General features: G+C 59.1%; 113 protein-coding genes and 2 tRNA genes (2 of these 115 running past the window's edge). 86 read left to right on the forward strand and 29 right to left on the reverse strand.

Going from position 1 to position 114,316, the window contains the following annotated elements:
- Both FHX15_RS06810 and FHX15_RS06815 read left to right on the forward strand, forming a co-directional pair.
- Positions 1-2,028 carry the 3' portion of an FAD-dependent oxidoreductase gene (locus FHX15_RS06810; RefSeq protein WP_184394851.1) on the forward strand. It extends 186 nt beyond the left edge of the window, so the window shows 2,028 of its 2,214 coding nt (coding positions 187-2,214); the start codon falls outside the window, past its left edge; its stop codon occupies positions 2,026-2,028.
- A gap of 195 nt (positions 2,029-2,223) precedes the next feature.
- The gene (locus FHX15_RS06815) at positions 2,224-3,246 is read left to right on the forward strand and encodes an LLM class flavin-dependent oxidoreductase (RefSeq protein ID WP_184394853.1); all 1,023 of its coding nucleotides are present in this window, start codon (positions 2,224-2,226) and stop codon (positions 3,244-3,246) included.
- An 18-nt stretch (positions 3,247-3,264) separates the two neighbouring features.
- On the opposite strand, the gene FHX15_RS06820 is transcribed toward FHX15_RS06815, so the two are convergent.
- Complete coding sequence (locus FHX15_RS06820; protein ID WP_184394855.1) at positions 3,265-4,452, reverse strand: MFS transporter; 1,188 nt, start codon at positions 4,450-4,452, stop codon at positions 3,265-3,267.
- Positions 4,453-4,686: 234 nt separating this feature from the next.
- Here FHX15_RS06820 and FHX15_RS06825 point away from each other — a divergent pair, with 234 nt between their 5' ends.
- Positions 4,687-5,250 carry a TetR/AcrR family transcriptional regulator gene (locus FHX15_RS06825; protein WP_184394857.1) on the forward strand — a complete coding sequence of 188 codons (564 nt, stop codon included), beginning with the start codon at positions 4,687-4,689 and terminating at the stop codon, positions 5,248-5,250.
- A gap of 3 nt (positions 5,251-5,253) precedes the next feature.
- Here the strand turns inward: FHX15_RS06825 and FHX15_RS06830 are convergent, their stop codons facing one another.
- Positions 5,254-8,754 carry a PAS domain-containing hybrid sensor histidine kinase/response regulator gene (locus tag FHX15_RS06830; RefSeq protein WP_184394859.1) on the reverse strand — a complete coding sequence of 1,167 codons (3,501 nt, stop codon included), beginning with the start codon at positions 8,752-8,754 and terminating at the stop codon, positions 5,254-5,256.
- Positions 8,755-8,974: 220 nt separating this feature from the next.
- Here FHX15_RS06830 and mscL point away from each other — a divergent pair, with 220 nt between their 5' ends.
- Positions 8,975-9,415 carry a large conductance mechanosensitive channel protein MscL gene (mscL, locus tag FHX15_RS06835; protein WP_184394862.1) on the forward strand — a complete coding sequence of 147 codons (441 nt, stop codon included), beginning with the start codon at positions 8,975-8,977 and terminating at the stop codon, positions 9,413-9,415.
- A 122-nt stretch (positions 9,416-9,537) separates the two neighbouring features.
- A complete protein-coding gene (locus tag FHX15_RS06840) occupies positions 9,538-10,704 on the forward strand; it encodes a pyridoxal phosphate-dependent aminotransferase (RefSeq protein WP_184394864.1) in 1,167 nt (388 codons plus the stop codon).
- Here FHX15_RS06840 and FHX15_RS06845 read toward each other — a convergent pair.
- A complete protein-coding gene (locus FHX15_RS06845) occupies positions 10,701-11,381 on the reverse strand; it encodes a Type 1 glutamine amidotransferase-like domain-containing protein (RefSeq protein ID WP_184394866.1) in 681 nt (226 codons plus the stop codon). The genes FHX15_RS06840 and FHX15_RS06845 overlap by 4 nt on opposite strands.
- 471 nt (positions 11,382-11,852) lie before the next feature.
- Here FHX15_RS06845 and galE point away from each other — a divergent pair, with 471 nt between their 5' ends.
- The 3 genes from galE to FHX15_RS06860 all read left to right on the forward strand — a co-directional run bounded on the left by galE (position 11,853) and on the right by FHX15_RS06860 (position 16,081).
- Positions 11,853-12,887 (forward strand): UDP-glucose 4-epimerase GalE, encoded by a 1,035-nt coding sequence (gene galE / locus FHX15_RS06850; RefSeq protein ID WP_184394869.1) that lies wholly within the window; start codon positions 11,853-11,855, stop codon positions 12,885-12,887.
- Positions 12,888-12,994: 107 nt separating this feature from the next.
- Entirely contained in the window at positions 12,995-14,950 is a 1,956-nt protein-coding gene (locus FHX15_RS06855; protein WP_184394871.1) for a putative bifunctional diguanylate cyclase/phosphodiesterase, read from the forward strand.
- A gap of 69 nt (positions 14,951-15,019) precedes the next feature.
- On the forward strand, positions 15,020-16,081 hold the full coding sequence (locus FHX15_RS06860) for an enoyl-CoA hydratase/isomerase family protein (RefSeq protein ID WP_184394873.1): 1,062 nt from the start codon (positions 15,020-15,022) through the stop codon (positions 16,079-16,081).
- A 21-nt stretch (positions 16,082-16,102) separates the two neighbouring features.
- Here FHX15_RS06860 and FHX15_RS06865 read toward each other — a convergent pair whose 3' ends face one another.
- Both FHX15_RS06865 and FHX15_RS06870 read right to left on the reverse strand, forming a co-directional pair.
- Positions 16,103-18,163 (reverse strand): ATP-dependent helicase, encoded by a 2,061-nt coding sequence (locus tag FHX15_RS06865; protein WP_184394875.1) that lies wholly within the window; start codon positions 18,161-18,163, stop codon positions 16,103-16,105.
- A 215-nt stretch (positions 18,164-18,378) separates the two neighbouring features.
- Complete coding sequence (locus tag FHX15_RS06870) at positions 18,379-18,657, reverse strand: hypothetical protein (protein ID WP_184395359.1); 279 nt, start codon at positions 18,655-18,657, stop codon at positions 18,379-18,381.
- 238 nt (positions 18,658-18,895) lie between these two features.
- On the opposite strand from FHX15_RS06870, the gene FHX15_RS06875 reads away from it, so the two are divergent.
- Positions 18,896-19,159, forward strand: coding sequence for a hypothetical protein (locus tag FHX15_RS06875; RefSeq protein WP_184395361.1), 264 nt, complete (start codon positions 18,896-18,898; stop codon positions 19,157-19,159).
- Positions 19,160-19,359: 200 nt separating this feature from the next.
- On the opposite strand, the gene FHX15_RS06880 is transcribed toward FHX15_RS06875, so the two are convergent.
- Both FHX15_RS06880 and FHX15_RS06885 read right to left on the reverse strand, forming a co-directional pair.
- Positions 19,360-19,602, reverse strand: a complete 243-nt coding sequence (locus tag FHX15_RS06880) for a DUF982 domain-containing protein (protein ID WP_184394877.1) — start codon at positions 19,600-19,602, stop codon at positions 19,360-19,362.
- A 151-nt stretch (positions 19,603-19,753) separates the two neighbouring features.
- Positions 19,754-19,828 (reverse strand) — tRNA-Thr (locus tag FHX15_RS06885).
- Between the two features lie 154 nt (positions 19,829-19,982).
- Between FHX15_RS06885 and FHX15_RS06890 the strand changes: the two genes are divergently transcribed.
- From FHX15_RS06890 to FHX15_RS06945, 12 genes are all read left to right on the forward strand, one after another.
- Positions 19,983-20,192, forward strand: a complete 210-nt coding sequence (locus FHX15_RS06890; RefSeq protein ID WP_184394880.1) for a hypothetical protein — start codon at positions 19,983-19,985, stop codon at positions 20,190-20,192.
- 115 nt (positions 20,193-20,307) lie between these two features.
- Positions 20,308-21,600, forward strand: a complete 1,293-nt coding sequence (gene murA / locus FHX15_RS06895) for a UDP-N-acetylglucosamine 1-carboxyvinyltransferase (protein ID WP_184394882.1) — start codon at positions 20,308-20,310, stop codon at positions 21,598-21,600.
- 113 nt (positions 21,601-21,713) lie between these two features.
- Positions 21,714-22,151: a DUF2948 family protein gene (locus FHX15_RS06900; RefSeq protein ID WP_184394884.1), complete on the forward strand. Its 438-nt coding sequence runs from the start codon at positions 21,714-21,716 to the stop codon at positions 22,149-22,151.
- Positions 22,152-22,184: 33 nt separating this feature from the next.
- Positions 22,185-23,483, forward strand: coding sequence for a histidinol dehydrogenase (gene hisD, locus FHX15_RS06905; protein WP_184394886.1), 1,299 nt, complete (start codon positions 22,185-22,187; stop codon positions 23,481-23,483).
- Positions 23,484-23,487: 4 nt separating this feature from the next.
- Positions 23,488-23,961 (forward strand): UPF0262 family protein, encoded by a 474-nt coding sequence (locus FHX15_RS06910; RefSeq protein ID WP_184394888.1) that lies wholly within the window; start codon positions 23,488-23,490, stop codon positions 23,959-23,961.
- Positions 23,962-23,966: 5 nt separating this feature from the next.
- Positions 23,967-24,443: a low molecular weight phosphatase family protein gene (locus FHX15_RS06915; protein ID WP_409527000.1), complete on the forward strand. Its 477-nt coding sequence runs from the start codon at positions 23,967-23,969 to the stop codon at positions 24,441-24,443.
- Between the two features lie 120 nt (positions 24,444-24,563).
- The gene (gene infA, locus FHX15_RS06920) at positions 24,564-24,782 is read left to right on the forward strand and encodes a translation initiation factor IF-1 (protein ID WP_003545338.1); all 219 of its coding nucleotides are present in this window, start codon (positions 24,564-24,566) and stop codon (positions 24,780-24,782) included.
- 57 nt (positions 24,783-24,839) lie between these two features.
- Entirely contained in the window at positions 24,840-25,460 is a 621-nt protein-coding gene (locus FHX15_RS06925; protein WP_184394893.1) for a Maf-like protein, read from the forward strand.
- Between the two features lie 122 nt (positions 25,461-25,582).
- Positions 25,583-25,795: a DNA gyrase inhibitor YacG gene (gene yacG, locus FHX15_RS06930; RefSeq protein ID WP_184394895.1), complete on the forward strand. Its 213-nt coding sequence runs from the start codon at positions 25,583-25,585 to the stop codon at positions 25,793-25,795.
- Positions 25,796-25,971: 176 nt separating this feature from the next.
- Positions 25,972-26,047 (forward strand) — tRNA-Phe (locus FHX15_RS06935).
- Positions 26,048-26,365: 318 nt separating this feature from the next.
- Positions 26,366-26,629, forward strand: coding sequence for a DUF982 domain-containing protein (locus tag FHX15_RS06940; RefSeq protein ID WP_184394898.1), 264 nt, complete (start codon positions 26,366-26,368; stop codon positions 26,627-26,629).
- Positions 26,630-26,946: 317 nt separating this feature from the next.
- Positions 26,947-27,753 carry a Ku protein gene (locus tag FHX15_RS06945; protein WP_184394899.1) on the forward strand — a complete coding sequence of 269 codons (807 nt, stop codon included), beginning with the start codon at positions 26,947-26,949 and terminating at the stop codon, positions 27,751-27,753.
- A 17-nt stretch (positions 27,754-27,770) separates the two neighbouring features.
- Here the strand turns inward: FHX15_RS06945 and ligD are convergent, their stop codons facing one another.
- The 4 genes from ligD to FHX15_RS06965 are packed head-to-tail and all read right to left on the reverse strand — an operon-like array spanning position 27,771 to position 31,687.
- Positions 27,771-30,302, reverse strand: a complete 2,532-nt coding sequence (gene ligD / locus FHX15_RS06950) for a DNA ligase D (protein ID WP_184394900.1) — start codon at positions 30,300-30,302, stop codon at positions 27,771-27,773.
- 2 nt (positions 30,303-30,304) lie between these two features.
- Entirely contained in the window at positions 30,305-31,159 is an 855-nt protein-coding gene (locus FHX15_RS06955) for a Ku protein (RefSeq protein ID WP_184394901.1), read from the reverse strand.
- 12 nt (positions 31,160-31,171) lie between these two features.
- Positions 31,172-31,405, reverse strand: a complete 234-nt coding sequence (locus tag FHX15_RS06960) for a DUF2188 domain-containing protein (RefSeq protein WP_184394902.1) — start codon at positions 31,403-31,405, stop codon at positions 31,172-31,174.
- Positions 31,406-31,420: 15 nt separating this feature from the next.
- Positions 31,421-31,687 carry a hypothetical protein gene (locus FHX15_RS06965; protein ID WP_184395363.1) on the reverse strand — a complete coding sequence of 89 codons (267 nt, stop codon included), beginning with the start codon at positions 31,685-31,687 and terminating at the stop codon, positions 31,421-31,423.
- 154 nt (positions 31,688-31,841) lie between these two features.
- On the opposite strand from FHX15_RS06965, the gene FHX15_RS06970 reads away from it, so the two are divergent.
- The 3 genes from FHX15_RS06970 (at position 31,842) to FHX15_RS06980 (ending at position 34,830) form a co-directional block, all read left to right on the forward strand.
- The gene (locus tag FHX15_RS06970) at positions 31,842-32,270 is read left to right on the forward strand and encodes an OsmC family protein (protein WP_184394903.1); all 429 of its coding nucleotides are present in this window, start codon (positions 31,842-31,844) and stop codon (positions 32,268-32,270) included.
- Between the two features lie 112 nt (positions 32,271-32,382).
- On the forward strand, positions 32,383-33,855 hold the full coding sequence (locus tag FHX15_RS06975; RefSeq protein WP_184394904.1) for an FAD/NAD(P)-binding protein: 1,473 nt from the start codon (positions 32,383-32,385) through the stop codon (positions 33,853-33,855).
- 81 nt (positions 33,856-33,936) lie between these two features.
- Positions 33,937-34,830 carry a DMT family transporter gene (locus FHX15_RS06980; RefSeq protein WP_184394906.1) on the forward strand — a complete coding sequence of 298 codons (894 nt, stop codon included), beginning with the start codon at positions 33,937-33,939 and terminating at the stop codon, positions 34,828-34,830.
- A gap of 23 nt (positions 34,831-34,853) precedes the next feature.
- Here FHX15_RS06980 and FHX15_RS06985 read toward each other — a convergent pair whose 3' ends face one another.
- The 4 genes from FHX15_RS06985 to FHX15_RS07000 are packed head-to-tail and all read right to left on the reverse strand — an operon-like array spanning position 34,854 to position 40,675.
- Positions 34,854-36,494: a VOC family protein gene (locus tag FHX15_RS06985; protein ID WP_184394908.1), complete on the reverse strand. Its 1,641-nt coding sequence runs from the start codon at positions 36,492-36,494 to the stop codon at positions 34,854-34,856.
- Between the two features lie 22 nt (positions 36,495-36,516).
- On the reverse strand, positions 36,517-38,112 hold the full coding sequence (locus FHX15_RS06990; protein ID WP_184394910.1) for a response regulator: 1,596 nt from the start codon (positions 38,110-38,112) through the stop codon (positions 36,517-36,519).
- Between the two features lie 3 nt (positions 38,113-38,115).
- Complete coding sequence (locus FHX15_RS06995) at positions 38,116-38,541, reverse strand: response regulator (RefSeq protein ID WP_184394912.1); 426 nt, start codon at positions 38,539-38,541, stop codon at positions 38,116-38,118.
- The gene (locus FHX15_RS07000; RefSeq protein WP_184394914.1) at positions 38,528-40,675 is read right to left on the reverse strand and encodes a PAS domain S-box protein; all 2,148 of its coding nucleotides are present in this window, start codon (positions 40,673-40,675) and stop codon (positions 38,528-38,530) included. Before FHX15_RS07000 ends, FHX15_RS06995 begins: the two co-directional genes overlap by 14 nt.
- A 197-nt stretch (positions 40,676-40,872) precedes the next feature.
- On the opposite strand from FHX15_RS07000, the gene FHX15_RS07005 reads away from it, so the two are divergent.
- From FHX15_RS07005 to FHX15_RS07015, 3 genes are all read left to right on the forward strand, one after another.
- Entirely contained in the window at positions 40,873-41,244 is a 372-nt protein-coding gene (locus tag FHX15_RS07005) for a response regulator (RefSeq protein WP_184394916.1), read from the forward strand.
- Between the two features lie 452 nt (positions 41,245-41,696).
- Positions 41,697-42,401, forward strand: a complete 705-nt coding sequence (locus FHX15_RS07010) for a response regulator transcription factor (protein WP_184394918.1) — start codon at positions 41,697-41,699, stop codon at positions 42,399-42,401.
- 30 nt (positions 42,402-42,431) lie between these two features.
- Positions 42,432-42,869, forward strand: a complete 438-nt coding sequence (locus FHX15_RS07015) for a response regulator (protein ID WP_184394920.1) — start codon at positions 42,432-42,434, stop codon at positions 42,867-42,869.
- A 13-nt stretch (positions 42,870-42,882) separates the two neighbouring features.
- On the opposite strand, the gene FHX15_RS07020 is transcribed toward FHX15_RS07015, so the two are convergent.
- From FHX15_RS07020 to ybaL, 4 genes are all read right to left on the reverse strand, one after another.
- Entirely contained in the window at positions 42,883-43,599 is a 717-nt protein-coding gene (locus FHX15_RS07020) for an ATP-binding protein (RefSeq protein ID WP_184394921.1), read from the reverse strand.
- Between the two features lie 97 nt (positions 43,600-43,696).
- A complete protein-coding gene (secD, locus tag FHX15_RS07025) occupies positions 43,697-46,246 on the reverse strand; it encodes a protein translocase subunit SecD (protein ID WP_184394922.1) in 2,550 nt (849 codons plus the stop codon).
- A gap of 82 nt (positions 46,247-46,328) precedes the next feature.
- Positions 46,329-46,748: a hypothetical protein gene (locus FHX15_RS07030; RefSeq protein WP_184394923.1), complete on the reverse strand. Its 420-nt coding sequence runs from the start codon at positions 46,746-46,748 to the stop codon at positions 46,329-46,331.
- 15 nt (positions 46,749-46,763) lie between these two features.
- The gene (ybaL, locus tag FHX15_RS07035; protein ID WP_184394924.1) at positions 46,764-48,587 is read right to left on the reverse strand and encodes a YbaL family putative K(+) efflux transporter; all 1,824 of its coding nucleotides are present in this window, start codon (positions 48,585-48,587) and stop codon (positions 46,764-46,766) included.
- Between the two features lie 33 nt (positions 48,588-48,620).
- Here ybaL and FHX15_RS07040 point away from each other — a divergent pair, with 33 nt between their 5' ends.
- Positions 48,621-48,926, forward strand: coding sequence for a helix-turn-helix domain-containing protein (locus FHX15_RS07040; RefSeq protein ID WP_184394926.1), 306 nt, complete (start codon positions 48,621-48,623; stop codon positions 48,924-48,926).
- Between the two features lie 6 nt (positions 48,927-48,932).
- Here FHX15_RS07040 and FHX15_RS07045 read toward each other — a convergent pair whose 3' ends face one another.
- Positions 48,933-50,357, reverse strand: a complete 1,425-nt coding sequence (locus FHX15_RS07045; RefSeq protein WP_184394928.1) for an ArnT family glycosyltransferase — start codon at positions 50,355-50,357, stop codon at positions 48,933-48,935.
- A gap of 647 nt (positions 50,358-51,004) precedes the next feature.
- Here FHX15_RS07045 and FHX15_RS07050 point away from each other — a divergent pair.
- From FHX15_RS07050 to visR, 13 genes are all read left to right on the forward strand, one after another.
- Positions 51,005-52,633 (forward strand): globin-coupled sensor protein, encoded by a 1,629-nt coding sequence (locus tag FHX15_RS07050; RefSeq protein ID WP_184394930.1) that lies wholly within the window; start codon positions 51,005-51,007, stop codon positions 52,631-52,633.
- A gap of 63 nt (positions 52,634-52,696) precedes the next feature.
- A complete protein-coding gene (locus tag FHX15_RS07055; RefSeq protein WP_184394932.1) occupies positions 52,697-52,993 on the forward strand; it encodes an STAS domain-containing protein in 297 nt (98 codons plus the stop codon).
- A complete protein-coding gene (gene cheY1, locus FHX15_RS07060; RefSeq protein WP_003570362.1) occupies positions 52,990-53,355 on the forward strand; it encodes a chemotaxis response regulator CheY1 in 366 nt (121 codons plus the stop codon). The genes FHX15_RS07055 and cheY1 overlap by 4 nt, the downstream gene beginning before the upstream one ends.
- Before the next feature lie 19 nt (positions 53,356-53,374).
- Positions 53,375-55,675 (forward strand): chemotaxis protein CheA, encoded by a 2,301-nt coding sequence (locus tag FHX15_RS07065; protein WP_184394934.1) that lies wholly within the window; start codon positions 53,375-53,377, stop codon positions 55,673-55,675.
- 6 nt (positions 55,676-55,681) lie between these two features.
- Entirely contained in the window at positions 55,682-56,149 is a 468-nt protein-coding gene (locus tag FHX15_RS07070) for a chemotaxis protein CheW (protein WP_184394937.1), read from the forward strand.
- Positions 56,146-57,057 (forward strand): protein-glutamate O-methyltransferase CheR, encoded by a 912-nt coding sequence (gene cheR / locus FHX15_RS07075; RefSeq protein WP_184394940.1) that lies wholly within the window; start codon positions 56,146-56,148, stop codon positions 57,055-57,057. The genes FHX15_RS07070 and cheR overlap by 4 nt, the downstream gene beginning before the upstream one ends.
- On the forward strand, positions 57,054-58,103 hold the full coding sequence (gene cheB, locus FHX15_RS07080) for a protein-glutamate O-methylesterase CheB (protein WP_184394942.1): 1,050 nt from the start codon (positions 57,054-57,056) through the stop codon (positions 58,101-58,103). Before cheR ends, cheB begins: the two co-directional genes overlap by 4 nt.
- The gene (locus FHX15_RS07085) at positions 58,103-58,492 is read left to right on the forward strand and encodes a response regulator (protein WP_183748948.1); all 390 of its coding nucleotides are present in this window, start codon (positions 58,103-58,105) and stop codon (positions 58,490-58,492) included. Before cheB ends, FHX15_RS07085 begins: the two co-directional genes overlap by 1 nt.
- Positions 58,489-59,043, forward strand: coding sequence for a chemoreceptor glutamine deamidase CheD (cheD, locus tag FHX15_RS07090; protein WP_184394945.1), 555 nt, complete (start codon positions 58,489-58,491; stop codon positions 59,041-59,043). The genes FHX15_RS07085 and cheD overlap by 4 nt, the downstream gene beginning before the upstream one ends.
- A 16-nt stretch (positions 59,044-59,059) precedes the next feature.
- Positions 59,060-59,449 carry a hypothetical protein gene (locus FHX15_RS07095; protein WP_184394948.1) on the forward strand — a complete coding sequence of 130 codons (390 nt, stop codon included), beginning with the start codon at positions 59,060-59,062 and terminating at the stop codon, positions 59,447-59,449.
- A 114-nt stretch (positions 59,450-59,563) separates the two neighbouring features.
- Complete coding sequence (gene fliF, locus FHX15_RS07100) at positions 59,564-61,258, forward strand: flagellar basal-body MS-ring/collar protein FliF (protein WP_184394950.1); 1,695 nt, start codon at positions 59,564-59,566, stop codon at positions 61,256-61,258.
- 572 nt (positions 61,259-61,830) lie between these two features.
- Complete coding sequence (gene visN, locus FHX15_RS07105; protein ID WP_184394952.1) at positions 61,831-62,577, forward strand: transcriptional regulator VisN; 747 nt, start codon at positions 61,831-61,833, stop codon at positions 62,575-62,577.
- 8 nt (positions 62,578-62,585) lie between these two features.
- On the forward strand, positions 62,586-63,332 hold the full coding sequence (gene visR, locus FHX15_RS07110) for a transcriptional regulator VisR (protein ID WP_184394954.1): 747 nt from the start codon (positions 62,586-62,588) through the stop codon (positions 63,330-63,332).
- Between the two features lie 59 nt (positions 63,333-63,391).
- On the opposite strand, the gene FHX15_RS07115 is transcribed toward visR, so the two are convergent.
- The 6 genes from FHX15_RS07115 to motA all read right to left on the reverse strand — a co-directional run bounded on the left by FHX15_RS07115 (position 63,392) and on the right by motA (position 68,644).
- Positions 63,392-63,832, reverse strand: a complete 441-nt coding sequence (locus FHX15_RS07115) for a hypothetical protein (protein ID WP_184394956.1) — start codon at positions 63,830-63,832, stop codon at positions 63,392-63,394.
- A 5-nt stretch (positions 63,833-63,837) separates the two neighbouring features.
- On the reverse strand, positions 63,838-64,917 hold the full coding sequence (flhB, locus tag FHX15_RS07120) for a flagellar biosynthesis protein FlhB (protein ID WP_184394958.1): 1,080 nt from the start codon (positions 64,915-64,917) through the stop codon (positions 63,838-63,840).
- Positions 64,918-65,049: 132 nt separating this feature from the next.
- Positions 65,050-66,087, reverse strand: coding sequence for a flagellar motor switch protein FliG (gene fliG / locus FHX15_RS07125; RefSeq protein WP_184394960.1), 1,038 nt, complete (start codon positions 66,085-66,087; stop codon positions 65,050-65,052).
- A 28-nt stretch (positions 66,088-66,115) separates the two neighbouring features.
- A complete protein-coding gene (fliN, locus tag FHX15_RS07130) occupies positions 66,116-66,757 on the reverse strand; it encodes a flagellar motor switch protein FliN (protein ID WP_184394962.1) in 642 nt (213 codons plus the stop codon).
- Positions 66,758-66,823: 66 nt separating this feature from the next.
- Entirely contained in the window at positions 66,824-67,771 is a 948-nt protein-coding gene (locus tag FHX15_RS07135) for a FliM/FliN family flagellar motor switch protein (protein WP_184394964.1), read from the reverse strand.
- Positions 67,772-68,644 carry a flagellar motor stator protein MotA gene (motA, locus tag FHX15_RS07140; RefSeq protein ID WP_184394966.1) on the reverse strand — a complete coding sequence of 291 codons (873 nt, stop codon included), beginning with the start codon at positions 68,642-68,644 and terminating at the stop codon, positions 67,772-67,774.
- 249 nt (positions 68,645-68,893) lie between these two features.
- Here motA and flgF point away from each other — a divergent pair, with 249 nt between their 5' ends.
- The 13 genes from flgF (at position 68,894) to fliP (ending at position 77,835) form a co-directional block, all read left to right on the forward strand.
- Positions 68,894-69,628: a flagellar basal-body rod protein FlgF gene (flgF, locus tag FHX15_RS07145; protein WP_184394968.1), complete on the forward strand. Its 735-nt coding sequence runs from the start codon at positions 68,894-68,896 to the stop codon at positions 69,626-69,628.
- 16 nt (positions 69,629-69,644) lie between these two features.
- On the forward strand, positions 69,645-71,045 hold the full coding sequence (fliI, locus tag FHX15_RS07150; RefSeq protein WP_184394971.1) for a flagellar protein export ATPase FliI: 1,401 nt from the start codon (positions 69,645-69,647) through the stop codon (positions 71,043-71,045).
- Between the two features lie 2 nt (positions 71,046-71,047).
- Positions 71,048-71,590 carry a flagellar protein gene (locus tag FHX15_RS07155; protein ID WP_184394973.1) on the forward strand — a complete coding sequence of 181 codons (543 nt, stop codon included), beginning with the start codon at positions 71,048-71,050 and terminating at the stop codon, positions 71,588-71,590.
- Between the two features lie 164 nt (positions 71,591-71,754).
- Positions 71,755-72,147: a flagellar basal body rod protein FlgB gene (gene flgB, locus FHX15_RS07160; RefSeq protein ID WP_132652652.1), complete on the forward strand. Its 393-nt coding sequence runs from the start codon at positions 71,755-71,757 to the stop codon at positions 72,145-72,147.
- A gap of 4 nt (positions 72,148-72,151) precedes the next feature.
- Positions 72,152-72,571 (forward strand): flagellar basal body rod protein FlgC, encoded by a 420-nt coding sequence (flgC, locus tag FHX15_RS07165; protein WP_184394975.1) that lies wholly within the window; start codon positions 72,152-72,154, stop codon positions 72,569-72,571.
- The gene (locus tag FHX15_RS07170) at positions 72,571-72,912 is read left to right on the forward strand and encodes a flagellar hook-basal body complex protein FliE (RefSeq protein WP_184394977.1); all 342 of its coding nucleotides are present in this window, start codon (positions 72,571-72,573) and stop codon (positions 72,910-72,912) included. Before flgC ends, FHX15_RS07170 begins: the two co-directional genes overlap by 1 nt.
- Positions 72,913-72,931: 19 nt before the next feature.
- Positions 72,932-73,720, forward strand: coding sequence for a flagellar basal-body rod protein FlgG (gene flgG, locus FHX15_RS07175; protein WP_184394979.1), 789 nt, complete (start codon positions 72,932-72,934; stop codon positions 73,718-73,720).
- Between the two features lie 16 nt (positions 73,721-73,736).
- Positions 73,737-74,219: a flagellar basal body P-ring formation chaperone FlgA gene (gene flgA, locus FHX15_RS07180; RefSeq protein ID WP_184394981.1), complete on the forward strand. Its 483-nt coding sequence runs from the start codon at positions 73,737-73,739 to the stop codon at positions 74,217-74,219.
- Complete coding sequence (locus FHX15_RS07185; RefSeq protein ID WP_184394983.1) at positions 74,216-75,337, forward strand: flagellar basal body P-ring protein FlgI; 1,122 nt, start codon at positions 74,216-74,218, stop codon at positions 75,335-75,337. The genes flgA and FHX15_RS07185 overlap by 4 nt, the downstream gene beginning before the upstream one ends.
- Positions 75,334-75,873: a MotE family protein gene (locus FHX15_RS07190; protein ID WP_184394985.1), complete on the forward strand. Its 540-nt coding sequence runs from the start codon at positions 75,334-75,336 to the stop codon at positions 75,871-75,873. The genes FHX15_RS07185 and FHX15_RS07190 overlap by 4 nt, the downstream gene beginning before the upstream one ends.
- Positions 75,870-76,583 (forward strand): flagellar basal body L-ring protein FlgH, encoded by a 714-nt coding sequence (gene flgH, locus FHX15_RS07195; protein ID WP_132652645.1) that lies wholly within the window; start codon positions 75,870-75,872, stop codon positions 76,581-76,583. Before FHX15_RS07190 ends, flgH begins: the two co-directional genes overlap by 4 nt.
- An 11-nt stretch (positions 76,584-76,594) precedes the next feature.
- Positions 76,595-77,101, forward strand: coding sequence for a flagellar basal body-associated FliL family protein (locus tag FHX15_RS07200; protein ID WP_184394987.1), 507 nt, complete (start codon positions 76,595-76,597; stop codon positions 77,099-77,101).
- Positions 77,098-77,835 carry a flagellar type III secretion system pore protein FliP gene (gene fliP / locus FHX15_RS07205; protein ID WP_184394989.1) on the forward strand — a complete coding sequence of 246 codons (738 nt, stop codon included), beginning with the start codon at positions 77,098-77,100 and terminating at the stop codon, positions 77,833-77,835. The genes FHX15_RS07200 and fliP overlap by 4 nt, the downstream gene beginning before the upstream one ends.
- Before the next feature lie 102 nt (positions 77,836-77,937).
- Here fliP and FHX15_RS07210 read toward each other — a convergent pair whose 3' ends face one another.
- Positions 77,938-79,857, reverse strand: coding sequence for a glycosyl transferase (locus FHX15_RS07210; RefSeq protein WP_184394991.1), 1,920 nt, complete (start codon positions 79,855-79,857; stop codon positions 77,938-77,940).
- A 395-nt stretch (positions 79,858-80,252) separates the two neighbouring features.
- Between FHX15_RS07210 and FHX15_RS07215 the strand changes: the two genes are divergently transcribed.
- The 26 genes from FHX15_RS07215 (at position 80,253) to folD (ending at position 105,589) form a co-directional block, all read left to right on the forward strand.
- Positions 80,253-81,158: a flagellin gene (locus FHX15_RS07215; RefSeq protein WP_184394994.1), complete on the forward strand. Its 906-nt coding sequence runs from the start codon at positions 80,253-80,255 to the stop codon at positions 81,156-81,158.
- Between the two features lie 280 nt (positions 81,159-81,438).
- Positions 81,439-82,347, forward strand: a complete 909-nt coding sequence (locus tag FHX15_RS07220; RefSeq protein WP_184394996.1) for a flagellin — start codon at positions 81,439-81,441, stop codon at positions 82,345-82,347.
- Positions 82,348-82,600: 253 nt separating this feature from the next.
- Positions 82,601-83,509 (forward strand): flagellin, encoded by a 909-nt coding sequence (locus FHX15_RS07225; protein WP_184394998.1) that lies wholly within the window; start codon positions 82,601-82,603, stop codon positions 83,507-83,509.
- Positions 83,510-83,798: 289 nt separating this feature from the next.
- The gene (locus FHX15_RS07230; RefSeq protein WP_184395000.1) at positions 83,799-84,752 is read left to right on the forward strand and encodes a flagellin; all 954 of its coding nucleotides are present in this window, start codon (positions 83,799-83,801) and stop codon (positions 84,750-84,752) included.
- A gap of 193 nt (positions 84,753-84,945) precedes the next feature.
- On the forward strand, positions 84,946-85,584 hold the full coding sequence (locus tag FHX15_RS07235; protein ID WP_184395002.1) for a hypothetical protein: 639 nt from the start codon (positions 84,946-84,948) through the stop codon (positions 85,582-85,584).
- Positions 85,581-86,873 carry a MotB family protein gene (locus FHX15_RS07240; protein ID WP_184395003.1) on the forward strand — a complete coding sequence of 431 codons (1,293 nt, stop codon included), beginning with the start codon at positions 85,581-85,583 and terminating at the stop codon, positions 86,871-86,873. Before FHX15_RS07235 ends, FHX15_RS07240 begins: the two co-directional genes overlap by 4 nt.
- Positions 86,874-86,877: 4 nt before the next feature.
- Positions 86,878-88,176 (forward strand): chemotaxis protein MotC, encoded by a 1,299-nt coding sequence (gene motC, locus FHX15_RS07245; RefSeq protein WP_184395006.1) that lies wholly within the window; start codon positions 86,878-86,880, stop codon positions 88,174-88,176.
- 4 nt (positions 88,177-88,180) lie between these two features.
- The gene (locus FHX15_RS07250) at positions 88,181-89,614 is read left to right on the forward strand and encodes a flagellar hook-length control protein FliK (RefSeq protein WP_184395365.1); all 1,434 of its coding nucleotides are present in this window, start codon (positions 88,181-88,183) and stop codon (positions 89,612-89,614) included.
- Positions 89,556-90,119 carry a transglycosylase SLT domain-containing protein gene (locus FHX15_RS07255; protein ID WP_184395008.1) on the forward strand — a complete coding sequence of 188 codons (564 nt, stop codon included), beginning with the start codon at positions 89,556-89,558 and terminating at the stop codon, positions 90,117-90,119. The genes FHX15_RS07250 and FHX15_RS07255 overlap by 59 nt, the downstream gene beginning before the upstream one ends.
- Before the next feature lie 280 nt (positions 90,120-90,399).
- Positions 90,400-91,071, forward strand: coding sequence for a transcriptional activator Rem (gene rem / locus FHX15_RS07260; protein ID WP_184395010.1), 672 nt, complete (start codon positions 90,400-90,402; stop codon positions 91,069-91,071).
- 128 nt (positions 91,072-91,199) lie between these two features.
- Positions 91,200-92,507 (forward strand): flagellar hook protein FlgE, encoded by a 1,308-nt coding sequence (locus FHX15_RS07265; RefSeq protein ID WP_184395012.1) that lies wholly within the window; start codon positions 91,200-91,202, stop codon positions 92,505-92,507.
- A gap of 19 nt (positions 92,508-92,526) precedes the next feature.
- Positions 92,527-94,011: a flagellar hook-associated protein FlgK gene (gene flgK, locus FHX15_RS07270; RefSeq protein ID WP_184395014.1), complete on the forward strand. Its 1,485-nt coding sequence runs from the start codon at positions 92,527-92,529 to the stop codon at positions 94,009-94,011.
- 3 nt (positions 94,012-94,014) lie between these two features.
- A complete protein-coding gene (locus FHX15_RS07275) occupies positions 94,015-95,061 on the forward strand; it encodes a flagellar hook-associated family protein (protein ID WP_184395016.1) in 1,047 nt (348 codons plus the stop codon).
- A gap of 36 nt (positions 95,062-95,097) precedes the next feature.
- On the forward strand, positions 95,098-95,445 hold the full coding sequence (flaF, locus tag FHX15_RS07280) for a flagellar biosynthesis regulator FlaF (RefSeq protein ID WP_184395018.1): 348 nt from the start codon (positions 95,098-95,100) through the stop codon (positions 95,443-95,445).
- Entirely contained in the window at positions 95,442-95,891 is a 450-nt protein-coding gene (flbT, locus tag FHX15_RS07285; protein WP_184395020.1) for a flagellar biosynthesis repressor FlbT, read from the forward strand. The genes flaF and flbT overlap by 4 nt, the downstream gene beginning before the upstream one ends.
- Entirely contained in the window at positions 95,882-96,313 is a 432-nt protein-coding gene (flgD, locus tag FHX15_RS07290) for a flagellar hook assembly protein FlgD (protein ID WP_184395022.1), read from the forward strand. The genes flbT and flgD overlap by 10 nt, the downstream gene beginning before the upstream one ends.
- Before the next feature lie 87 nt (positions 96,314-96,400).
- The gene (gene fliQ, locus FHX15_RS07295; protein ID WP_132652628.1) at positions 96,401-96,667 is read left to right on the forward strand and encodes a flagellar biosynthesis protein FliQ; all 267 of its coding nucleotides are present in this window, start codon (positions 96,401-96,403) and stop codon (positions 96,665-96,667) included.
- Between the two features lie 91 nt (positions 96,668-96,758).
- On the forward strand, positions 96,759-98,846 hold the full coding sequence (gene flhA, locus FHX15_RS07300; RefSeq protein WP_184395024.1) for a flagellar biosynthesis protein FlhA: 2,088 nt from the start codon (positions 96,759-96,761) through the stop codon (positions 98,844-98,846).
- On the forward strand, positions 98,843-99,595 hold the full coding sequence (locus FHX15_RS07305) for a flagellar biosynthetic protein FliR (RefSeq protein WP_184395026.1): 753 nt from the start codon (positions 98,843-98,845) through the stop codon (positions 99,593-99,595). The genes flhA and FHX15_RS07305 overlap by 4 nt, the downstream gene beginning before the upstream one ends.
- A 6-nt stretch (positions 99,596-99,601) precedes the next feature.
- The gene (locus tag FHX15_RS07310; protein WP_184395028.1) at positions 99,602-100,012 is read left to right on the forward strand and encodes a hypothetical protein; all 411 of its coding nucleotides are present in this window, start codon (positions 99,602-99,604) and stop codon (positions 100,010-100,012) included.
- Positions 100,013-100,046: 34 nt separating this feature from the next.
- Positions 100,047-100,613, forward strand: a complete 567-nt coding sequence (locus FHX15_RS07315) for a rod-binding protein (protein WP_184395030.1) — start codon at positions 100,047-100,049, stop codon at positions 100,611-100,613.
- 11 nt (positions 100,614-100,624) lie between these two features.
- Positions 100,625-100,990 (forward strand): hypothetical protein, encoded by a 366-nt coding sequence (locus tag FHX15_RS07320; RefSeq protein ID WP_184395031.1) that lies wholly within the window; start codon positions 100,625-100,627, stop codon positions 100,988-100,990.
- Complete coding sequence (locus FHX15_RS07325) at positions 100,990-101,532, forward strand: hypothetical protein (RefSeq protein ID WP_184395033.1); 543 nt, start codon at positions 100,990-100,992, stop codon at positions 101,530-101,532. Before FHX15_RS07320 ends, FHX15_RS07325 begins: the two co-directional genes overlap by 1 nt.
- Positions 101,533-101,812: 280 nt before the next feature.
- Positions 101,813-102,670, forward strand: a complete 858-nt coding sequence (locus FHX15_RS07330; RefSeq protein ID WP_184395035.1) for a WecB/TagA/CpsF family glycosyltransferase — start codon at positions 101,813-101,815, stop codon at positions 102,668-102,670.
- Between the two features lie 119 nt (positions 102,671-102,789).
- Positions 102,790-104,568 carry a succinoglycan biosynthesis protein exop gene (locus FHX15_RS07335; RefSeq protein ID WP_184395037.1) on the forward strand — a complete coding sequence of 593 codons (1,779 nt, stop codon included), beginning with the start codon at positions 102,790-102,792 and terminating at the stop codon, positions 104,566-104,568.
- Positions 104,569-104,689: 121 nt separating this feature from the next.
- Positions 104,690-105,589: a bifunctional methylenetetrahydrofolate dehydrogenase/methenyltetrahydrofolate cyclohydrolase FolD gene (gene folD, locus FHX15_RS07340; RefSeq protein WP_184395039.1), complete on the forward strand. Its 900-nt coding sequence runs from the start codon at positions 104,690-104,692 to the stop codon at positions 105,587-105,589.
- A gap of 17 nt (positions 105,590-105,606) precedes the next feature.
- Here folD and FHX15_RS07345 read toward each other — a convergent pair whose 3' ends face one another.
- Positions 105,607-106,632: a LacI family DNA-binding transcriptional regulator gene (locus tag FHX15_RS07345; RefSeq protein ID WP_184395041.1), complete on the reverse strand. Its 1,026-nt coding sequence runs from the start codon at positions 106,630-106,632 to the stop codon at positions 105,607-105,609.
- A 294-nt stretch (positions 106,633-106,926) separates the two neighbouring features.
- Between FHX15_RS07345 and FHX15_RS07350 the strand changes: the two genes are divergently transcribed.
- The 6 genes from FHX15_RS07350 (at position 106,927) to FHX15_RS07375 (ending at position 113,968) form a co-directional block, all read left to right on the forward strand.
- Positions 106,927-108,288 (forward strand): ABC transporter substrate-binding protein, encoded by a 1,362-nt coding sequence (locus tag FHX15_RS07350; protein ID WP_184395043.1) that lies wholly within the window; start codon positions 106,927-106,929, stop codon positions 108,286-108,288.
- A gap of 172 nt (positions 108,289-108,460) precedes the next feature.
- The gene (locus tag FHX15_RS07355; protein ID WP_184395045.1) at positions 108,461-109,474 is read left to right on the forward strand and encodes a carbohydrate ABC transporter permease; all 1,014 of its coding nucleotides are present in this window, start codon (positions 108,461-108,463) and stop codon (positions 109,472-109,474) included.
- 1 nt (position 109,475) lies between these two features.
- On the forward strand, positions 109,476-110,639 hold the full coding sequence (locus FHX15_RS07360; RefSeq protein WP_184395047.1) for a carbohydrate ABC transporter permease: 1,164 nt from the start codon (positions 109,476-109,478) through the stop codon (positions 110,637-110,639).
- Between the two features lie 35 nt (positions 110,640-110,674).
- Positions 110,675-112,327, forward strand: a complete 1,653-nt coding sequence (locus FHX15_RS07365) for an alpha-glucosidase (RefSeq protein WP_184395049.1) — start codon at positions 110,675-110,677, stop codon at positions 112,325-112,327.
- 21 nt (positions 112,328-112,348) lie between these two features.
- Positions 112,349-113,440, forward strand: a complete 1,092-nt coding sequence (locus tag FHX15_RS07370) for an ABC transporter ATP-binding protein (RefSeq protein WP_184395051.1) — start codon at positions 112,349-112,351, stop codon at positions 113,438-113,440.
- Positions 113,441-113,554: 114 nt separating this feature from the next.
- Positions 113,555-113,968 (forward strand): hypothetical protein, encoded by a 414-nt coding sequence (locus FHX15_RS07375; RefSeq protein WP_183728680.1) that lies wholly within the window; start codon positions 113,555-113,557, stop codon positions 113,966-113,968.
- Positions 113,969-114,043: 75 nt separating this feature from the next.
- Here FHX15_RS07375 and edd read toward each other — a convergent pair whose 3' ends face one another.
- Positions 114,044-114,316, reverse strand: partial view of a phosphogluconate dehydratase gene (edd, locus tag FHX15_RS07380; protein ID WP_184395053.1) — the final stretch only. 1,554 nt of this gene lie beyond the right edge of the window; only the last 273 of its 1,827 coding nucleotides appear in the window; the start codon falls outside the window, past its right edge; it ends in the stop codon at positions 114,044-114,046.

Consider the following 114,316-nt stretch of genomic DNA (forward strand, 5'->3'; position numbering starts at 1 on the left):
TTCTCAGGCGGCGCCGATCTCTCGATGATCAAGTCGATGTTCTCCTTCTACCAGCAGGAGAAGGCCGCGAACCCCGATGGTGCCGCGCAAAAACTCTTCGATCTCGTCGGCCGCATGACCGGCCTCTTTCGCAAGCTCGAAACCTGCGGTAAGCCCTGGGTTTCGGCCATCAATGGCACCTGCATGGGCGGTGCCTTCGAGATGGCGCTCGCCTGCCACGGCCGCGTCGCCTCCAATTCGAAAAGCGTCAAGATCGCCCTGCCGGAAGTCAAGGTCGGCATCTTCCCAGGCGCCGGTGGTACGCAGCGCGTCTCGCGCCTGACCGATGCCCAGTCCGCCTTGCAGATGATGACCACAGGCCAGTCGCTGAACGCCTCCCGCGCCAAGGCGATGAACCTCGTCCATCAGGTGGTCGAGCCGGACCAGCTCATTTCCGCCGCCAAGCAGATGATCAAGGACGGTCTGAAGCCCGTAGCCCCCTGGGACGAAAAGGGTTTTAAGGTCCCCGGCGGTGGCATCTGGACGCCGGCTGCGGCCCAGCTCTGGCCGGCAGCCCCCGCCATCCTGCGCCGCGAAACATCAGGCAATTATCCAAGCGCGCTTGCCATCCTGAAATGCGTCTATGAAGGCCTGCAGGTTCCCTTCGACACGGCGCTGAAGATCGAGCAGCGCTATTTCACGCAGGTGCTGCAGACCACCGAAGCCTTCTCGATGATCCGCTCGCTCTTTATCTCCATGCAGGAACTCGGCAAGGGCGCCCGCCGCCCGGCTGGAGTGCCGAAGACCGAGCTGAAGAAGGTCGGCGTCGTTGGCGCGGGCTTCATGGGCGCCTCCATCGCTTATGTCACGGCCGCCGCCGGCTTCGAAGTCACCCTCATCGACCGCGATATCGAAGCCGCCACAAAGGGCAGAGGCGTCGGCGAAGGCCTCGTCAAGGATTCGATCGGTAAGGGCCGTCTTACGCAGGAGGAGGGAGCCGCCCTTCTTTCTCGCATCACGCCCTCTGCCGACTACACCGATTTGAGGGACGTCGATCTCGTCATCGAGGCGGTATTCGAGGATCGCGCCGTCAAGAAGGCGGTCATCGAGCAGGTGGAAGCCGTCATCCCGGAAACCACCATCTTCGCCTCCAACACCTCGACCCTTCCGATCACGGGCCTTGCCGAAAATTCGAAGCGCCCGGAACAGTTCATCGGCGTGCATTTCTTCTCACCAGTCGAAAAGATGATGCTGACCGAGGTCATCCTCGGCAAGAACACCGGCGACCGGGCGCTTGCCGTGGCTCTCGATTACGTCGCGGCCATCAAGAAGACGCCGATCGTCGTCAACGATACCAGGGGTTTCTTCGTCAACCGCTGCGTCTTCCGCTACATCCACGAAGCCTATGACATGCTGATCGAAGGCGTGCCGGCGGCGATGATTGAGAATGCCGCCAAGATGGCCGGCATGCCGGTTGGTCCGCTGTCGCTGAACGATGAAGTGGCGATCGATCTCTCACAGAAGATACTCAAGGCGACCGTCGCCGATCTCGGCCCCATGGCCGTCGACGAACGCCACCTTGCCCTCATCAACAAGCTGGTGGACGAGCTCGGCCGTCGCGGCCGCAAGAACGGCAAGGGCTTCTACGAATATCCGGCCAAGCCCGCCAAGAAATTCCTCTGGCCCGAATTGAAGACGTTCTATCCGCAGAAACCGGCCGACGAGATCGACGTCACCGCGTTGAGGCAGCGCTTCCTGGTGACGATCGCGCTCGAGGCGGCCCGCGCCATGGAAGAGGGCATTGTCACCGACCCGCGAGAGGCTGATGTCGGCTCCATCCTCGGTTTCGGCTTTGCGCCCTATACCGGCGGTGCGCTGAGCTATATCGATGGTATGGGCGTGAAGGCCTTCGTGGAGACAGCCGAAAAGCTGGCTTCCAGCTATGGCGACCATTTCAAGCCGACGCGGCTGCTGAAGGACATGGCTGCCAAAGGCGAGACATTCTACGGTCGCTTCGATCCTTATCCGGCCGCCGGTAAGGCGGCGTAATTGGTGAGGCGGCGCGGCTCGTCAGAACCGGAGCCGCCCGCCGCACATCCCTCGTTGACTTCGTCAAGATATCAATCGGCATCTTCAACCGATCCAGCCGGGCGGGCTCACAAATTTCGCGCGCAACGCCTATATGCCAATCCGGAATCATGACAAGAAGCGTGCAAGGCACACTTCAGTTTAGGTGATGAAATCATGAAGAAGATCGGCTTTCTCTCGTTCGGGCACTGGACGCCCTCGCCGCAATCTCAGACGCGGTCGGCTGGCGATACGTTGTTGCAGTCGATCGATCTTGCGGTCGCTGCGGAAGAGCTGGGTGCAGATGGCGCTTATTTCCGTGTCCATCATTTTGCGCGGCAGCTTGCTTCGCCTTTCCCGCTGCTGGCCGCCGTCGGTGCGAGGACCAATCGCATCGAGATCGGCACGGCTGTTATCGACATGCGTTATGAGAACCCGCTTTACATGGCGGAAGACGCTGGTGCGGCCGATCTGATCTCGCGCGGACGCCTGCAACTCGGCATCAGTCGCGGCTCGCCCGAGCAGGTCATCGAGGGCTGGCGCTATTTCGGCTATAACCCGCCGGAAGGCCAGAGCGACGCCGATATGGGCCGCCGCCATGCCGAGGTTTTCCTGGAAGTGCTGAAGGGCGAAGGCTTCGCCGAGCCCAATCCGCGGCCGATGTTCCCCAACCCGCCCGGCCTTCTGCGCCTCGAGCCGCATTCCGAGGGTCTGCGCGAGCGCATCTGGTGGGGCGCGGGTTCGAACGCGACGGCGGTTTGGGCCGCCAAACTTGGCATGAACCTGCAGAGCTCGACGCTGAAGGATGATGAAACCGGAGAAGCTTTCCATATTCAGCAGGCCAAACAGATCCGCGCCTATCGCGAGGCCTGGAAGGAAGCCGGCCATCAGCGCGAGCCGCGCGTTTCCGTCAGCCGCAGCATCTTTGCGTTGGTGAACGATCGCGACCGTTCCTATTTCGGCTACGGCAATGAAGGCCAAGACAAGATCGGCTTCATCGACGAGAATACCAGGGCGATCTTCGGTCGCTCCTATGCAGCCGAGCCCGACGCTCTCATTGAGGAGCTGAAGAAGGACGAGGCGATCGCCGAGGCCGACACGCTGCTGCTCACCGTTCCCAACCAGCTTGGCGTGGACTACAACGCCCACGTCATTGAATCGATCCTGAAATATGTCGCTCCGGCGCTCGGCTGGCGGTGATCGCGCTGGGCGACGGGGCTACGCCGTCGCCGTCTTCCTCGTCGTGCGCATCGCCATCAGACCACCGATGCTGACGAGGACGATGGCGGTCGCGTAAATATCGGTGGTCATGCCATAGCCGATCGACCTGACGAGAAAGCCGGCAAGGATTGCGGGCAGGCTGAAGGCAAGATAGCTCTGGATGTAAAACGCGGAAAGCAGGCCGGCCCGCTCTTCCGGCTTGGCAAGCGGCATGATCGTGCCGATCGAACCAAGGAAATTCGTGCCGAAGCCTGCACCGGTAAAAAACGTGCCGATAAGCAGCAGCGGCACGTTGGCAAGATGCACGCCCGCAACGACCGTTGCGATACCGATCGTCTGAGACGTAACGCCGAAGCCAAGATTGGCGCTGGGGCTGCGGCTGCGGCGCAGGAAGACGGCAATTGCACCCGACAGCATGAGTGCTGCGACGACCGCGCCACCGGTCAGTGGCGCGCGGCTGCCGGTGGTCGAGGCGACCAGTGAAGGCACGAGCGACAGGTAGAAGCCGCCGAGCGTCCAGTTGGCGATATTGATTGGCGTCACCAGCGACAGCGGCTTCTTCACCTGCTGCGGAATGAAGATCGTCGGCTTCAGCGAGGCGAAGACGCCAGGCCGCGTGCCGCCGGTTTCTCGCGTCAGCCACAGCGTTGCGGCCTGTGCCACAAAGGCCGCAAGCAGCAGGGCATAGACGAGATGCAGGGGCTCCGGCCCATATTGTATCAGCGCGCTGGTGCCGATCGCACCGATCGCCATGCCGGAGAGCGGCGCGATGGAGTTGACGATCTGCCCTTTGGCCCGATCGATATCGACAAGCGCTGCACCGAGGGAGGCGCCGGCGATACCGGTTGCAATCCCCTGCACGATGCGCGCGGCGATCAGCCATTCCGGCCCGCTGGCGATGGTAAATAGGGCCATGGCTATGATTTCGAGCACCAGCGCGCCGAAAATGACCGGCCGTCGTCCAAGGTGATCGGAGATGGAACCGGCAATCAGGAGGGCTGCAAGCAATGCGAAGGCATAGACGGCAAAGATGACGGTGATGAGGATGGGAGAGACGGCGAAGGCTTCCTGATAGATACGATAGAGCGGCGTCGGCGCTGCCGAAGCTCCGAAGAGGATGGCAAGCGTCAGAGCATGGAACCCCATGGGCGAGGAGTTCTTGACGGATTCAGGAGCGGCGACCATATTAAAATCTCTTAAAGCTAAATCGTTGCGTTAAATTCATCTAGGTAAGGGAAATAGCAAAAGCAAATAATTTGCGTTAATAGGTCGATGAAAATTTCTGAACTATCGGGTACTGAAGCAATTGCAGCAAAAGTGTAGATCGATTTGAGGCCGCGGCGTGCTAAAACACTTGAAGCGTGCCAGGCGAATCTGAAAGGTCGCGGTGCGCTTAAGGGCGGAAAAGTTGGGTTCGAAATGGCAGTGAAAGAGAATATCCGTCCCGGTGGCAGAAGTGCGCGTGTTCAGGCTTCGGTCCATGCCGCAGTACGCCAGCTCCTTGCGGAGATAAGCCGCACGGAAATCACCGTTCCGCTGATCGCGGCGCGTGCAGGTGTGACCCCATCCACCATCTATCGCCGTTGGGGCGATCTGCAGGAACTGTTGGCCGACGTCGCCGTCGAGCGTCTTCGTCCTGACATGGAGCCGGTCGATACCGGCACTGGCGCCGGTGATCTGCAAGCATGGGCCGAGCAATATGCAGAGGAAATGTCCTCCGGCCCCGGTCGTGAATATGTCCGGGATGTGCTCTCCGCCCAGACAGGCGACAACGCAAGTAAATGCTGCAACTTCACCCGCCAGCAGATCGAGACGATCGCTCGTCGGGCGAAGGAAAGGGGCGAGACCTTTCCCGCGGTCGATGCAGTGATGGACCGCGTGGTGGCTCCGATCATGTACCGTATCCTGTTCGGTGACGTCCCGACTGCCGCCCGCGTGCAGGAGCTTGTCGGTCAAGTCTTTGGTCGGCGCAAGGCCGCCTGATCTTCACTCGGCGGCGGTGCGCTTCAAGCCGGAGATCTGCGTGATATAGGCGCGTAATGCAGCCGGACGCACCGGCTTGTGCTGCACCGCGATGCCGTGCTTTTCCGCCTCGGCCCGCACTTCCGGCGTCCTGTCGGCTGTAACGAGAAGGGCAGGAATCTCTATGCCGAAATTCTGTCTGAGATGCATGATTGCTTGGACCCCGCTTCCGTCGGCGAGATGATAGTCGGCGATGACGAGATCCGGCGGCTGACGCATCGAAAGCGTTTGGACGGCGGAGAGTGAATCCACGGCTTCGGTATCGCAGCCCCATCCCTCGATCAGGAGCCGCATGCCTTCGAGGATCTTCGGTTCGTTGTCGATGCACAGGATGCGCAATCCCTTCAGCGGTTGGGCCGTGCCGTCGACAGGAACGACGGCTGTGGCGGCTTCCGCGCTCTTCGAAATATCAAGCGGCATGAGGATACGGAATTCCGTACCCCTGCCATGCGTCGAATGAAGTTCGACCTTATGGCCGAGCACACGGGCGATGCGGTCGACGATGGACAGGCCGAGGCCGAGGCCCGATGCGGTCTTGGCCCCTTCATCCAGCCGAGCGAATTCCTTGAATACTGTTCGGAATTTCGAAGGCGGAATACCGATGCCGGAATCCATCACCTGGATCATCACTTGATTGCCACGTCGCCTGACCCCGACCAGCACCTTGCCGCTGATGGTATATTTGATGGCGTTGGAAACGAGGTTCTGCACCAGACGGCGCAGCAGGTTCGGATCGGAGCGTACCTGCAGTGACGTTGGCATCACCCTGAGCTTCAGTTTCTTCTCGCGGGCGATGGGCGCAAAATCGGTTTCGATTCGCGCAAGCAGGTCGGAAAGCGGCACGGACGCGAGCCGCGGGCGCATGGCGCCGGTATCGAGCCGGGAAATATCGAGCACGGCGCCGAGAATGGTCTCGACCGATTCAAGCGCAGAGTCGATATTGCGCACGATCAGGCTGTTTTCCGATTGCGCCATGCGTTCGACGAGGGCCGAAGAATAGAGCCGGGCCGCATTGAGTGGCTGCAGGATATCGTGCCCGGCGGCAGCGAAGAAGCGCGTCTTGCCGATATTTGCCTCATCTGCCGCAGCGCGTGCCTCCGCAAGCTCTGTATTGACACGGGTTAGTTCCGCGGTGCGCTCCGCCACGCGCTGTTCCAGCGTCTCGTTTGCCTGTTTCAGCGCCCTGTCGGCCGTCACACGCTGGGTGATATCGGTGAAGGTCGCGACGATACCCTTGTCCGGCATGGCGTTTGAGCGCACTTCGATGATGCGCTCGCCGCCGGCGAGCACCAGCGGAAAGGGCTTGTCGAGCGTCAGGAAATGCCGCACCGCTTGGCCCTGGTCGCTGGGCGCGATATCGCCGCGCTGGCTGAGGATATTGACGATATCCGAGAGCGGAAAGCCGACCTGGCCGGCATTCTCAGGTAAGTCCAGCAATTGCCGGAAGCGACGGTTCCAGATCGTCAATCGGTTGGAACTATCGAAGACGGCAATGCCCTGGTCCATCTGTGAAAGCGCGGTCTGCAGCATATCCTGATTATACTGCAGCGCTTCGCTCGCCTGATCGAGCAGCCATGCGGTGTCGGACGACGCATCCTCGATCTTCTGCAGGATCAGCGACAACACCAGCCGCGCCGAGGACGAGCCGATGGCGCTGCCGAGAAGCTGCTCGGTGAAATGGATGAGCGCCATGTCGGCCGGCTGGTCGTCCTCCAGTTTGCGTCCGGAACTCTGCTCATACGTTGCAAGCGAGCGCTGCATGCGCTCCTCGCCGAGATAGCGAGCGATGGCCGTCTTGAGGTCGCCGACGCTGATGCGGGTCTTCCAGCCGCGTGTCGCAAATTGCGAACGCGAATGCCGCTTGACGAAGATGCCGGCCTGGATGCGCTCCAGCGGCTTGGCATTGCGGGTCAGCGACCCCACGATGAAGGCGGCAGCATTGACGAGCAGGCTCATCGCCGTCGCGTTGACGAGGGGATCGGCATTCGGCCCGATAAAGAGCGTCGTGCCGGGAAAGATGAAGCCCAGGAAATTGCTCGCGACATAGGAATAATCCGGCCCGCCGAGCGACGGCAGAAAGAGCAGGTAGACCCAGGTGACGAAGCCGGATGAGAGGCCGAGGATGGCGCCGCGCGCATTCGCCCGCCGCCAGATCATGCCGCCGAAGAGGGCGGGTGCGATCTGCGCGATAGCGGCAAACGACAGCAGGCCGATCGAGGCAAGGCCTGTCGTGCTGTCCGTCGAACGGTAATAGGCATAACCCAGCAGCAGCACGGCGAAGATGGCGCTGCGGCGGATATTGAGCAGGCTCTTTGCGAAGTCGTCACGCTGGCTCGCAAGACCTGCGAGCTTCCGGCGCAGGAAGAACGGCATGACGATGTCGTTCGAGACCATGATGGAAAGCGCCACGGAATCGACGATCACCATGGCGGTTGCCGCTGAAAAGCCGCCGATGAAGGTGATCAACGAGACAACAGGCATTTGCCCCGCAAGCGGCAGCGTAAGAACATAAAGATCGACATTGCCGTTGCCGCCGAAGACGAGCAGCCCGCCGATCGCGACCGGCAATACGAAGAGATTGATGGCGACCAGATAAAGCGGGAAGAGAATGCCCGCGAGCCGGAGCTGTTTTGCGGTACGGTTTTCGACGACGGTCACATGGAACTGGCGCGGCAGCATGATGATCGCGAAGGCAGAGAGCAGCGTCAGCGTGATCCAGCGGCTGAGCGGCGTCTGATAGCCAAGCGCGGAAGACACCAACTCGTTCCCAGATCCTTTTCGCCAGAGATCGCTTGGCCCGTCGAACAGGAACCAGATGACGCAGACGCCTGCCGTCAGGAAGGCAACGAGCTTCACCATCGATTCCATCGATACCGCAAGGATGAGCCCGTCCTGATGTTCGGTCGCATCGGTATGGCGGGTGCCGAACATGATGGCGAAGCAGGCAAGCACCAGCGTGACGATCAGCGGCAGGTCGAGGAAATAAAGGTTGCCGCTGCCGATGCCATAATCCGACGGGTTGACCATCGCCGTGACAGTCGCTGAAATGGATTTCAGCTGCAGCGCGATATAGGGAATGGTGCCGATGAGGCAAATCAGCGCAACGATGGTTGCGACGGTGGAATTCTTGCCGTAGCGCGCGGCGACGAAATCGGCGACCGACGTCAGTTTCTCGGCCTTGGCGAGTTCGATGATTCGTTTCAAGAGCGGCATGCCGAGCGTGAAGACGAGGATCGGTCCGATATAAATGCCGGCAAATTCCAACCCATTATGGGCCGCAAGGCCGACGCCGCCGAAATAGGTCCAGGACGTACAATAGATTGCCAGGCTCAGCGCATAGACCACGGGTCGGCCGCCTTCCGGCACGCCGAATTTCCGGCTCCGGCGGTCGCCGTAGCTTGCCACTGCGAAAAGCAGCAGAAGATAGCCCAAGGCAAACGCGAATATGACCCAGCCTGGAAGCATCGACCCTCCGCCGGCGGACTATCCACCGTCCTCCCGGAACAGTTCCCAGATTAAGGCAATTCAGCAAGTTTGAAAATTCCCGCGGCCTTGGTCTTAAGTTCTACGCGGCAGAGGGCAGCATCCGAATATTTCCAATTGCCGATTGATTAATTGAGGTGAAGGTGTAGCTAATGAAAACAACGGCATGTCTTTGAAAATGCATCAAGGGGAGACAGATCGGATGCTCAACGAATTCAAAGCTTTCATCGCCCGCGGCAATGTCATGGATCTCGCAGTCGGTGTCATCATCGGCGGCGCCTTCGGTGGCATCGTCAAGTCGCTGGTCGAAGATATCATCATGCCGATCGTTGGTGCGATCTTCGGCGGTTTCGACTTCTCCAACTACTACATTCCGCTGGCGAAGGACGCCTTTGGGCGGGCAACCCTTGCAGAGGCCCGCAGCCACGGGGCCGTTTTCGCATATGGCAATTTCATCACGGTCCTCATCAATTTCCTCATCCTCGCCTTGATCATCTTCCTGATAATCAAGGCTGTGAACATTCTGCGCGAGCAGGTCGAGCGCAAGGAGAAGGAAGCGCCTGCAGAGGTTCCGCCGCCGCCGGCCGATGTCGCGCTGCTGACCGAAATCCGCGATCTTCTCGCCAAGCGCCCAGCCGTCTGATCCGGTTACGAGTCCGTCCGCTCCGGCCGGGCTCACCCATAACGAAAATCGATATGCCATCACGCATTGTCATGGGATTTGCGTCCGCAAATCCGCTATGAAGGCGTGAACCGGAGATATGCATGTCGATCATAAGCAGCCTTAGCCCGCGCGCCGTCGCAGCGCCAGAAAGCGGGATCGTCGAAGTCGTCAATTATGCCCGTGGCCGTGAAGGCCTTTTGCCGCTCTGGGTCGGCGAGGGTGATCTTCCTACCCCCGATTTCATCAATCAGGCCGCCATGCAGGCGCTTGCTGCCGGTGAGACCTTCTATACCTGGCAGCGCGGCATCCCTGAGCTGCGGCAGGCTCTGTCCGATTATTATTTCAGGCATTTCGGCGTCAGCCTGCCACCGGAGCATTTCTATGTAACCGGCTCCGGAATGCAGGCGATCCAGATCGCTGTTCAAGCGCTGACCTCGCCCGGTGACGAATTCATCTATCTCACCCCCGCCTGGCCGAATATCGCAGCCGCCCTCGAAGTCGCCGGCGCACGCTCGGTTGGCGTAGAACTTCAGTTTGAAAGCGGCGCCTGGACTATCGATCTTGATCGCATCGAGGCAGCGATCAGGCCGAAGACCCGCGGGCTCTTCGTCAACAGCCCGTCGAACCCGACAGGCTGGACCGCGACGAAGAAGGATCTGGCCGATATCCTGACTGTGGCGCGCAAGCACGATCTCTGGATCATGGCCGATGAGATCTATGCGCGTTATTTCTACGCCGGCGGTCGTGCACCGTCCTTTCTTGACGTCATGGAGCCCGGCGACAAGGTGATGTTCGTCAACTCCTTCTCCAAGAACTGGTCCATGACCGGCTGGCGCGTCGGTTGGATCGTCGCTCCGCCGGAGACCGGGCAGGTGCTGGAAAACTTGATCCAATATTCCACGTCGGGTGTGGCCCAGTTCATGCAGAAGGGCGCAGTCGCTGCTCTCAACTCGGGTGACGCCTTCGTGCAGGCGAATATCGATAAGGCGACCCGCTCTCGCGATATCCTCTGCGACGCCCTGATCGCCACCAACCGCGTCGAAACTCTGAAGCCGGATGGCGCACTTTACGCCTTCCTCAAGATCGACGGCGTCACCGATAGCCGCAAGGCGGCACTCGACATCGTCGACAAGACCTGGGTCGGTCTGGCACCTGGTACGGCCTTCGGAGCAGGCGGTGAGCGTTTCCTGCGCGCTTGCTTCCTGCGCGATCCGGCACAGGTAACGGTCGCCGCCGAACGGCTCTGCGATTACATCCTCAGGATTTAAGCTAAGCGGCGCATCGCTTCCGGCAGCACCGGGAGCAGCGTCACATTCCGGCCCTCGACAATGATGACTTCGCCGTCTCTGAATGGCTGAAAGGGCATATCGGACTCCTCCAGGAAACTGACGGTCTTTTCAGCCGCTTCGGCCTCGTCATGGTCAGAGCGATAATGCGGAACGATGGAGAAATCGACGAGGCTGAGGCCATCCCAGATGACAGCGTCATCGTAGCCTGATGCGAGTTGCCGTGGATCATCCATGATATCGATGCCCTTGAGCGAGGGCGCCGCAACGACCGCCCCGGCGCTGAAGCCTCCATAGACGAGCGCATCCTCGCGCAGCAATTCCCCGATGATGCGATCGAATCCGCTCTGCCGCATGGCCCGTCGCAGCAGAAAGGCATTGCCGCCAACCACCCAGACGAGGTCGATCTTGGCAAGTGCCTCTTTAAGCGCGTACGGCTGCCAGAAATAGTCCCGCAGATCCAGCTCTTCCGCCTCGATCCCCCAATCGGCAAGCTCTGCCTTAGGATCATAGATATTAGCCTCATAGGCGCGGCGCGCTTCGGCCGGAACGAAGTCCAGCGCATTCTGGATGACGGCCGCGCGTCGTCCGCCTTTGAGAAGTTTCCTTAGCCGGAAGGCGCTGGCGCCGAGCCGGTAGGATGACAGGTAAAGCCTCATCGCCGCTGCTCCCTGTCTTGAAGGGGCAGATGGCTAGGGAACATTAGGAGAGGATCTTGTGCCACGAGAAGTCCTTTGCATCAGCCGGACGTCGGGGCAAAAATAAAAAACCCCGCGCTTGTCCGGCGGGGTTGGATCGGTTGAAGTGAACAGTTTCAGGTCACAAACCGACGTCCCCACCGCAAAGTGTGGTCGTCATGCCCTTCGTCATAGCCTGGAACGCGAACTTGTTCATGGCGTCAATTTGCCCCGCCGCGTGTTCGATGTCAACGAGCTGAAAGAGAGGGGCCGCGAGGCGGTTTCGTCCCAAAATCGGCTGGCCGATAAAATTGTAACAAAGCCTGAAATGCGCCTCTAACCACATGTCGAAACATACTGGCCGCAAAGGCTTTCCGAGGTCGTTTGATAATAAAATCAGAAAGGAAAAAGCCGTTCTGATGCTCCCGAAAAATATAAACAGGGAATGCAGACATGGCGGTTCTGGTTACAGGTGGGGCTGGTTACATCGGCAGCCACATGGTTTGGACGCTGCTCGATGCCGGTGAAGACGTCATCGTACTCGACAACCTCTCCTCCGGTTTTCGCTGGGCCGTTGCGCCGGCGGCGCGCTTTTATCTCGGCGATGTCGCCGATCCGGACGTTCTGAAGAAGATCTTCATCGAGAATGATATCGAGTCGATCATCCATTTCGCCGGCTCTGCCGTCGTACCCGTCTCGGTCTCCGATCCGCTTTCCTATTACGACAACAATTCCGGCAAGACACGCGTGCTGTTGAGTGCTGCGATTAAGGCCGGTATTCGCAACTTCGTCTTTTCCTCGACCGCCGCTGTTTACGGTCAGCAGAAAAGTTCCGCTCCCGTCAAGGAGACGGCGCCGCTCAATCCGGAAAACCCCTACGGCCAATCAAAGCTGATGACCGAAATGATGCTGCGCGATGCCGCCGCCGCTTATGATTTCGATTATGTGGCGTTACGCTACTTCAACGTCGCCGGCGCTGATCCGCAATTGCGCGCCGGGCAGTCTACGTCTGGTGCGACCCATCTCATCAAGGTCGCTTGCGAAGCCGCCCTTGGAAAACGCGACGCCGTTGCCGTCTACGGCTTCGACTACGCGACCCATGATGGTACCGGTGTGCGCGACTACATCCACGTGAGCGACCTGACTGCAGCGCATCTGAAAGCGCTTCAACATCTGCGCAAAGGCAGGGGCCCGCTGGTTGCCAATTGCGGTTATGGCAATGGTTATTCCGTCCTCGATGTTCTGAACATGGTCACCCGCCTCAACGGCCACTCCTTCAAGATCAATATGGGACCCCGTCGGCCGGGCGATGCAGCAAGCGTCGTTGCCGATGCAACACTTGCACGCCGTGTGCTGGACTGGGTGCCGCAATACGACTCGCTCGAAACCATCGTCCGCAGTTCGCTCGATTGGGAACTCTTCCTGATGAACAAGAGCGTCGACGACCTACACAGCATTCATCGCGCGCTGGCTGCGGCTTCCTTCTGAGGCGCAATCGAAGATTTAACATCTGGCGCAGGGGCGGGTGGCCTGGCGTCATGTGAATAAGGAATAATCAAGCTTTCTCTGGCCGGTTAGCCAAGGGAAAAGGGATCATGAAGAACTTCATAGCCTCGTTACGGCTGCAAAGGGATAATCCGAAGTTTCTGGTGGCACAGTTCAAAGCTCTGTCGTCACAGATTCCGATTCTCTACGTTCTTCTTGTTATCAACGCGCTGGCGGTGGCCATCACGCACATCAAGTCGGCGCCTCTCTGGCTTTCGCTCTACATTCCCGTTGGCCTCAGCGTCGTCTGCGTCTTCCGCCTCTGCTGGTGGGAGATATCGGGCAAGGAAAATGTCACGCCCGAGCGCGCGTTGCGGCTGATGAAAGTAACGCTGATAGGCGCCACGATCCTGACGATCGGCTTCGGCGGCTGGGCCATCGCCCTCTATCAATATGGTGACGCCTCGCAACAGGGCCAGATTGCCTATTTTCTCGTTGTAACGGGCATTTCCTGTGTTTTCTGCCTGATGCATCTGCCGCTCGCCGCGGCAATCACCACAGTCATTACCTTCACGGCTATGGTCGTGACCTTCCTCTTTTCCGGCAATCCGGTTTTCGTTGCCACAGCGGTCAGTGGCCTTTTCCTGGTGCTGCCCTTCCTGCGCGTCATCAATAGCTATTTTCAGAATTTCGCCCATCTGGTTCGACTTGCAGAAGAGCTCAAGCAAAAGCAGGCGGAAGCGGAGGAGTTGAACCTCGTAAACAGCCGCAATGCCTTGCAGGATCAACTGACCGGCCTCGCCAACCGCCGAAGCTTCTTCCTCTCGCTCGAAAATATGCTGCAGAAAAATCCGGCCTCCCCGGCCGTTATCGGCATCATTGATCTCGATGGCTTCAAGCCGGTCAACGATATCTTCGGCCATGCCGCCGGCGATCTCGTCCTGAAAGAAACAGCGCGCCGCTTCGTCTCACTGGTCGGCGATCAGGGCATCGTGTCGCGCCTCGGCGGCGATGAGTTCGGCATCATCTTTCCCTGCGACATGACGCTCAGGGCCGTCTCTGATCTCGGCATTGCTCTCTGTGCGGCCGTGCGAGACCCCTATGAAATTCCGGACGGTTCGGTACGCGTCTCCGGCTCCTGCGGCATCGTCTATCCCGAGGCAGGCGATTACACCGCCGAAGATTTGTATGAAAAAGCCGACTTCGCGCTTTATCAGGTCAAGAGCAAGCGCACCGGCGGTGTCGAGTTTTTCTCGCCCGAGCATGAAAAGATCCTGACCCAGCGCTACCTCATCGAGCTGGAACTGCAGGCGGAGAATTTCGCCAAAGAATTGAAACTCGAATACCAGCCGATCGTAGAACTGCGCAGCGGCCGTGTCGTCGGTTTTGAGGCGCTTGCCCGTTGGGACAGTGCACGCTTTGGCCGCATCAGTCCGGATGCTTTCATTCCGGCCGCCGAACGTACCGCCGTAATTGGCCGCATGACCCGCATCCTCTTCGCTCAGGCGCTCGACGCACTGAAGATATTGCCGGTGTACCTGCGAGTCTCTTTCAATCTGTCGGCCCGCGACATCTGCGATCATGAAACCTCTATGGCTCTGCTCGCCATGATCAATCGCTCCGGTGTCGATCCCAAACGCATCGAATTCGAGATCACCGAGACGGCACTGCTCTCGGATTTCGACACAGCCGATCAGGTGATCGGTGTGCTGCGGGCGGCGGGCGTCTCGATCGCGCTCGACGATTTCGGTACCGGCTATTCGAGCCTGAGCCATATCCACCGTCTGGCCTTCGATAAACTGAAGATCGACAAGGCCTTCGTGATGAATTTCGATCGCGACGCGCGCTGCATGAACATCACCCGCTCTGTCGCCAATCTCTGCCAGAACCTTGGCATTGCTTCGGTGGCCGAAGGGGTCGAAAGTGAGGACGTGGCGGAGTCATTAAAAGGCATCGGCGTAAAATTGGCGCAGGGCTATTATTTCTCCCGGCCGCTGCCGCTGGAGCTGGCGATCGATTACGCACTCAGGCGCGATTTGGCCGTTTCGCGGTCCCTCTCGGCCTGATTATAACAACCGCCCACTGGAACCTTGGCCCGACCCCGTTTATTCATAAAGCAGGAGCGAGGTGGGACCATGGACAACAACAATCAGAGCGAGCTCATCGTCGGACGGCAGGGCACGGCGGGCCTCATCCGGCTGAACCGCCCGAAGGCGTTGAACAGCCTGACAATCCCGATGGTGCGCACGATCGCTACTGCTCTTGATGAGTTTGCTAGCGACCAGTCCGTGGCGAGTGTTATCGTGATGGGCGAGGGCGAACGCGGCTTCTGCGCCGGCGGCGATATCCGCGCCATTCATATGAGTGGGCGTGCCGGCGATGGCCTGGCGGAAACCTTCTGGCGTGAGGAATTCCGCCTCAATCACCGGATCGCCAATTATCCAAAGCCCTATGTGGCGCTGATGGACGGCATCACTATGGGCGGCGGCGTTGGGCTTTCCAGCCACGGCCGCCATCGGATCGTGACTGACCGCACCCGCCTTGCCATGCCGGAAACCGGCATCGGCTATTTTCCCGATATCGGCGCTACATGGCTGCTGCCCCGCACGCCGGGCGAAAGCGGCACATGGATGGCCCTGACCGGGCTCGATATCAATGCGGCCGACGCGATCCATGCCGGGCTTGCAGATTTCTATATGCCGTCCTCGCGCCTCCAAGAGGCAGTCCAGCGCCTCTCGGATATGCCTGCCGGAAATTCTTCGGATGATGTGGACGCGGCTCTGCGCGCTCTATCGGATCAACCAGGCGAGGGGCGGTTGCAGGCCAACGCCGCGATGATTGACCGTGCCTTCCACTTCAACCGCGTCGAGGACATCGTATCGGCTCTTGCTCAGGAGGAGGGTGAGTTCGCCGCGGAGACCCGCCGCGTGATGCTCACACGCTCGCCAACCAGCCTCAAGCTCGCCTTGCGGCTGCTGAGAGCCGGGCGCCAGAGCCGTACGCTTGCCGAATGCCTGGCCCGCGAACTCGGCGCCTGCATGCACATCCTGCTTGGTCCGGATTTCTACGAGGGCGTCCGTGCAGCTGTTATCGACAAGGACCGTAATCCGAAATGGTCGCCGCCGACGATCGCCCTGGTCAACGATGAAATGATCGGCCGCTTCTTCGAGCCGGCCAAGCCGCCGCTCGCGCTTTAGCGCCTCTGGTCAGAGGCTGCTTTAGCGCCACATGCCGCGCATGCGCGCACCGACATCGATGCGCACCTGGCGCGCCTGCTGTGCCGCCGCCGTATCGGCCTTCACCTGCGGCCAGCCGCAGACTTCGAAGAATTGCAGCAGCGTTGCCGGAATGAAGCGGCTTCGTGATGCATAGACATGCCGGTCGCCCTGCGAATTCTGCCCATAGGTGAAGAAACGCTGCGGTACGACGAGATCGAGGCTGTCCTTGGCGCGTGTCATCGCCACATAGAGCAGCCGCCGTTCCTCCTCAATTTCGGCCGTCGTGCCGACGGCGAGATCGGAAGGGATGCAGCCGTCTATGACGTTCAGCATGAAGACCTTGGTCCATTCCTGCCCCTTGGCCGAGTGGATGGTCGAAAGGATGAGATAATCTTCATCGAGCAGGGGCACGCCCGCCTGATCCGAGGTCGCATCGGGCGGATCGAGCGTGAGTTCTGTCAGAAAGCGCTCGCGAGAGGCATAGCCGCCGGCGATCTGTTCAAGCTGGATGAGATCGGCAAGCCGGGCGCTTGCGTCCTCATGCAGCCGCTCCAGATGCGGCTCATACCATTGCCGCACCAGTTCGATCTCGGCGGGCCAACCGGCTTTGCCGGTCTTCAGTTCCTGCATGGTGGAAACGAAGGAGGTCCAGTCGTCGCCCGAACGCGGCGGCGCAGGCATGGCGGCGAGCGCCGTGACCGGACTCGGATCCTCGGCCATGTGGTCCAGCACCTTCTGCGCCGTAGAGGGTCCGACCCCCGGAAGGATCTGCATCAGCCGGAAGCCTGCCACCCGATCGCGTGGGTTCTGGGCAAAGCGCAATGCCGCCAGCATGTCTTTCACATGTGCGCTGTCGAGGAATTTCAGGCCGCCGAACTTCACGAATGGAATGTTGCGGCGCGTCAGCTCCACTTCCAGCGGGCCGCTGTGGTGTGAGGCGCGAAACAGCACAGCCTGGCTCTTCAGCTTCACGCCCTCTTCGCGATTGTCCAGGATCTTGTCGGCCACATAACGAGCCTGATCGCTCTCGTCGCGCACCGTCACCAGTCGCGGCCGCTCCGGCGATTCCCGTTCCGTCCAGAGGTTCTTTGTGAAACGCTCGGAAGCAAGGTCGATGACAGCGTTGGCGGCGGCAAGGATCGGCTGCGTCGAGCGGTAGTTACGGTCGAGCGTGACGATATTGGCAGCCGGGCTGAAAGAGGCCGGAAAATCGAGAATGTTGCGCACTGTCGCTGCGCGGAAGGAATAGATCGATTGGGCATCGTCGCCGACGACCGTCAACCCCTGGCCGGTAGGTTTCAGAGCAAGCAGGATCGAAGACTGAAGCTTGTTTGTGTCCTGATATTCATCGACTAGCACATGGTCGAAGCGGCTGCTGATATCCTCGGCAATGATAGGCTCAGCCACCATCTGCGCCCAGTAGAGCAGCAGGTCGTCGTAATCGAGCACGTTCTGGCTCTGCTTTGACTCGACATAACAGGCAAAAAGCTCACGAAGCTGCTTTTCCCAGGTGGCGCACCAGGGAAAGGCGTCACGCAAAATCAGCGGCAGTTCCGTTTCGGAGTTCACCACGCGGGAATAGATCGCAAGGCAGGTGCCCTTTGTCGGAAACCGGCTCTCGGTCTTGGAGAAGCCGAGATCGTGGCGCACGAGGTTCATCAGGTCGGCGCTGTCTTCCCGGTCATGGATGGAGAAGGCAGGATCCACGCCGATCTGTTCGGCATAGTCACGCAGCAGCCGCGCACCGATACCGTGGAATGTGCCGCTCCAGGCGAGCGCGTCTGCCATGATGCCGGAATTCTTGCCGAGAACTTCGCCACAGATGCGTTCGACACGCCGGCCCATTTCGGCTGCCGCCCGGCGGGAGAAGGTCATCAGCAGGATGCGGCGCGGATCTGCGCCCTTGAGGATGAGATGGGCAACGCGGTGCGCAAGCGTATTCGTCTTGCCGGAGCCGGCGCCGGCAATGACCAGCAGCGGCCCGGCCACATGGCTGCCGTCTGTGAGGGTGCCGTGTTCGACGGCCATGCGCTGCTGGGGATTGAGTCTTTCGAGATACATCCAGCCGTCCGGTTGGGCTTCGCGGGAGAATCAGTACTAGCGAATAAATTCAGATGTTCTTTGGATGTTCTCGATTGCCGCTGCTGTCAAGCAGCCGCGGCCGTCATGCACTGCAGCGTCGACCCGAAAGTCGAGATCCATCTTCGGAAAACCTTACGCGTTGTCTCATTGGGTAAGAGCGTCCTTTTGCGTCCAAATGGACGCATGGCGCTCTATTACGGGAAATCAGGCACGATCTGGCGCCGCACCAGCTTCAGGCTGCGGTCGGGCTGGAGGATGTAGGTTTCGTAGACGTGTTCCCCATGCTGATTGTGAAAGTCGTTATAGACGGCACTGCCGATCGGCGACTTCGTCAGCTTCGTGCGCGGTTGACCGCCATAGGTGATGCTGCCGGGAATAGGCTCCAACGCAGTCGTATCCACGGCGGAACAGCCGGCCAGCAAGGGTGCGGCCACAACGGTTGTGGCAAGAAGGGCGGGCACCAGCGCTTTCATCATCGTCTCCTGGAACCGCACAGCGCGGCGGTGACACCTGTCGCGAGGTATCCGAGCACCGCAATCCCACTGACTATGCACTGGGCCGGCAGGGCGTGGCAACAAAACTTCGTCTTCCATTTTCAGAAGTACTTATGTGCATGACGGCGAGATAAATAACGCCCCGGGACAGGATTTTCCAAGGAACCAACGCCCCGCCTCACGTGTTGAAAAGCTGATTTCAACGCCGGAGACAATGATGCAAACGCTTATATGCCTGTGGGCGGGAGCCCTCCTGCTCGCAGACGGGGCCTTTGCCGGCTCCGCCTACGCCTCGCTCGAAACCGATATGAATTATTCGGCCCTGCCGAAAGATCAAATCGCATTGAACGACTATACCAGCACTGCCGTCTGCAAGCCCGCTGAACCGCATTACCTGCCGTCTTTCATTCGCACTGGAGACGGCACAATTATCGGAGTCGGATATATGGAGATTGATGACGAAAATACCTCCGACTGCTGATGGAAATTTCTGTCAAACGAGGCTCGTCAGCAGCCTCCCGCAGAGGATACGATCCTCTAATCAACATGATGGCTTGCCGTCGTTCTATTGATGAACGAAACAAAGCCCTGCGCGAACTCGGCGCAGGGTGAAGCGAAGAATTAGACATTGCTCGGTTTCCGGCGGATCGAATTTTTGATGTCGGCATCGCCGCCGAAAGCTTAATGCACTTTAAGCTTTGCCTCCTCGGCCGCCGCCATAAACTCCGCGCGGGCCTCTTCGACGCTTTTCCGACCGTCAAGTGCGGCGCGGCAGGCGCTGCGTGCCTTCAGATATTTCAATCCGCGCACGGCAGGCCAATGTTCGGCAAGGCATGCCAAGGCATCGAACGGTCCGTTAACCGTGCGCGCTCCTGACCCTTCGAAACCTACCTTGATCGGACTATTCCATCGTTCAGTTGCCATCGATGCTCCTCCAGCATGTCTCGATAGAAACATTGAATGAAGCCTTCGGGTTCCTGTCCCGAGACCTCAAGATGCTAATATTCTAACGAAATTTTCGCCGGCAGCAATGGTGGCCGATTGGCGCGGTGGATAATGACTCCGGAGGAGAAGCTGGTGCTGCCGAGTGGGATTGAACCACCGACCTCACCCTTACCAAGGGTGTGCTCTACCACTGAGCTACGGCAGCAGGACCAGACGCGTGAAGCGGAAACGCTCAACTCGCGTGAACGGGGCGGCTATTGCCACAGGTTCGGCAGGAGTGCAAGCCGCAAATTCCAACTTCTCTGGGAATAACGTTCGGAGCACTTTTGGAATGGCGCGAATTCGGTTACTTCTGAGGCATGAACGAAGAGACTGAAAAGGCCAGACAGAGCCGGAAAGCGGCCATGGAAGCCCAGGCGGCATTGCGGCGCGAGCGGGCGGCCGAAAAGCTGAGAGAAAATCTTTCAAGGCGCAAACAGCAGGTGCGCGCCCGCCGTTCGGGCCAGGCGGATGAGACCCAGGGTTTGCCTGCTGCAAAAAAGCCCGCCGCAAAAATGGACGAATCGTAATGTTCGGTCCGCGACGAATTGAAGCGTCGGGGGATTTGCTCTAAACACCCCCACTTCTTGCCTTGCCCCCACAGGCAACACTTTCAGGAAAGGCGGGCCTCGCCCGTAAGTGCACATGGATCGTATCAGAATTGTCGGCGGTAATGAGCTCAATGGCATCATTCCGATTTCCGGCGCCAAGAATGCCGCGCTGCCGCTGATGATCGCCTCGCTTTTGACGAGCGATACGTTGACGCTGGAAAACGTGCCACACCTGGCTGATGTCGAATTGTTGATGCGCATCCTGGGTAATCACGGCGTCGACGTCGCCGTCAACGGCCGCCGGGAGCGCCAGGAAGATTCATACGCCCGCACGATTCATTTCACTTGCCGGACCATCGTCGATACGACCGCTCCCTATGAACTGGTCGCGAAGATGCGTGCCTCCTTCTGGGTCATCGGTCCGCTTCTGGCTCGCGAGGGCCAAGCCCGCGTTTCGTTGCCGGGCGGCTGCGCCATTGGCACGCGCCCAGTCGATCTCTTCATCGAAGGCCTCACCGCGCTCGGCGCGACGATGGAAATCGATGGCGGTTACATCAACGCTAAGGCGCCGCGGGGCGGTCTCATCGGCACGCACTACACGTTCCCGAAAGTGTCCGTCGGCGCGACGCACGTGCTGATGATGGCAGCAACGCTTGCCCGCGGCACGACCGTGATTGGTAATGCTGCACGCGAGCCCGAGGTTGTCGACCTCGCCAATTGCCTGAATGCCATGGGCGCCAAAGTGTCCGGTGCCGGCACCTCAACCATCACCATCGAGGGCGTCACTTCGCTGTCCGGAGCGCGCCATCGCGTCCTGCCGGATCGTATCGAAACCGGCACCTATGCCATGGCCGTCGCCATGGCCGGCGGCGACGTCGTGCTCGAAAATACCGACGTGGCCCTCTTGGAAACGGCGTTGGAAACGCTGCGCCGCGCCGGCGCGGAGATCTCGTCGACCAACAATGGCATGCGCATCAGGCGCAATGGCGCCGGCATCCAGCCCGTCGATATCGTCACCGATCCGTTCCCGGGCTTCCCGACCGACCTGCAGGCGCAGTTCATGGCGCTGATGACCCGCTCTTCCGGTGTCTCGCATGTCACCGAAACCATCTTCGAGAACCGTTTCATGCATGTCCAGGAGCTTGCCCGACTAGGTGCTAAGATCTCGCTGTCGGGCCAGACCGCCAAGATCGAGGGCGTGCAGCGGCTGAAGGGCGCGCCGGTCATGGCGACCGATCTTCGCGCGTCCGTTTCCCTCGTCATCGCCGGCCTTGCTGCCGAGGGCGAAACAATGGTTTCCCGCGTTTATCACCTCGATCGCGGTTTCGAGCGACTGGAAGAAAAGCTCACGCGCTGCGGTGCAATCGTCGAACGCGTCAGCGAATAATAAAGGGCGCCTCTACGCCCTTTATCCCGGTTGCGTATTTGGCCGCCGCGCCTTATTTCCGTTGTCTGACAGATCGCCGCAGGTGCGGCAGAAAGACATGGGATAGAGGCCGGATGGCAGATCTGAAGCTCCTTGCGCTTGATAATGAGGACCTTGCGGTCATTTCCGCACATATGCAGGATAGCGTCTTCAAGGTGGCGGACATCGACTGGTCGCCGCGCGACAAGCAGTTCGCAATCGCCGCCAACCGTTTTGTTTGGGAAGAGGCGGTCCGCAAGCGCAAGGGTTTTGAACGCCGCCGTGCCGCCCTTGTATTCAAGCGCGTGCTCTCCGTCCGCTCGATCGGCATCGACCGTTCCCGACGGGACGATGTCCTGTCGCTGCTCGCCCTGCAATTTAACCAGAAGGGCGACGGGCCGGAAGGCACGCTCGAACTCTCGCTATCGGGTACGGCATCGATTCTCCTCGATGTCGAATGCATCGAAGTGCAGCTTGCCGATATCGGCGGCGCCTGGGAAACGACTTCCAAACCGCGCCATCCCGGCACCTGAACGAACGGTTTCGAGTAGAAAAGGAGTACCGCCTTGGCAATCTGGCTCAATCAGGTATCCGACGGTTTCGAGCAGCGTTTCGCGGCCTTTCTGACCACCAAGCGCGAGGTTTCCGAAGACGTCAACGCCGTTGTGCGTACGATCATCGATGACGTACGCGCACGGGGGGATGTCGCTCTTGCCGAATACTCGAAGAAGTTCGACAGCATCGACTACGCCACCGTGCCGATGCGCGTGAGCGAAGAAGAGATCGAAAATGCCGTCGAGGTCGTGCCCTCGGAAGTGCTCGGCGCGCTGAAAGTTGCAGCAGTCCGCATCGAAGCCCATCACAGCCGCCAGATGCCGAAGGACGACATCTATGAGGATGCAATGGGCGTCGGCCTCGGCTCGCGCTGGACCGCGATCGAAGCCGTCGGCCTCTATGTACCGGGCGGCACGGCGAGCTATCCAAGCTCGGTTTTGATGAACGCTGTCCCGGCCAAGGTCGCGGGCGTCGATCGTATCGTCATCGCCGTTCCCGCAACCGGTGGCTCGGTCAATCCGGCGGTGCTGGCGGCCGCAAAGCTTGCCGGCGTTAACGAGATCTACCGCGTCGGCGGTGCGCAGGCAATTGCCGCCCTTGCCTATGGCACCGAAACGATCGCCCCCGTCGCCAAGATCACCGGTCCGGGCAATGCCTATGTCGCTGCCGCCAAGCGCCAGGTCTTCGGCACTGTCGGCATCGATATGATCGCTGGCCCTTCCGAGGTCCTCGTCATTGCCGACAAAGATAACAATCCCGACTGGATCGCCGCCGATCTGCTCGCCCAGGCCGAGCATGACGAGAGCGCCCAGGCGATACTGATCACCGACGACGAGGAGTTCGGTAAGGCCGTGGAAGCAGCCGTCGAGCGGCAGCTGAAGACGCTAAACCGTTCGGAAACCGCAGCTGCCAGCTGGCGCGATTTCGGCGCGATCATCCTCGTGTCCGACCTGAAGCACGCCATTCCGCTCGCAAACCGCATAGCCGCCGAACATCTGGAACTTGCGCTTTCCAATCCGGATGCGTTCGTCGACAAAATCCGCAATGCCGGCGCGATCTTCATCGGCGCCCATACGCCCGAAGTGATCGGCGATTACGTCGGCGGTTCCAATCACGTGCTGCCGACGGCGCGCTCGGCCCGCTTCTCCTCCGGCCTTTCGGTCCTCGATTTTGTCAAGCGCACCTCGATCCTGCGGCTCGGTCCGCAGCAGCTTCGCGATCTTGGCCCGGCGGCAATTGCGCTTGCCGTTTCGGAGGGCCTTGATGCCCATGCGCGGTCCGTTGCGATCCGCCTGAACCTCGAAAGGTGAGGGAATGGCAAGGGACGACTTCCGGCTCTGCGACGTTGTCCTTGACGATACGATCGGCCGTTCGACGCCTGACGTCGAACACGAACGGGCGGTTGCGATCTTCGATCTGATCGAAGAAAACTCCTTCAAACCCATAGGCCATGCCGGAGGGCCATACCGGCTGAACATCTCGCTGGTCGATTCCAAGCTGGTCTTTGCCATCGCCACGGAAAAAGGGGAGGACGTGGCCACTCATATCCTGTCTCTGACGCCCTTCCGGCGGATCGTGAAGGACTATTTCATGATCTGCGAGAGCTATTATGAGGCGATCCGTTCGGCCTCACCGAGCCGCATCGAAGCGATTGACATGGGCCGGCGCGGTATCCACAATGAAGGCTCCCAAACCTTGAAGGACCGGCTCTCCGGCAAGATCGACGTCGACTTCGACACGGCCCGGCGGCTCTTCACGCTGGTCTGCGTGCTCTATTGGCGCGGATGACGGTGATGGAGCCTCACGTCGAAACCGAGGACGGAAAGCGGCCAGGCGCCATCCTCTTCATGTGCGGGCTGAATGTCATCCGCTCGCCGATGGCGGAAGTGATCGCCCGTAGCATTCTCCCCGGCAATACCTATATAAGGTCTGCCGGCGTTCGCGCCGGCGAGCGTGATCCCTTCGTCGATGTCGTACTGGAGGAAATCGGCCTTTCGCTCGGCCGCCGCCAGCCGCAGACTCTGGAGGAGCTTGAGGACGATTATTTCGATCTCATCATCACGCTTTCGCCGCAGGCCCATCACGCCGCACTCGAACTGACACGCTCCAGCGCCGTCGATGTCGTCTACTGGCCGTCCATGGATCCGACGGTGGCGACCGGGACGCGCGAGCAGATATTGGATAGCTATCGCGAGGTTCGCGATCATCTGGCCAGCCTTATCGAAGGCCGGCTACTCAAGAGAAACGGTATCGCCGCGCAATCGGCGTGAAACAAAAGTCAGAAAGCCCGATCTACGAGGTTCACAAATCCCCGTTGATTGTGTAGTTTCCGCGCAAATTTTTGGGCGCCTTGCGCCTCTTTATCCAACATACAGGAAGAAAACCCTTAAATGCCGAAAGAAGAAGTCCTCGAATTCCCGGGTATCGTAACCGAACTTCTGCCGAATGCGACATTCCGCGTGAAGCTCGAAAACGAGCATGAGATCATTGCTCACACCGCCGGCCGCATGCGCAAGAACCGCATCCGCGTTCTCGCCGGCGACAAGGTTCTGGTCGAAATGACGCCCTATGACCTGACGAAGGGCCGCATCACCTACCGCTTCAAGTAAGCTTGGTCTGCGAAACTCGATGAGCTTTCGCTCCCGCCTGCCGATGGTCGAGGTTCCATGGCGCTGAAATACAAGCTCATTCTGGCTTCGGGCTCGCCCCGCCGCGTCGATCTGCTTAACCAGGCCGGCATCGAGCCTTCGCGCCTGATGCCGATGGATATCGACGAGGCACCGAAGAAGTCGGAACATCCGCGCTCGCTCGCCCGCCGCCTTTCGGGCGAAAAAGCGGAGGCGGCACTCGCTGCCGTCAAGGGCGACATTACCTGGAAGGGCAGCTATATACTGTCCGCCGATACGGTCGTTGCCGTTGGTCGCCGCATTCTCGGCAAGGCGGAATTCGCCGATGAGGCATCGAATTCCCTGCACCTGCTCTCAGGCCGCAACCATGTCGTTTATACGGGCATCTGTCTGATCACGCCCGATCGCAAGGTGCGCCAGAAGATCGTCGAGACCAAGGTGCGCTTCAAGCGCCTGTCGAGTTTCGAGATCGAAAACTACATTGCCTCCGGCCAGTGGCGCGGCAAGGCCGGCGCTTACGGCATCCAGGGCCTGGCAGGCACGTTCGTGCAGAAAATGGTGGGTTCCTACACCAATGTCGTAGGACTGCCGCTTTATGAAACCATCCTGCTTCTGACCGGCGAGGGCTTCGATGTCCACAGCCGTTGGCCCGAGGGCTGATCTCCTGCTAGAGCGCCGTGCGTTTTTTCGGACGCACAAAGGGCGCTCTACCGTTTTGAATCGACGCATCGGGCTTTCCCAAAATCGAACGATTTTCGAGCCGGTGCCGTAGGAGGAAAAATATGTCCGATGAAATGAAGACTGGCGGCAATGTAGAGCCGCTGCGCAAGACGCGTCCGTGCCCGGAATGCGGCAAACCGTCGAACCGCGAGCACTATCCCTTCTGTTCCAACCGTTGCCGCGAGGTAGACCTGTCGCGCTGGCTGACGGGTTCATACGCCATCCCCGTGGCCGACGATGAGACAAAGGCGGATTACCCCGACGAGGAAAACTAGGTTCTCCACCGCGAAGCCTTTATTTTTCCTCGCAAATCGCCAAAATCCGCAGAGCCGTCAAAAAACTATCATTTGATGCTTGCCATGGGCGAACAAGATGCTATAACCCCGCTCGCTTCCGGGGCGAACCAAGGCCCTGACGTTCCAACTGGAATGTTTCTTAGGAAGCGTGGTTAGCCCAGGTAGCTCAGTTGGTAGAGCAGCGGATTGAAAATCCGCGTGTCACTGGTTCGATTCCGGTCCTGGGCACCATTTGATCTTCCGATGAATTGGCCTGTTTTCGCTCGTCGAAAGGCTTCGCTCCACAGAGCGGGCACTACATCGGTTACTGCGTTAAATCTGTGAGCGAAAACCCAAAGGCAGTTCGGCCTGCATGATTTGTGAGCCTGTGCTGGCCTCCTGTTCCTCCACCGATTTGAACATTCAATTCGAGCATCTAATGGCTGGTGCCCGAAGCTGGCGACGTGGCATCAAGCGCGCTTTGATAGGTCCTGGCACCCCTGCTACACGGATTGGTGGCACGCCTCTTGCAAGGTTACCAATATGTTCTTTCCTTAGGAACCAAGTGCCATGGATTGGGACACCTCGGCCGAATTTGCTCCACTTATCCTTGTCTTCGAAGACAGGCGCCAACGCATAACTATTCGTACCGTCGGAGAAGCCGCCAACGCTCTGATGAGGGAATGGCCATCCGACGACGGCGAGGAATTCCTGTCGGCTGTCAGAGCCTGCTTGGATGTGATTAATGGCAAGGCGGATGCAGACCAGCTGCGGAAAGCGATCATACGGGCTGCAAACGAAGCGGGCATTACAGTTATCACTGTTCTTCAATGACCGCGATCCGCTATCCGCGTGCCGCATTGTATCTAACCCTTTTGGATGAGTTGCGAATCGGTAATGTCGCGAGGAAAGTAGTCACGCGGCGGTAGTAGGATTAATAGGACCGAACCCGATGCGGAGGGTTCGCCGAGTATTGAGTGGGAGCCCTTCATTCTGCTCAAAGCCGCGCATTGAGGGCGCAGCCAGCCCGCCTCGCATGAGCTCGTCCGGACCCGCTCTAAGCTGTCGCCCGCACCAACTTCGCCGAGGCCCGGGATTTTGCTCGATAAATGGGTGAACGGAACCTCGCGCGATTATTTTCGTTTATGAGCATGGCCCGACAAGCGTTCTGGAAAGGCTACCTGAAGCTCTCGCTTGTCACCGCGTCCGTATCACTGACGCCGGCGACGACGGAGTCGAGCAAGGTGCGGTTTCACGTGCTGAACCGCGCGACGAAGAACCGTGTCGAAAGCCGCTATGTCGATAGCGTCACGCATAAACCCGTTGCCGAAAAAGATCAGGTAAAGGGCTATCCGCGCGGCGAGGATGACTATGTTCTGCTGGAGGACGAGGAGATCGAGGAGGTGGGGCTGGAGAGCACCCGCACCATTGACATCGACAGCTTCGTGCCACGCGGATCGATCGACTGGATCTGGTACGACAAGCCGCATTTCCTGGCTCCGGAAGACAAGGTCGGAACCGAAGCCTTTTGCGTGATCCGCGAGGCGATGCGTGCCAATAACGTTGTCGGTATTGCTAGGCTGGTGCTCTACCGCCGTGAGCGCGCGGTCCTCTTGGAGCCGCAGGACAAGGGCATCATTCTCTGGACGCTGCGCTATGGCGACGAGTTGCGCGAACCGGCGGGCGATCTCGACGTGAAAGCGAAGGTCGATAGCGAATTGCTGAGCTTGATGAAAAAGCTGGTCAAGGAAGAAACGAAGGACTGGAGTCCTTCCATGGTTCAGGATCCGGTTCAGAAGCGCTTGAAAGCATTGATCCGCGGCAAGGAGAAGAACTTCAAGAAGGCCAGCCCGGCTCGCAAGCCGGCGCCTGTCAAATCGACAGGCAATGTCATCGACATCAGGGATGCGCTGAAGAAGAGCCTCGCGGCCGAAAGCGGGCGCGGCAAGTCGCGTTAATCCGGACGGTCCACCGGTCATCTCGACTGCGATTTGCGCTTTCGCAAGGGCTTGGCCGCAGCGAAGAAGCCGTCCCAAGGATCTTTGGAAAGAGAGTTCAGCCGTGCCGGGGTGTTGTCGACCGTGAAATAGGCGGGGCCGATTTCAGTGGTTAGCTCGCGCCATTCCAGCGGCATGGACACGGCAGCACCCGCACGAGCACGCGTTGAGTAGGCGGCAACGGCGGTGTTGCCCCGACCGTTACGAAGATAGTCGATGAATATCTTGCCGCCGCGTTTTGCCTTGGTTGCGGTTGCAAGATAGTGATCGGGATCATCCGCGGACATGCTGTCGGCAAGCCATTTAGAAAAGGCCTTCACCTCCGCCCAGCTGGCTTTCGGCTCCAGTGGCGTCACCACGTGCAACCCTTTGCCGCCAGACGTCTTGACGAAAGCCGCAAGGCCTTCGGCTTCGATGCGCTCCTTCAGTTCGTAAGCCGCAGCTATCACATTTTCCCATGGCACGTCCTCTCCGGGGTCGAGGTCCATAGTGATCATGTCGGGCTTCTCCCAATTGTCCGTTGTCGCGCCCCAGGGGTGGATTTCCAGCACAGCCGACTGCACCAGTGCCACGAGACCGTCGAAATCGGTAATGCGGAGCAGCTTCTCGCCGCCCTTATCCTTGGGATCGATAATCTCCTCAATGTGGTCATTCATGCCTTTCCAGGCATGTTTCTGGAAAAAGCGCTGATGACCGGAAATGCCGTCGGGCAGACGCAGGAGCGCCAGCGGCCGGTTGACGACATAAGGCGCCATGAAACGCCAGACCTGCGCATAATAATTGGCGAGGCCTTCCTTGGTGATGCCCTCATCCGGCCAGTATATGCGGTCGGGATGCGTGAGTTGCACTGCCGATATCGGCAGGTTCTTCGCGGTCGTGTTTTCCATCTCGCGCACAACATCCTTTGCCGGCTTGTCCTCCCGCAATCCACGGAAGGCGGCGTGGCGCAGGTTACCATCCGCCGACCACGCGCGAAACTCCACTTCGGCGACGAGGTGCGGCTTGACGTAATGCAGGCCGCGACGCTCCTCTGCCGTCAATTTGTCGTCGAAGGAATTCTGTTTCATCTCCATCGCCGAGAGGCGCTCGTAAAGCATCTGCGCGGTTGCGACCGTATAGCCTGTACCGACGCGACCGACATGTTTCAGCGCACCGTTCTCGTAATAGCCCATGGCGAGCGAGCCGATGGCATTTTTCGTGGAAGTCGAAGGCACATAGCCGCCGATCACGAATTCCTGGCGCTGCGAGCATTTCGACTTGATCCATTCGCCGTTGCGGCCGGAGACATATTTGCTGTCACGCTGTTTCGAGATGACGCCTTCGAGGCTGAGCCTGCAGGCGTGTTCGAGCACCAAACCGCCATTCTCATTGAAATGCGGGCTGTAGCGCAGCTTGCCATTGTCGTCGGACAGCAGCTCTTCCAGCAAATTCTTGCGTTCAAGAAGGCTTACGTCCAGGAGACTGTAACCATCGAGATAGAGGAGATCGAAGGCGTAGAAGACGAAGCGATCGTAGCGGCCTTCGCTCAGGTCCTGCTGCAGCGCGGAGAAATCCGATGCGCCGGTATTGCGCTCGACAACGAGCTCTCCGTCGACAACAGCCGTTCCGACTGGCAGAGAGGCGAAGGCATCGACAATGTGCTTGCCGAATTTCTCTGTCCAGTCGAGCCCCCCGCGTGTCAGCATTGTCACGCGCCCGTCCTCGATCTTTACCTGCAGCCGGTAGCCGTCGAACTTGATCTCGTGTATCCAGCGTTCGCCGGACGGCGCCTTGGGCTTGAGTTTGGCAAGTTCCGGCTCGGTGAATTCGGGCATGGCTGCTTTTTTTGCCCCTTTCGGCCAATCCCGCCGCCGCGGAGCAGCGGGCTTTACCTTCCGAACCGGCGCTCTCGCCTTGACGGTAACGGCCTTGCCGCCTTGAGGCTTGGAGTGCCACGTTGCCTCCGGGTTCGCCGCCACCTCTTCCAGCTGGCGGCCGGTCTTCGCCGATTCCGGACGCTCTGTAAGGATATCGGGTTCGCTCTCGTGACGGGCTTCTTCATCGTCGCCCTTAATCAGCAGCCAGTTCTCGCGCTTCTCGCCAGGTTTTCCATGCATGCGCACGAGATGCCAGCGTCCCTTCAATTTCTCGCCGTCGAGCTCGAATTCCATGTGCCCCTTGCGATAGGCTTTGTGCGGGTCGCCGAGCGGCGTCCAGGTGCCGCGATCCCAGACGATGACTGTGCCGCCGCCATATTGGCCCTTGGGGATGATACCTTCGAAGTCGCCGTAGGAGAGCGGGTGGTCCTCGACATGGACGGCGAGGCGTTTGTCTTCCGGATTGAGGCTAGGTCCTTTGGTGACGGCCCAGCTTTTCAGCACGCCGTCCATCTCCAGCCGAAAATCGTAATGCAGGCGCGTGGCATCGTGCTTCTGGATGACGAAACTGTTGCCTTTCGCGCTTCCCTGTTTGCCGCGCGGTTCCGGCGTGATCCTGAAATCGCGTTTCGCCTGATAGGTTTCGAGCGCCATGGTCAGCTCGCCTTTCTGCTGGTTCTATCCGGCGTCTTGCGCGCAGCAGGTTTTTTCGCCGGCGCTTTGCCGCCCGTCTTGGCGCCCATTTTGGCGCTTTGGCGTAGCGCTTCCATAAGATCCACTACCTTGCGCTCCGGCTCGGGTTTTCGCTTCGGCGTCGCACGCCCTTCGATCTTGGCTTTCACCAGTTCGACAAGGGCTGCCTCATATCGGTCGTGATATCCGCTGGGGTCGAAGCTGCCCATTTTGGTGCCGATAATATGCCCGGCGAGTTCCAGCATCTCCTTGTCGAATTTGATGTCGGGAATGTCCTTGAACGTGGAACTCGCAGAGCGAACCTCATAGTCGAAGTTCAGCATGGTTGCGATGATATGATTGTCGTGCGCGCGAATAAGCAGCGTGCGATTGCGGCGGAAAAGCACTGCTTCGGCGAGTGCCGCTACCTTTCCGTCCTGCATGCCGCGGGCGATCAACGCGAGAGCTTCGGCATCATGTTCGTCGACCGGCGCCAGGTAATAAGGCCGGTCGAAATAGAGCTTGTCGATGCCGTCGAATGGAATGAACCCCTTAACGTCCATCACCTTATCGCTTTCCGGCATGATCTCGGCGATCTCATCACCTTCGATGAGGATGTAGTCGCCACTCTCCATCCGGTAGCCTTTGACCTGGTCGTCACGTTCCACCGGTTTGCCGGTCTCGCTATCGACGAACTGGCGCTCCACGCGATGCCTCGTCCTGCGGTTGATGATGTTGAAGGAGAGGCGGTCCGATGAGGAGACGGCCGTATAAAGGCCGACGGCACAGGCAAGGTTGCCGACCTTCAAATGGCCCTTCCAGCTTGCGCGTGCCGCCATGCTCGTCTCCGTTCAAAGCCTGCTACTGCTCTTATCTGTTTCAAGCGGCTGAAATTTCCAGCCGTTGCCGTCAGGTGACGGATAGGCAAGCAGGGCATCGCCGTTGCCGATCTTCTGGCGTGAGGCGACGTCTCTTGCGCGGTCCATCGCCTGCTCGCGCGTGGCATAGGGTTCCGACAACGTATCACCGAGTTTGTAGGCCCAGCCATTGTCATGCGGGACGATCTGATAGGTGATATAAGCCATGTGTGCTCCTTCTCGTCAGTCGTTGCCGCGTGAGCGGCTGCGCCGCTCGTCGAGCGCGATGATCTTTTCAAGCGACGCAATATCCTCGCTGGTGACCACGGGGACCGGATCGGCCGCGATCGCCTCCAGCACCTCCTTGGAGATGGCATCGTTGCGGATTGCCCATTCCAACGTCTCGCGTGTTTCCCGCTCGGCCTTGAGCTGTGCGTAGAGCGCAACGATCAGCCGGTCGCGCGCATCCAAGCGGCCCGGCTTACGGTCGACTTTGCGAATGTCGGGCATGGGAAAATTCTGCCTCTTCATGAGGTTGCCTCGTTGGAAAAACCGATGACCGATGGAAAGGTTCCGCCTGGCAACGCAAGGATAATCAAATCGCTGCATTGCGGCGCTCGGCGGAAAACACTATTTGAAAGCTATATCGATAGAGGGTTTCAAAATGGCCGATCTCAAGGCTCGTCCCCGTCCCACCGGTGCAAATGCCGTCCTCGGACGCACCGGTTTCCCGCACGTCAGATCGGTCACCGGGGGTGAGATCGATATCGTCACCAGCCCGTCGCAGCCGGGTTTCAACCCACTCGATCTGCTTTATTCCTCGCTTTCGGCGTGTCTCGTTCTGAGCGCCCGAATGGCGGCAAGCCAGCTCGGCATTCTCGACAAGATCACCGAAATCACTGCTGATGTGACCGGTGAGAAGGCAGCGGAAGGCCTGTCACGTGTGGCCAAGTTCAACATATCCTTCTCCATCAAGGGAGATATCGACGAGGAAACGCGTCGCAAGATCGCCCACATGGCGGAAGACGAGATCTGCACGGTCAGCAACACGATCAGAAGCACCCCGGAATTCGCGACCACGATCTCAGGCTGATCTTGGTAGTCGCAAATTTCTGCATAAAAATTATAGACTATAGGCTGGGAGCATTGCGTGGTTTCCACGCTGCTTTTATGCTCTGGCATCCAGTGAAATCACGCCGGCCGAAATGCAGTCCCAGATAAAGCCTTCAACGGAACAGAAATCCCAGCGGCCGGTCGTCGCCATCATCGGCGGCGGCGTTTCCGGCGGTGGCGTCGCCTATCATCTGTCGAAGCTGACGGGCGGCGGCGCACCTGAAATCGTGGTCTTTGAGCCGCGGCCGATGCTTGGTCGCGGCCTTGCCTATGATAGCGCCGATTCCGCTCACCGTATCAATGTGCCGGCCGCCAAGATGAGCCTGCAACCGGACGATGTCGAGGAATTCCAGCGCTGGATCAAGGCGAATGATGCAGTGCGCGACGATCCCGAAGCTGCGCATGAGAATGGCCAGCTTTTCCCGCGACGCCGTGTCTTCGGCGATTATGTCGGCTCGCTCCTTCAGCCCTTCCTGAAATCGGGCGCTATTACCCATCGCCGCGCAACCGTGACCGCTGTCCGTCGTGTACACGATGGGTGGGTGATCCTCGATGATAAGGGTGGACTGACGCAAGCTGATATTGTCGCCATCGCCACCAGCCATCCGCCACCGGCCGCACTAGGCAGGCTTGCAGCCTCTCTTGCCGGCCATCCGCGTTTGATTGCCGACACTACGAAACCAGGTGCCCTCGAAGTCGTGCGTCCACAGGACAGGGTCCTGGTCATCGGGAATGGACTGACGGCGGCCGACGTGATCGCCTCGCTTGCCCGGAACGGCCACGAAGGCCCCGTTGTCGCCATTTCGCGCCGCGGCCTGCGTTCGCGTGGCCATGCCGCGGCTCCGCAGGAAGCATTCGGCGATTTCATCGCCGAGCCCGCCACTTCGGCGACGGAACTGCTGCGTAAAGTCCGACTGACCATTCGCCAGGCTGCCGAACAGGGTTTGAGCTGGCATGCTGTCATTGATCAGGTCCGCTCACAAGGCCATGAGCTCTGGCGGGCGCTGCCGATAGCTGAGAGGCGCCGTATCGTCCGGCACTTGCGCCCCTATTGGGACGTTCACCGTTTCCGCATCGCTCCGCAGGTGGAGGCCGTGCTCGACACCGCAATCGAAGCCGGCCGGCTGGAAATTCTGGCGGCATCTGTCGCGGATGCAAAGGTCGAAGGTGAAGCGATCCGAGTCATCTTGCAGCCGCGGCATGCCCGCGGAAGATTGGAGCGGATCGTCGATGCGGTCATCGTCACGACCGGGCCGGCGCATGGCGGGATTCTGGAGACCCAGCCCTGGCTCGGTGAACTTGCGCGCGAAGGTTATCTCGCCCTTGATCCGACCGGTCTCGGGCTTGCTTGTTCCGAGCGTTCCGAAGCGCTGGGGCCGGATGGTCAAGTGATCTCGTCCCTGCTGATTTCCGGTCCGCTTGCGCGCGGCACTTTCGGCGAGTTGATGGGATTGCCGCAGATCACCGAACATACGGTCTTCATCGCCCGCGAGATCACCGAAAAGCTTAAAGACGCTGAGCGGCACAATTCGCGACCTATTTCTGGTCGATCTGTCGTTCTCTGACTGTCGTTGGTCTGCGACTTCTGATAGTGGCAGCATTACCGTGGCTAGCGAAATGAGCTGCGCAGAAAGCATCGAGATCTCATGTCGCAGGCCGCTTCCGCCGTTTCCGAAACTCCCTCTTCCAGCCGCCTTCCGCTCTTCGCTCTCATTCTCGGCGGTGCGGCGATTGGCGGATCGCCGATCTTCGTGCGGCTTTCCGAAGTGGGGCCGATGGCGACGGCCTTCTGGCGCGTGGCGCTGGCATTGATCCCGATCTTCATCTTCTCGCTTCTGCGCAAGGATACAGGCCCCAAGCCAAAGAGCCTTGCCGATTATGGCATGCTGGTCCTGCCTGGCGCCGTACTGGCGTTGGATCTCTCTGCCTGGCATCTGTCGATCACCATGACTTCGGTTGCCAATGCGACGCTGCTCGCAAACCTTGCGCCGGTTTTCGTGACCGCCATCGGCTTCCTGTTCTTCGGGGCTAAGGTTACCCGCTTTTTCGTGCTCGGCCTCCTCCTCGCATTGGCTGGCGTAGTCGTGCTGAAGGGTGGACCTGCCGCGTTCGGCAATGGCAATCTGCGCGGCGATGGCGTCGCCATGATCGCCGCTTTCTTTTATGCCTGTTATATTCTGTCAATCGGCCGTCTGCGCAGTCGCTTCGATACGATCCGTATCATGCTGTGGAGCACGGCCTCTGCCGCAGTCGGTGTCTTCCCACTCGCGTTCGTCTTCGAAGGTCACATGCTGCCGGCAAGCCTGTACGGCTGGTCGGTGGTATCAGGTCTTGCGTTCGTCAGCCATGCGGGCGGGCAAGTGGCGATCGCCTATGCGCTTGCCTATCTGCCAGCGGCCTTCTCCTCGCTGACATTGCTTCTCCAGCCGGTCGTCGCGGCAATCCTCGCCTGGGTGTTGCTGAACGAGCCAATTACCGCGATGCAGGCTGCAGGTGGCGTAATTGTTCTTGCCGGCATCATGATTGCAAGGCGCGGTTAGTTCGCTCTCGGATATCGTCCGGGCTATTGTGATTCCTGCAGCTTATTTTCCTGCAGCAGCCACTTTTGAATGATCGGCACGTCGGCATCGCCGAGATCGTGACCGCCGGAGATGACGTCGGAATCGACAGTTGCCCCAGACGTCTTCAGCCGCTCTTCCAGCTCGCCCGCATATTTGCCATAGGCGTCCATCTTGCCGCTGATGACCAGCAGGTCAGTGCCCGTCAAGTCGGCGTGCGGATAGGTGGTGAGCACCGGCATGGAGCGCAGAAGCACGGCCTTATGCACCAGGTTCGGGTGTAGGTAGAGCAGCGAATTCAGAAGATTCGCGCCGTTGGAATAGCCGACATAGACGATCTTCTTTGGATCGAGGCCATAGGATTTGACCGCGCCTTCGATAAAAGCGGCGAAGGCCTCGGCCTCATTCTTGATGTCGTCCTGGTCGAAGGAGAAAGGCGTGATGCGCTTGTACCAGCGCGGGAAACCTTCCTCGGTCGCACGGCCGCGCACACCGAGAAGGGTGGCGCGTGGAGCGACCTTGTTCAGCAGCGGCATCAGCGTCGTCTCGTTGCCGCCGGAGCCGTGCAACAGCACGAAAACGCTGCCGTCCGGTTCCGGCGGCGTATAGAAGCGATGGACGAAAGGCAGGTCGCGATAATTGATGCGCGCCTGGCCCGGCATGGAAAACTGCGGCAGCACGACCTTCAGGTCGCTGAGATTGGTGATCGCATCCTTCGGCGGGATGAAAAGCTTGCTGCCAAGTGTGGCCTTCGGCTCATCCACCATCATGCCCGGCTGGTTGGTGGCAAGCTCCATAAGCGTGCCGCCGGGCTCACGGGCATAGAGCGAGCGGAAGTACTTGCGATCATGCAGATTGGTGGCCGAGGCATTTTCCTTTTTGAGCGCCCTGTGAACGGCAAGCACAGCTTCGTCGTCATCTGCGCGGAAGGCCACATGGTCGACCGTGCCGGTACCCGGCGCGCCGGACCAGAAGCCACGTGCATCGCGCACGTCGATGATATCCCCCGACTGAGATACGAGTCGGTCGATCGTGCCGCGATTTGCCTGTAACCTGTAGCCGAAATGGCTTTCGATGAAATGGCGGCTCTCGGCCGGCTTTTCGGTCAGCATGGTCGCGCCGCGCACGCGCTGCACGGCATGCTCTATAGGCACATCGCCGCCATCCCAGACTGCCTGCGATTTCAAATCCTTGGCACCGGCAAGCTTGACGATAACATTGTCCGGGTCCTTCAATCGCAGTACCGGCTCACCGAACTCATCCGCCGGGCCTTCCGAGCGGAAGCCGAAGCGCATGGCACGCGTCAGCCAGTAACCGATACTGGCCGGATCGATTGCCAACGACATTTCGCTGATCTGGCCGTAGCCGGCACGGCCGGGCGCTCCATCTTCCCATACGAGGAACGTAACGAGTGAGCCTGGAGTGCCCTCGGCGTCGCCATAGAAGAGATGAAGCTGCGTGGCGTCTTCGAAACCGGCTGTCTGTTTGACGAGCCGCATGCCGAGGAACCCGGCGTAGAAATCCACGTTCGCCTGCACCTTGCGGGTGATCAGCGTGATATGGTGTATGCCTGAAGCCATGGATGAAAGCCCGAATTGAAAAGGCGAAGCCAGGAGCGCGAGTATGAGAGTCGTTGCTAGCGTCATGCCCTTGCCAATGGCCCTTTCTCTAATTTTGTTCCGCAAAAAGAACAAGTGAGTCACCACGCGGCAGGAGCTCCAGCGTATGGACTTCCTCCAATGCTTCCTCGAGTTGCTGCAGCGTCGGCGGCTTGACCATATAGGCGAGTGCGCCGAGGTCTTTTGCCCGTTGCCTGTCGTCTTCGTCGCTTGACGTGCTGAGGATGCAAACCGGGATCCGGCTCAGTCTCTGATCGGCTGAGAGCGCGTTCAGCACCTCGAAACCATCCATGATCGGCATGTTGATGTCGAGCAGCATCAGGTCGATCTGCGGCTCGTCAGTCATGCCGGCGCGCTGCTCCAGAAGCCGCATCGCTTCGCGGCCGTTGGCAGCCACATGCAGGTTGAAATTCACCTTCTCGCGCCGCATCAACTTGATCTTCAGAAGCTGGATATCGGCGGGGCTGTCCTCCACGAGCAGCACTTCGGCAAGCCTGCCGCGACTCTGGTTCGTATGGTCGGATGCTTTTGCCGGATGCGGCTGTTGGCGGGCGGCCGGCTGTTTGGCTGATATTTCCGCGAGCGGTATTTCGAGCAGGAATGTCGCACCCCTGCCGCTCTTCGCTTCGCACCAGATGGAGCCGCCGTGCAGCTGCGCGATACGACGGCATATTGCTAGCCCGAGCCCTGTGCCCTCGATGCCGCGGCCCACGAGGCGCTTGAAGGGCTGAAAGATCAGCTCACGATGATCAGGATCGATGCCCGGCCCGTTGTCGCTGACGATCAGACGGCATACCCCTTTGTCTGCTATGGCTGAAATCCGCACTTCCGGAATGCTATCCTCACAATAGCGGATCGCATTGGAGACGAGGTTCTGCACAAGCTGGATCAGTAGCGTCGCATCGCCCATAACCTCCGGCAATCGGCCACGGATGATGATCGCCTGCCGGCTTTCGATCTGTTGATGCAGATTGTGCTCTACTTGATCGAGCACGGCCGACAGCGAAACCGGTTTAAGCTCGAGGTCGCTCGAAGCCTCCAGCCGCGTGAAACCCGACACTTTAACGATCAGGTCTTCCATATGGTCGGCGGCGCTTAGGATATAATCGAGAAGCTCGCGATCTTCGGCCGGCAATTCGGTGGAACTGTGCAGGATGCGGCTGAAAGATTTGATCGTCCGCAGCGGCTCCTTGAGATCATGGGCCATGGCGCGGGTGAAGATTTCGAGCGACTGCCGCTTCCGCTCGATCCTTGCTTCCAGGGCGCCATGCATCACGGCATTCTGAATGCAGCGGTGCAGTGTCTCCGGGGAAAGCGCATCCTTGGTCAGATAGTCGCGCGCGCCGCTCTTCATCACTTCAACGGCCACGGTCTCGTTGCCCTGACCGGTCAGCATTACCACATTGGCCGCAGGATCTTGCTCGAGGATGTCCGAGAGTACGCCGAGGCCATCGCGGCCGGGAAGCGAATAGTCGAGCAAGATACAGTGAGGGTGCCTCTGTCTGTTGAGGGTGAGGCCCTCGTCACCGCCCTCGGCTTCGATGACGATATAGTTCATGCCGGAGACGCGCGCGAGCATGCGCCGATAGACTTCCCGGTCGTCTATGTTGTCATCGATGATGAGAACGCAGCAGTCTTCCGCCAAACGTCAGTCCTCTAAAGGCAGGATCGCGATTTCGAACCAATATTCCTTGAGCCGCTGGATGGCGGCGAACAGCCCATCGAGATCGACCGGCTTCTGTACGTAGGTATTGGCGCCGAGCGCATAGCAGCCCTCGATGTCGCGCTCGTCGTCCGATGTCGTTAGAATCACGACAGGGATCTTGCGCCAGTGCGCGTTGGATTTGATCGCCTCTAGTGTCTTGCGTCCGTCGAGACCGGGCATGTTAAGGTCGAGCAGGATGAGGCCGGGCTTCGGAGCCATGAACGCGAGCAGGTCGAGCGCCTCCTGGCCGGAAGCGGCCCTGCGGATGGGGTTGCGCAGATTGGTGCGCTTGAAGGCGCGCATCGTCGCTTCGAAATCGTCCTCGCTGTCCTCGACGACGAGGATCGGTTGCGTGTCACGCTGCTGCATTCTGACCCTCGCGCTTCCTTCCCAGAGTGAAATAGAATGTCGTGCCGGCGCCCACTTCGGATTCTAGCCATATCTCGCCATTGTGACGCCCAATGATCTTGCGTACGAAAGTGAGGCCGGCACCGGTGCCGTCGTCGGAATCCTGCGATTTTTCAAGCCGTTTGAAAATGCGGAAAATATCATCGTAGAACTGTTGGGGTATGCCTTTGCCATTGTCTTTCACATAGAAGACGTTGCGTGCCGTCATTCCATCCTTGCCGGCATAATGTTCCAGATAGCCGATGCTGACAATTGGCAGTGGCTTGTCATTATATTTGACGGCATTTGTGATGAGGTTGCGAAACACCTCGGTCAGGCGTGGTGCATCGCAGACGACCTCCGGCAGGACGCCTTCAATGACGACCTTCGCATGCTGCTCCTCCAGAAGAAGCTCCATAGTTGACACGACGTCGCGGACAATGGAACCAATATCGGTTCGCTTGACGGCGAGCTGCTGACGACCGATGCGCGAAAAATAGAGGAGGTCGTTGACGAGCTTTTCCATGCGCTGGCTGAGGCGGACCAGTCGGTGGAGACGGCGCACGCCGTCTTCATCGAGTTTGTCCTCATAGTCTTCGAGCAGGAAACGGGAGTGATTGTGAAGACCGCGCAGCGGCTCCTTGAGGTCGTGCGAGGCTATATAAGCAAACTCGTCGAGATCGTGATTGGAGCGTTCGAGATCGGCCGTGTATTCCTCGAGCTGGGCAAGCGTAGTTCTTATCCGATCGTCTTGCCGCACGCGCTCACTGATATCGCGTACGATGCCGACGAAGGTTTTGCTAGAGCCGCTGGCGACAGCGCTGACAGACAAGTCGATCGGGAACACCACGCCGTTCTTGCGCCGGCCGGAAACCATGCGCGTCGTGCCGATGATGCGCTCCTCGCCGGTGCGACGGTAATTGCCGAGATAGGTATCGTGTTCGGAATGATAGGGTTCCGGCATCAGCATCTTGATGTTGTTGCCGATCGCCTCCTGAGGCGTGTAGCCGAACATGGTCTCGGCGGCGGGATTGAAGCTCATGATACGACCCGCCTCGTCGATGGCGATAACCGCATCAGGCGTATTGCGTACCAACGCGCTGAAGCGGATGCGCTCAGTCTCCAGATGCTGGGTGTTGCGCATAAAATAGAAAACGAAGATGGCAACCAGCCAGAGCGTTGCCGAGGTGATCGAGCGGTTGGCGGCCTCACGCCAGTATTCGTCCGGTGGATGATTGACGGCAAAGAAGCCGAGCAGGATCAGGACTGTACAGACGAAGGCGAAAAAGATCGGGGCGTTGCGATTTCCGAACCAGAGCGCCGTCAGCACCAGCGGAACATAGAGAATACCGTTTGCCACGCCGAGCGGCGTATAGAGATCGACGATGAGGCCGGTAAAACAGATCGTTGCCGGTATCCACAGGGGGATCTGCGCCCTGTTGGTCGGCAACATCCACCAGGATCTGGCGAGAAGCCCACAGCCGAAAGCCACCATTCCGATAGCCGTATGCAGGGCCATCGCGGCATAGGGCCCCCAGCGATAGCCCTTTTCGGCATCCGTGATATATCCGGCAAGCGCGATCATGCCGAGCGTGATTACGATATAGCTGGTGAGTTCCTGCACGAGCTGACCGCTCGGTCGTCTCCCTTGGAGAGCAAAAAGAATGGAAAGATTCGATATGAGGAAGATCAGCGCCGTGTTCGGCCCCATGCCGCCGCCGATCTGTTCGACAAAGGCCGGAGAGATCAAAAACTGCGTCAGGAGCACATCGACGTTGTGAATCGTCCGGCCGAGTGTGATGATCTCCACCAGGCGCACTGCGGAAAGAACGACGGCGAGGCTGCAGGTAGCGACCGACACGATGCGGTAGCGCGTGCCTGTCTCCATCGACGTGGCAAGCCCGATACCCGACAGCACGAAACAGAGGGCGGTATTGAAGGCCATGGACGGAAAGCCCGGTACGACCGAGATGATGATCTCGATCTCCAGCAACCACCCGCTCAGAGCGGTCAGGCCGAGCAGGACCAGCAGACAGCCGATGGCGAGCGCGACCAGGCGGTAGCGTCCGCTTTCCGTCCCGCCCGACCCTGATCTAGCGGTATCCCGCACGCGCATCACCTCCTTGCGATATCCTTGTGGGTGAAACATCTTTTCTGAAATTGCCGAATTCTCAAGAGGCAGATTGTTGTGCGGAACGCGCTTTTTCGACAGCAACTTCTGAAGGCCGATATCGAATTTTAGTGAACTGGCGTTAATGTCCCAATGAAGGACAGTGCAGGACGAGCGAAACGATATCCAGATTGCGGTGCTAGATGCCGATCTTGTTTTACGTCGACGATAGCAGGGATGATCTCTTCTATATCGACTATATCCGAAAGAAGCAGAAGGTGGATGTTGATCTATTCTGCTTCTCGACCGCAGAGGCAGCATTCGAGGCGCTCGAGGAGTGGCTGGAGAGAGACGAAGGCATGCCGGACATATTGGTCGCTGATCTCTATATGCCTCTGGACAGCGGCACTGGACTGATCGCGCGGCTGCGGCGGGACGAGCGCTTTTCTGGAATGCGGCTTGGTATTTGCAGCGGTTCGGATGCGGTGGAGGACCGTGAACGGGCGCTTGCTGCCGGTGCCGATTTCTACCTTGAAAAGCCACTGGATCTAGCCGGGATCATGGATAATCGCTGATTGCTTAATGTGAATGAACTCGCTCGCAGGGGCAAATTGCGTGCGAGAAAGCACAATTGACAAGCCCGGCAGCGCATTTCAAAATGCAACCCGAGAGAAGAAAATTAAAGCACTGAGAGAGCCGCCCGATCCATGTTCGCCGCCACGAACGTCAGCCAACCCCTTAGCTGAATGGCCCGACCGGCTCTCCCGCGCTTACTTCCGGCACTGTCTTCCGCATTCATGGATGTTGAATGCAGAGAGATTGGGATACCTAGGTAAGAGCTACTATTTGAGTAAACTGCCCTATGCATCACCTGTAGTTGAGATGTCTCCGCTTGCGATATCGAAAGTCCCCGTTTCGCTATCGATCATCAACCGTCTCGCAATTTTTGTAGCTGTTCGCGTTTTAGACGTATATCCCAAGATTTCGGGATCGGCGGATTGAGAATTGGGGAGGAGGAAGAGTGGGAATGACCAGTGCTGCCGCAGTTCCCTTTCATACTGGTCCGGAACTGAGCCGGGCGATCAATCGCACGGATTTTTTTCGCCTCCTGAGGGCGGCCGCACAGCACTACAGTTTCGACAATTTTACCTTGGCGCGTATCTCGGAGGCTGCAGCGCCTTTCGGTGAACGCGATGTCGTCATCACCAATGTCGCCGAACGGCGCATGAGCCTCTTTGTCAAGACTCTCAAGGAAGCCTTGGGAACTGCCAAGGCGCGGACGGCGCAGTTCCTGACGACGCCGGTGCATGGGAAAAGTGCGGCGATAGAAGGCTACCCTTCAGATCTGGTCTTCAACGAATTCAGCGGCAGTACATTTCTTTTCATCCCGCTGTTTACGCCGGAAGGACGTCGTTACAGCCTGGTGCTCAGCGGCCAGCGTCCGGAGCCGGACCAGGGCGAACTGGCGGATATTCTGCTCGATGCCATGCGCATCTTCGATAAGTTGTATGAGGAAATCCTGACGCAGGAAATGTCCGGCCGACTCACGCAACGTGAAACCGAAATCGTCAAGTGGACGAGCGAGGGCAAGACTTCCGCGGAGATTGCCATCATCCTCGGTCTTTCCGAACACACGGTCAATTCGCATATAACGGCCGCAGTCCGGAAACTCGACGCCGTCAACCGGGTTCATATGGTGGCGATCGCATTGCGAAACGGTCTGGTTTCGTGAGCCGGTTTCACGTCGGGGAAAGGTGAAACGATGAGTGCGGAAGCAACGCGCAGGAATGCGGTGAAAGTATTGTTCGTCGATGACGAATTCATCGAGTTCCGTTCGCTCAAAAAGAAGATCGCAGACCTCTCCGAGCCGCCCGTCGACGTCGAATATTCTCAATCGATCGGTGATGCATTGGACAAGATAAGGTCTGCTCGCTTCGATCTCGTCCTTCTCGACAACCGCCTGCTGCCAAACGCTGATTTTCGCGAGACGGTGCCTGAACTGAGGGGTATCGGCTATACCGGCCCGATTGGCGTCATCTCGACCGACATATCAGGCAATTATTTCCAGGAATTCCCCGATTACGGTGTCGATTTCCGTATCGGCAAAGATGAGATCGACGTCCAGACGCTGCAGCACATCATCCGAGAATACGTGACCTATGATGTCCCGGATTTTTGGAAGGATGATTACAGCATTTGACCAGGAAGAAGCTCTATGCCGGCAGGCGGATCGCAAAGCGGCTGCCACTCTCATCGGAATGGTTTAGGCTGATATCGCCGCCAAGCGCGCCGAGCAGTTCCCTCGTGATCGTTAGGCCAAGCCCCGGTCCGGATACTTTATCGGCTTTCGGCAACTTCCAGAACGCATCGAAGATCCTTTCCTGATAGGCCGGCTCGATACCGCAGCCATTGTCGGCGACAGTGATTCGCCAATCTGCGCCCTCGCGTGTTGCCGTAACGGTGACATGCGGCGGCGCAGTGCCGTGATGGTCCAGTGCATTGGAGAAAAGGTGTTTCAAAACAATCGTCAGAAGTGCAGCGTCGCTGCGGATAAGGGGTAGATTGTCCGCATCGAGTGACGCGCCGCCGGCGGGAAATTCCTCGAGCACCTGGCGCCAGGCATCCCGCGTAACATTGCCGAGGTGCACATCGTTGATGGTGATCTGCGGGGCCGTTCCCGCAAAGCCCATCAATGCCTTCGTGAGCCGCTGCGCCGTCTGGGCCTTGTCCATGATCGTCTTGAGGCTCTGCAGTTGTTCGCTGTCCAGCATCGGTTGAAGATCGTCCAGTAGTATTTCCGCATACATGGCGATGTGGCGGAGCGGCGATTGCAGGTCATGTGAGGCGGTCGCGAGGAAGCGTTTGATACGCTCCTCCTGCTCTCTGCTGGAAACGGCTTCCGGCTTCTTTGACGTCGGGTTGAAAGACATATGGCGTGTGCTCCCGATCTCTTTGAATTGAACATAGAAAGAGGGCGCCGGCTGTGCAACCGGCGCCCTCTCCAAGTCCATCTTAAATATCGGCGGCTTAGCCTGCGGTTTTGCGCGGCTGGCCAGCATCCGGCGGAATGATTTCCACGGCTGCATCGTTCGAAGCCGCGACTGCCTTGGCATGGCGGCGGCGCCAGTCACCGAGGAAGAGCAGGATCGGCGCTGCGATGAAGATCGAGGATGCGGCCGCAACGAGAATGCCGAACGCCATCGGGATCGCGAAGCTTTCGACCGCACTGCCGCCCCAGATCGCCATCGGCAGCAGCGAGAGGAAGGCCGTCGCGTTGGTGTAGAGGCTTCGGGCCAGTGTCTCGTTGATCGACTTGTCGATGATCTCGCGCAGGGGCATCGACTTATAGAGGCGCATGTTTTCACGCATGCGGTCATAGACGACGACCTTGTCGTTCACCGAGTAGCCGACCAGCGTCAGGATCGCCGCGATGGCCGTGAGGTTGAAATCGAGCCCCGTCAGCGCGAAGAAGCCGATCGCCTTGGTCACGTCGAGGATGAGGGTCACGATAGCGCCGACCGCGAAGGGCCATTCGAAGCGGTACCAGATGTAGAACAGCATCGCGAGGCTGGCGATCACGACCGACAGGATACCCGCCCAGGCAAGCTCGCCGCTGACCTTGGGGCCGATGACATCAGTGCCGGTGACGGTCGCGGACGGGTCGATCTTGACGATCTCGGCCTTGAGCTTGGTGACGGCTGCGGTCTGAGCCTCTTCGCCGCCTTCCTGCCGCTGTGCGCGCACCAGCATGGTATTGTTGTCGCCGAAGGACTGCAGCGCCACTTCGCCGAGGCCAAGGCCGTTAAGACCTTCACGGAAGCGGCCGAGATCGGCGGCTTCCTGCGTCTTCACCGACATCTGGATACCACCACGGAAGTCGACGCCGTAGTTGAGACCCGGATAGATGAAGAGGGCGATCGAAGCGATTGACAGCAGCGCGGAGACGGTCACGCCGAAGAAGCGCGCCTTCATGAACTGGATATGCCTGTCATAAGGGCTGAAGGGGATCAGCGGCTTGATGTTCAGGACCTTCATCTTCCGGCGACGGGTGATCTCGATCATCGTGACGCGCACGAAGGCGACCGATGTGAACATCGAGATGATGAGGCCAAGCGCCATGGTCACGGCAAAACCGCGAACCGGGCCGGAGCCGAACCAGAACAGGATGGCGGCTGCGATAAGCGCCGTCATGTTGCCGTCGATGATGGTCGAGTACGCACGGCGGAAGCCGGTGTCGATGGCCGCGAAGGCGCTCTTGCCCTTGCGGGTTTCTTCGCGGATGCGCTCGTTGATCAGAACGTTCGCGTCGACCGCGAGGCCGATACCGAGCACGACGCCGGCGATGCCCGGCAGGGTCAGCGTCGCGCCGACAAGCGTCAGCGCCGAGAAAGTCAGGATCGTGTGGATGAGAAGCGCGATATTCGCAAGGATGCCCCAAGTGCCGTAGAGCACCAGGATGAAGGCGGCGACAAGTACGAAGCCGACGACGCCGGCATAGAGGCCCATGCGGATCGCATCTGCGCCGAGATCGGCACCGACGGTGCGTTCTTCGATGACGGTCAGCTTGGCGGGTAGGGCGCCCGCGCGCAGCATGGCGGCGAGCGTATTGGCGCTGTCAGTGGTGAAATTGCCGGAGATCTGACCCGAACCGCCGGTGATCGGCTCGCGGATGACAGGCGCGCTCAGCACCTTGTCATCAAGCACGATCGCGAAAGGATTGCCAACGTTCTGGCGGGTGATATCAGCAAAGCGGGTTGCACCGGCGCTGTCGAAGCGGAAGGTGACGACCGGCTGCTGGCTCTGGTCGAAGCTGACGCGGGCATCCGAGAGCCGGTCGCCGGAAATCTCGACGCGATCGAGAACCGGATAGCTGTTGCCCTGGTCATCCTTCATGATCGTCACACCCGGACCGGCCTGACCGTTCTGGGCGAGCATGTGGAAGGACATTTTGGCAGTGGAGCCGAGAAGCTCGCGAAGGCGGGACGGATCCTGCGCACCCGGAAGCTGCACGAGAATTCGGTTGGCGCCGATGCGCTGGATCGTCGGCTCGGCAACGCCGACTTGGTCGACGCGCTGGCGGATGACTTCAAGGCTCTGTGCGACGGCATTGTCGACATTGGTTGCAATACCGGCCGGCGAAAAGCCGATGGTGATGTTGCCGCCGTCGGCCGTAACCGCAAGGTCGGACTGGCCGGCGCTGATACCGCTGGAGATCACGTTGCCAAGGGTGCGAAGCTGGGTGACGGCCGCGTCGCTCTGCGACGGGTCGGCGAGCGAAACAACGATATTGTTGTTGTTGCGAACGACGGACTTCGGCTGGATGTTCTTTTCGCGCAGCACGCGGCGGGCGTCCTGCAGCAGCGAATTCAGGCGCTCCTTGGTGAGGTCGGCCTCATCGACTTCGAGCACAAGGTGCGAACCACCGCGAAGGTCGAGACCGAGAGAGACCTGGCTATGCGGCAGCCAGGCAGGAATGCGCTGGAGTACGCTCGGTGGCAGGGCGTTTGGAAGGGCGATCAACAGGCCGAGCAGGATGATCACCGTATAGGTGAACACCAGCCATGGTGAATTACGCATATTTTAAGTCCTTGGATAATGCTTTGCCGGCGCGACTGCGCTGCGGCATGTCTATGGATCAGAAGCGCCCGGGGGCGTTAATTCAGGCAGCCTGCGGCGGTGCGCGGGGCTGGTGGGCCTGGGCTATGATAGGGGGAAGCGAGGCTTCGAATGCGAATACCGGGGCAGCTTGGCGCCAGTCAGCAAATTTCAGTGCCGGAGCGGCATTGAGAACTGCCGATCCGGCATCTTGGAGTTGCTGTTTCGGCGCGGCCTTACGGTCGCTGATCAGCAGCCCACGGATGGCGTCGCGCGCCGTGACCTGCGTTTGTTGCGAATCTCGACTGGAAGAAGAGAGGCTGTTCGGCGTCGACGATGGGCCGATGGCGATACTGCCGCCGAAAAGCAGGCCCAGATAAGCGAAGATCGCAACGACGACAGAGGCGGCAATACGGCTTACCCGGCGGCGCTGTCCCAGCTCCGTCTCTCCTGTCTCGGTGATTTCACTCCCAAATCGGCTCAAAGGCGCGGCAATCTCTCATTCTTTTTCCGGTGAAGGCTCCACCGGCGGCAGGATTGTACCAGCCGAAGGTCCGTCTTCATAGGGTGCACTGTCATGATGCACTTGGGCGAGCTGGTCAACCATGCCAAGCGCAATTTCCCGTTCCCCCATGATGACGGTATCGGCGCCGTATTGCCGCAGTTCCTCGACTTCGGCATCGGAATGAGCGCGCGCGACGATCAGGATCGAAGGATTGGTGGCGCGGCCCTGCTCGGCGATGCGGCAGGCTTCGAAGGCGTTCGGAATGGCGATGACGAGGCTGCGCGCGCCGGCGAGATTGGCGAGATCGAGCGTTTCGCGGGCGACGGCATTGCCCGACAGTACTTTGATGCCTTGGCTGCGCAGCTCTGCAATACGCTTGTCGGAATCCTCGATGACGAGGAAAGGCGTACCTGACGACTTCAGGTTCTGGCCGACAATGCTGCCGACGCGACCATAACCGACGAGGATTGCGTGGTCGGTGAGTGTCGTTGGATGAACCTCGTCGCTGTCCGGCTGTTCTTTTTCATGCGCGTTTCCGGCATCGGGCGTCGGAGCAGGAGCTTCCGCTGCCGGCTCCTCGCGCGTCGGGCTTTCCAACAGCGGTCGCATACGATCGCAGATGAAGAACAGCAGCGGGTTGAGAATAATCGAGATAATGGCGCCGGCAAGAATGAGGTCGCGGCCTTCCTGCGGCAGCAGACCGAGCTCGACGCCGAGCGCTGCGAGGATGAAGGAGAATTCGCCTATCTGCCCGAGACTTGCTGAAATCGTTAGGGCCGTGCTGACAGGCTTCTTGAAAAGCAGGACGATCAGGAAGGCGGCGGCCGATTTGCCGATGACGATGATGAAGATGGTCGCAAGCACCGGCAACGGCCGCTCGATCAGGATGTAGGGATCGAAGAGCATGCCGACGGAGACGAAGAAGAGGACCGCGAAGGCGTCGCGCAACGGCAGGCTTTCCTGTGCGGCACGGTGGCTGAGCTCGCTTTCGGCAAGAACCATGCCGGCGAAGAAGGCCCCGAGCGCCAGCGATACGCCGAAAAGCTTTGAAGCGCCGAAGGCAACGCCGAGTGCGATCGCCAGCACACCGAGGCGGAAGAGTTCGCGCGAGCCGGTATGAGCGATGCGGTGCATGGTCCAGGGAATGAGCTTGCGGCCGAAGACCAGCATCAGAGCGACGAAAAGCACCACCTTGACCAATGTCATGGCGATAATGCCGCCGACGCCGAGATCGAGGCCGAGAAGCCGGTTGAGACCCGCCGAAAGCGGCTCGACAGGACCGTGACTGTCGCCGGTAATGCTCGCGGCCGCCGGGATGAGCACTAGCGCCAGCACCATGGCGAGATCCTCGACGATCAGCCAGCCAACGGCGATGCGCCCGCGCTCAGTCTCGACAAGGCGCCGCTCTTGCAGGGCTTTCAGCAGCACCACCGTCGAAGCGACAGAAAGCGCAAGGCCGAAAACGAGACTGCCGCCCATCGGCCATCCCATAAGTGCGCCGAGGCCCCAGCCGAGCAAAGTGGCAAAACCGATCTGAACGACCGCCCCCGGCACGGCAATGCCGCGCACAGAGAGCAGGTCCTTGAGCGAGAAATGAAGGCCAACGCCGAACATCAACAGAATGACGCCGATTTCGGCAAGCTCAGGCGCGAGGCTTTGATCGGCAACGAAACCCGGCGTGTGTGGGCCAGCGAGCACCCCTGCGACAAGATATCCCACAAGAGGCGGGAGGCGCAGACGATTGGCTATCGCGCCCAGAATAAATGCCAGCACGAGGCCCCCGACAATAGTCGAAATTAAAGGCGTGTCGTGCGGCATTGCTCTCTCCGATCTGGAAATCCTGTTCAAAAAATGACATATATGATCTATATCGACCAATATGGGTGGTTTGGAATAATGGGTCAAGGCGCAAAAGAAACAATTCTGACGCCCGCTTTGTGCCGCGCTGCGCGCGGTCTGCTTGATTGGACGCAGGCCGAGCTCGCCGAGAAGGCTGCGGTTTCCCGTAGTACGATACGCGACTATGAAGGCCATCATCACGAAATCCATCGTGCGACGGAAGCGCAACTGCGCCTTGCCTTCGAGGACGGGGGCGTGAAATTCGTCGAGATAGAGGGCTGTGGAACCGGCCTTTGCCTGCCCGGCTCCGTGAACTGAGTTTCCTCAGGGCTGCATCAGGCACGCCGCGCCGACCTTGTAGACATAGATCGTGTCGCCTCTGTAGTTACCTTTTTCCGGCTGCCAGCTTTTCAGCATATCCGGCGTTTCGTTCGAGCAACTCAGGGGTTTGGAAGTCAGGAATAGAACCTGTCCGCTGGTATCGGCCGGCAAGGCGAATTCCTGCTCGTAATAGCTATCCGGCAGATCGGCCGGCGGACGGGCATAGATCTTATAGGACGTATCCCGCAGCGTGTGGAAGAGATCGGCGACCATGTCCCTGTTGTCGGTGACGATGATACTGGCGCCCGCTTGCGCGGCAAGATCGGCAGCTTCGCGGCTGACTTCGGCCCGGCCGAGATAGCGTTCCATGACTTCCTTGCCGTTCGGCAGCACCAGTTGATGCGAAAAGATCGTTGCGAAAGGGAAGAGCAGGCAGGCGACACCATTGATCGCGAGCGAGGTTCTGAGGCCCTTTGGCCAAAGACGGTGAAGCAGCCAGACGGCCAGCACGATGCCGGCCACATAGGCCGTGACGGCCCAATTGGCATAGGCCTTGGCGACGGACGCCTGCAGGGTAATGAGCAGCACGACCGGGATCGACAGCCAGACGAGCATCTTCTCACGCGGTTCGCTACGGCCGCAGATCATGTTCCAGACGGCCCAGAGCATCGCGAAGAAGACGATCGGGCCGACGACCCCGAACTGCGCGGAGAAGAATTCCAGCCCGCCGCGAATATTGCTGCCGAGATCGTTCCAATGGGCAATATCCTGCGTGTGGCGCACCGTCGTATTATTGTTCTGGAGGTTCCACCAGAGGTTCGGGAACGCGATGATCGCGGAGGTGACGACCGCGATGATGAAGTCGCGCACCGCAATCCGTGCCGCCGGAATGAGCAGCATTGCAATCGCTCCGCCAGGCACAAGGAAGAGCACGGCATATTTCGTCAGAAACGCCAGCCCGACACCAATACCCATGAGAAGTGCAAGCCCGACGGAGCGACGCTGCGTCAACTCGAAATAGGCGATGAGCGCAATGGCTATGAAGAAGAGCAGGATGACATCGGTGGAGAAGAAGACTGAAGAAAGCGCAACCGCCGGCAGCGTAATATAGGTCGCGCCGACCCAGCCTTCGATATCAGGCCCGATGAAGCGCTTCGCCAGTTTCATCAGCACCAGCGCGGTTGCCATGTGGAAGAGGGGGGCCGGAAGACGCAGCCAATAGATGTCACTGGAGCCGGCAAGGTCGGTGAAGATCCTGAGCACCCATGCGATCATCGGCGGCTTGGAATAATAGCCGAAATCGAGATTCTGCGACCAGAACCAGTATTGTGCCTCATCGACGAACAGGTCCGTCGTATCGAAATGCAGCGCCACGACACGGAAGATCGTAAACGCCAGAATGATGATGAAGCCGGTCCGAGCTGACATAAATCCCTTACTTCCGCTGACAAAGGAGCGCGTGTCGATACACCAACGATGCGGGACTGCCAACGGGAAAGGTAAAGGGACATTTAAGGCGCGCTGGCACCTTAGAAGACGCGAAGCGTGCGATTGTCGCGGTGCGCCGCGATCGTATCGAGGAGGGTAACGGCTGCGGCGATCGCAATCGCGATCAGGCATGAACCCATTCCGAGAACTATCATTTCTCTTTCCTTGTAGACGTCATGTCAGGCTCTTTCATAGGGCCTATAGCATAGAGCTTGCGCGTGCCTTGTAGCAGCGATGCAACTCCAAGCCGGTATTTACTGTCAGAAGCCTGGCTAATTGTTTCAAAAGCTACAGGCCGGAGGGCTTATTAACCTTCAAGCAAGGAATTAACCATAAACATTGGGTTACACGTCGGAATGGGAAGATGCACTCGTTCCCACCAGGCATGACGCCGTACCGCCGTACCGGGTCGATCCGGTATCCATCTCTTCAGGCAACTCCGAACAGAATTGCTGACCAGGAGGCTTCAGCCCCCCGGTTGCGACCGGTGGCGAAGACCGTCTCCGCGTATCTTTCATCGGAGGCTGCGAAAGTTTTTGGCCGGGTTCGCCCGGAAAGTGGTTGGGGACAGGGCGTTGAGGCAGGATATGCCAACAGAACAGGCTCGTGGAGCGCAGGCAGGCAGCCTTCGCGACCGCCTGCGCTTTGCCGGTCTCGATACCGACCAGTGCGAGATGGTCCGCCGCAACCGGCCCGCTCTTGAAGCTCATCTGAAGGCGGGCCTGCGCGATCTCTTCCACCGCTTCCAGTCCTTCCCCGATGCCGCACGCAATTTCGAAAGCGAACGGCAAATCGAGCGTCTCCACGACCTGCAGTCCTCGCATTGGGATGTGCTGACAGATGCACGTTTCGACAGCCTTTATGCAGAGCGCGTCAAGGTTCTCTCCGATACCGAAAGCAAGATCGGTCTCGACCCGCGCTGGCACGTCGCCGGTCATGGGGTCATGCTGGAACACGTGATTTCGGGTCTCGCCGACGAGCTCGCCGGCCGGCCGGTACTGCCGTCAGCCAAGCGCCGCGCCCGTGAGATCACCGATCTCATGACATCTATTATTCGTATCGTCATTGTCGATGTGGAAATTGCCGTCTCGCTGCGCTTCAACGCACTGCGCTCTGCGCAGCAGCGTGCGCTTGCCGACCGGCGTACCGAAGGGGAAGCAGAAATCGCCCGTATTTTCGGCGAGGTCATTGAAGGTCTTTCTGCCCGCGACCTGACGCAGCGCGCGCCGGTCGACGGTGCTCATACCGACATCGCGGCCGCATTGAATGCTGCCCTCGACGGTTTGCAGGCAGAATTTATTGCGATTGCCGAGCGCAACTCCAAGGCAGAAACTGCAACGCAGTCGGTCCTCGCTGCATCCCGCAACTTTGCCGGCACTGCCGCCGGCCAGGCCGACCGCCTGCAGCTCTCGGCAGCTGCCCTTGCCGGCATTGCCGAGCGTGTCCGCGAGGGCGCTGCCGGCAGCCGCGCCGCCGAACAGGCAGTCGCAGCCACGCGTGCGGCGGTGGAGGAAAGCGGCGAGGTGGTTGGCCGCGCGATCAGCGCCATGGCCGATATCGAACGGTCGGCCGAGAAGATAGGCCAGATCATCGGCACGATCGATGAGATTGCCTTCCAGACGAACCTGCTCGCTCTGAATGCCGGAATTGAGGCCGCCCGTGCCGGCGAATCCGGCCGAGGGTTTGCCGTCGTTGCACAGGAAGTGCGGGCGCTCGCACAGCGCTCCGCCGAAGCTGCCCGCGAGATCAAAACTCTCGTGACCACCACGAAGACTCAGGTGGATGCGGGTGTGCAAATGGTCGGCCGCACGCAGGATTCAATCGCGAGCATTGTCCGTCAGGTCACCGACATCAATACTGCGATTGCCGATATCGCCAGCACGACCGGAGAACATGCTGCCGGCCTCGATGCCGTGACCGCCGACGTGAAAGATCTTGGCAGCGAAGTGGCCGACAATGCCGGCCTGGCGGAACGGTCCGCCGAAGGTGCCGATCATCTCTACACGGTCATTCTGGAACTCGGCCAAACGATCCGCGAGTTCCGCATCGCTCGGGAAAATGCCTATGCAACACGGCAGCAGCCGGCGCGCGTGGTCCAGCCTCGGCCGGTTGCGATCGCAGCGCGTCCGCAAATGGTCGAAGACGAATATGAAAATGAGGATTTCAGCATGTCGCAGCCTCTCGCAAGCGCCGGAGGTGGGCGGAATGTTTACTAACCTATCGGATTATGACGTCGGCTCGTTTTCACGGGTCGGGGACAAGGGGACAAGGAAAAGCTGATGGCAGCAAAGAAGAGTGGAAAGACGCTGGAGTTGCCAGCGGTTCTTGATCTCAATGAGGCTTCCGCATTGCGCGACAAGCTTCTCTCCGTGCGAGGCAACCCTCTGGCGATCGATGCTTCCGCAGTCGAACGCGTCGGCGCTCTTTGCGCCCAGGTTCTGATGGCCGCCGAGAAGACCTGGGGCCAGGACAAGCAGTCGTTCACCTTCTCGAAGGTGTCCGACGCATTTCATAAAACCATGCAGCTGGTTGGCGTCGATATCGACCACCTGCTTGCTAAGGAGATCCGGCAATGAAGAAAAAAGTACTGACGGTGGACGATTCCCGCACCATCCGAAACATGCTTCTCGTGACGCTGAACAATGCGGGTTTCGAGACGATACAGGCTGAAGACGGCGTTGAGGGCCTCGAAGTTCTCGAGGAGTCCAATCCCGACGTCATTGTCACCGACATCAACATGCCGCGCCTCGATGGCTTCGGCTTCATTGAAGGTGTCCGTCGCAACGAGAAGTATCGTGCGATCCCGATCCTGGTGCTGACGACTGAGAGCGATGCGGAAAAGAAGAACCGCGCTCGTCAGGCCGGTGCCACTGGCTGGATCGTCAAGCCCTTCGACCCCGCCAAGCTGATCGATGCCATCGAGCGTGTAACCGCTTAAAAGCCCAGGATTTGCTCCTATGGATATGAACGAAATCAAAGAGATCTTTTTCCAGGAGTGCGAGGAACAGCTCGCCGAACTGGAATCCGGTCTCCTCAAAATGAATGATGGCGATCGTGACCCGGAAACCGTCAACGCGGTTTTCCGCGCAGTGCATTCGATCAAGGGCGGTGCCGGCGCCTTTGGTCTGGATGATCTCGTCGCCTTCGCCCACGTCTTCGAGACCACACTTGATTGCGTTCGTTCCAATAAGCTTGAGCCTAACCAGGACGTGCTGAAGGTTATGCTGAAGTCGGCCGACGTGCTCGCCGACTTGACCAATGCCGCCCGCGATGGCGGCAGCGTCGATGAAAGCAGAAGCCGCGGCCTCGTCAAGGAACTGGAAGCGCTTGCTCATGGCGAGCTGCCCTCTCCCTCGGCAGTTTCCGAAGCGCCTGCGCCGAAGCCGGCTGCGAAGGCCGCTCCTGCTCCGGTTGCCGCAGCCCCAGTTCCCGTGCCGACCGACGACAGCGGCTTTCAGCCGATCCCTTTCTCCTTCGATGATTTCGGCGGTGAAGAAAAGCCTATCGATTTGCCGGCCTACGAAATCATCTTCAAGCCGCGCTTCGAACTCTATTCGAAGGGTAACGACGCCACCCTTCTGCTGCGCGACCTCTCCCGTCTCGGCGAGATGAGCATCTATTGCAACGCCGATGCCCTGCCGGGCCTCGAAGAGCTCGATCCGGAAGGCGCTTATTTATTCTGGAACATCACGATCAAAACGGACAAGGGCGAAGACGCCATCCGCTCCGTCTTCGAATTTGCCGAATGGGATTGCGATCTGACCGTGAAGCCGGCAGAGGACGGCCGACCAGGCGAGACCAATGAAGAACTGCCGATGATCCCGGTTCCCTTCGATCTCTCCATCCTGGATGAAGGCGGTGCCTCCGAAGTACGGGCCGCCACTGAAACCAGGGTCAGCGACACGGCAGCCGCCGTTGCTGCCGCCGAATCGGCGACCAACATCACGCAGATGGCTGCCGCCGCTGCCCGTGTCGAAAAGAAGGAATCGGCCGCTGCCGCTGCCGCTGCAGCGGCAAGTGCCGCAGCCCAGAACAATGCCGCTGCCGGCGCCGGCCAGACGATCCGCGTCGATCTCGATCGCGTCGACCGCCTGATCAACCTCGTTGGCGAGCTTGTCATCAACCAGGCGATGCTCTCTCAGAGCGTCATCGAAAACGACACGACCGGCACCTCGTCGATCAATATGGGCCTCGAAGAGCTGCAGCAGCTCACCCGCGAGATCCAGGACTCGGTCATGGCCATCCGTGCCCAGCCTGTGAAACCGGTCTTCCAGCGTATGTCGCGTATCGTCCGCGAAATCGCCGACATGACCGGCAAGTCGATCCGCCTGATCACCGAAGGTGAAAACACCGAAGTGGACAAGACTGTCATCGACAAGCTGGCCGAACCGTTGACGCATATGATCCGTAACGCTGTCGACCACGGCATCGAAACGCCCGAAAAACGTGCGGCCGCCGGCAAGAACACCGAAGGTACGGTCCGCCTCACCGCCAAACATCGTTCAGGTCGCATCCTGATCGAGCTTGCCGACGACGGAGCCGGCATCAACCGCGAGAAGGTTCGTCAGAAGGCGATCACCAACGAGTTGATCTCGCCAGACGCCAACCTCTCGGATGAGGAAATTGACAACCTGATCTTCCTGCCGGGCTTCTCCACGGCGGACAAGATCTCCGACATTTCCGGCCGCGGTGTCGGAATGGACGTCGTCAAGCGCTCTATCCAAGCGCTCGGCGGTCGCATCAACATCACATCGAGACCGGGCCAGGGCTCGGTCTTCACGATGAGTCTGCCGCTGACGCTTGCCGTTCTCGACGGCATGGTCGTCACGGTCGCAGGCCAGACTCTGGTTGTGCCGCTGACGGCTATCGTCGAAACGCTGCAGCCGGAGGCCGCCGCGATCCACTCCTTTGGTGCGAACCATCGCCTGATCTCGATCCGCAACAGCTTCTGCCCGCTGGTCGATGTGGGTCGCATTCTGAACTTCCGCGCCACCCAGGCCAACCCGGTCGAAGGTGTCGCGCTTCTGGTGGAATCCGAGGGCGGCGGTCAGCGCGCGCTCATGGTCGATGCGATCCAAGGTCAGCGCCAGGTCGTCATCAAGAGCCTTGAGGCAAACTACACCCACGTTCCGGGTATTGCCGCTGCAACCATCCTCGGTGATGGCCGTGTGGCGCTCATTCTTGATGTGGATGCAGTCGTCGGCGCTTCGCGCGGTCAGTCCCTCAAGGCGGAAATGTCATTGGCGGCAGTAGGGTAAGAGGCAATGTCGTACACGGCAAAAAATCTGACACTGGGCGGAAACGAGCTTATCGCATTTCGCATCGGCGATCAGGAATTCTGCGTGAACATCATGGCAGTCCGCGAGATCCGGGGCTGGACTCCGGCGACCGCGATGCCGCATTCGCCATCCTATATGATTGGCGTCATCAACCTGCGTGGCGCTGTGCTGCCGATCATCGATCTGTCCGCCCGGTTAGGCATGAAGCCTGTCGATCCGACTGCACGTCACGTCATCATCGTCGCCCAGGTCCGCCGCAAAGTGGTGGGCCTGCTGGTCGATGCGGTTTCCGACATTCTGACGGTCACCGACGATGACATCCAGCCGACACCCGAGATTTCCTCGGACCTTCAGCGTCAGTTCGCCCGCGGCATTCTCTCGATCGAAAAGCGAATGATCTGCCTGATCGAACTCGAAGCCCTGTTCCCCGACATCGAAAGCGAAGCCGCATGAATGCACTTGGCATAAGAGATCAGAGGCAGCCTGGTGCCGATGAGGTTTTGGCGAGCGGGGAATACCCGCTGACGCGCCGCGATCTCTCGGAAATCGCGGCCATGATCTATGCGGATGCGGGAATCTATCTCAATGAGACGAAGGCCTCGCTGGTCTACTCTCGTTTGTCGAAGCACATCCGCAACCTTGGCCTTTCAGGTTTCCGGGAATATTGCGAGCTTGTCGCTTCGCCGGCAGGTGCTGCTCCCCGCCGTGAGATGCTGTCGCACCTGACGACCAACTTCACGCGGTTTTTCCGCGAAAATCATCATTTCGAACATTTGCGTGACAACGTGCTGCCCGACCTTCTGAACCGGGCGCGCGCAGGTGGCCGTGTCCGGATCTGGTCGGCTGCGTCCTCGGATGGGCAGGAACCCTATTCGATCGCACTGACCGTTCTGTCGATGATGCCGAATGTCGCCGACTACGACTTCAAGATCCTCGCGACAGACATCGACCCGAAAATCCTCGCGATCGCCCGGACCGGCGCCTACGACGAAAACGCGCTGGAAACAGTCTCGCCTGCCATGCGTAAGCAATGGTTTACCGAGGTCGAAATGCAGGGGCGCCGTAAATTCCAGATCGACGACCGCGTGAAGCGCCTCATCACCTACAACGAGCTGAATCTGATGGCTCAGTGGCCGTTCAAGGGCAAGTTCGACGTCATCTTCTGTCGCAACGTCGTGATCTACTTCGACGAGCCGACGCAGATGAAGATCTGGCAGCGCTTCGCCGGCCTGTTGCCGGAGGGCGGCCATCTCTATATCGGCCACTCCGAGCGCGTCTCGGGCGAGGCCAAGCACGTCTTCGACAATATAGGCATCACCACCTATCGCTATACGACCAAGGGTACCGGGAGGAAGGCATGAGCGCTCCGGCAAGAGTTCTCGTCGTTGACGACTCGCCGACCATGCGCGGCTTGATCTCGGCTGTCTTGAGTTCGGATCCCGAAGTCAATGTCATAGGTCAAGCCGGCGACGCCCTGGAGGCGCGCGAAGCGATCAAGCGGCTGAACCCCGACGTCGTCACGTTGGACATCGAGATGCCGAATATGAATGGCCTCGACTTCCTCGAAAAGATCATGCGCCTACGGCCCATGCCCGTCATCATGGTCTCGACCATGACGCATCGCGGCGCGGAGGCGACGCTCGCTGCTCTCGAAATCGGTGCCTTCGATTGCGTTGGTAAACCGCAACCGGGCGAGCCGCGCCCCTTCGGCGACCTCGTCGAGAAGGTAAAGGCTGCCGCACGCACGCAGCGCAATTTCGCCCAACCGGCCAAACCTGCTGTCGTCGCGCCGCCGCCCGCAGTCGCGGATTTCCGTGTCGGCCGCAAGATCGTGGCCATCGGTTCTTCGACCGGTGGCGTGGAAGCCCTGATCGCCGTCTTGCAGAAATTCCCGGCGAATTGCCCGCCGACGGTCATCACCCAGCATATGCCGCCGACCTTTACCAAGAGCTTTGCCGAACGGCTGAACCGTCTATGTGCGCCCGTCGTGGAAGAAGCGACCGATGGTGCCCGTCTTGAGATAGGCAAGGTCTATCTGGCCCCCGGCGGCGAGCGTCATCTGCAGGTTTCCAATGCATCGGCCCCGTGCTGCAGACTGGTCGAGCGGGGACCGGTCAACGGCCATCGCCCGTCGGTCGATGTGCTCTTCGATTCCGTTGCCGAGCTCGCCGGACGCAATGCCGTCGGCGTGATCCTCACCGGCATGGGTCGTGATGGGGCCGCCGGGTTGTTAAAAATGCGACACGCAGGAGCAAGAACGCTCGGCCAGAACGAAAAAACCTGTGTTGTTTACGGAATGCCAAGAGTTGCCTACGAACTTGGCGCAGTTGAGCAGCAGCTCCCGCTCGCTGCTATCGGCGAAGAAATATTGAAAATGACAGCCGCCCGAAAGGAAGGGACCGAATAATGTCGATCGCGGAGAAAATCAAAGTTCTGATCGTTGACGATCAGGTTACGAGCCGTCTGCTGCTCAGCGACGCGCTGACGCAGCTCGGCTTCAAGCAGATCACGGCCGCCGGTGACGGCGAGCAGGGCATGAAGATCATGTCGGAGCAGCCCCACCACCTCGTGATCTCGGACTTCAACATGCCGAAGATGGATGGCATCGGCTTCCTGCAGGCTGTTCGCAGTAACCCCAATACCAAGAAGGCGGCCTTCATCATCCTTACCGCACAGGGCGACCGTGCGTTGGTGACGAAAGCTGCCCAGCTTGGCGCGAACAACGTTCTGGCGAAGCCCTTCACCATCGAGAAGATGAAAGCGGCTATCGAAGCCGTGTTTGGAGCCCTGAAATGATCACTGAGGGTGCGGCCCGCCGCGTGCACATCATTCAAGGTGAATACAAGGTCCTGAGCGATCCGGATGCGGTGCTCACGACGATCCTTGGCTCGTGCGTGGCTGCCTGCCTCAGAGATCCCGTCGCTGGTGTCGGCGGCATGAACCACTTCCTGCTGCCGGGGACAGGCAACACCCCGATGACCGGCGGCGACGCCACGCGATACGGCGTGCATCTCATGGAACTGCTGATCAACGGCCTGCTGAAAAAGGGCGCCCGGCGCGACCGGCTGGAGGCCAAGATATTCGGAGGCGCGAAGACGATCTCGACATTCTCGAATGTCGGCGAGCAGAACGCGGCCTTCGCCGTCCAGTTCCTTCGGGATGAAGGCATTCCAGTGGTCAGCTCCAGCACCGGCGGCGAGCACGGACGCAAGATCGAATATTGGCCTGTTTCCGGCCGTGCCCGTCAATATCCCCTGACCGGCGCCGAAACGCAGCGAACCGCCGCTCTCGAACAGCGTCCCACCGCTCCGCAGAAGCCCGCCGAGACAAGTATCGAATTCTTTTGATGGCGAGGATTTTCATATGACTTTTACACCGATGATGGAGCCGCCGGCGCCGGTTGAAGCGCTGAGCGACGTACTGATGCGTATTGTCTCCGAGCTCCATGACGTTGCCTATCTGATCGAGCGGATCGAGCCCCAGCTGGTCGAACTTGGCGGCACGGAAATCCTGAACTCTCCCGACAGCATGAAGGTCATGCAGGGTATCGATCTTGCCGTGCAGAAATCGCGTGGCCTGGCTGAATTCATCGACACCATCACCGGTGAAATTCCGCAAAATTGGTCGATCGATGTCGCCACCGCGCTGAGCCTCGTCAAGCTTGCTGAAATGCAAAAAGCCCTCGGCGGCGGTACTCGTCACGGCCACTCCCAGCCGCTCAGCAAAGCGGCCGGCGACTTCGATTTCTTCTGAGACGGCAATTCATTACTGCAGGCGCTGAACGAAACGCTCGCACAAGTTTCGGCGTCTATTCGTCAAATGAGGCAATAAGCCTGCTTTGTCTTTGACGGATTGTGCGAGAACAGAATGAATCTGTTAAATCAATTAGTTCAGATCTTTAAGAACTTTGGTTCCCTTGGGCGGACGCGTTTGATGATCCTTGGTGGGGTCGGCGCCGCTTCCATCGCAATCATTCTGGCGGCGGCCATTTTCGTCAACAAACCGGCCCAGGAAACGCTTTACGTCGGCCTTGAAAAGCCGGATCTGAACCAGATCAGCTTGGCTCTCGCCGAAAGCAACATCGATTTCCAGGTCGGAACCGACGGTTCCAGCATCACCGTACCGGCCGGCATGACCGGCAAAGCCCGCTTGTTGCTCGCCGAACGAGGTCTGCCGAACAGCGCCAATGCCGGTTACGAACTCTTCGATAACGTCGGTTCCCTCGGCCTCACCTCCTTCATGCAGGAAGTGACTCGCGTGCGCGCTCTCGAAGGTGAAATTGCTCGCACCATTCAGTCGATCTCCGGCATCACCGCTGCGCGCGTCCACATCGTCATGCCCGAGGTCGGCAATTTCCGTAAAGCCGAACAGAAGCCGACGGCCTCCGTGATGATTCGCGCCAGTGCCGCGACAGGGCGAAACGCCGCCACCTCGATCCGCCACCTCGTCGCCTCGGCCGTGCCGGGGCTTGATGTCGCCGACGTGACGATCCTCGATTCCGCCGGCCAGCTTCTTGCCTCCGGCGATGACGCCGCCAACGGTACGCTTAACCGCTCGCTCAACATCGTTCAGAACGTCCAGCAGGAAGTCGAATCGAATATCGATAAGGCCCTCGCACCCTTCCTCGGCATGGACAACTTCCGCTCCAGCGTCACGGCCAACCTGAACACCGACGCCCAGCAGATCCAGGAAACCACCTACGATCCGGAATCCAAGGTCGAGCGCTCTGTCCGCTCCACGAAGGAAGCGCAGCAGTCACAGCAGAACCAGGCCGACAACGCGACGACGGTCGAGCAGAACATTCCGCAGGCCGCGCCTCAGGCCGGCGGCGCCAACGGTCCGCAGTCGCAGGACAAGTCCGACAAGCGCGAAGAACAGACGAACTACGAAATCAACAGCAAGACCACGGCCACGACGCGCAACAGCTACCGGGTCGAAAAACTCTCGGTCGCCGTGGTCGTCAACAGGGGCCGCATCGCCAAGATGGTTGGCGAACCGGCGGACCAGGCCAAGATGGACGCCTATGTCGCCGAAATGCAGAAGATCGTCGCTTCGGCCGCCGGTATCGACTCCAGCCGCGGCGACGTGGTCACCGTCACCGCAATGGACTTCCTGGAGAACCAGCTTCTCGACGAAGCCAACAGCGGCATCCATGTCATGGATATGCTGAGCCGCAACCTCGCTGGCATCATCAACTCGCTTGCCTTCGTCGCTGTCGCCTTCGTCGTGGTTTGGCTTGGTGTTCGTCCCCTCATCCGCACCGTCAATGGTTCCGGCTCCTCCGCAGTAGCGCTCGGCGATACATCACCGGAATCTGCAGGCCTGGAACTGCCGGATTTCGCACCGGCGAGCGCTTCCGCGGGCGGCGCGCTCATGGATGGCTTCGGCTCCGATTTCGGCTTCGACAGCACCGAGGATCTGCTCAGCCTTGGCGACGACGACGGCAATTTCAACCGGCGCGTCAAGGAAGGTCCGGAACGCAAGCTTGCTCGCATGGTGGAGATCAACGAGGAGCGCGCCGCAAAGATCCTCAGGAAATGGGCTATCGACGAAGCAGCATGATGAAAAGGCCGGGAAACCGGCCTTTTTCATCTGTAGAGGGCCTAACGAACGCTATTGGAAACTCCAACCGGGTCGCGAAGAGCCGGTCTCTCTCGTGACGGAGAATTCCGATGTGAAGAGTGCTGTATCGCTTCGCGGAAGAACCAAGCCCTGCGTGGAGTGGGCCGAAAGTATATCTCCATCACAACGGTAGTTCATTGCTTTTACGTGCTTGAGATTTGCTTCCTGTGGGCATGCCGGTACGTCGTTCAATTGGTCCCGAACTGTGACAATTAGATCATTGTTAACGATAATCCCGCCCGCCGCCACTCGCGCATAGGGCGAGGAACATTGCGGTCAATGCCAGAATCATCTTAGCTCAGCATATCTCTGCGAGAGTGGAGGGGTTGTCGAATCACCGCATGAAAGTTCGCGAAAGTAAATCCCCAGAAGTCGGAGATGGTGATTTACTCTGCTTGGCTTACGCTTAGGTGATTCGAAGTGGGATTCGCGTGGGGCATGTGTTTGAATCCCTTTCACAAAACTGAATTTCTATGCGAGAATCGACAGTTTCTCAGCCGCAGGCACTGCCAATGGATATGGATATATTTCAGGCGAATAAAGGCGAGAAGCAGATGGCGAACTTCGTCGGCGTCAATGTGGCAGACCTTCAGCCGCGCGACGAACTGATCGATTGCCTGCGTGTCATTGCTGAAACCGGCAAACTGCAGGCCGGCTTGCGGGCGCTAACCGATTATGTCGGGGCCATGCATTATCTGATGGCGCGCTGCGACCTCATCCAGGAAAGCGGCCTGGATTTTATCGTTTCGTCCGATTGGCCTTTCGATCTGGTGAAGGACGTCGCTAATGATCTGGTCACCGGTTATGCGCGCTCGACAGAGTTCGAGAAGTGCATGCAGGTGCTGCAGCCGGGCTTTGCGCTTCTGCCCGAGAGAACTGAAGTTCCATATGGTGCAAGCCACCAATATTGCTCGCTGACCTTCAATGTCGGCCGCTCCAGGCTGGCGCTGATGTTTCTGTTCAAGGAAGGCTTCGTACTTTCGCCGGAACGTCTGCGGGATGTCGGCCTCCTTGCGGGCTATTTCGCAAGCTTCCTTCGGTGCGGGGGCACGAAGGTTGACCGCGATTTCGAACTGACGGAGCGAGAGCTGGAATGCCTCTTCTGGATCGCAGAGGGCAAGACCAGCGACGAGATTGCCATGATCCTCGGTATCTCGCGTAATACCATTAATAACTACATCACCAGCGTGATGCGTAAGACTGCAACGAAGACGCGTTCCGAGGCGATAGCCTTTGCCGTTCGCAACAATCTCGTTTGAGGGAGATTATGGGGCATCAACTGGGCAGGGCAATAAGCAATACGGACCAGATGCGCATGGTGCGTGCGAACAGGATTTCCAGCCGGTCCGACCTTTTCCCGCGCCTGATTGCCATGCAAAAGCTTGCGGACGCCCAAGCTTTCGCCGTCTTTCGTGTCAGCGGCTCCGGCGTACCGGCAAAGCAGCGGCTGATCTGCGAGCTGGAGAACTGGGGTCCCTCGAATTCCGGCTTCGGCAAGGCCTTCGTCGATGCCCACGGCGATACTTTGCTCGACCATATTGATCGTTCGCTGCTGCCGCTGTTCTGGGCGGGCAGCCATGATCGTGCGGCTCCCGGTCCAGCCGACTTTTCACCTTTCATGGTGAGGCTGAAAGACGGAATAGTACCCTTTTCCGGCCTTGCCTTTCCGGTGCGACTCGGCGCCGTTGGCAACGGCTTCGTGCTCTTCACGGGCGACGACCTCGATCCTCGGAGCGATGCGATTGTCGAGCTACACGGTCGGTGCTGCAACATCATGATGGACCTGCTATCGCTCGATGAGCGGCGTGCAGCGGCGACCGAAGCATTGAGCGAGCGCGAGATTGCCTGTCTTCAGCTTGCTGGCGACGGCCGCATTAGCGAGGAAATTGCCGACAAACTCGGCCTGTCCGTCCACACGGTGAACGCCTATCTCGGTTCGGCAACTATCAAGCTCGATTCGGTCAATCGGATCCAGGCGATCGCCAAGGCGATACGCTTGGGCTATATCAGCTGATGCAGCAAGGCCCGGCGCCTTGCGGGCCGGGCCTGATAGTTCCAAGCGGGAAAATTGCCTTAGCCAGCGAGCGCCCGTGGCCCTGCCACCGTATAGCGCGATTCACGCAGGCTTTTTTCAAGGAAAGCCGTGTTTTGATCCGGATCGCCTGACGCGTTCTGGAAGGAAATATGATTGATCTCGATACCGGCATGGTCTTCAGCCAAAGTCAGCTGCGCATAGACGGTTACGCCGCGCGGCTTGATTTCGAGATCGAGCACAACTTCGGGCTTGCCACCCCATTCCAGCGTATAATTTCCACCCAGGCCGAAGTTGACAGTGCCGGGATGGAAAAACAATTCCGCGGCGGAAGCGACGAGGTCGGCGAGATTGCCGTAATACTCGAAACGCAGCAGAGAAATCAGATCGGATGCGTCCAGAAGCCTGAGCTCGGTTGCGACCGGGCTGATCGCCTCCGCAAGGATTTTTTCACGCTGGGCAGAGTAGGGGCACTTTTTCATTCGACTTATCTTACCCGTTTGTTCTTGGCCTCCGCGGCGTAAACCCGATGAATGAGTTCTGCGACGGCCTTATAGAAGACTGACGGTATGACACTATCCACCGAGACTTGCGCAAACATGGAGCGCGCAAGAGGTGGATCCTCGAACACGGGGATGTTGTTGTCTTCGGCGATCTCTCTGATTTTCAACGCGATAAGATCCTGGCCCTTGGCAAGGACGACCGGTGCGTCGTTTTCCTCGCGAACGTAACGCAGCGCCACGGCATAATGGGTCGGGTTGGCAATGACGAGGGTGGCGCGCTGGACGCTGGAGATCATACGCCGGCGGGCACGGTCGCGCATGACGGAGCGCTGCCTGCTCTTGACGAAGGGATCGCCCTGCGACTGCTTGTTTTCCTCTTTCACCTCGTGCTTCGTCATCCTCAGCTCGGTGAACCAATGATACCGCGTCCAGAAGACGTCGGCGATGGCGACGATAGCGGTGGCGATCAGCATGACGATGACGATCTTACGCATCGCCGTCATCATGCGAACCATGATTGTCTGCGGATCGGAGAACATCGCATCGATCGATCCGAAATATTCGCTTTTGAGGACGAAGGAGAGAATCACTCCGACGACCACCACCTTGAAGAGCGATTTGCCGAATTCGATGAGGCCTTGGAGGCTGAAAAGCCGCGACCATCCCTTGATTGCTGAAATACGCGATGCCTGCGGACGAATACGCTCGAGAACCGGCGTCGGCAAGTTTTGAAAGACGGAGGAAGCGATGCCGAACACCATGAACATGATGAATGCAGGAGCCAGAAACGCAGCCACGGCCCAGCCAAGCTTCGCAAAGAGTGAGATGACATCAGGCCCGGTTTCGATCTTCCATTGATCTGGCTGCTCAAAGATGTCGCGCAGCGTTTCGGCCATACGTGACGTTGCTGTTGGAAGGAAGAAGACGAGATAGATGAAAGTCGCCAGTATCGTCGCGAAAATGGAAATTTCGCGCGAATGAGGAGTATTACCTTTTTCGGCCGCATCAGACCGCTTTTTCGCGGTAGGGGCTTCTGTTTTGCTGTCCTTGTCTTCATCGGCCAAATGCGCGGCCCTCCGTCAAAGAAAAAGGCCGCTGCTGGAGCGCGGCCCGTTTCCGTGAAGGGTAGTCTGGTGCTTGCCGCCGTTCAACCGCTGCCTCGCCGGCGAACGGTCTTGTCAACAGCTGCGATAGCTCTAGGCTGCCGCCGGGCCGCCTTCTTTTTCCTTGAGTTCGATCTGCCCGGCATTAGCCAGGCGGATCGCTTCCTGCGCAACGGCACGTCGGGCAATCGCGATCTCGCGCGGATTGACGCCGGCCATGCCGCTCTGCAGATCCGATTCAATCATGCGGCGCTGGCGCGGGCTGATGGCTGAGAGCACCGATTCGCGGATTTCAGCCGATGAGCCGCGCAATGCGACGGTGAGAACATCGGTGGAGATATCGTTGAGCAGCATGACGCGGCTGCGCTGCGGCATGAACATGAGGTCTTCGAAAAGGAAGATCTTCGGACGAACCTTGTTGACCGCCTCGCGGCTGATCGATTCGAGCGAGGTAAGCAGGGTGTCGACCTGCGGCTTGTCCATTTCGTTCATCAGGTCGGCGACCTTGGCCGAGCCGGATGCGTTGCGCTCCGCTTCGATTTCGGCCAGCAGCGTCATCACCTGGTTTTCTATGATCTGCGCGGCCTTCGGGCTGACGCCCTTCATGTTGACCGTGCGGTTCATGATGTCGGCGCGGCGATTGTCGGGAAGCTGCAGCAGTACCTTCGCTCCGAAGGACGAAGGCATCATGGACAGGATATAAGCAACGGTCTGCGGATGCTCGCGCAGCAGGAACTGGGCGACGAAACCAGGCTCCGCCTCGGCGACGCGGTCCCAGATGGAAGTCTCGTAGGCTTGGAAGGCGGTGCGTCGGCCAAGCAGGCTGTCGACTTCGTCAGGCGTCAGCCCTTCTTCAAGGATGGCCTCGATTGCCTTGGCGTTGTCCATCAGGCCGGCGCCTTCGGTGAAGAGATCTTCGAATTCGCTGACAAGCTGGAGAAGCTCGTCCGGTGGGATAGCGCGAAGTGCCTGGGCAGATGCGATAATGGTTTGCAACTCGGCCTGCGTAAAATATTTCAGCAGTCGGCCGGCGACGCCCTTCCCCATAGCGAGAAGAACTGCCGCCGCCTTTTCAGCCTGGGTCAACGGTTTCCCGGCAAGTGCGCCGCCGAAATCGTCAAAGTCCATCATGGTCTAACCTCTCCGTCCCACACAGGGATCAGGCTTTTTTCGTGCTCAAAACTTCTATCAGTTTTACACCGAATCGCGTGTCGTCATTATCAAGAACCGTAATCTCGCCGCGCGCAATCCGGCGGCCGTTCACCATTATTTCGACCGGCTCGCCGATCTTCTTGTCGAGCGCGATCGTGGCACCCTCGGTGAGGTTCATCAGGCCGGATACCTGCATGCGGCTCGTCCCGAGCATGATTTGGACATCGATGGGAATATCCATAATCAGGTCGAGGTTCGAGTTCAGCGCACTGCCGAGCGGTGCCTGCTGGGACTGGAAGGAGCTGCCGCCGAAGCTTGGCGCGGCGTCAAGGCCGGAGGCGCTTAACGCATTCATGCCCGCGGCATCGCCACCGAAATCACCGCCCCCGAAATCGCTGCCACCGAAATCGCTGCCTGAGAAATCGCCGTCCCCAAAGGAGGTTTCGCCGGCATCGCCCCCGAAAGGCGAGAGGTCTGTACCTGCTGCGAAAGCATCGCTCTGCAGGTCATCGCCGAACTGTGAGAGGTCGCCGTCCGAATCTTTCTTCAGCACGCCGCGCAGATCGTCGATAGCCTGATCCAGATCGGCTTCATTGCCTGGCATGTCCAGGGAGAGGTCACTATTCTGCTGTGTCTTCTTCGTAGCCATGAAATCACTATTCCAGTTGAAACTTGCCTCAAACTGCCTTTGCGGCGCCGAGAGCGAGAGAACCGATTAATTCATTAAGTGCCGGATCAGCTCGTCATCCGAATTCATGGTGTCTTTCACACGCACCATATAATTGTCGCCTGAACGACCGAACTCGCACACATACAATTCCCGGCTATTGGCGCTGACTTCGACTCGTACGTCACCGCTGTCACGGAAGGGAATGATGTCGCCGGCCATCAGTTTGGAAATGGTCCGCAGCGTCAGATCCTGCAGGCGTATCTTGGCTTCGAGTGTCACCTGCGAACGACGAACCTGATCGCCGATCTGCTCCGTCCATTCCGGCGACTTGCTCGGCTGCTTTTTCGGTTTCGGCGGCGCAACTTTGGTCTTCAAAAGTGCGGTCTGGGGGACGATCAGACTGAACTCCGAGACGATGCCGGCAAGCGTGATCGACATGTTGATCGCAGCTGCGAATTCGTCGGGACGGTCCTCCGGCGGGCGAATGCGGGCTTCAAGAGCATAGGGAGCCGACAGACTGGGCTCGAATCCGCCTGGCGCGTTGACGGCGGAACGCAGCACCTTGGAAATCTTGTCGAATACCATGCCGGCGAGATCGAGCTCGATCACGGAAAGAAGCCGGTCGGCTGGCTCCTCGATCGTTTCGGCGCTACCGCCAAGCAGATGCTCCATCAGGGTAATGACAAAGCCGTTGCCGCAGCCGATGGTGATGTTCTGGGACCAATTGCGCAGCGTCGCATCGACCAGCGTCATGTTGGTGCTGAGATCGTCGATCAGATCATTCTTATAACCGATCTCGCAGCCTAGATAGCCCACTGTCACGTCGAGACCGGTTTCGCTCTTCAGCATGTCTGGAAGGAATTCGCTGTAGATATCGCCGAAGGAGCTGCAAAGCTTGGCAACCCTGCCCTTGTCGCCGAGACCTCCGGTCAGTTTGGCGAGAAGGGCGGGATCCATTGTCTGCTTGTCATGCGAAGCATTGCTCATAGTCATTTAAGCTGCCTTGTTTTCGCCACCTGGGTTCATCATTTCCTGTTCCACTGCGTCGATCGACGGACGTTCGTACGCCGAGATCGTCTTGCGGCCGTATTCAAGGGCGACCTGCGGCACCGAGCCGTTCATGTAAGCAAGCAAGGTCTGCTTGACGACGACATAGAGGCGGTGCTGCTTGGAGCGCACCACCTTGATCTGCGAGACCAGCGGTGAGCAGACGCAGTAGGAAAGCAGAATGCCGAGGAATGTGCCGACGAGTGCCGAGCCGATGAGGTGGCCGAGCACTTCCGGCGAGTCGTTGATGTGCGCCATCGCCTTGATGACGCCGAGAACTGCCGCAACGATACCGATGGCTGGGAATGAATCACCCATGATCTGGATCGCGTGGTAGGGCTTCATCTTGTCATGAAGGATGGTGTTGATTTCTTCGTCCATCAGCGCCTCGATCTCGTGGGAGCGCGCATTGCCGATGATGATCAGGCGCACGTAGTCGCAGATGAAGGCCGTCAGTTCCTTGTTCTTCAGGACCGTTGGGGCTGACTGGAAGATCGTCGATTCGGCCGGATTGTCGATATGCGCTTCGATTTCGTTGCGCGATTTCGTGCGCAGGTCGCGCATCAGCGAATAGAGCACGCCGAGCGTGTCAAGATAGTTGCGCTCCTTCGGGACGGAGTGCTTGAAGGCCTCGCCGAGCGCCCTGCCGGAGTCCTTCACTACCTTCATGGGGTTCGCCATGATGAAGCTGCCGATGCCTGCGCCGCCGATGATCAGGAATTCGAAGGGCTGAAAAAGGGCATCGACTTCGCCGCCCATCGCCATGAAGCTACCGACGATACAGCCGCAGACAACTACAAATCCGATAATAATATTCATCGTCAGCCCAATCTGAACGTTACTTTTCTTTGCCACCGATAGGGTTTGTGCCTTGCGTGAGGCTGATGAAAGCGGCTTTTGGGCATTCGATTGCGCTGTCAGCTTCGCACAAGGATTTGCCTTCACATTGAACGTGACGAGTGGGCCCATGCGCGCCCATGTCTGAGATGCCGCTCAGCGGAACCCGTGGCCGAACGAAAAGGAGCCAGGTGTTTCGTCCCGTTTATCGCCAATGTGGAGCTTACCGACATGCAATCCGGTCTTTACGTTTCCCTGTCGTCGCAGATGGCCCTCGAAAAACGCCTGACGACGATCGCCGATAACATGGCCAACGTGAACACCACCGGTTTTCGCGGCACGGAGGTGAAGTTCGACGAAATGATGGCGAATAACCAGAACAAGACCAACACCAAGGTCGCCTTCGTCTCCCAGGGCAACGACTATCTGGACGGCACTCACGGTGAAATGCAGCATACCGGCAACATGCTCGACTTTGCAGTCAAGGGCGACGCCTGGTTCTCTCTTGACACGCCCGCCGGCCGCGTTCTGACAAGGGACGGGCGCTTCACAATTCGCGATACCGGCGAGCTGGTCTCTATCCGCGGATATCCGGTTCTCGATGCCGGCGGTGCGCCGATCGTACTCAACACTGCCGGCGGCGAACCGAAGGTCGGCACGGATGGTATCATCTATCAGAATGACCGCCAGGTCGCTTCACTCGGTCTCTTTGAAGCAGATGTCAGCAAGGGTTACCTTCGCTTCGAAAACAGCGGCATCATGACGACTGACCAGCCGCGCGCGGTGGTCGATCGCTTCAATGTCGGCGTCGAGCAGGGCTATCTCGAAAATTCCAACGTCAATGCCATGCATGAGATGACACAGCTCATCGAGGTCAACAGGGCCTTCGAGAGCGTATCGTCGCTGATGCGCGATAGCGAAGACTCGTTCAAGGAAGCAGTACAGACGCTGGGCGGTAGCCGCTAAGGGCAGGGCGTGAAGTATGAATACCACCCTGTTGACCGAGGACGCGCTCTCGCCGAAGCTTACACATCTCGGCGACCTTGCAAAACGCTATGCCTCGCCCGAATTCTCGGTGGCTCACGGCGGTCGCGTGCAGACGATCGCCGCCGGCCACTATACCGTCCGCGGCCTTTCCCGGCATGTGCGCCTCGGCGAGTTCGTAGCGCATAAATCCGCGACTGGCATCCATCTTGGCGAAGTGGTCAGGGTCGAGCCGGATCTGATCTATGTCTGCCCTATCGAACCGGGGGAGCCGATCGGCATCCATGACGTCGTCATCCGCAAGGGTGCTTTCCGCATCTCTCCGTCAGACAGCTGGTGCGGCCGCACCATCAATTCTCTCTGCGAGCCGATCGATGGTCTTGGCCCGATCAGCGAAGGCCTGGACCGCCGTTCGATCTCGAACACCGCCCCGCCTTCAATGAGGCGTCGGCGCGTCGAAAACGGCTTCAAGACTGGTGTGCGCGCGATCGATATCTTCTCGCCGCTCTGCCTCGGCCAGCGCCTCGGTATTTTCGCCGGCTCCGGTGTCGGCAAGTCGACGCTGCTGTCGATGCTCGCCCGCGCCGACGCCTTCGACAAGGTGGTGATCGCTCTGGTCGGCGAGCGTGGTCGCGAAGTTCGCGAATTCATCGAGGATACGCTCGGCAGCAACATGAAGAAGGCAATCGCAGTCGTTGCCACCAGCGACGAAAGTCCGATGCTGCGCAAGATGGCGCCGCTGACCGCCGTGACGATCGCCGAGCATTTCCGCGACAAAGGCGAAAACGTCCTCTTCATCGTCGATAGCGTGACGCGTTTTGCCCACGCCATTCGCGAAGTGGCGACCGCATCCGGCGAGCCGCCGATCGCTCGCGGCTACCCGGCCTCCGTGTTTACCGAACTGCCGCGTCTTCTGGAACGCGCCGGTCCCGGCCCGGAAGGCACCGGCACCATCACGGCGATCATCTCCATCCTCGTCGATGGCGACAATCATAACGACCCGATCGCCGACTCCACGCGCGGTATTCTGGATGGCCATATCGTTCTCCAGCGCAGCCTGGCGGAGGAGGGTCGCTATCCGCCGATCGATCCGCTGGCCTCCATTTCGCGTCTCGCCCGCAAGGCCTGGACTCCTGATCAGGAGAAGCTGGTTGCCCGCCTCAAGGTACTGATCCACCGCTTTGAGGAAACGCGCGACCTGCGCCTCATCGGCGGCTACCGGCCTGGTGCCGATCCCGATCTCGACATGGCGGTCAAGCAGGTGCCGATCATCTATGACGTCCTGAAACAGTCTCCCGGAGAGCGCGAATCGCTCGATGCCTTCGCCGATCTTGCCGGTGCTCTCAAGGCCGCCGCCGGCGTACCCACTCCGAGTGCGCCCATTCAAAGGAGGGCCTGATCATGGCCGGTTACGACGACGAACAGATCGCGGCGCTGAAAGGGCGCAACAAGGGGGCGCTGCTCGACCGCATGCTGACCTTTGTCGGTCTGGCGCTTGCGGGCGCTTCCGCCTTCTTCCCCTGGTATGTCTTCTTCAACGAAGACAAGTTCGGCATCAACGTTGCCGACACAGGGGGCTCACGCACGCTGCCGGATTGGCCGGCGCGCAATGTCTTCAGCGTTTCGCCGCTTGCGATGGTCAACAAGAACGAGCCCGACAAGAAGGTTCCGCCTATCGATAACGTCACGACGGCGACTGTTTCGGAGCTTGGCAAGGAGCGTGACGGCGACGCCCCGATGGAAGATCAGCCTTTCCCCGGTAAGGGCTCTTTCCGTCTGCTGCATGTGGCCAACGGCCGGGCGCTCATCGAGGATCCCTCGGGCATGTATGTTGTGCGCGTCGGTTCGATCCTGCCTGACGAAAGCCGCCTTGCCACATTGGAACAGCGCGATGGCAAGTGGGTGATCGTCACCTCCAAGGGCGAGGTCTACGGAAACAACTAGTTCAGACCAAAGGACGCTGCGAAGCTCACTCGATTAAGCGGGCGGGCGGCGGTCGTCGAGGTCGGCGAGTAATCCCGAAGATTGGCCTGCAAAGCCTGCATTTACCGTAAGTCCCACGCAAGATTACCGCCCTAGTTTGAGCGTAGTAAAAACGGAGAGTTCTCATGCAACCGATTCAACTTTTCGACTTGGCTTCAAAGCAGGCGGAATGGCTGACGATCCGTCAGGAGGTTGTTGCCGGCAACATCGCGAATGCAAACACGCCGAAGTTCCGCGCGAAGGACGTGACGCCTTTTCAGGCGGTGCTCGACCAGTCCGACGTGACAATGACGCGTACCAACCCGATGCATTTGAGCGGCAACGATTTCAGCACGAGCGGCGACATCGACGTGAAGGACGCCGCTCTCGACCAGGAAATCGGTGTCCAGGAATCCGGCAATACCGTCGGTGTCGCCGAAGAGCTCTCGAAGTCGGGCGAGATCAAGCGTCAGTATGACCTGAATACCTCGCTCGTCAGTTCGTTTCATCGAATGATGTTGATGACGGTAAGGAAGTAGACGGATGGATCCGCTTTCAGCAGCAATGAAAATCGCAGGCTCCGGGCTCGAATCGCAGTCGACACGTCTGCGGATCGTCTCGGAAAACATCGCCAACGCCCGTTCGACCGGCGATACGCCCGGTGCCGATCCCTATCGCCGCAAGACGATCACCTTCGGGCAGCAGCTGGATCGCGCCAGCGGCGTCGAGACTGTCAACGTCAAGAAGATCGGGACCGACGAAGGCGATTTCACCAAGGAATACGACCCGAGCAACCCTGCTGCCGACGACAAGGGCATCGTCAAGATGCCAAACGTCAACATCCTGATCGAGATGGCCGACATGCGTGAAGCCAACCGCTCGTATGACGCCAATCTGCAGACGATCAAGCAGACTCGCGACCTTATCTCCTCGACGATCGATCTCCTGAAGAGCGGACAATAATGATCAGCAGCGTACAGAATGTCAGCAATCTTTCGATGACCCGCGCCCTCGGCGCCATCGATACCGAAAATTCCGCCTCTTCTTCGGCCGCGCCCTCATCTGCCGCGGCCGGCATATCCAACGGCCTGAGCTTCGCCTCCGTCATGGGCAACATGGCGAGCGAAGCCGTCAGCAGCCTGAAGGGCGCGGAAAACATGTCTTTTGCCGGCATCAAGGGCACGGCTTCCACGCGCGAAGTCGTCGATTCCATGCTGCAGGCGGAGCAGACGCTCCAGACTGCCATCGCTATTCGCGACAAGGTCGTCTCGGCCTTCCTCGAAGTCACCAAGATGCAGATGTAACTGATTTGAGGACGAACACATGAGAGCGCTCGCCATCGCAGCAACGGGCATGGATGCCCAGCAGACCAATCTGGAAGTCATCGCGAACAACATCGCGAATATCAATACAACCGGTTTCAAGCGCGCCCGCGCCGAATTCACCGATCTTCTCTACCAGACCGAACGCGCCAAGGGTGTCGCCAACCGCGCCAATCAGGCTGTCGTTCCCGAAGGCGCCAATATCGGTCTGGGCGTCCAGACGTCGGCCGTGCGCAACCTGCATCTCCAGGGCGAATTGACCCAGACGGGCAACGACCTCGACGTTGCGATCGTCGGCAAGGGCTTCTTTCAAATCCAGTCGACCGATGGCACGACGCTCTATAGCCGTGCTGGCGCTCTGAACAAGAACGACCAGGGTCAGCTCGTCACCATCGACGGTTACGAAGTCATTCCGGGCATCACCATTCCGCAGGGCTCTACCGAACTGACGATCAGTCGCTCCGGCGAAGTCACCGCCAAGCTGCCCGGCCAGACCACACCGACCACTCTCGGCCAGATCACGCTCGCCGATTTCGTCAACGAGGCAGGCCTGCAGCCAATCGGCGACAACCTCTTTCAGGAAACACCGGCATCCGGTCAAGCCGTCGTCAGCAATCCTGACCAAGACAATATGGGCTACCTCAAGCAGGGCTACCTGGAATCCTCGAACGTCGATCCGGTCAAGGAAATCACCGAGCTGATATCGGCCCAGCGCGCTTACGAAATGAATTCCAAGGTAATCACGACAGCTGATGAAATGGCATCCATCGTCAGCAAGAACCTGAAGTAAGAGGAAAGGGCCGAACATGATGTTTCGCCGGGCAGGACACATCCAAGGATGGGTGGCTGCGGCCACGATCGCAATCGCCGGCATGGTCATGCCGGCAGCAGCGGATGCCGGCATGGGTTATGCCGTCGTTCCGACGACGATCATCTACCCCGGCGACACGATTTCGAGCAGCCAGCTTCAGGAAGTCGAGGTCACCAATCCCAACCTCGCCGGAGACTATGCAAAGTCGGTCTCTCAGGTAGAGGGCCTGGTTTCCAAGCGCACGCTCCTGCCGGGGCGGACGATTTCGATCTCTGCCCTGCGCGAGCCCTACACGGTCACGCGCGGTTCCAGTATCCGACTGGTCTTCCAGCTCGGCCAGATGACCATTTCCGCTGCCGGATCGCCTCTTGAAGACGGTGCGACCGGCCAGATGATCCGTGCACGCAATATGGATTCCGGCGTCATCGTCAGCGGCACCGTGCTCGCCGACGGCACGGTCCATGTGAGGGCAAAATGAAGTTCTTCTTTCGGATTCTGAGCTTTATTGCGGTTCTGGCGATGAGCCTGACCGATGTCGCGCCCGCGTGGGCGCTGACATCTCGCATCAAGGACATTGCCTCGCTTCAGGCCGGTCGTGACAACCAGCTCATCGGCTATGGCCTCATCGTCGGCCTGCAAGGCACCGGCGACGGTTTCCGTGCTTCGCCTTTCACCGAGCAGTCCATGCGCGCTATGCTGCAGAACCTCGGCATCTCCACGCAAGGCGGTCAGTCGAATGCGAAAAATACCGCTGCCGTCATGGTCACTGCCAACCTGCCGCCCTTCGCAAGTCCCGGCAGTCGTATCGACGTGACGGTCAGTTCGCTTGGCGATGCGACGTCGCTGCGCGGCGGCACACTCGTTATGACCTCGCTGTCAGGCGCCGACGGTCAGATCTATGCTGTCGCGCAAGGCGCAGTCATCGTCTCCGGCTTCCAGGCGCAGGGTGTGGCCGCAACTGTGACCGAAGGTGTCACGACCGCTGGTCGCGTCCCTGGCGGTGCCATCATCGAGCGCGAGCTGCCGTCCCGCTTCAAGGATTCGATCAACCTCGTCCTGCAGCTGCGCAATCCCGATTTCTCCACGGCGATCCGTATTGCCGATATCGTCAACGGTTATGCCAAAGCCCGTTTCGGCGGCCCGGTCGCCGAAGCCAAGGATTCGCAGGAAGTCGTCATCGCGAAGCCGCGCGAAGCCGATCTGACCCGCCTGATGGCCGATATCGAAAATCTCGTGGTCGAAACCGACACGCCGGCCAAGGTCGTCATCAACGAACGCACGGGAACGATCGTCATCGGCTCGGATGTCCGCGTCTCACCGGTCGCCGTCAGCTACGGCACATTGACGGTGCAGGTGACGGAAACGCCGCAGATCATCCAGCCGGAGCCCTTCTCGCGTGGTGAGACCGCAGTCCAGCCGCAGACGGATATCCAAGCGCAGAAGACCGGCGGACGGGTCGCCATCATCGACGGTCCCGATCTCCGCACCCTCGTCGCCGGTCTCAACAATATCGGCGTCAAACCGGATGGCATCATCGCCATTCTCCAGGGCATCAAATCTGCTGGCGCCCTGCAGGCGGAGCTTGTGCTGCAATGATGGATATCACGAACCGGAGCCCAATCATCGACCTTCTGCGCCGGCTGACCCTGCCGGCGGCAGGCTTGGTGCTGCTTTCCATTCCCGGTGCCTTCGCTCAGGACGTGGCTCCGGCAGGCGACATCACCTCGACGGACGAGGTCAAGCAGTTCTGCACGAATATCGCCGATCCGGCTCGGGACCAGCGCTACCTTCTGCAGAAGCAGGAACTTGAGAAGCTGCGCGCTGATATCGACAGTCGCATTGCCGAAATGGACAGGCGCAAGGCAGAATACCAGGACTGGCTGAAGCGGCGCGATGATTTCCTCAAGCAGGCTGAAGCCGGCCTGACGGATATCTACAAGAAGATGAAACCGGATGCGGCAGCCCTGCAGCTGCAGGACGTCAGGCCAGAACTGGCCGCCGCCGTCATCATGCGGCTTGGGCCGCGCCAGTCGAGCCAGATCCTGAACGAGATGGATTCCACCAAGGCCGCAAAAATCGCCGGCATCATCGCAAGTGCATCTGATCCCAATACCTCGAAGGATCCTTCATGAATAAGCGTTTACCGGCTGTGATCGCCGCCGTCGCCCTCCTTGCAGGCTGTCAGTCCACGGCAGTTAGGGAGATCGGCCGCGCGCCCGCCATGAGCCCGATCGGCAGCGGTCTCGCCTATGGCCAGACGCCGCAGATGGCGCTCTATCCGAAGCAGCCGCGTGCCGTGGCGCAGGGTTATTCGTTGTGGAGCGATTCGCAGGCTGCCCTCTTCAAGGATGCGCGTGCGCTCAATGTCGGCGACATCCTGACGGTCGTTATCCAGATCAACGACAAGGGATCCTTCGACAACGAAACCAACCGCAGCCGCAAAAATTCGAGCGGGATGAACTGGGATGTTGATGCGCAGATCTTCGGCTGGACGCCTCAATCCAAGACGGATCTGACCTATGGCTCCGATACGAGTACGGACGGTAAGGGCAAGATAGAGCGCACCGACAAGCTCAACCTTCTCGTGGCCGCAGTCGTGACAGGCATTCTCGAAAACGGCAACCTCGTCATCAGCGGCTCGCAGGAAGTCCGCTTGAACCAGGAACTGCGCATCCTCAACGTTGCCGGTATCGTGCGTCCGCAGGACGTCAATTCGGATAACCAGATCTCCTACGACAAGATCGCCGAAGCCCGCATATCCTACGGTGGCCGCGGCCGCCTGATGGAAGTGCAGCAGCCGCCGCGCGGCCAGCAGGCTATCGATCTCTTCTCGCCGCTCTGAGGCTGAACAAGATGGCAGACAACGAAACAGGCGAAGGCGGGAAAAAGAAGTCGGGCGGCATGATGATGACGATCATCGGCCTTGCCGTTCTGACGCTCGTGGGAGCTGGCGGTGGTTGGGCGGTGGGCAACATGGTGGCCCCGAACATCCGCAGCGCCGCGGAGGCAGAACAGGCAAAGGAGGCGGAGGCCAAGAAGAAGGCCGAGGGCGGTCTTCCGAAAATTGCCACCGAAGCCAACAACATCGTACTGCTCGACCCTGTCACATCGAACCTGGCCTATCCCTCGGAAAACTGGATTCGACTCGAGGTGGCGCTGATGTTCAACGGGCAGCCGGATGTCAAGGTCGCCGAGGATATTCACCAGGATATCCTCGCTTATATCAGAACTGTTTCCCTTCAGCAGATCGAAGGGCCGCGCGGCTTTCAATATCTCAAGGATGACATCCAGGAACGTGTTGACCTTCGCTCTCAAGGGCGCGTATCGAAGGTCATCTTCAGGACCTTTGTCATCGAATGATTCGACTCATAGCTTTCCTTGCCGCCATGATGGCGGTGCCGGAACTGGCGGTAGCCCAGCAGCTGCCGACTGATCTATTGAACATCCCGGTCGACGGCTCCGTCGCCGCCTGGATCATCAGGACGTTCGGCCTTCTGACCGTGCTTTCGGTCGCGCCGGGCATCCTCATCATGGTGACGAGCTTCCCGCGCTTCGTCATTGCCTTTTCGATCCTCCGTTCGGGCATGGGTCTGTCTTCGACCCCCTCGAACATGATCCTTCTGTCGCTCTCGCTGTTCATGACCTTCTATGTCATGTCGCCGACCTTCGACCGGGCCTGGCAGGACGGTGTTCAGCCGTTGCTGGCCAACCAGATCGACGAGGCGACGGCGGTCCAGCGCATTGCCGAGCCGTTCCGCACGTTCATGTCGGCCAATACACGCGACAAGGACCTGGCTCTCTTTGCAGACCTTGCCCGAGAGCGCGGCCAGAACATTCAGACCACCGAGCCCATCGACTACCGGATCCTTCTTCCTGCCTTCATGATCTCTGAGATTAGGCGCGGTTTCGAAATCGGCTTCCTCATCGTCTTGCCATTCCTCGTCATCGATCTGATCGTTGCCACGATCACCATGGCGATGGGTATGATGATGCTGCCGCCGACCTCGATCTCGCTGCCCTTCAAAATTCTGTTCTTCGTGCTGATCGACGGTTGGAACCTTCTGGTCGGAAGTCTCGTGCGCTCTTTCAGCTGACGGCAGGCCGACAGCTAATTCGCGCCATTCCCATTCACAAACACAAAACCCGCCGGAGCGATCCGGCGGGTTTTGTGTTTGTGAATGGGCCTGCTGCGTGGCCTAGCCGTTCGAACCGAAAGGCTCGGTGCGCGGCGGCAACGCCGGAACGTCGATATGATCGGGAGCGAGGCCCTGCTTGCTGCGATCAGCCATCAGCTCGTAGGCGTGTTCGAGGTGGTGGCAGAAGCGCTCGGCATCGAAGAGCGGCGCCATGTAACGCTTCGCCTGCAGGTGCTTCTTGTAGCCGGCGACGCGTTCCGGATTGAGCGCGAGCTCGACAGCCAGATCCTCGTAGGCCTGCAGGTCGTCGGCGACGAGTTCGGGCAAATCGATTGCTCTGAGCAGGCTCTCGCTGACACGCGAGGCGAAATTGGTGCCCTTCACCGTCAGCACCGGCAGGCCGCCCCAGAGCTGTTCCGAGGTAGTGGTGTGACCATTGACGGGGAAGGTATCTATACCGAGGTCGGCCGCCTGCTGGCGGCTGATATGCTGCTCATATGGCGCACGCGGGCAGAAGATGATCCGCTTCGGCGAAATCCCGCCGGCCTGGAAGCGCTCCAGCAGGTTTTCCTTGTTACGGGCCGTATTCGCCATCAGCCAGAGCACGCTATCTGGCGCACGCTTGAGAATCCTGCACCAACTGTCGACCACCTGCGAGGTAATCTTGCGGTTGCCGTTGAAGGATGCGAACACGAAGGCATCTTCCGGCAGGCCGAGCTGCTCGCGGGTCACCGGCTGCGGTCGTGGGCGGTTCGCGGGGTCATTCGGCTGATAGCTTTCCGGCATGCGCAGAAATTTCTCGTGGTAGAAGGGTTTTGCCACGTCCGGCAGCACCGAGTGATCGCCGATGACATAATCGAGATCGACATTGAGCGTGCTGCCAGGGAAACCCAGCCAGGCGACGTGGATCGGCGCCAACGGCAGATTGAAGGCGGAGGCGCGGCTTCCCGAAGTATGACCCTTGAGATCGACCATGATGTCGATGTTTTCGGCACGGACAGTCTTCAGGATCGCTTCGTCGGAGAGGCCGTAGACATCGATGATCTTGCCCCAGCGGCTGCGATCGGTTCTGTTCTTCTCCAGATATTCAGGCTGGGTATGGTCGAAGAGCGTGATTTCGAAACGATTGCGGTCGTGAAGTTCGAGGACGCGCTGGAGCAGCTTCATCGTCGCATGCGCATCCCAGAAGTCCGAGGACATGTAACCGATACGAATGTTCTTGGACCACGAATGCGGCAGGCCGCGCCGGTAGGCCACCCGAGCCGGGTCGAGCGGCTTCGTGCCGATGGTTGCGTAACGATTGTAATCCTCGTTGCCGCACCAGTGCAGGTGATAGAAAGGGTTATCCTTCCTCAGCGTATCGAGCTCGTTTTTGGCGAGTGCGGCGTCGATCGGTGCCTGGTGCTTGTTCGCTTCATCGAATTCGTTGAATTCGCGCACGCAGACGAGATAGAGGAAGCGGAAGGCGAGATTGCCAGGGTAGCGCCGGAAAAGGTTGCGGGCGAGTGTCTGGTTCGTCTCGTCCATGAGGTCGTCGTTCAGCAACAGCGCGGCGAGGCGGCCATGCTCCGGGTTCTGGCTCTCCGATAGAACCTTTTTGAAGGGGCGAAGGAGATCGCGTCGCTGCCGGCGCAAATAGATCGATGCGATAATGAAGGCGAGTTCCGCATCTTCCTGCGCCTTGCCGAGATTGCGCATCGCAATCAGAAGAGCCTCGTCCTCGTTGCCGGCCTCAAGGTGGATCTTGGCGGCAGTCTTCAGGAATTCGAACGCACCTTGCCCGGCGCAATCGGCGGCCAGTCCATAGGCCTTGGCGGCATCTGTCTTGAAGCCGAGCTGCAAAAGGTTTTTGGCCAGAAGAGCGTAGGTCTTGGCGTCCTTCTGGGTATCGATGAGCTGGTTGAGCGTCGCCAGGGACTGTGTGTAGCGGCCGGCCTGATAGTCCCGGGATGCCGCCGAGAACGAAACTTTGCTGTTCAAAACCTAACTCCGTGAGGAAATTTCCGGCATGAATTGGTGATTTGCGGGAGCGCAATCAGGCCGCCCGCGCAATGCAGGTTGCCCGACGATGCTATCCCGGCTTCTGCCACACTGCCATTCGAAGCTTGCTTGAAACCGGTGCAGTCGGATGCTTGTTTTTGGCGAAGCCGCATCGGAGGCGGATTCAAGCAACATTAACCATGGAATTGAAGCGCTTGGCACGGAGTTCAGCCTTTAAGAAGTTGGCAAGTATTGGCTGCGAGATTGCCCTGGACATGACGGGTTTGGGCCAGGAAATATAGGCACCGAGTGGCATGAAGCTGGTCCGTCATCGCCGGTATTTATAGTCCGGTATGTCCTCCTTTTTTGTATCTAGTTTTCTAGGGGACACACTTATGACGAGCATTAACACGAACAATTCCGCAATGGCAGCTCTCCAGACGCTGCGTAACGTCAACCAGGGCCTGAACACCACGCAGAACCACGTTTCCACGGGTTACCGCGTTGGCAAGGCTTCCGACAACGCTGCCTACTGGTCGATCGCAACGACCATGCGTTCGGACAACAAGGCTCTCGGCGCTGTTTCCGACGCTCTCGGCCTCGGTGCTGCCAAGGTTGACACCGCTTACACCGCCATGGACAGCGCCATCGACGTCGTTGGCGAAATCAAATCCAAGATCGTTGCCGCTACCGAAAATGGCGTCGACAAGAAGAAGGTTCAGGAAGAAATCGACCAGCTGCAGGACCAGCTGGTGAGCATCGCTCAGTCGGCTTCCTTCTCCGGTGAGAACTGGGTTGCTGGCGCCAACGGCACGAAGAGCGTTGTTTCCTCCTTCGTCCGTGACGGTTCGAACGGCGTTTCCGTCAAGATGACCGACTACGTCCTGGACAACAGCTCGACCGGCAACGTTCTGTTCGGCATGAGCGGCGGCTCGATCGAAACCTCCACGGGTATCCTTGGTTCTTCCACGGGTTCTGTCGGCTCGGTCTACTCGCTCGACATCACCAACCTCAGCAACACTGACCTCGGCACGGCTCTGACCAACGTCGAAAATGCCCTGAAGGCCATGACCTCTGCCGGTGCAAAGCTCGGTTCGATCTCCACCCGCATCACCATGCAGGACGATTTCGTCAACGCCCTGAGCAAGTCTCTCGACTCCGGTATCGGCCGCCTTGTCGACGCAAACATGGAAGAAGAGTCCTCCAAGCTCTCTGCTCTGCAGACGCAGCAGCAGCTCGCGATCCAGTCGCTCTCGATCGCCAACTCCTCTTCGCAGAACATCCTGTCGCTCTTCCGCTAAGAACGGCTCAGCCACATCGCGAAAAATGTCGAGGCCGGGTAGCTCCCGGCCTCGAATGTTTTAACATAAGGTTAATAGAAACGCTTCTAAGTATCAGATATTTTTACCAAATTTCATTTTCAAATTTAGCTTTCTTTAACCATCTTGCTGTTTTCTAGGCCCATCGAAACGGCGAGTTAACCCTAACGAGAACGGTTAACAGGCATGATGCTGATCGCTGTGGGCCGGCCCAAATCCGGAATGTCCCTTCCTATGATCTGCCAAAAGGGGCAAGCAAACTATGACGAGCATCAACACCAATAACGCTGCAATGGCAGCTCTCCAGACGCTGCGTGGCATCAACCAGGGTCTCCAGAAGACCCAGGAACATGTTTCCTCCGGTTACCGTATCGGCAAGGCCGCTGACAACGCTGCCTACTGGTCGATCGCAACGACCATGCGTTCGGACAACAAGGCTCTCTCGGCCGTTTCCGACGCTCTCGGCCTCGGTGCTGCCAAGGTTGACACCGCTTACACCGCCATGGACAGCGCCATCGACGTCGTGGGCGAAATCAAGGCGAAGATCGTTGCCGCAACCGAAAACGGCGTCGACAAGAAGAAGGTTCAGGAAGAAATCGACCAGCTGCAGGACCAGCTGGTGAGCATCGCTCAGTCGGCTTCCTTCTCCGGTGAAAACTGGGTTGCTGGCGCCAACGGCACGAAGAGCGTTGTTTCCGCCTTCGTTCGTGACGGTTCGAACGGCGTTTCCGTCAAGATGACCGACTACGTCCTGGACAACAGCTCGACCGGCAACGTTCTGTTCGGCATGAGCGGCGGCCAGATCGAGACCTCCACGGGCATCTTGGGTTCGAGCGTTGGTTCTGTCGGTTCTGTTTACAGCCTCGATATCACCAACCTCAGCCTGACCGACCTCGGTCTCGCTCTGACCAACGTTGAAAACGCCCTGAAGGGCATGACTTCGGCCGGCGCAAAGCTCGGTTCGATCACCACCCGCATCACCATGCAGGACGATTTCGTCAACGCGCTTCACAAGTCGATCGACTCCGGTATCGGCCGCCTTGTCGACGCAAACATGGAAGAAGAGTCCTCCAAGCTCTCTGCTCTGCAGACGCAGCAGCAGCTCGCGATCCAGTCGCTCTCGATCGCCAACTCCTCTTCGCAGAACATCCTGTCGCTCTTCCGCGGCTGATAGGATCGCGAAATATAATCCGCGGGGTAACCGGCGGGACCTACACAAATCAAGCCGCGCTTCGATGGAGCGCGGCTTTTTTAATTTCTGTTAACGGTTGATTAACCATATTGCTGTCTTCTGCGTCCCAACGAGACGACGAGTTAACCAAATTTAAGAACGGGTTAACAGGCATGAAGGCTGATCGTCGTTCCCGGGCGCTATTCCCGAATGTCCCTTTTATTAACGTCTGCCAACAAGGGGCAATCATTTCATGACAAGTATTTTGACTAACGTAGCGGCTATGGCCGCCCTCCAGACGCTCCGCGGCATCAGCAATAATCTTGAGGATACCCAAAACCGCGTATCTTCCGGCTATCGCGTTGAAAAGGCAGCAGACAACGCAGCCTATTGGTCGATCGCTACGACCATGCGTTCCGACAACAAGGCCGTCTCGGCCGTTTCCGATGCTCTCGGCCTCGGCGCCGCAAAGGTCGACACCGCCTACACCGCCATGGACAACGCTATCGACGTCGTGACCGAAATCAAGGCCAAGATCGTCGCCGCCACCGAGAAGGGCGTCGACAAGACCAAGGTCCAGGAAGAGATCAGCCAACTCCAGGCTCAGTTGATGAGCATCTCGCAGTCGGCTTCCTTCTCCGGTGAAAACTGGGTCGCTGGCAATACGACGAAGAGCGTCGTTTCCACCTTCGTCCGCGACGGCAACGGCAATGTCTCGGTCAAGACGACCGACTATGTCCTGGACGCGGCCTCCAACGGTAACGTCCTGTTCGGCATGACCTCAACCGGGGTTATCGATTCGAGCACCGGCATTATCGGCAGCTCCAACGGCACGATCGGGTCGATCTATACTATGAACATCACTAGCTTTGGTCAGGCGGAGATCGCTATGGCACTGACGGCAATCGAATCGGGCCTGGAGGCGATGACGAAGGCAGCTTCTCAGCTTGGCTCCATCTCCAACCGTATCGACCTGCAGGAAAACTTTGTTTCGGCTCTGAGCGACTCGATCGACTCGGGTGTCGGGCGCCTTGTCGACGCCAACATGGAGGAGGAATCGAGCAAGCTCACGGCGCTGCAGACACAGCAGCAGCTGGCGATCCAGTCGCTCTCGATCGCAAATTCCAGCGCCCAGAACGTCCTCACGCTCTTCCGCAGCTAAGGCGGCGGCCGAAGCTGGACCAAACCTTATGCTGCCATTGGGCGGCAACTTGGAAACCGCGCTTAAAAGGCGCGGTTTTCCTTTTAATTTCAACCGCTTGTATTGTCGCAGCAAGCACCATTTCAATCTCTTCTTCGGCTCTTGCGAAAGTGGTTGCTATCAGGTTAACGTTGCTCGCAATTGATTTGTTTTGCGACACACCGGTTGGGAAACCTGCCGGGGCATGAAGCCAGCTCAGTCGCCGCCGGCAAAACCGGCCTGATCCCTTCATCTTTCCGAGACCATGTCGATGACCGTCAAGATTACCAACGCGGCCGCGGTGAGTGCGCTTGCAGTGCTGCGCAGCATCAATAAAGAATCAACCAACGTGCAGCAGCAGATCTCTACGCTGAAGCGAATTGACACCGCGGCCGACGATGCAACCTACTGGTCGATCGCAAGCGTCATGCGTGGCGACAGCACCAATCTCGGCACCATCGGCGATGCGCTTGGCCTCGGTGCGGCAAAGGTTGACTCGACCTACACGGCGATGAACTCCGCCATCGATCTCCTTGGCGATATCAGGGCCAAGCTGGTTGCAGCGCGTGAGCCCGGCGCTGACAAGGACAAGATCAACGCAGAGATCACCGAGTACAAGAATCAACTCCAGACGATGGTTGACGCGACCTCCTTCGCTGGCGAAAACTGGTTGGTGAACGGCCAGCCGGCAGCGCCTCCACAGTGGAAGATTATCGGCAGCTTCGTGCGTGCTCCGACCGGTGAATACCAGGCTCAGACGATCGACTTTCCCTCATCGCAGACCATCATGATCGACCGAAATGATGCCAATGGCGGCCTTTTGACGAAGGCTGTCAATGGTAATGTCGACGGCACGCCGGTGCGCAACTACTATCTGCTGAACGCGAATTCTGCGGTTCCGGCGACCGGTACGGAAATCTCGATCGGCAAGTCGACCACCGATTCGCAGCTCATCGACATGCTGACCGCCACGGACGCCATGCTGAAGCAGCTTACGAATTCAGCAGCCGGAATCGGCATCATGAAGGCCCGCATCGATGATCAGATCGACTACACCGCCGACCTGTCCGATGTTGTCGACAAGAGCGTCGGCGCCCTTGTCGATACTGATATGGACGAAGCTTCCACCCGCCAGAAAGCCATTGAAACCCAGAAGCAGATGGCCGTTGAAGCTATCTCCATCCTCAACACTTCCGCCAGCAAGATTCTCATCTTGCTCGAGTAAGTGCGGCGCGAGGGCGGCATCATTCATCCTCGCGCAAGTTTGGGTTTCTAGCCTTCGGCATGAAGGTAGCGTCCGAATCCTTGCCGGCGACAGGCCCTGAGCCTCTCCCGAACCGGAACGACGTGCCGCCAAGGAAGATGTCATTTTCAAGCGGGGGCATGCCGCGTGTCCCCCGGATACTGGACGGTTTTTTATGAGCATTATGCTTTCCCGGTATTTGAAGGATTTCGGTGAGCCGAATACGTCGGCACCGATCATCGATGTCGATGATTTCGCGACCGAAACCGCCTCCGCATTTGGGGAGCTGCCGCAGGAGCCCGAAATCGACATAGAAGCTGAACGACGTGAAGCTTATTCCGAAGGCTTCGCGGCGGCGACCGTGGAGCTGACCGAAAAATACGAACGCGAAGCCCAGGCTGCCTCCGAAGCGCATGTCCGGGAGATCGAGGAGTTGAAACTCCGCTACGAGATCGAAGCGGCTGCGGTGATCGCGTCTCGTATCCGCGACATGGCCGAAGAGATTGCAGCGTTCGTCAGCGACGTAACAGCGACGGCGATCGCGCCTGTCATGACTGAGGCGCTCTCTAAAAAAGCGACCGAAAATCTTGCTGTCTTGCTGCGGGAGGCGATCCTCGACGGCGCAGCAGCTCCGATCATCGTGCGCGGTCCAGCCAAGCTGTTCGATATCCTCAAGGATGAACTCGGAGAGCACGCCGCACTGATCCGCCATCATGAGGCTGATGATATCGACCTTGCCGTCGAGCTTGGCGAGACCGTGCTTGTGACCCGTATTTCCGCCTGGGCGGCTAGCTTGAAGAAAGTCTCCGAATGAGCGACGGCGAAAACCATCACCACGGCAAAAACGAGATCATCATCGTCAAGAAACATGGTGGTGGCGATCACGATGGCGCCCATGGCGGTGCATGGAAAATTGCCTATGCCGATTTCATGACGGCAATGATGGCCTTCTTCCTCGTCATGTGGCTCGTCAATGCCGCCAACGAGGAAACCAAGGCCTCGATCGCTACCTACTTCAACCCGATCAAACTCTCCGACGAAAAGCCGACTGAGAAAGGTCTGAAAAAGCCCGTGGACCAGGCCAAAGGCGAGCAGAACCAGGAAAAGTCGAAGGAGAAGGAGGAGAATCCGAACGAGGGCAAGTCTGCCGCCGATGGCGACGACCAGACCTCGACCTCCGGCGACAAGACCAATTATTCTGAAGCCGATTTCTTCGAAAACCCCTATTCGGTTCTCGCCGAGATCGCCCAGGAGGTTGGCCAGCAGGCAAACGTCAGTGCCAAAGGTGACGGCGGCGCGGCGGATTCTGGTCCGGCGACCGGTGCCGATGGTGGCGAAGCCTATCGCGACCCCTTCGACCCGGATTTCTGGACAAAGCAGGTCGAGGTTACCACGGCTGGCAAACCGCAACAGCCTTCGCCGCTCGATGCGCAGGCCGAGCCGACTGAACTTGCCAAGGCTGAGAACGCCAAGCCTCCGACGCTGCCGAGCAAGGATGCCAACAGCGCGGCCGTCGCCGCCTCTGCTGGGAAGCAGCAGGATAAGCAAGCGGATAAGACCAAAGATAAGCAGGCGGACAAAACCAAGGACGCCGACAAAACCGAAGATAAAATGGAACGGGCCAAACAGGCCGAGGAGAAGCAGCAGGCCAAGGAGTTGCAGCAGGAGATCGCCCAGCAGATCGCCGGCGTCGCCGGCAAGCTCGCCGAGGGCCTGACGGTTACAGCGTCGGAGGGCGGCCTTCTGGTGAGCATCTCCGACCAGAACGACGACTCCATGTTCAACATCGGCTCTGCAGTGCCGCGGCAGGAAATGGTCCTCGCGATGCAGAAGATCGGCGCGATCCTGAAGCAGAGGGAAGGGGCCGTCGCCATCCGTGGCCATACGGACGGCAGGCAGTTCAAAGGCGATCTCAACGAAAACTGGCGTTTGTCGATGGACCGTGCCCAGAGCGCTTACTACATGCTCGTTCGCGGCGGCCTTGAGGAGAAGCGCATCTCGCAAGTTTCCGGTTTCGCTGACCGTCGCCTGAAGGTGCCCGACGACCCCTACAATGCGTCAAACCGCCGGATCGAGATTCTCGTTCAGGCAGATCAAGGATAGTCGGATGACGCGCAGGCAGTCTCGCTATTTCAGATATGCGATCTTCAGTCTGGCGATGATGGCGCCCGCCATTGGTCATGCTGCGGATCCGGACGATCTCGCGCCTTACAAGATGCTGCGCTCCCTGCAGTTCGTCCAGGACTCGGTCGTCCTTGGCGATCATTCCGCCGGTGAGATGCAGCGCTTCATGCTCGGCAAGATCGATCAGCGCCTGCGCACCGTCGACCCGTCTGTCTATGATGACGACCGCAACGTCGACGCGGCGCTGACTTACGTGATGAGCGGCGGCAATCCTCAGACACTCGAGTATCTGGTCTCTCATGACGTCAACGGCTATTTCGATAATCGCGTCACCGACGTGCTGCGGAAATATCTGAACGGAAAGGGCCTGCTTGTCTCCCGGACACTGGAAGAAACCGCCAAGGAATATGAAGGCAAGAAGATCGGTCCCTATTTGGCGCTGATCGGCGGCAATGTACTAATCGCAACGAGACCGCTTGATGCCCTTACGTTATACGATAGGGCGCGGCTCGATGCGCCTGGCACCATCGTGGAGGAGGCGGCGCTGCGCCGTTCGGTTGCCATCAGCGTCGAAACGGGCCAGGTCGACAAGGGGCTCGCCTATTCTCAGCGTTATGTTCGCCGCTTCCTCCATTCACCCTATGCAAGCCAGTTCGCCGATCTCTTCGTCAAGCTGATCGTCAGCCACGATCACGATGTCAATCCGCAGACGGTTGTCGATATCCTGTCCTTCATGGACGCGCCGCGCCAGCGCGAGGTTTATCTGCGTGTCGCGCGTGCTGCAGCGATTGCCGGGAAGCCCGACCTCGCCCGGATGGCTGCCCAACGCGTCCAGTCGCTGGGCGAGGGGACAGACAATCCTTTTGGACCGCTTGCGGATTTCTACAACGGCATGGCGAACGTACCCACCGGCGATATTGACCGGGCGGCAAAATACATCGCCAATATTTCAGGCGCATCGCTTTCGCCACAGGATCAAGCACTGCAGGCCGCCGCAAAATCCGTCGCCGAGCAGATATTGCGGGCTCCGGATCCGGCAAGCCTGACACAAGGCTCCACTCCTAATGGTACTAATCAAGAAATCACTTCTGAACAGGCCGCAGCCGCCACGGCTGCACAACCGGGAAGAGCGTCGGTTGCTGCCCCGGAACCTGTTGTCGAAGGCGCGGCTTCTGCTGGCACGGGAGGCCAGGATGTCGACCCTTCATTCACCTCTTTCGTGACGACCAATCGATCCAAGCTCGACGAAATCGACGGTCTCCTGGCCCAAGAAGGCAAGTAAGATGATGATGGATATCAGCGTCTCGGGCGGAGCGCCCGGCACGGATGCGTCTGCGTCCGTAAGAACTGGTCGTGGCGCCGGCAGGGGCGAGACTGCGGATGAGAACGGCGGTTTTTCCGATGTTCTCTCCAAGGCAGGCAATGGCGATCGGGAAGCAGTCGACACGTCTGAGCGGCGGACCACCGACGACGGCGCAGAGGCCACGGCCCGCAACCTGCGCGGCCGCCATCCGAAGCAGGTCATCAATCTGAATGATGGCTCTCCCAAGGGACAGATGGAGGTGCAGCCTGAGACTGTCGCAGACGTCGGCAAGATACCTGTGAAGTCCGAAAAGGATCAGGGCAAGAACACCGCCGTTTTGGGTTTGCGCAAGTCGGGCGCCGGAGATCAGGCAGCCGAGATTGTCGCGCAAGCGCTGGGCAAGCCTGCCAAATATGCCAAGATCAATAAGCTTGGGAGCGATGCCGATATTGACGCAGGTGGGGAGGCCGAAGCCGGCGATATCGCCGATGTCCTCGGCCTTCTGAAGAAGGACCCTGCTGATGCCGCGGCTGTCCTACAGGCATCCGCCCATCAGGCCGCGAAGGCTGATGACGCAGCGGCTGGCAAGAAGGACGCGAAAATCGAAGGCGTATATGGCGCCAAGGCTGATGCGCATGTGTCGGACGCATTGGCGGCCGTCGCCTCGCATCAGGATGACGCGCGCATACCGGGAACGGAGAATGCCGAAGGCGTCGAAGGCAAGACTTTCAGGATCAGCCGTGCCGACGGCCGCGGCCAGTCGATGGATGTGCATATCGGCGCAGAGCAGCCCGGCTCCGACAAGCCGGTAAAGTCGAGCGTCGAAAATGTATCCGTCCTGGAGTCCCGCCGTTATCTCGGTCTGGTGCAGAATCCGAATTCGGCGACCGTGACAGCGGCGCTTTCAGGCGATAGCGAATGGGCGCATGCCATGCAGCCGAGTTCTGCTCTGTCGAATGCAGCCGAATGGACGAGCACGGGCAAGGTCGTCAATACCCTCAAGATTCAGATGAGCCCGATTGATCTCGGCCTCGTCACGGCCACAATGCGTCTGTCAGGCAATACCCTGAACGTCGACCTGAAGGTCGAGACGGGGGCTGCTTATCGCCAGCTCAAGGAAGATCACGGCAAAATTCTCGAAGCGTTGCGCAGTCAGGGCTACGCGGTCGATAACGTGACCATCAGCATGGCCCCTGTACAACGAACCGATGCCGGTAACCAGGCGAACAGCCAGGGTCATGCCTCCCAGCAGCAATCACTTGCCCAGCAGGGACAGGGTCAGGGCGAGGCGCGTGAGCGCCAGAACCAGACAGCGCAGCAGACGAATGGAGGCTTTAATGGTGCGGGCGGGAACGGTGGTGAGAACGCTTCTGCTGTCGATGCTGGCAACGGCCGCTCTGGCAGCGTCTACCTCTAGCGCATCGGCTTCTACTGGCGCCTGTGAGCGCGAAATCCAGTCCGCAGCAGCCAAATATGGCATTCCCGAGGGAATTCTTTATTCGGTGGGGCTGACGGAAACCGGGCGCAAGGGATCGCTCTATCCCTATGCCATGAACATCGAGGGCAAGGCTCTGTTTCCGGCGTCCGAGCAGGCCGCATTGCAGCAATTCGACACCGCCAGCAGGGGCGGCGCGAAGCTCATCGATATCGGATGCATGCAGATCAATCACTATTTCCACGGCGAGAACTTCAGCTCCGTGGAGGAAATGTTCGACCCTCATCGCAACGTGGAATATGCCGCGAAATTCCTGCGCAACCTCCACGACCGGCATGACACATGGACGATGGCGGTAGCTAGATACCATGCGGGACCGAACAACGACCCCGCGCAGAAGCAATATGTCTGCCGCGTCATCGCAAATCTGGTCGCCACCGGCTACGGCAAGTGGACTCCCAATGCGAGCAATTTCTGCGCAAATTAATTCAATTCTTAATTGAATTAGCCAATTATGACCGAACTGTGTCGAAGTGTGGCAGGAATCCGGCATGAAACCCGCTTGCAAGACACAATTAAGCGGACGTTAACTTTTCCACGAAATTTTTGTGTGCATAACAATGATGACCTACTATATGTAGATCAAATCGGCACCCAATTCTTAATCAATTATTAATTTCCGCCATTAACTTTCACGAGTTGCCGCTGATTCGTGCGATTCGTACCCATAGATCATCGATGTGCCACACTGATTCGGAGGCGGACGAATGATCGTAGTGGTTGATGAGCGTGAGCTCGTGAAGGATGGTTACACTTCTCTATTTGGCCGTGAGGGCATTCCCTCGACCGGCTTTGATCCCAATGAGTTTGGTGAATGGGTGCAGACGGCAGCCGATTCTGACATCGCTGCAGTCGAAGCGTTCCTGATCGGTCAGGGTCAGCGCGCACTGGAGTTGCCCCGCGCGATCAGGGATCGTTCGATGGCGCCCGTGATCGCTGTCAGCGATCAGCCGTCACTTGAAAACACCCTTGCCCTTTTCGATTGCGGCGTCGACGACGTTGTACGCAAGCCGGTGCATCCCCGAGAAATCCTCGCGCGGGCCGCAGCCATTCGTCGCCGGTTGAAGGCGATCGCCAACTACACCGACATCGGCGCGATTCGTGTCTTCTCGGATGGCCGTGATCCTGAGATCAACGGCGAAATTTTTGCCTTGCCGCGCCGCGAGCGCCGCATCCTCGAATATTTGATTGCAAATCGTGGCCGCCGTGTCACCAAGACCCAGATATTCAATGCGATCTACGGCATCTTCGATGAGGAAGTCGAAGAAAACGTCGTCGAAAGCCATATTTCTAAGCTGCGCAAGAAGCTCCGCAAGCGGCTCGGCTTCGACCCGGTCGATTCCAAGCGCTTCCTGGGCTATTGCATTGATTGGAATTAATTTTTTTGGCGCGGGCTGCGCCGCGCGGAGAGCCGGAATATTTCGGTCGGCGATCCGGCATTAACAGACAGCTTCACGCAAGGCCCGCCAAATACTGTTGCACCTAGCAGGTAAAACGAGGTTTTCAGATGAGCATTTTCGGCAGCATGAAGACGGCAGTCTCGGGGATGAACGCGCAAGCGAACCGCCTCAGCACCGTCGGCGACAACATTGCAAACGTGAATACCACCGGTTACAAGGCCGTCTCGACGAGCTTCTCGTCGCTCGTTCTGCCTTCCTCGGGCGGCAACTACAATTCCGGCGGCGTTCAGACCTCCGTCCGCCAGGCAGTCTCCGACCAGGGCGATATTTCCTATACCACCTCGACCACCGACCTTGCCATCTCGGGCGACGGCTTTTTCATCGTCCAGGGTCCTGATGGCACTCCGGTCCTGACCCGCGCCGGCGACTTCCAGAAGGACGACGAAGGCAACCTCGTCAATGCTGCCGGCTTCCAGCTGATGGGCTATTCCTACAATTCCGGCGCGCCTGCCGTCGTCGTCAACGGTTTCGATGGCCTCGTTCCTGTCAACGTCAACCAGGAAGGGTTGACCGCCATCGCCTCGACATCAGGCGTCTTCAAGGGCAATCTCGATTCCGGCGCCGCAGTCGCACCGGTCGCCCCCGCGACGCTGCCGAGCGCCAACGCCGCCACCACGACGGCCGATACCAAGAAGTTCTCGATGGTCGCCTACGACCATCTCGGCAACAAGGTAATGTACGACTTCTACTTTACGAAGACCTCGGTGGTGACACCGGTGCCGGCCGCCGGCGCTACTGCCAGCACCTGGGAGGTTGCGGTCTTCCGCAATGCTGATGCGGCGACGGGCGGCACGACCTCCTTCCCATACACCGGTGGCGCCGGCGCCATTGTCGCCTCCGGACCGCTCACCTTCGACCGCGACGGCAAGATGCTCACAGGCGGCGCCATCACGATCAACGATACGAGGAACGCTCTGTCGATCGGCATGGATCTCTCCGGCTTTACGCAGCTTGGCGCCGCCTTTGCCGGCACCGGTACGCCGAATGGCCAGGCGGCGAGCCCGGTCAAGGACGTCACGATCGATGGCGACGGCATCGTCTACGCCAAGTACGAAGACGGCAGCACCAAGCCGCTTTACCGCATTCCGCTCGCCAATGTCGCAAGCCCTGACAAGCTGACGCTGATGAGCGGCAACGTCTACAGCGCCAACGGCCAATCGGGCGTCACCGTCACCGGCTTCCCGCAGACCAACGGTCTCGGCACGATCAAATCGGGCGCTCTCGAAGGTTCCAACGTCGATCTTGCCGGCGAGTTGACCGAGATGATCGAAGCACAACGCAGCTATACCGCCAATTCAAAGGTCTTCCAGACGGGTTCGGACATCATGGACGTCCTCGTCAACCTCAAGAGATAAGTAGGGTAACGGGTAAGCTATGTCGCTCACGTCCGCACTTAATACCGCGCAGAACATATTCAACAATACCGGCACGCAGAGCAGTGTCGTATCGAACAATATCTCGAACGCGGGCAACAAGGATTACGTGCGCCGGCAGGCGATGCTCACCACGTCACTGAACGGCGCACAGGTGGTCAAGATAGACCGGGCACAGGAAGACGCTCTGTTGCGCCAATATCTGAAGTCGTCCTCGCAGGACAGTGCTCAGCAGGCGCTGCTAAGCGGTCTCGGGGATCTCAAGTCGATCATGGGCGGCAACGATTACGAAACGGCGCCGTCCACCTACCTCGGTGTTTTCCAGCAGAAGCTGCAGGCTTTCAGAACTTCGCCGGGGAGCACGGTCGCGGCTCAGGGCGCCATCACCGCTGCCCAGGATGTCGCCAATTCCCTGAACAACGCATCGAGTTCCGTTCAGGACGTTCGCGCCTCCGCCGACAAGCAGATTGCCACGGCGGTCGACAGCCTGAATACGCTCCTCAGCCAGTTCGAAAAAGCCAACAATGCGGTGAAAACCGCCACGGCTTCGGGCGCGGATGCGTCGGGCGCTCTCGATGAGCGTGAGAAGATCCTCAAGCAGATCTCGCAGATCGTCGGCGTCAGCACGACGACGCGCGACAATAACGACATGGTCTTGAGCACATCAGACGGGACGATCCTCTTCGAAACGATCCCGCGCAAGGTGACGTTCAAGTCCCAGGATGTCTATAACGCCAGCATCACCGGCAATTCGGTCTATATTGACGGCGTAGCGCTTCAGCGCGGCAGCGGATCGACGACGACGGGGCAGGGGAGCCTTCAATCGCTCCTCCAGGTTCGCGACGAGATCGCCCCCAACTTCCAGAAGCAGCTTGACGAAATCGCCCGTGGCCTGGTCTCGCTCTTCAAGGAGCAGAATACGGCAGCTGGTCCGGCCTATGTCCCCGGCCTCTTTACCTGGAGCGGCGGCACGGTCGACACCGGTGCCACCGCAGTTGCCGGCATGGCGGCGACGATCAGCGTCAGCACTCGCGTGATCACCTCGCAAGGCGGCGATCCGATGCGCCTGCGCGACGGCGGCGTCAATGTCAACGGCGTCGTCAACAATCCCACCCACCTCAGCGGTTATACGACAGACCTTGATCGTCTCTATACCGCCTTAGGCTCCGACATCGATTTCGATCCGGCTGCACCGGTGGTTGGCTTCGACGCCTCGACCGGCATCGACTCGAATGTCAGCATCATGGAATACGCGACCAATTCATTGGGCTGGCTCGAGCAGTACCGCAGCAACGCCACGACGGCGGCGGAAAACACCTCGGCGGCGCTGTCGCGTTCCGACGAGGCCTATTCCAATGAGACGGGCGTCAACCTCGACGAGGAACTGACCCTGCTTCTCGACATCGAGCAGTCCTACAAGGCGGCGACCAAGATCCTGAACGCCGTTGACGAGATGTTGAAGTCATTGCTGGATATTGCGAGTTAAGCCATGAAGAGCTCATTTATTTCAAGTTCGGCCATCCAGAACGCAATGCGGCTGACGATCCGTCAGGCGCAGAACCAGATGACGAAGGCGTCGACGGAAGCGACGACGGGGGTCTATGCGGATATCGGCGTCTCCCTTGGCGGCAGTGCCGCCAGAAGCGTGGATTTCAATCGCGAGGTCGACAGGATAGCCTCTATCAAGTCGAGCAATTCGCTCGTCAACGCGCGCATGGAATCCTCGCAGCTCGGCCTTTCCAAAATGAAGGATGTTGGCGACGGCCTCGTGTCGAAGCTGACGGCGCTTCAGGGCAGCCACGACCCCGGCAGCATCACCGTCGCCATCCAGTCGGCGACCAGCGCTTTGTCCACCATGATGGATACGGCCAACACCATGGTGAACGGCGAATATCTCTTCTCCGGCATCAATACGGATGTGCTGCCGCTGACCGACAAGACGGCGGCGACGAGCGCGGCCATCGTTACGGCGTTGAACACCTATGCCACGGGTCTTGGCAAGCCAGTCAACCAGCTGACCGGCGCTGAAATGGACACCTTCATCACCACGCAGGTCGAGCCGATGTTCAGCCAGGCCAACTGGACCAACCCGGCGACCGGCTGGTCGCAGGCGTCGAACCAGAACATGACGAGCCGCATCAGCAACTCGGAAGTGATTGAATCCTCGACCAATGCCAATTCCGAAGGCATGCGCTATTTCGCGCTCGCTTCGGTCATGACCTCGGCATTGTTGGGGCAAAATCTCAGCGCCGATGCGATGGGCAAGGTCTCCAGCAATGCGATTAGCTATACGACGAAGGCGACCAGTGGCCTCGTGACGCAGGCAAGCCAGCTTGGCCTTTCCCAAGAGCGCGTCAAAAAGTCGAACGATGCTCTCGATGCCCAGTCCAACATCATTAAGAACAAAATCGTCGATCTCCAGGGCGTCGATCCCTACGAAGCATCGACCCTCGTCAAGACTTTGGAAACGCAGCTTGAAACCGCTTATACGATCGTTTCGAAGATCCAGCAGTTGAGTCTCGTGAACTACCTTTGATGAGCAAAGGCGCGCAATATAAAGAAGGATGCATGAATGTATCAGTTCTCTTATGCCGAGGTCATGCAAGACTCGGTGGCCGACGCGAAAGAGCGGGAATGGCAGGTTCTCGAACGTTCGATCGAACTGCTTTCGGTGGCGCGCGACAAAGAGAAGTACAGCCGGGAGGCTATTGAGGCTCTCTTCTATACGCGAAGGGTATGGATCAGCTTCATCGAGGATTTGAAGCATCCCGATAACCAGCTGGAAGTCGGGCTTAGGGCGAACCTTATCTCGATTGCGATCTGGATATTGAAAGAATGCGACAGAATTAGAAAACGTCAGTCGAATAACTACCAGGGCATAATCGACGTTACCACCATCATCAGGGATGGACTTAAATGAAAAGTACACTTCGCATTTCTCTGAAAGCCGGAGAAAGAATCTTCATCAACGGCGCTGTCCTGCGTGTCGACCGTAAGGTCGCACTGGAATTCCTGAATGATGTGACGTTCCTTCTCGAAAACCACGTGCTGCAGCCCGAGGGCGCAACCACGCCGCTTCGCCAACTCTACTTCATTGCTCAGATGATCCTCATCAATCCAGAGGGCAAGGAACATTCGACGGCGATGTTCCGCAAGTCGATCACGATGCTTCTCACCTGCTTCAAGAACGAAGAGATCCTCGCCGAACTGAAGCGCATCGATGCGCTCGTCTCGACCGGCCGCGCTTTTGATGCGCTCAAGGCCATCCGCGGTCTCTACTCGATCGAAGACAGTATCCTCAACAATCACGAGCTGCCGCCGACGATGGTCGAGCAGATTCGCAGGGAGATCGCACCATGGCGGTAGATGCAACGGCGAAGGTGAACACTTCCACACCCTTGACTGATACGACGAACTCGGCCCAGAAGAAGGCGACGCTGAATTACGACAACTTTCTTCAGCTGCTGATCGCGCAGATGAAGAACCAGGACCCGACCGATCCGATGAAGGCGAGCGAGCAGGTGGCGCAGCTTGCGACTTTCTCGCAGGTCGAGCAGACGGTCCAGACCAACACCAAGTTGGATACGCTTCTAGCAAGCTCGAGCCTCACCCAGGCCAGCAGCTACGTCGGCAAGTACATGGAAAGCGCCGACGGCACGGTCAAGGGCGTCATCGATTCCGTCAAGGTTTATTCCGACGGCATCATTGCGACGACCGAGAATGGCGGTAAGATACTCGTGCAAGCGGGAATCACCGTTGCCGACAAGGCTCCGAGCAGCAGTTCCTGACGCGAGCGGCCGGCGCGCCGATTTGACGCCAACAATCGCGGCCTGGCCAAGGCGGGCCGCTTCAAGGCGATATGAGGTTGCCTTTCGATGAACGAAGCTGATGCATTGGATCTTTTCCAGGCCGCGATCTGGACCGTGCTGATCGCCGCCGGTCCCGCTGTCATCGCCGCTATGGTGGTGGGCCTCGTCATTGCCCTGATCCAGGCGCTGACCCAGGTGCAGGAAGCGACGCTGACCTTCGTTCCGAAGATCGTCGCCGTACTGGTCACGATCGGCATTTCCGCTCCCTTCGTGGGCTCCCAGATTTCCATCTTCACCAATCTGGTTTTCTCGCGCATCCAGTCCGGCTTCTGAGCCAACTTCGCGCAAGCTTCGCCAATTAATTGTCGATGGGAACTGGGCGGACTCCGATGTTCGCCTCCTCTCATGAAGAGACGGAATCGCAATGGCGCAACCACCTGCACTACCCCTTCCGAAAGTCGCTCCCAGCATGCGTGACATCGGCTTTGCTTTGGGCATCGTCGGTATCATCTGCATCCTCTTCCTGCCGATCCCGCCGTTTCTGATCGACATGGGACTGGCATTCTCGATCGCCTTTTCGGTGCTGATTCTCATGGTCGCACTGTGGATCCAGAAGCCGCTCGATTTCTCGTCCTTCCCGACCATCCTTCTGATCGCGACGATGACGCGATTGGCGCTGAACATCGCCACCACCCGTGTCATCCTTTCGCATGGCAACGAGGGACACAACGCTGCAGGCGGCGTCATCGCGGGCTTTGCAAGTCTGGTCATGTCTGGCGACTTCGTCATCGGTTTGATCGTCTTCCTGATCCTCATCACCATCAACTTCATCGTCATCACCAAGGGTGCGACGCGTATTGCGGAAGTCGGCGCACGGTTCACCTTGGACGCCATCCCCGGCAAGCAGATGTCGATCGATGCCGACCTCTCGGCCGGCATCATCGACGAGAAGGAAGCCCAGCGGCGCCGCAAGGAACTGGAAGAGGAAAGCTCGTTTTTCGGTGCCATGGACGGTGCGTCGAAGTTCGTGCGCGGTGATGCGGTCGCAGGCCTTCTCATTACCAGCATCAACGTCTTCGGCGGCATCATCATCGGTTACTTCCGCCACGGCATGCCGATCGGTGAGGCCGCTGATGTCTTCGTCAAGCTGTCGGTCGGTGACGGCCTCGTCTCGCAGATGCCGGCCCTCATCGTCTCGCTCGCTGCAGGCCTCCTCGTCTCTCGCGGCGGCACGGTCGGATCCACCGACCAGGCGGTCGTCAATCAGCTCAGCGGCTATCCGCGCGCACTGTCCGTCTCGGCCGTCCTGATGTTCGTGCTAGGCCTGATGCCGGGACTGCCGACGCTGCCCTTCGTCGTCCTCGGCAGTCTCCTCGCCTTCGGCGCATGGTTCATTCCGCGTCAGATCGAAGCGGAGAACAAGATCCGTCGCGAAGCCGAAGAAAAGAAGGTCGTCCAGAACAAGGAGCTCGAAAAGGACTCGGTCAAGTCGGTACTTCGCACGTCTGAAATCGAGCTTGCTCTCGGCAAAATGGTTTCGACCCGTCTGCTCGGCGCCCACCAGGAGCTCGCCTTCCGCGTCGGCAAGATGCGCAAGAAGTTCGCCACCCAGTACGGATTCGTCGTGCCGGAAATCAAGGTTACCGACGATATCGGCATCCCCGAAAAGTCCTACCAGATCCGTATTCACGGCACGACGGTTGCCTCGAACCTGCTGCGTGTCGGCGAAGTCCTCGTCGTCACGGGCGCCGGCCGCAAGCCGAGCATTCCGGGTGACGAAATCCGCGAACCCGCTTTCGGCATGCCGGCGGTTTCGATCCTCGAAAACTTCGCCGACGATCTGAAGCGTGAAGGCTTCCAGCCGATCGACAACGTCTCCGTCGTGCTGACGCATATGAGCGAGGTTATCAGAAACAACCTGCCGCAGCTTCTCTCCTACAAGGACGTGAAGATACTGATCGATCGTCTGGACCCTGAATATAAAAAGCTCGCCGATGAGATCTGCTCGTCCCACATGTCGTATTCGGGCCTGCAGGCGGTACTGAAGCTGCTGCTTGCCGAGCGTGTCTCGATCCGCAACCTGCACCTCATCCTGGAAGCGGTCGCCGAACTTGCCCCGCACGTCAGAAAGACGGAGCAGATCGTCGAGCACGTCCGTATCCGCATGGCCCAGCAGCTCTGCGGCGATCTTGCCGACAACGGCGTGCTGCGCGTGCTGCGACTCGGCAGCAAATGGGATCTTGCCTTCCACCAGGCTCTCAAGCGCGATGCAAAGGGGGAAGTCGTCGAATTCGACATCGATCCACGCACGCTCGAAGAGTTCAGCGAGCAGGCGACGAAGGTTATCCGTGAATTCATGGACAGGGGCCTGCCATTCGCCCTTGTCACTTCGCCGGAAACACGCTCCTATGTGCGCATGATCATCGAGCGACTCTTCGCAACGCTTCCTGTGCTCTCGCATGTGGAACTGGCCAAGGGCATCGAAATCAAGATTTTGGGCTCGATTTCATGATTTCAGACCCGCAAGGGACAGTTCTGGCGCTGTTTCTGGTTTTCTGCCGGATCGGTGGCTGCGTGCTGACCCTTCCGGGTTTCTCTTCCGCTCGCGTGCCGGAGTTGTTGCGGATCTTCATCGCAGCCGCGCTTTCGCTTGCGGTGCTGCCGGTGCTGTGGGACACGGTCTATCCTTCGGTTCACACCAGTTCCGGCACCTATATTGGTCTGATTTTCAGCGAATCGCTGATCGGTGTCATGTATGGCATGCTCGCCCGTCTTTATACGCTCGGTCTGCAATTCGCGGCCACTATCGTGTCGATGATGGTCGGCTACACGCAGCCGAGCACGTCTGACGTCATTGAAGATTCCGCCGAAATCAGCCTGACGGCCTTCATTACGATGACTGGCCTGATGGTTCTGTTCATCATGGATTTCCATCACATCGTCTTCCGCGCGCTGATCGATTCCTACACGAGCATGCCCTTCGGCGGGCTGCTGCAGATGCGTTCCACGCTCATCACCTTCACGGATACGCTGGAGCAGACCACCTACATCATGCTGCGTCTTGCGAGCCCCTATTTGATCTACGGACTGATCTTCAACATCTCTATCGGCTTCATCAACAAGCTCGCGCCGCAGATCCCGGTCTACTTCATCTCCACGCCCTATCTGCTGATGGGCGGCCTCTTCCTGCTCTATTTCTCCATCGCTGCCTTGATCAGCCAGTTCGGCCAGTCATTTGCCGGCATATTCGTGGGCAGGTGAGGGGCGATGATCGAGAAGAAACGCTCCGACAAGCTCAAACGCCTGGTCGCAGTACAGCGACATCTTGAAAAAATGGCCGAATACGATCTGGCCGAAACCAGCCGCCAGCGCGCGGAGGTCAATGCGGCCATGGATGTCGCCATTCTTGCGCTCGGTTCGCTGGACCCCGTCCATCGTGCTTTTTCGCAGAGTTATGCCGACCGCTTCGGCAGGCTGACCATCAAGGACCAGCAGTTGACCGGCATGCAGCAGGTGCATGAAATGCGCCTGACGCGCGAGCGCGCCAAGGGCGACCGTCTGGAAGAGAGCATGTTCGATGCCCTCCAGGCCGAGCGTCGCGAGGCGGAGGACAATGCCGTCTACGACGTAATCGATCAGCAGTTCGCAACGCCAGCCTCCAGCAAGCTTCAAAAATAATAATCGCCACGATCTTACATTAGAGGATTGTAACGTGGCTATTTCACCCCCCAGCGATCTGGTGATGGACGTCGTCAAGGCGGCCGACCCCATGGAGGTTCAGGCTGCCCAGGAAAAGCTGAAGGCCAACCGCGCCGCCTTTGCCGCAAACAGCCTGGCTGAGGCCGGTAACGGCTTTTCTTCCGCAGTCGACATTCTCGACCACGTCAAGCAGAAGACCGGCCTGCACAATATTCAGAACCGCGAGAAGACTGAGGAAGTACCGGAAACCTACCGGAAGTTCGAGGCCATGGTTCTGCAGAATTTCGTGAAGTCCATGCTGCCGAGCGATGCCGAGAACGTCTTCGGCAAGGGCGCCACCGGCGACATCTGGAAGGGCATGATGGCCGAGCAGCTCGGCAACGTCATGGCCAAGGGCGACGGTATCGGCATTGCCAAGCAGATGTATTCCGAGCAGCTGCGTCGCCAGGAGGGCAAGATCGTCAATGCCTCCACGGATGAAGACGACCGCAAGACGGCCATGGGCATGATCGATGAATTTCAGCGTAAGACCTTCGGCACCCCGACTGCCGACAACAAGTCCGCAACGAGTGACGCATAATCGAGGATAAAATGGAAATAGTTTCGAATGAATACAGGATCAAATCCGTTCTCGGGCGCCTCGAAATGATAATCGACAATGAGAACAACCGGATCGGCAGTGATCCGCAGTTCGATCTCAAGGTCTCCAATGCGCATAAGAGCCGGTGCCTATACGAGCTCTCGATGCTCTTCCGCGATACAGATCCGGGCGAGCTGGCCGCATCGCATCTGGACCAGCTTCACGGTCTGAAGAAGAAACTGGTGCTGAACGCCCGCCGTGTCGAAGCGCATCTGGAGGCGGTTCGCGCGGTTGCCGATCTTCTGAAGAATGCCGTGCAGGATGCCGACGCCGACGGCACCTATTCCCAGGAACAGTTTGTCGCTCGGGATGCCTAATGATCAAGCTCGTCCTCACAGGTGTCTGGGTTTGCGCCGTTACGCTGGCATCGGTCTATTTTTCGGTGAACATGGCGACTGCGCCGGTGCCGGCTGAATCGGATACCAAGCAGAGCGCGCTCGAGCTGGTGAAGGGCGAGACGATCACTGTGCCTGTCATCGGCAATGGTGCGGTCAACGGTTATTTCCTTGGCCGTATGTCCTTCATGATGCATAAGGATATGATCGCGGGCCTGAACCTGCCGATCACGGAGATGACGACCGACGAACTCTTCAGTCTGCTTGTAGGCAACAAGATGGTCGATGTGTCCAACATCAAGACTTTCGATCCCGGGGCCTTCCGCGAGGAGATCAAGAAGGGCATGAACGAGCGTCTTGGCGGCGAGTATGTCGCCGAAGTCATGCTGGAACAGCTCGACTATCTCTCCAAGGAAGACGTGAAGGAAACCTCCGGCGGCAAGCCGGCGAAGGTTGGTGCGCCGGTCAAGATCATCGATACCGCGCCGGCTTCCGGAACGCCGGCCCCGTCCTCCAGTCACTGATTGCCAGCTGCCGCTCACCAGAAAACGGCGCCGAAAGGCGTCGTTTTTTTCGTTCTTGCCTTGGTTAATGAACAGCTTATGCGCGCATGAAAATCCAAGCTTCTTTCCTAAGGGTTGTTTGAAGCCAAGCTGATACAAACGCAGCACAGGCTTGGGGATGCCGCCACCGGGTGGTCGCTTCAAGCGTGACGCTGCAGGTCCTTACAGGACCTCCGCTGCGGAAATGTGGGCTATTTTCCGGGATGTCTGGCGGATGACGCACCCTCGGTGGGAGGTTGGAATGAATCTGATTGCAAACTTCGCGGTGCTCGCATCGCGGCGGACGATTTTCGATCTGCCGGTTTGCGATCTCGGCTGGGACGATGCGCTGGTTTTCATCAACGAACTGGCTTCCATTCCCGTCGGGCAGACCGTGGTTTGCTTCGTGAACGCCCATAACATGCTGACGGCCCTGCGCGACGATGATTATTATCAGATCATGTCGCGCAATCTCGTGCTGCCCGATGGCATCGGCCTTAACATCGCATCCCAGGTCACGCACGGTTCGCCTTTTCCCGCCAATCTGAACGGCACCGATTTCGTCCCGGCCCTCCTGACTTTCATGGAAACGCCGCGCCGTATCGGCCTTATCGGCGGCACGCGGGCGGTTGTCGAAAAGGCGGCCGAGAATTTTTCCAAGCATTCGCCCTGGCACGAATTCTGTGTCATTTCCGATGGCTTCTTCGACAAGGCCGATCCGAAGGCCGTGACTGCCGAAGTAGAGCGTCAGCGGCTCGATATCCTGATCGTCGGCATGGGTACGCCGCTGCAGGAAAAATGGGTCCACCAGAATATCCGCGCCGATCACGCGCGTCTCGTTTTGACGGTCGGTGCACTTTTCGATTTCGTTTCGGGCACTGTGCCACGCGCGCCGAAAACTGTGCGCATGATGCGTCTGGAATGGGCCTATCGCCTGGTGCAGGAGCCGGCGCGCCTATGGCGCCGCTATGTCATCGGTATTCCGGTCTTCCTCTTCCGGGTCTTCCAGTATCGATTCAGCCGGCGCGCGCGCATTCTCGGTCAGCAGGATGAACCAGCCATCGCCACACATGCCGCAGGCGAGCAGAAGAGAATCGAGCAGACGAAAAAAGCCGGTTGATGACAGATTTCTTGAGGCTGCGGTTAACCATTTCTTTGCCATGTATATTTAGGCTAGTTTAATCATCCGCGTGAGCGGTTGAGTGAACTCGGCCATCATGCGCGTGAGATGTGACGCCAATGCACGATTCCAGGGCGAGAAGCAGTTCTCATGATCGGGCAACTTCGTTGTTGCGCGTCAACCGGAAGACTTATGCTGAAACGGCTACCCCGCTGCCGGAAATCCGTCCGTCGGAAGCCGAACTGCTGCACGCAATAGGGAGACTGCTCGAAGAGCAGCGCGCCAGGACCCGGCAGACGGAACCGCTGGTGGACCGGATCGAAACGATCCTTGGTTCCCGTCTGCAGGCTGCAAACGACATCGCCTGCGCTCCGGTGGTGGAGCCCTCCCAAGCTGGGCCGGAGACGACGACCCAGATCACGGAGGTTCGGGAAGTCGCTCCCATTGAAAAGGCGTTTATTCCGACGGTTTCGCGTGAGATGCGGCGCCCGAACTGGAGCGGAAGTGCGCTCATCATCGCTGTTCTCTCTTTGGCCGGTGCTGCCGCTCCTATGCTGATGCCAACCTCACCCACCCTTTACACCGCAGAGATGACACTTGGAGTGGATGCAGGCGCGGGCGATCGGACTGCGCTCCTCGGGGATACCGTCAAAACGCTGTTTTCAGTACCTGCCATCGCCTCTGCCGTTACGGCTCTGAAGCTGGATCGCGATCCGGAGTTCGCCGGTAACAGTGCCAATGCGCTTGGCGTCGCCTTCGATCTTCTCTCCGGCAGCGGGGCAGCCGCCGATCCAGCATCGCGCGCAGAGACTGCTCTGAAATCTGCCATAGCAGTTATTCCAGACGACCGCACCGGTGTCGTCCGTTTGATGGTAACGACAAACGATGCCGACAAATCGACACGCATCGCCACGCGGCTGTCCGATGCCGTGACCGGCGGCGGCGCGGCTGACAAGGCGGCCGAAACGGCCATTGCCTTGAAGAAGGATAATGATCAGGCTCAGGCAGAGCTCACGGCCTTCAGCCAGAAGAGCGGCGAGGGCAATGTCAAGGTCGCGACGCAATTGCAGCGTCAGATCGCCGGGCTCGATGCCGACCTGAAGAGCGCCGACGATCATATCCTGGCCGGCAAGGAGCAGGCCGATAGGTTGAAGGCTGCCAAACTCTCTGACGTGCTGGAGGGCTCGCTCGCTCCGGATATGATCTCGCCGGCCCTGCAGGATCTGCGCGACAGATACGCGATTGCCAAGACCGCATTGGCACAGCTTTCGGCAGATCTCGGACCGCGCCATCCGCGTCTGCTCCAACAGCAGGCGGAGGTCGACGGTCTGAAGGACAGCATCAGCAAGGAACTGGCGCGCCTCGTGCAGAACGCAAATACAGCCGCCAAGACCGCCGTCGATGCACGCAGGCAGCTCAATGATCGCCGCAACGCGCTGATCGCCCAGAGCCGTGATACCGGCGTCGATCTCGCCAAGCTGACCGAATTGCGGGAAAGGGCGGCTGCAGCCCGCTCGCGGCTGGAAGAGGAAGTGTCCACGACAAGTGCCATCGGTAATAGCCGAGTGACGGTTCGCAAACCTGCTCTTGCGTTGCCGGCTTCCGACAACGATGGTCTCAGTGTCCATTCGCTGATTGGCGGCCTTGCCGGTCTGGCGCTCGGCCTCGGCTTCGCTTTCTTGCCGCGGTTCTTCGGCCGAGTACCAGAACACGCCCCGGTCCCAATTCCAGTTCAGGTCCCGGTCCTCAACCTCATGCCGGAATATGCGCCGGCCCCAGCGGTGGCGCGGGTCCTGGAGCCGACGTTGGTCCCGCAGGCGGCTGGTGAAGTCGATGCGATGCGCTCGCAGATCGCCAGCCTGCGCGCTCGCTTCCACGAATACAAGGCCGCACGATAGACGAACGCCCAGCCCGCAGATTGCTCTTGCATTTGCCGTTTTTAAACGGGATAGGGCGTTATCGGGAAATCATTCCCGCCGCGGGCGAATAGACTGGCGCGAAATTGGGCGGAGAAGACGCGTGACGACAGTAATCGATGGCAAGCAGGTTGCCGCTTCCGTAATTGAAACCGTGAAATCGGCAAATGCTGCGCTGGAAGCCGCCAAAGGCGTCCAGACGGGCCTTGCTGTCATCATCGTCGGCGACGATCCGGCCAGCCACACCTACGTCAGCTCCAAGAGCCGCATGGCCAAGGAATGCGGCTTCAAATCCGTCCAGCACACGCTGCCCGTCGAGACGACGCAAGAGGAGCTTGCAGCGCTCGTGGCCTCGCTCAATGCCGATCCTTCGATCCACGGCATCCTCGTGCAGCTGCCGCTGCCGAAACATCTCGACAGCGAACCGATTATCCAGTCGATCCTGCCGGAGAAGGACGTCGATGGCTTGAGCGTCGTCAATGCCGGCAAGCTAGCGACCGGCGACCTGAAGACGGGCCTCGTTTCCTGCACGCCGGCCGGTGCCATGGTTTTCGTTCGCCGCACGCATGGCGAAGACCTTTCCGGTCTCAACGCCGTCGTTATCGGTCGTTCCAATCTCTTCGGCAAGCCGATGGCTCAGCTTCTGCTGAACGCCAATGCGACGGTTACCATCGCTCATTCGCGCACGAAGAACCTAGCTGAAATCTGCCGCAACGCCGATATCCTCGTCGCTGCCGTCGGCCGTCCGGAAATGGTCAAGGCTGACTGGGTGAAACCTGGTGCAACCGTCATCGATGTAGGCATCAATCGTATCGATGCGCCGGAACGGGGCGAGGGCAAGACCCGCCTCGTGGGAGATGTGGCTTTCGCCGAGGTCTCTCCGGTTGCTGCCGTCATCACGCCGGTTCCCGGCGGCGTCGGCCCTATGACGATCGCCATGCTGATGGCCAATACCCTTATTGCCGCCCATCGCTCGGCAGGGCTGACGGCGCCATCATTCTGATCAGATCGAGGCGCCGATCAGCTCTGCGGAACAGGGCCCGTCGAGGCCCTGACGATCAATTCCGTCTTCCAGAGCTCCTGCTCGGGGAAAGGACCGGCTTGCTTGACCGTGCCGATGAGCCGCTGGGCGATACGGACGCCAGCGGCGCGCAGTGACGAGCGGGTGGTCGTCAGCGGCACGGAGAAATTTTCCGGCTTCAGGAGCGGCAGCACGTCGTCATGGGCGATCAGCGAAATATCCTCGCCAAGCTTCAATCCTGCCTGATTGACGGCCCGGATCGCGCCGAGAGCCAGCACCGTACTGGAACACAGGATGGCAGTTGGTCGCTCGGCTAGCTGCAGGAAGCGCTCCATGGCGACCAGTCCTTCTTCGTCCGTCATGACGGTATGGCTCGTGCAATCCTCTGCGAGCTCCAGGCCGCGCTCGCCGAGCGCAGCGATCAGGCCGTTCCTGCGGCGGATGGCGAAATCAAGATGCGCCGGCCCGTTCATCAGCGCAAAGCGTGTATGGCCGAGCTGCAGCAGAAGCCGCGCCGCATCATAGAAGGCGGCCTCGTTATCGATGTCGAGATAGGGGTAATCCGGCTCCGTGCCGAAGGAGCGACCGTGCACCACGAAGGGCATGGAAAGCGATTTCAGCATGGCAAGCCGCGGGTCGTGGCCGCGCATATAGGCAACGAACAAGGCGTCCACATTGCCGCTGATCGCCAGTCGCCGCAATGCTGCGACTTCGTCATCCGGATCCGCCGGCATAATGACGAAGTGAAAATCGTGACGCACCGCTTCCTCGCCGAGACCGGTCAGGAACTCGCCGAAATGTACATCGGACTGATGCCCGGGCGCTGTGGGCATGACAAGTCCGATAGAACCGGCTTTGCCGGTCGCAAGCCGCTGGGCTGCCTTGTTGGGCCGGTATCCTGTTTCCTTGACCGCTTGGAGCACGCGTTCCCGGGTCGCCTCGTTGACCTCGGGATAGCCGTTGAGCGCGCGGCTCACAGTCGTCTGCGAAAGCCCCAGCAATTCCGATAGCTGTTTGAGATTCACCTGCTATGCTTCCTCCCGGCGTGCCCTGTGGCCGCAAATACTGGCCGCCGCCTCCCCACGGCATCCAAAGCGCTTTCAAATATGTAGCATCTGCTGCGCTTGACTCAAGAAAAATCGCTCCATATCCCCCGTTAAGCCTTGTGGCGGCGCGATGATGGCCCGGTTTTACAACCGTTTTCGCGAAATGGCTTGACTTCATTCTAGCGAAAGTGAATGAGTTGCGTTGTCAAAGCGCTTTGAAATTTCCTTTGAATGAAAATCTGCGCTATCTGATTGTGATGGGAGGTTGATCACATGAAAAAGTCTTTCTTGATGGGCGTTGCATTTGCGGCGCTTTTTGCCGGCGCCGCATCGGCGGCGGATCTGAAATTCGCACCGGGTCAGGACTCTAAGTTCAACTGGAAGAGCTACGACGACTTTAAGGCCGCTCATGCCGACCTCAAGGGTCAGCAGCTTACGATCTTCGGCCCCTGGCGCGGCGAAGACGAAGCCTTCTTCCAGAGCATTCTCGCCTACTTTGTCGAAGCAACCGGCATTGACGCCAAGTATTCTTCATCTGAAAACTACGAGCAGCAGATCGTCATCGATACCCAGGCAGGCTCCCCGCCGAATATCGCGATCCTGCCGCAACCGGGCCTCCTGGCCGATCTCGCCGGCAAGGGCTATCTGACGCCGCTCGGCGACGATACGTCCAAGTGGGTCAAGGATAATTACGGCGCCGGCGACAGCTGGGTCGGTTACGGCACCTATAAAGGCAAGGATGGCAAGGAAGCCTTCTTCGCCTTCCCTTACAAGGCCGACGTAAAGTCGCTCGTCTGGTACGTGCCGGAAAACTTCCAGGAAGCGGGCTACAAGGTTCCGACGACCATGGAAGAACTGCACGCCCTGACCGACCAGATCGTCAAGGACGGCGGCGTCCCATGGTGCATCGGTCTGGGTTCGGGTGGCGCAACCGGCTGGCCGGCAACCGACTGGGTCGAAGACATCATGCTGCGCACGCAGAAGCCTGACGTCTACGACAAGTGGACCACTAACGAAGTGAAGTTCACCGATCCGGCCGTTGTTGCCGCCATCGATGAATTCGGCAAGTTTGCAAAGAACGAGAAGTATGTTGATGGCGGCGTTGCGGCCGTTGCTTCGACCGACTTCCGCGACAGCCCGAAGGGTCTCTTCGCGGTCCCGCCGAAGTGCTATCTGCACCATCAGGCTTCGTTCATTCCGTCCTTCTTCCCGGCAGGCACGAAGCTCGGCACGGATGCCGATTTCTTCTACATGCCGACCTATGCTGCGCATGCCGATCTCGGCAAGCCGGTTCTTGGTGCAGGCACGCTTGTGACCATCGCGAAGGATTCCCCGACTGCCCGCGCCTTCATCGACTTCCTGAAGACGCCGGTTGCGCATGAACTCTGGATGGCGCAGTCGAGCTTCCTGACGCCCTACAAAGGCGTCAATGTCAACGCTTATGCCAACGACCAGATGAAGAAGGAAGGCGAGATCCTCACCTCGGCCACCACCTTCCGCTTCGACGGCTCGGACCTGATGCCCGGCAAGATCGGCGCCGGCGCCTTCTGGACCGGCATGGTTGATTTCGTCGGCGGCAAGTCCGCTCAGGACGCCGCTGCCGAAATCCAGAGCGCCTGGGACGGCATCAAGTAATTTCCTGCCATTTTGTGCCGCCGGGCGACCGGCGGCATCACCGGAATGAACGGCCGGGTTCCAGAGGGGGAGCCCGGTTGTGCCGGATCTTGTGGTCAAACGCACAAGCTATATTGACGATATCCGGCATTCACCCTTCAAAATAAGACAGGGAAGCAGGGGGAGGGACGAAATGCTGTCGCAGATAGTGTCCGCTTTGGTCGTCGTGGTCGTCGCCGTTTTCGCATGCTCGGCCTATTTCTTTTTCTCGAACAAGATCCTCGATCTTGCCTTGCCGGTGAAGGACGGCGATATCCGCCAGGCCTCGCGCAATCTGAACCGGCGCGCGATGATCCGCCCCTGGCTGTTCCTCTTCCCGGCGCTCTTCCTGCTGATCGTCTACCTTGTCTATCCTGTTGTCGCGACTTTCATCCTGTCCTTCTACGACCGGTCCGGCAACGAGTTCGTCGGCGCGCAGAACTACCTGTGGGCCTTGAACGACCGCGAATTCCGTCAGTCGATCTTCAACAACATCCTCTGGCTTGCAGTGGTGCCCGCCGCCTGCACCTTCTTCGGCCTCGTCATCGCAGTCATGACCGACCGCATCTGGTGGGGCAATATCGCCAAGAGCATCGTCTTCATGCCGATGGCGATCTCCTTCGTCGGCGCTTCCGTCATCTGGAAGTTCATCTATGAATATCGCGGCGGCAACGATGTGCAGATCGGCCTCCTGAATGCCATCGTGCAGACGTTCGGCGGCACGCCGCAAGTCTGGATCTCCATCCCTTTCTGGAACAACTTCTTCCTGATGGTGATCCTGATCTGGATCCAGACTGGCTTTGCCATGGTCATCCTCTCGGCCGCATTGCGCGGCATTCCCGAGGAGACGATCGAAGCAGCCGTTATCGACGGCGCTAATGGCTGGCAGATCTTCTGGCGCATCATGGTGCCGCAGATCTGGGGCACGATTGCCGTCGTCTGGACGACCATCACCATTCTCGTCCTCAAGGTCTTCGATATCGTGCTGACGATGACCAACGGCCAATGGCAGACCATGGTGCTGGCGAACCTGATGTTCAACTGGTTGTTCCGCGGCGGTGGCGATTCCGGCCGTAGTGCCGTCATCGCCATCATCATCATGCTTGCCGTGACGCCGATCATGGTGTGGAACGTACGTCGCGCCAATGCCGAGCTGAGGGGGCGCTGAGATGACCAGAGCTGCAAGCTACTTCAAGATCGGCCCCGCTCGCCTCTTTGTCCACCTCTGCGTCCTTGTTATCGTCATCATTTGGCTGGTGCCGACTCTCGGCATCTTCGTCAGCGCATTGCGCGATAGGGACCAGATCACCGTTTCCGGCTGGTGGACGGCCTTTGCCGGTTCCACCCAGACGGTGGCCGCACGTTTGGGCACGCCAGATCAGCAGAAGCAGGAAGGCGACATCTACGTCATCACGGGCAATGTGCTGGCTGACCAGCCGGGCCGCTCGGTCAAGGCTTTCGGCGTACGTGTACAGCAGCCCTCCGCCTTCGACGCCGGTCAGACCGCCGATCTCGGCGATGGCGAAAGCCTACTTATCAACAGCGACGGCACCTATCGTTACATGAAGAACGTTGCTTTCGCGCCCGACGAGCGCCCGCGCCGCATTTATGTCGCGGCATCGGCTCCGCCGCAATTCACGCTCGCGAACTATAGGACAGTTCTGACAAGCGAGGGCATCGGGCAGTCGTTCATCAATTCGCTGACGGTGACCATTCCGGCGACCATCATCCCGATCCTTATAGCCGCCTTCGCCGCTTATGCTCTGAGCTGGATGGAATTCCCCGGCCGCGCGCTCTTGATTGCGCTGGTCGTCGGTCTCATCGTCGTGCCGCTGCAGATGTCGCTCATTCCACTCCTGCGGCTCTATAACGAGATCGGCGCAGCGATCGGCCAGCCGTCCAAGACCTATCCCGGCATTTGGCTGGCGCACACCGCCTTCGGCATGCCGCTCGCCATCTATCTCCTGCGGGCCTACATTGCCGGTCTGCCCAAGGAGATCATCGAATCCGCCCGCGTCGATGGCGCGAGCGATTTCGAGATCTTCACCCGCATCGTATTGCCTCTGTCCTTCCCCGCGCTCGCTTCTTTCGCGATCTTCCAGTTCCTGTGGGTTTGGAATGACCTGCTCGTCGCCATGGTCTTCCTCGGCACCGATAAGGATCACCTCGTGCTGACCGGAGCGCTGAATGCGCTGCTCGGCTCACGCGGCGGCAACTGGGAGATCCTGACGGCATCGGCCTTCGTCACCATCATCATCCCGCTGCTCGTCTTCTTCGGTCTGCAGCGTTACCTGGTGCGTGGCCTGCTGGCGGGGTCGGTCAAGGGAGGCTGAGAAATCCCAAGACGCAATTTCAAACAGGATATCCCATGAGTGTGGCTTCACAATCCAATCTGACCGTCGACAAGGACTGGTGGCGCGGTGCGGTGATCTATCAGATCTATCCGCGCTCCTACCAGGATTCGAACGGCGACGGCATCGGCGACCTGAAGGGCATTACTGCCCGTCTGCCGCATGTGGCAAGCCTCGGCGCCGACGCGATCTGGATTTCGCCTTTCTTCACCTCGCCGATGCGCGATTTCGGCTATGACGTTTCCGACTATGAAAATGTCGATGCGATCTTCGGCACGCTGATCGATTTCGACACGCTGATTGCTGAAGCGCACCGCCTCGGCATCAAGGTGATGATCGACCTCGTCATCTCGCATTCCTCCGACCAGCATCCGTGGTTCGTCGAAAGCCGCTCCAGCAAGACCAACGCCAAGGCCGACTGGTATGTCTGGGCCGACGCCAAGCCTGACGGCACGCCGCCGAACAATTGGCTGTCGATCTTCGGCGGCTCGGCATGGGCGTGGGATCCGACGCGCATGCAGTATTATCTGCACAACTTCCTGACCTCGCAGCCGGACATGAACCTGCATAACCCTGAAGTTCAGGACCGCCTGCTCGATGTCGTCCGCTTCTGGCTGAAGCGCGGCGTCGACGGCTTCCGTCTCGACACGATCAATTTCTACTTCCACGACAAGCTGCTGCGCGATAATCCGGCACTTGCCCCGGAACGCCGCAATGCCTCGACCGCTCCGGCCGTGAACCCCTATAATTTCCAGGAGCATCTCTACGATAAGAACCGCCCTGAGAACCTCGAATTCCTGAAGCGCTTCCGCGCGGTGCTGGAAGAGTTCCCGGCAATCGCCGCCGTCGGCGAAGTGGGCGACAGCCAGCGTGGCCTCGAAATCGTCGGCGAATACACGTCCGGCAATGACAAGATGCACATGTGCTACGCCTTCGAATTCCTGGCGCCCGATCCGCTTACGCCGGAGCGCGTCGAGGAAGTCATGAAGGATTTTGGTGCCGCAGCTCCCGACGGCTGGGCCTGCTGGGCCTTCTCGAACCATGACGTCATGCGCCATGTCAGCCGCTGGGGTTCGCTGGTCGCCGATCACGATGCCTTTGCCAAGCTCTATGCTTCGTTGCTGATGACCCTACGCGGTTCGATCTGCCTCTATCAGGGCGAAGAGCTTGCGCTGACCGAAGCCGATCTCGCCTACCAGGACCTGCAGGACCCCTACGGCATCCAGTTCTGGCCGGAATTCAAGGGCCGCGACGGATGCCGCACACCAATGGTCTGGGACAGCCAAGTCGCCCAGGGCGGCTTTTCGACGGTGAAACCCTGGCTGCCGGTGCCGGTCGAACACATCCTGCGCGCCGTCAGCGTGCAACAGGGCGACGAGAATTCCGTGCTCGAGCACTACCGCCGCTTTATCGCGTTCCGTAAGCAGCATCCGGCCTTCGCCAAAGGCGAGATCGAGTTCGAGGATCCGCAGGACGACGCCCTGATCTTCACGCGCGAATACGGCAATGAGACGCTGCTCTGCATCTTCAACATGGGACCGGCAGAAACCAGTGTCACCCTTCCGGCAGGCGAGTGGCAGGCTTTGACGGGGCACGGCTTTACCAGCAACAACTACGGCGACAAGATCGATATTCCGGCCTGGGGGGCGTATTTCGCCCGCCTCGCGTAAGGATCAGGAGGGGAGAGGAAAATGACTGGACTGACGCTTAAGGATATCCGCAAATCCTATGGCTCTGTGGATGTGCTCCACGGCATCGACCTGGAGATCAACCAGGGCGAATTCATCGTTTTCGTCGGCCCCTCCGGCTGCGGCAAGTCCACTTTGCTGCGCATGATCGCCGGCCTGGAAAACATCACCGGCGGGGAGATGTATATCGACGGCATGCTCGTCAATGACGTGCCGCCGTCGAAGCGCGGCATCGCCATGGTGTTCCAGTCCTACGCGCTCTACCCGCATATGACCGTTTTCGACAACATGGCCTTCGGCATGAAGATCGCCGGTGAAAGCAAGCAGGAGATCGATCGCCGCGTGCGGGCAGCAGCAGACAGCCTGCAACTGACCAAATATCTCGACCGCCTGCCGAAGGCACTTTCCGGCGGCCAGCGTCAGCGCGTGGCGATCGGCCGCGCCATCTGCCGTAACCCGAAGGTCTTTCTCTTCGACGAGCCACTCTCCAACCTCGATGCAGCCCTGCGCGTCGCAACGCGCATCGAGATCGCCCGTCTGAACGAGCAGATGGCCGATACGACGATGATCTACGTCACGCACGACCAGGTCGAGGCGATGACGCTGGCGGACCGTATCGTCGTTCTCTCTGCCGGCAATATCGAGCAGGTCGGTGCGCCGCTGGAACTTTACGAGCGCCCGGCGAACCTGTTCGTCGCGAAGTTCATCGGCTCACCGGCCATGAATGTCATCCCGGCAACGATTACCGATGCGGGCGCCGCGACGACGGTGACGCTGACGGGCGGCAAGTCGGTGACGCTCGATGTCGCCACTGCGGCATCGGAAAAGGGCAAGCAGGCAAGCTTCGGCGTTCGCCCGGAAGACCTGCGCATCGCCGATCCCAGCGAAGATTACCTGTTCGAGGGCGAAGTCTCGATCGTCGAGGCGCTCGGCGAAGTGACGCTTCTCTATATCGAAGGCCTGGTTCAGGGTGAGCCGATCATCGTCAAGCTGCCCGGCATCTATGATGTAAAGAGGGGCCAGAAGATGCATTTCGTCGCTGACAGGCAGAAACTGCACCTCTTCGATGCGGCCGGTCACACTTACAGGAAGTGACCATCCATTTTTGGTGGAATCCTTCTTCTTGAGGCTGTGGAGGGGGAGGATTCTCACTTTCTGTTAAACATGCGGTGCTAGCCTTTTCTCATCAAGACTGAGGGGACCAAGGCCATGGCCGCATCGAATCCGACACCTCCGAAATCGCACTTCCTGGCGAAGGAAGAATCTTTCATGTACGACCGTGAATCGCGGTTCAAAATGGAAGACACGATGAACGCCGCGCGCATAGAATATACCGAAAAGGGCGTCATGCACGCCGCCTCGCGCAGATGCGATATCGTCCGTATCTCGATGAGCAGCGCGATCCTCGCGATTCTCACGCAGTATACGCTGCCGAAGCAGTTCTACCTGGACATTCCTGATGCCCGCATCACCAAGGTGGGCTGCCTGCTGATGAAGACCTTCCCGAACAACACGATCGAGGTTCGCTTCCTTCGCCTGCTGACGCAGAAGGAATTGAACAAGATCTTCGTCTACAGCACGCACCCGGCTCACAAGGACTACGTCCTCGATATCCGCGCGTAACCAGTCTCGCATTCACCGGGCACGAAAAACCGCGGTTTCAGCCGCGGTTTTTTCTTTTCCATCGATGGTGGAATGTCAGTGGGCGTGGAAGAGCACGCTCGCACCCTGATCCGACGGGCCGACGGCATGACGGAACGGCGCGAAGAGCTCCCGCCCCATGCCGAATTCATTATCCGAGAGATCGATCACGACAGGTTCGCGCTCGGCCATGTCGGCGGCATCGACGAGAACTTCCAGCGTACCTTTGATCGCGTCGAGGCGGATGATGTCGCCATCTTTGATGCGAGCGATCGGGCCGCCGTCGACCGCCTCGGGCGTGACGTGGATTGCCGCCGGCACCTTGCCGGA

The organism is Rhizobium sp. BK650 (assembly GCF_014195325.1).
Lineage (GTDB): Bacteria > Pseudomonadota > Alphaproteobacteria > Rhizobiales > Rhizobiaceae > Rhizobium.

Coding starts and splice junctions, on each gene's coding strand:
- FHX15_RS06815 (WP_184394853.1), top strand. CDS start 2,224: ATGAAGAAGATCGGCTTTCTCTCGTTCGGGCACTGGACGCCCTCGCCG.
- FHX15_RS06820 (WP_184394855.1), bottom strand. CDS start 4,452: ATGGTCGCCGCTCCTGAATCCGTCAAGAACTCCTCGCCCATGGGGTTC.
- FHX15_RS06825 (WP_184394857.1), top strand. CDS start 4,687: ATGGCAGTGAAAGAGAATATCCGTCCCGGTGGCAGAAGTGCGCGTGTT.
- FHX15_RS06830 (WP_184394859.1), bottom strand. CDS start 8,754: ATGCTTCCAGGCTGGGTCATATTCGCGTTTGCCTTGGGCTATCTTCTG.
- mscL (WP_184394862.1), top strand. CDS start 8,975: ATGCTCAACGAATTCAAAGCTTTCATCGCCCGCGGCAATGTCATGGAT.
- FHX15_RS06840 (WP_184394864.1), top strand. CDS start 9,538: ATGTCGATCATAAGCAGCCTTAGCCCGCGCGCCGTCGCAGCGCCAGAA.
- FHX15_RS06845 (WP_184394866.1), bottom strand. CDS start 11,381: ATGAGGCTTTACCTGTCATCCTACCGGCTCGGCGCCAGCGCCTTCCGG.
- galE (WP_184394869.1), top strand. CDS start 11,853: ATGGCGGTTCTGGTTACAGGTGGGGCTGGTTACATCGGCAGCCACATG.
- FHX15_RS06855 (WP_184394871.1), top strand. CDS start 12,995: ATGAAGAACTTCATAGCCTCGTTACGGCTGCAAAGGGATAATCCGAAG.
- FHX15_RS06860 (WP_184394873.1), top strand. CDS start 15,020: ATGGACAACAACAATCAGAGCGAGCTCATCGTCGGACGGCAGGGCACG.
- FHX15_RS06865 (WP_184394875.1), bottom strand. CDS start 18,163: ATGTATCTCGAAAGACTCAATCCCCAGCAGCGCATGGCCGTCGAACAC.
- FHX15_RS06870 (WP_184395359.1), bottom strand. CDS start 18,657: ATGAAAGCGCTGGTGCCCGCCCTTCTTGCCACAACCGTTGTGGCCGCA.
- FHX15_RS06875 (WP_184395361.1), top strand. CDS start 18,896: ATGCAAACGCTTATATGCCTGTGGGCGGGAGCCCTCCTGCTCGCAGAC.
- FHX15_RS06880 (WP_184394877.1), bottom strand. CDS start 19,602: ATGGCAACTGAACGATGGAATAGTCCGATCAAGGTAGGTTTCGAAGGG.
- FHX15_RS06890 (WP_184394880.1), top strand. CDS start 19,983: ATGAACGAAGAGACTGAAAAGGCCAGACAGAGCCGGAAAGCGGCCATG.
- murA (WP_184394882.1), top strand. CDS start 20,308: ATGGATCGTATCAGAATTGTCGGCGGTAATGAGCTCAATGGCATCATT.
- FHX15_RS06900 (WP_184394884.1), top strand. CDS start 21,714: ATGGCAGATCTGAAGCTCCTTGCGCTTGATAATGAGGACCTTGCGGTC.
- FHX15_RS06910 (WP_184394888.1), top strand. CDS start 23,488: ATGGCAAGGGACGACTTCCGGCTCTGCGACGTTGTCCTTGACGATACG.
- FHX15_RS06915 (WP_409527000.1), top strand. CDS start 23,967: ATGGAGCCTCACGTCGAAACCGAGGACGGAAAGCGGCCAGGCGCCATC.
- infA (WP_003545338.1), top strand. CDS start 24,564: ATGCCGAAAGAAGAAGTCCTCGAATTCCCGGGTATCGTAACCGAACTT.
- FHX15_RS06925 (WP_184394893.1), top strand. CDS start 24,840: ATGGCGCTGAAATACAAGCTCATTCTGGCTTCGGGCTCGCCCCGCCGC.
- yacG (WP_184394895.1), top strand. CDS start 25,583: ATGTCCGATGAAATGAAGACTGGCGGCAATGTAGAGCCGCTGCGCAAG.
- FHX15_RS06940 (WP_184394898.1), top strand. CDS start 26,366: ATGGATTGGGACACCTCGGCCGAATTTGCTCCACTTATCCTTGTCTTC.
- FHX15_RS06945 (WP_184394899.1), top strand. CDS start 26,947: ATGGCCCGACAAGCGTTCTGGAAAGGCTACCTGAAGCTCTCGCTTGTC.
- ligD (WP_184394900.1), bottom strand. CDS start 30,302: ATGGCGCTCGAAACCTATCAGGCGAAACGCGATTTCAGGATCACGCCG.
- FHX15_RS06955 (WP_184394901.1), bottom strand. CDS start 31,159: ATGGCGGCACGCGCAAGCTGGAAGGGCCATTTGAAGGTCGGCAACCTT.
- FHX15_RS06960 (WP_184394902.1), bottom strand. CDS start 31,405: ATGGCTTATATCACCTATCAGATCGTCCCGCATGACAATGGCTGGGCC.
- FHX15_RS06965 (WP_184395363.1), bottom strand. CDS start 31,687: ATGCCCGACATTCGCAAAGTCGACCGTAAGCCGGGCCGCTTGGATGCG.
- FHX15_RS06970 (WP_184394903.1), top strand. CDS start 31,842: ATGGCCGATCTCAAGGCTCGTCCCCGTCCCACCGGTGCAAATGCCGTC.
- FHX15_RS06975 (WP_184394904.1), top strand. CDS start 32,383: ATGCAGTCCCAGATAAAGCCTTCAACGGAACAGAAATCCCAGCGGCCG.
- FHX15_RS06980 (WP_184394906.1), top strand. CDS start 33,937: ATGTCGCAGGCCGCTTCCGCCGTTTCCGAAACTCCCTCTTCCAGCCGC.
- FHX15_RS06985 (WP_184394908.1), bottom strand. CDS start 36,494: ATGACGCTAGCAACGACTCTCATACTCGCGCTCCTGGCTTCGCCTTTT.
- FHX15_RS06995 (WP_184394912.1), bottom strand. CDS start 38,541: ATGCAGCAGCGTGACACGCAACCGATCCTCGTCGTCGAGGACAGCGAG.
- FHX15_RS07000 (WP_184394914.1), bottom strand. CDS start 40,675: ATGCGCGTGCGGGATACCGCTAGATCAGGGTCGGGCGGGACGGAAAGC.
- FHX15_RS07005 (WP_184394916.1), top strand. CDS start 40,873: ATGCCGATCTTGTTTTACGTCGACGATAGCAGGGATGATCTCTTCTAT.
- FHX15_RS07010 (WP_184394918.1), top strand. CDS start 41,697: ATGACCAGTGCTGCCGCAGTTCCCTTTCATACTGGTCCGGAACTGAGC.
- FHX15_RS07015 (WP_184394920.1), top strand. CDS start 42,432: ATGAGTGCGGAAGCAACGCGCAGGAATGCGGTGAAAGTATTGTTCGTC.
- FHX15_RS07020 (WP_184394921.1), bottom strand. CDS start 43,599: ATGTCTTTCAACCCGACGTCAAAGAAGCCGGAAGCCGTTTCCAGCAGA.
- secD (WP_184394922.1), bottom strand. CDS start 46,246: ATGCGTAATTCACCATGGCTGGTGTTCACCTATACGGTGATCATCCTG.
- ybaL (WP_184394924.1), bottom strand. CDS start 48,587: ATGCCGCACGACACGCCTTTAATTTCGACTATTGTCGGGGGCCTCGTG.
- FHX15_RS07040 (WP_184394926.1), top strand. CDS start 48,621: ATGACATATATGATCTATATCGACCAATATGGGTGGTTTGGAATAATG.
- FHX15_RS07045 (WP_184394928.1), bottom strand. CDS start 50,357: ATGTCAGCTCGGACCGGCTTCATCATCATTCTGGCGTTTACGATCTTC.
- FHX15_RS07050 (WP_184394930.1), top strand. CDS start 51,005: ATGCCAACAGAACAGGCTCGTGGAGCGCAGGCAGGCAGCCTTCGCGAC.
- FHX15_RS07055 (WP_184394932.1), top strand. CDS start 52,697: ATGGCAGCAAAGAAGAGTGGAAAGACGCTGGAGTTGCCAGCGGTTCTT.
- cheY1 (WP_003570362.1), top strand. CDS start 52,990: ATGAAGAAAAAAGTACTGACGGTGGACGATTCCCGCACCATCCGAAAC.
- FHX15_RS07065 (WP_184394934.1), top strand. CDS start 53,375: ATGGATATGAACGAAATCAAAGAGATCTTTTTCCAGGAGTGCGAGGAA.
- FHX15_RS07070 (WP_184394937.1), top strand. CDS start 55,682: ATGTCGTACACGGCAAAAAATCTGACACTGGGCGGAAACGAGCTTATC.
- cheR (WP_184394940.1), top strand. CDS start 56,146: ATGAATGCACTTGGCATAAGAGATCAGAGGCAGCCTGGTGCCGATGAG.
- cheB (WP_184394942.1), top strand. CDS start 57,054: ATGAGCGCTCCGGCAAGAGTTCTCGTCGTTGACGACTCGCCGACCATG.
- FHX15_RS07085 (WP_183748948.1), top strand. CDS start 58,103: ATGTCGATCGCGGAGAAAATCAAAGTTCTGATCGTTGACGATCAGGTT.
- cheD (WP_184394945.1), top strand. CDS start 58,489: ATGATCACTGAGGGTGCGGCCCGCCGCGTGCACATCATTCAAGGTGAA.
- FHX15_RS07095 (WP_184394948.1), top strand. CDS start 59,060: ATGACTTTTACACCGATGATGGAGCCGCCGGCGCCGGTTGAAGCGCTG.
- fliF (WP_184394950.1), top strand. CDS start 59,564: ATGAATCTGTTAAATCAATTAGTTCAGATCTTTAAGAACTTTGGTTCC.
- visN (WP_184394952.1), top strand. CDS start 61,831: ATGGATATGGATATATTTCAGGCGAATAAAGGCGAGAAGCAGATGGCG.
- visR (WP_184394954.1), top strand. CDS start 62,586: ATGGGGCATCAACTGGGCAGGGCAATAAGCAATACGGACCAGATGCGC.
- FHX15_RS07115 (WP_184394956.1), bottom strand. CDS start 63,832: ATGAAAAAGTGCCCCTACTCTGCCCAGCGTGAAAAAATCCTTGCGGAG.
- fliG (WP_184394960.1), bottom strand. CDS start 66,087: ATGATGGACTTTGACGATTTCGGCGGCGCACTTGCCGGGAAACCGTTG.
- fliN (WP_184394962.1), bottom strand. CDS start 66,757: ATGGCTACGAAGAAGACACAGCAGAATAGTGACCTCTCCCTGGACATG.
- FHX15_RS07135 (WP_184394964.1), bottom strand. CDS start 67,771: ATGACTATGAGCAATGCTTCGCATGACAAGCAGACAATGGATCCCGCC.
- motA (WP_184394966.1), bottom strand. CDS start 68,644: ATGAATATTATTATCGGATTTGTAGTTGTCTGCGGCTGTATCGTCGGT.
- flgF (WP_184394968.1), top strand. CDS start 68,894: ATGCAATCCGGTCTTTACGTTTCCCTGTCGTCGCAGATGGCCCTCGAA.
- fliI (WP_184394971.1), top strand. CDS start 69,645: ATGAATACCACCCTGTTGACCGAGGACGCGCTCTCGCCGAAGCTTACA.
- FHX15_RS07155 (WP_184394973.1), top strand. CDS start 71,048: ATGGCCGGTTACGACGACGAACAGATCGCGGCGCTGAAAGGGCGCAAC.
- flgB (WP_132652652.1), top strand. CDS start 71,755: ATGCAACCGATTCAACTTTTCGACTTGGCTTCAAAGCAGGCGGAATGG.
- flgC (WP_184394975.1), top strand. CDS start 72,152: ATGGATCCGCTTTCAGCAGCAATGAAAATCGCAGGCTCCGGGCTCGAA.
- FHX15_RS07170 (WP_184394977.1), top strand. CDS start 72,571: ATGATCAGCAGCGTACAGAATGTCAGCAATCTTTCGATGACCCGCGCC.
- flgG (WP_184394979.1), top strand. CDS start 72,932: ATGAGAGCGCTCGCCATCGCAGCAACGGGCATGGATGCCCAGCAGACC.
- flgA (WP_184394981.1), top strand. CDS start 73,737: ATGATGTTTCGCCGGGCAGGACACATCCAAGGATGGGTGGCTGCGGCC.
- FHX15_RS07185 (WP_184394983.1), top strand. CDS start 74,216: ATGAAGTTCTTCTTTCGGATTCTGAGCTTTATTGCGGTTCTGGCGATG.
- FHX15_RS07190 (WP_184394985.1), top strand. CDS start 75,334: ATGATGGATATCACGAACCGGAGCCCAATCATCGACCTTCTGCGCCGG.
- flgH (WP_132652645.1), top strand. CDS start 75,870: ATGAATAAGCGTTTACCGGCTGTGATCGCCGCCGTCGCCCTCCTTGCA.
- FHX15_RS07200 (WP_184394987.1), top strand. CDS start 76,595: ATGGCAGACAACGAAACAGGCGAAGGCGGGAAAAAGAAGTCGGGCGGC.
- fliP (WP_184394989.1), top strand. CDS start 77,098: ATGATTCGACTCATAGCTTTCCTTGCCGCCATGATGGCGGTGCCGGAA.
- FHX15_RS07215 (WP_184394994.1), top strand. CDS start 80,253: ATGACGAGCATTAACACGAACAATTCCGCAATGGCAGCTCTCCAGACG.
- FHX15_RS07220 (WP_184394996.1), top strand. CDS start 81,439: ATGACGAGCATCAACACCAATAACGCTGCAATGGCAGCTCTCCAGACG.
- FHX15_RS07225 (WP_184394998.1), top strand. CDS start 82,601: ATGACAAGTATTTTGACTAACGTAGCGGCTATGGCCGCCCTCCAGACG.
- FHX15_RS07230 (WP_184395000.1), top strand. CDS start 83,799: ATGACCGTCAAGATTACCAACGCGGCCGCGGTGAGTGCGCTTGCAGTG.
- FHX15_RS07235 (WP_184395002.1), top strand. CDS start 84,946: ATGAGCATTATGCTTTCCCGGTATTTGAAGGATTTCGGTGAGCCGAAT.
- FHX15_RS07240 (WP_184395003.1), top strand. CDS start 85,581: ATGAGCGACGGCGAAAACCATCACCACGGCAAAAACGAGATCATCATC.
- motC (WP_184395006.1), top strand. CDS start 86,878: ATGACGCGCAGGCAGTCTCGCTATTTCAGATATGCGATCTTCAGTCTG.
- FHX15_RS07250 (WP_184395365.1), top strand. CDS start 88,181: ATGATGGATATCAGCGTCTCGGGCGGAGCGCCCGGCACGGATGCGTCT.
- rem (WP_184395010.1), top strand. CDS start 90,400: ATGATCGTAGTGGTTGATGAGCGTGAGCTCGTGAAGGATGGTTACACT.
- FHX15_RS07265 (WP_184395012.1), top strand. CDS start 91,200: ATGAGCATTTTCGGCAGCATGAAGACGGCAGTCTCGGGGATGAACGCG.
- flgK (WP_184395014.1), top strand. CDS start 92,527: ATGTCGCTCACGTCCGCACTTAATACCGCGCAGAACATATTCAACAAT.
- FHX15_RS07275 (WP_184395016.1), top strand. CDS start 94,015: ATGAAGAGCTCATTTATTTCAAGTTCGGCCATCCAGAACGCAATGCGG.
- flaF (WP_184395018.1), top strand. CDS start 95,098: ATGTATCAGTTCTCTTATGCCGAGGTCATGCAAGACTCGGTGGCCGAC.
- flbT (WP_184395020.1), top strand. CDS start 95,442: ATGAAAAGTACACTTCGCATTTCTCTGAAAGCCGGAGAAAGAATCTTC.
- flgD (WP_184395022.1), top strand. CDS start 95,882: ATGGCGGTAGATGCAACGGCGAAGGTGAACACTTCCACACCCTTGACT.
- fliQ (WP_132652628.1), top strand. CDS start 96,401: ATGAACGAAGCTGATGCATTGGATCTTTTCCAGGCCGCGATCTGGACC.
- flhA (WP_184395024.1), top strand. CDS start 96,759: ATGGCGCAACCACCTGCACTACCCCTTCCGAAAGTCGCTCCCAGCATG.
- FHX15_RS07305 (WP_184395026.1), top strand. CDS start 98,843: ATGATTTCAGACCCGCAAGGGACAGTTCTGGCGCTGTTTCTGGTTTTC.
- FHX15_RS07310 (WP_184395028.1), top strand. CDS start 99,602: ATGATCGAGAAGAAACGCTCCGACAAGCTCAAACGCCTGGTCGCAGTA.
- FHX15_RS07320 (WP_184395031.1), top strand. CDS start 100,625: ATGGAAATAGTTTCGAATGAATACAGGATCAAATCCGTTCTCGGGCGC.
- FHX15_RS07325 (WP_184395033.1), top strand. CDS start 100,990: ATGATCAAGCTCGTCCTCACAGGTGTCTGGGTTTGCGCCGTTACGCTG.
- FHX15_RS07330 (WP_184395035.1), top strand. CDS start 101,813: ATGAATCTGATTGCAAACTTCGCGGTGCTCGCATCGCGGCGGACGATT.
- FHX15_RS07335 (WP_184395037.1), top strand. CDS start 102,790: ATGCACGATTCCAGGGCGAGAAGCAGTTCTCATGATCGGGCAACTTCG.
- FHX15_RS07350 (WP_184395043.1), top strand. CDS start 106,927: ATGAAAAAGTCTTTCTTGATGGGCGTTGCATTTGCGGCGCTTTTTGCC.
- FHX15_RS07355 (WP_184395045.1), top strand. CDS start 108,461: ATGCTGTCGCAGATAGTGTCCGCTTTGGTCGTCGTGGTCGTCGCCGTT.
- FHX15_RS07360 (WP_184395047.1), top strand. CDS start 109,476: ATGACCAGAGCTGCAAGCTACTTCAAGATCGGCCCCGCTCGCCTCTTT.
- FHX15_RS07365 (WP_184395049.1), top strand. CDS start 110,675: ATGAGTGTGGCTTCACAATCCAATCTGACCGTCGACAAGGACTGGTGG.
- FHX15_RS07370 (WP_184395051.1), top strand. CDS start 112,349: ATGACTGGACTGACGCTTAAGGATATCCGCAAATCCTATGGCTCTGTG.
- FHX15_RS07375 (WP_183728680.1), top strand. CDS start 113,555: ATGGCCGCATCGAATCCGACACCTCCGAAATCGCACTTCCTGGCGAAG.